The organism is Pseudomonas sp. Z1-29 (assembly GCF_051131995.1).
Taxonomy (GTDB): Bacteria; Pseudomonadota; Gammaproteobacteria; order Pseudomonadales; family Pseudomonadaceae; genus Aquipseudomonas.
The window spans coordinates 905,504-1,020,846 of the sequence record NZ_CP071645.1; the positions used below are offsets into that span (position 1 = coordinate 905,504).

The window sequence follows — 115,343 nt, forward strand, 5'->3', positions numbered from 1 at the left end:
ACTCCCGATACCCGGGGTGATCATTACCCTGCCAGAACTGGATGTGGTGGTCAGGATCGCTCAAATGTGCCGACTCATCGGCCTGGATGCCAAGGCCTTGCTCGACTTGGGCAACCTCACCTTCGCCAGCACGACCCAGGCCTACCGTCGCGCTGCCGAACAAGCCTTGAGCTGCCTGGTTGAAGGGCTGGCCAACAAACCAAGCGGTGAAGTGGGTCAGAGCACGACCACAGCCATTACCGTTGTGGACGATTACCTGGTTGCCAACATGCCAACCAGCCATCTGGCGGTTCTGACGCTCACGCTCAAAGACTATATGGATCAGGTCATGCCCGAAACGACCGTCACCTGGCGCACTAACCTTGGCCGATTACTGACCATGGAGGAGGAGGGTGCCGAGGCTGATCCAACCGATCCGGGGGATTCATCGGAGAATACGGGTGAACTCACACTCACCACTGATGAGAATGGCCTATGTCGGGTCAGACTCAAAAGCGGCAAGATCATGGGCATGGCCCGTGTAACCGCGCATTACGGCCTGGACAGCGAAGCCTTGGCGCCCAGTATCACGATTGATTGCGATGAGGGCAGTATCGTTTTCAATGAGTACGCACCCAAAGAACTTCAACCGGTTCGCTCGAACAATGAAGGGGCTATTACCTTCAGCGTTAAACTTGAAGACGGTTACGGAAACCTCGTCATTAATCGCATGGTTGAGTGGAGTACCACGATTGGCGAGTTTCAGGGTTTCAACCCGCGCACCAATCATCACGGCATCAGCAGCGTGACGTTGCGCAGCCGATCTCACGGAGAAGGTGATGTGATTGCAGAGTACAAGAACAGAACAGGAGTAGTCCCTGCTAAACAAATGTTTGAATCTGTAATCTTCACCCGCCACCCTTACTTTCAATATGTACGCTTTGACGACTTCGTGATGCAGTATATGGACGAGGGCCTCAGTTGCCGGTTGGTGGAGCTTAATGGTGACCCTCTAGTGGACAAAACCATCACTTGGGCGACCAACAAAGGCACCCTCACGGGCTCCCCCAGCAAGACCGATAACAATGGGGTGACAACCGCCCGTTTCACACACGACGTTAAAGAAGATGTGAAGATCACCGTCAGTACCGACGTCATGCCTGGCGTAGAAGCAATAGCTGACAAGTCGATCGTTGCCTATGTTAATCCACCGCCCGTCATCAAACGCCATAGCCAGTCAGGCAGCGAGATGGTCATGGGCACCGAAGACCTGACGTTTAATATCTGGCTGGAGAGCGAGGGTAAACCTGCGCGGTATGTGGATATAACCTGGACGGTGCTGAGGGTCGACCCCAGTGGGGAAGAAAAAACTGTAGAAAAAGAGAGCAACGTGGAGGGCATGTCCAGCTTTAGTTATGGTGACTTTAAAGTGGGGGCCTACAAGGTCATTGCGACAGTCAACAATACGCCCGCATCCCATGCGTTTGAAGTGAGCTGTAAAAAACCAGATGTGTCGAACCCCATCCCTGGCAGCCTGTACACGCACACACTCGGCACGCCCGCTGTTGAATTCTCAATGGACCTTGAAGTATTAGACTTCGTTATCCCGGACATTGGGATTAACTGGTTCATTAACGGCGTCCTGATGGGAAACAGCAGAACCGATTTGAACCAACAGATCGAATCCCCAGGGACCATTAAAGTAGCCTTTGACCTCAGTAAGTTTCCGGTAGGGCCTTCGACGGTGACAGCCGTTATCGAAGGGACTGATGCGGTGCTCCATACGTTCAACGTTAACGGCATCACTAGAGTTATAACATACACGCCAGATACCGACCCAGTATTTTATGTTGTTGGCAAGGGGGACTTGGCGTTTAATATTGAGCTCGAGAATGGCAACACGCTTGATCCTGAAGTTTGTATAAACTGGAAAGTTGGTAGCCATCAAAAGCAATTGGAAGAAACTGCTAACGGCGTATCAAATTTTTGTTATGGCAGCTTTGACGAGAGTGTCGAAACGACTGTTGTTGCAATGGTCGAGGGCGCGACCCCCCCAATTGAGAAAGTTTTCAACGTAAAAGCTGTTAATCCTAAGATAACCAATCACTCCCCGCTGGATATAAATTACATTGTAGACAGTACGCCCAGAGTGAGTTTTTGGTTGGAACTTACGGATGCTACAATCCCCACACAAGGTTATAACGTCGAATGGGCCGTGGAAGGAAAACCCAGTGAAATCATAGCAACAGACTCGAGTGGTCGCTCCGCTTTAAAAGATCAAGCTTTTGCGCTCGGAATAACAAAAGTCACAGCTAGAATAATACTAACAGGCGAATTCATTGAGTACTCAGTAAATACTCATAAAGTCGTAGTTTCCGCCACTTCTAGTAAAAACATTGACTATCTCCTAGGGGACGTCCTTCCTGTTTTGTATATCAAATTGGCAGGGGAAGATTCCTCGGGCACTTTCCCAGCAGAGGGCGTTCCGGTCACATGGAAAATTTCTGGAAAACCCGACAAAGTAATCCATACAATTGCCGACGGGATATCCGGTTTTAGCCCAACTACTATAGATGGCACTACAACGTCCATTACAGCTCACGTTCCAGGTTTAATGGAGTTCATCACATTCAATGTTAATGTTAAGTACTTCAGCATAACTACAATAAATACTTCGAATGAGAAAAACACTAAAGATAATTTTTTGTCACGAGGCACTTCGTATACACTTGTTGTGCATGCTAAAAATAGTAGTGGCACTCCCATAGAGGGCATCGAATTTTCCCTGAGAAGTTCCCTCTCCAGCGAGGTCCTATCAAGAAATGGGATTGAAATTACCGGGCTTGAAAGCACGTATAACTCAACGGTTTTGGGTACAAATATTAATGTCAAACTCCAATATCTACAGGGTTCTGAATTCGATTCGTCACTAGCCCCACTGCTAACCCTCATTATTGATAGGCCAACGCGCCAAGCGGTTAAGTCTTTCGATTTTACGCTAGGATATTTGCTTGTTGTAAAGGACTATATTCAAAGCCAAAACCCTAAAAAGATACAGATAATCCTCCGAGTAATTAACTCTTGGGTGGGCTTGCGGGACGCTAAAGATCTGAGGATTGATGGTGTGGAACTTTCTATACTTGCTCACTCAGGTGGTAATCGCTTAAATTTTTCTTTTAATGGTACTTTCAGTGCTGTGCATGAAATATCAACAGCAATACCTATCGGAACGAAATCAATTCTATTCTCCCGAGCAGGCCCCAACAGAACATACGTTGTAGCGTACCATGATAACTTGGATTTCAGGAATGCGTTAATCAATTCAGGTGACGACGAATGAACACTTCAATCATCCCCGAACTCGAAGAACAACGCCGTGACGCGTTGGTGGCTTATTACTTGGGCCAGGTGGTGCCGTCGTCACCGGCGACCGCCAAGTGGGGAATTACCACCCCGGAGGATCTTTATGAGTATTTATTGATTGATAACCAGGTCTGTGCCCAAGTCGACACCAGCCGGATCGCGCAAGGGATTGCCAGTATTCAGCAATATATTCATGCCATTTATAACGGCATGGAGCCGGGCTACGATGTGCCTATCGCTGATGCGCAACGGGAACTCTGGCGCAACGGGTTAAGCGAGTACAGCGTATGGGCCGGCTATCAAATGATCCAGGATTACCCGGAGAACTACATCGACCCGACTTTACGGCTAGGTAAAACCAGCCAGTTTCAAACACTGGAAATGGCGCTGGGTCAAAGCCGCCTTACCCACGACAGCGTCCAAACCGCGCTCAAAAACTACCTCACGGAATTTGAGGTGGTCAGTAACCTTAATGTTGTGTCCGGCTATATCGACGGCACTGACTTTGCCCATGCCGACTATTACTTTATTGGCAGGCAAACCGTAGAGCCGTTTTCCCACTACTGGCGCAAGGCGGCGATAGACCTGGTCCCCGGTTCGACCCGCGTGCCCCCAAGCGCCTGGAGTGAGTGGAAAAAAATTGATGTCTTGTTCGAGGCCAAGGTCACTCATGTGCGGGGTGTCGTGGTGGATGGACGCTTGCATCTGGTCTGGGTTGAAAACGGCCAGCCTGTTTACGGCGACGACGGTAAGAAGAATGGTTGTTTTACCTACTCGATAAAAATGGCCTATAAACAACTGAATGACATGTGGTCTCCTGCCACCACCCTGTTTACAGAGAACTCAGGGACCGGGACACTCAGCACGCATTGTTTGACTGCCGTCATGGACACCCGCGCCGCCACAGGCCCGCGCCTTGTTATTTGCCTGCAAGATGGGGAGAACCCAGATAATAACCCGCGCTGGGTACAAGCCTATGACAAATTTTTTATGCCTGCGATGGATTTGTCAGAAAAAGACGCCCTTTATGCTCTTGCAAAAAAAATGCATGCCACTGGTAAAAACACACTGCAATTTCCATTTGAAGGGACTGGAGATGGAACAAAAAACGGGCGTGAAATCGACAGCATAAAATGGACCCGAGCACACTCCGAAAACCACATCCCTGAGTTTGGCCTCAACCAATCACTGGAACTTGAAGCGCATCTATCAGGCACCGGCACAGCAATTGATTTTATGCGCATACAAGGCAGATGTAGTGAATCAAGGCTGGCGAGATATTACCTTAACATTGATCTCGAAGGCCATGTGTCGAACACTACCATGATGGGCATCAAATACAGCACAGTACAGACAAATATTCGTACAATACCAGGGATCGATTTTTCTCTTGGAGGCTGGAGCTCGTTGTACACAAACAGCTCAACAATACCAAGCTTAACTGCCAGTTTCGCTCATAACGGTAAACTAATCGGGACGGCTTCATTTGAAAAAAATGAAACATTGAACTACGAAGGTAATTATGCTTATTCGGCCTCAACAGTACTTCAATTCGATATCAATACCCCTCTAGGGCCCGAGGCTATACATTCAGGCGCAGGCTTTGTCGTTCTTATATTTCCCCCTGACGTGTTGCCCTATGCATTTCAGCCTGCGTCAAACTCCAATTCAATTGTTAAGCGCTCTGCCACCCTGACCCGTCCATTTAAAATACATCCCTACACCGAGGAAGGCGACACTGACTGGACAGGGTACTTGGCATTTAATGGTGCAGCACAAACACCCGAAGTCACGTTCAAGCTCCCGCGCGACACCTTATTCGTCAATATAGGATTCGGTGATGCCGGGAGGGACACTTCTGCAGTGGGCTACAACTACTTCACTATTACACTTGCGCCAGTACTGCGCGCAGCCCCATGTCTAATCACAGAGCCAACAGGCGGACAATTTCTTGACTTGAGTCCCCTGAATTTATTACCAGCACCTTTCGTACGCTTAAACAGCCTGTTTGCCAAAGAGTTTGCCCAAAAGGCCCAACTCTCACTGGAAAACGTCCTCAGCTGGGAGACTCAACACACGCCCGAACCGCCCGTGCCTTACGGTTACACTTGGCCACCGCTCGATTTCCATGGCGCCAACGGCCGTTACTTATGGGAAGTTTTCTTCCACACCCCGCATTTGATTGCTCATCGGCTGCACACTGAGTTTGACTATTCCGGGGCTGAAGACTGGTTGCATTATATGTTCAACCCCATGGCACGCATTCGTCCGCTGTGCCCTCCCCCTCCTGCAAACTATGAATACTGGGCCACTCGCCCCTTGGCAGAAGCGGGTGATATCAGCCAGGAACTTGAGAACCCCCGCGACCCGGACGCCATTGGTTACAGCAACCCGGAGCATTACCGCAAAACCATTTTCACGTTTTACATCAATAACCTGATTGCCCGGGGCGATATGCTGTACCGGCAATTGACCCGCGACACCCTCAACGAGGCCAAGCTGCATTATGTGCGCGCGCTGTCGTTGCTCGGGCCGCTGTCCAAAGGCCGTAGCATCAGCCATTGGACCCCCCGAACACTGGAAGAAGCCGCTACGCCCAGCGACGATGTTTTTGCTGCCTTCGAGTCACTGCAACTCATGGCCTCGCCCGTCAATGTACCGCGCAAGGTGAATGGCGTGCCCTGGTTGCGCCTGCTGGATGCGCCCCACTTCCGTTTGCCGGTCAACACCGCGCTACTGGACCTGTGGGACCGGCTGGACCTGCGGCTGAGCAACTTGCGGCATAACCTGACGCTGGATGGCAAACCCCTGAATCTGGCGCTGTATGAACCCGCCGCCAACCCTAAAGATTTGCTGCGGGCACAATTGGCAGGCGGCGGCAGTGCGCAACGCCGTTTAGGCGCGCTGGCGAACGTCCCGCCGTACCGTTTCCGGGCGATGCTGCCGCGGGTGCAAAACGCCGTCGAAACCCTGATACGCTTTGGCGACCAGGTGCGCGGTTACATGGAACAACGTGACCGCGCCACTCAGGAAGAGCTGCAACAGTCCCATGTGCTGGAACTGTCGAGCTATACCGAAGCGCTTCAGGAACAAGCCATCGAGCAATCGCGTAAATCCATGGAGCTGCTGGAGGGGAGCCGCGCCAAGATTGAATCGCGGCTTAACTATTACAATCGGCTTGTGAAAGAGGACGTCAGCGCAAAAGAGAAGGAGGTCATCGAGAGCCATTTAAGCGCCAACCAGCTCAATACAGCCGCCTCAGCCGCCACATTGGTAGGGCACATGCTCAATCTCGCACCTCATACATTCGGACTGGCTACGGGCGGCATGCACTGGGGGGGACCTGCCTTCGCCATCTCCGCGGGTTACCAACTGGCCGCCACGAATGCGTTGGTGGATACCGACAGCTTGACCATGAACGAGCAGTACCGTCGCCGCCGTGAAGAGTGGCAGTTCATGATTGAACAATCCGAAGCCGAGATGGAGGAACTCAGCCTGCAGATCAACGTTCAAAAAGTCGCGACCAAGGCCGCCGAAACAAGCCTGGCCCAGGCCAAAAAAGCTTCTGTTCAAGCTCAGGAGTATTTCACTTTCCTGAAAAACCGGGCCACGGGCCCTGCGTTGTACCAGTGGTTGCTGAGCCAGATGTCGACCTTTTACTTCCAGGCCTACGATGTGGTGCTGTCCCTTTGCCTCAACACCCAGGACTGCTGGAAGTATGAAATCGGCGACCGCGACGCCAACTTCATCCCCACCAACGCCTGGGCCGACAACCGCTTCGGGCTCACGGCCGGCGAAAACCTGAAGCTGGGCTTGCTGCGCATGGAAGCGGCCTTCCTCACTCGCCATGAGCGGCGCCTTGAGCTGACCAAAACCGTCTCGTTGCGTTCGTTGCTCGACAAAACTACCGACGCGGACTGGAAAGCCGTCATCGAAAATCTGAAGGGTGAAGGTAAGGGCAATCTCCTGTTCGACCTCAAAGCCTCAACCTTCGACAAGGATTATCCCGGCCATTACCTGCGTCAGCTGGTCAGCGTGTCGGTGTCGATACCGGGGTTGCTTGGCCCTTATCAGGACCTCAAGATCATACTCACGCAACAAACCAGCAGTACGCTGATGGCAGCGAAAATCGAGGGGGCCAAGTACCTCTATAAAACATCGAACGACCTGCCTGATGAGGAGGGCGGTGAATCTGCAGACATCATCTTCAACCCCCGCGCTTACCAGCAAATCGGCATCTCTCAGGGCGTGGATGATCGAGGCCTGATCAGCATGGACTTTGGCGACGAGCGCTACTATCCGTTCGAGGGGACCGGCGCGATTTCCAGTTGGGTGCTGAACTTTCCGAGACACGACTCGCCTGCCCAGCAGGCAATCCTCGACTCGATCAACGACATCATCGTGCACGTGCGCTATCTGGCGAAGGAGGGCGACAATGGCTTGCGGGACGCGGTAGAGGCCTTGGTGAGGGAGGTGGAGGGAAAGGGAAAAACAGTGCCCCCGCCAGACCCTGAACGTCGACTGAACTGATCCTTACCCGCGGTATAAACCGGGCACCTGTATAGGTGCCCGTTTTTTACCCGCTAGTCTTGGCGTTGGGAAAGATGCTGCCATCCACCATCAGATGTGAAAAGGTCAGCGACTCCTAACGCGATGCGCCGCTAGCCTTTCGTTTCGGCAACCGGTTCGTGCATGCGGTCGCGGTTGGCCAGGGTCGGGAACAGTTTGATCCAGGCCCCGGTCACCAGCAGCGTGCCGACGCCGCCCATGACCACCGCTGGCACCGTGCCGAACCAGTGGGCGGTCAGGCCGGATTCGAATTCGCCCAGCTGGTTCGAGGCGCCGATGAACAGGCCGTTCACGGCGCTGACCCGGCCACGCATTTCGTCCGGCGTTTCCAATTGCACGAAAGAGGCGCGGATGACCATGCTGATCATGTCCGCCGCGCCCAGCACCACCAGTACCGCCAAGGAAAACCAGAACGAAGTGGAGAGGCCGAAGGCGATCGTGGCGACGCCGAACACGCCCACCGCCGTGAACATCACCCGGCCAACCTTGCGCTCGACGGCAAACCGCGCCAGCCACAACGACATCAGCAAGGCACCGACCGCCGGTGCCGAGCGCAACAGGCCCAGGCCCCAGGGGCCGGTGAGCAGGATGTCCTTGGCGAATACCGGCAGCAGCGCCGTTGCGCCCCCCAGCAATACCGCGAACAGGTCCAGGGAAATCGCCCCGAGAATATCCTGCCGGCTGCGGATGAAGCGGATACCCGCCAGCAGCGAATCCAGGGTCGCCTTGCCTTTGTTCAACGGCGTCTGCCGCGCGGGCAGGTTGAGCATCAGGCCGCAGGCGATGAGGTAGAGCAGCACGGTTGGCCCGTAGACCCAGACGCTGCCGAAGGCGTACAGCAAACCGCCCAGCGCGGGTGCGACGATGGTCGCCGATTGCTGTGCCGACTGCGCAGCGGCCACGGCGCGGGGAAACAGCGCGGAAGGCACGATGCTCGGCAGCAGCGCCTGGGTCGTCGGCATTTCGAAGGAGCGGGCCGCGCCCAGCAGGAACGCCAGGATGAAGATCATCTCGCGCGTAACATTATCGGTGGCGCTGCCGATCACCAGCGCCACGGCAATCGTCGCCTGCAGGGATTGGCAGATGGCCGCGACCTTGCGCCGGTCATACCGATCGGCCACATGCCCGGTGTGCAGCATGAACAGCACCCGCGGTGCGAACTCGACCAGCCCTACGAGACCCAGGTCCAAGACGTTGCCGGTCAGTTGATAGAGGTTCCAGCCAATGGCCACGGTGAGCATCTGGAAGCCGCTCGCCGTGAAGATCCGGGCCAGCCAGAAGGCGATGAAAGGTCGGTGGTGACGGAGCAGCAAGGGCGCTTGGCTGGGCATCTATGACGGGTCCGGTGACGTGAAGAGCGAGATTATCACCGAGCTGTAACTGGAAGTTGCGGCGGCTGGAAAAATAGTTAGCCAGACATCAATTCAAATTGATGCGGGCTATTGTGGCGAGGGAGCTTGCTCCCGCTCGGTTGCGCAGCGAGCGCAAAATCCCGGGGCCGCTGCGCAGCCCAGCGGGAGCAAGCTCCCTCGCCACGGGGACAGCATGTGTTTGGAAGCGATGCCGTGGGGCAGCTTTGGGGCCCTGAGACAACCTGTCACGCGACAAAAGACCACGCCATCCATCGGCAAATATGGGTCTACTCTTTGAACATTGCTTGATCCAGATCAATGCCCGCAAAGGCGTTGCGCTGGGGCCACCCGGCCAGAATCCTGCGTTGTGACGGTTCTAAAAAAAGAACGATTTGAAAAACATCACACTCCATATCCCCAGGGAGCTGTGATGCAAGCCCCGCCCGCAGCCGGTTTTACCTGACAGAGGAAGACTTATGTTCGGTTTGGAGGCGCTCGATCTCGCCCGAATCCAGTTCGCATTCACCATCTCGTTCCACATCCTGTTCCCGGCCATCACCATTGGCCTGGCGAGTTACCTGGCGGTGCTCGAAGGGCTGTGGCTGAAGACGCGTGACGACACCTACCGCGACCTGTACCACTTCTGGTCGAAGATATTTGCCGTCAACTTCGGCATGGGCGTGGTGTCCGGGCTGGTCATGGCCTATCAATTCGGCACCAACTGGAGCCGCTTTTCGGACTTCGCCGGTGCGGTCACCGGGCCGTTGCTGACCTATGAGGTGCTCACCGCATTCTTCCTCGAGGCGGGTTTCCTCGGGGTCATGTTGTTCGGCTGGAACCGCGTCGGCAGGGGACTGCACTTCTTCTCCACGGTCATGGTGGCGATCGGCACCCTGATCTCGACTTTCTGGATTCTTTCCTCCAACAGCTGGATGCAGACTCCGCAGGGCTACGAAATCATCGATGGCCGGGTCATCCCGGTGGACTGGCTGTCGGTGGTGTTCAATCCCTCGTTCCCTTACCGCCTGTTGCACATGTCGGTCGCGGCATTTGTTGCCACGGCGTTCTTCGTCGGATCGTCGGCGGCCTGGCATTTGCTCCGTGGTCGCGACAATCCGGCCATTCGCCGGATGCTTTCCATGGCGATGTGGATGGCCCTGCTGGTGGCGCCGGTGCAAGCGGTCATTGGCGACTTCCACGGGCTCAACACGCTCAAGCACCAGCCGGCAAAAATCGCCGCGATCGAGGGGCATTGGGAAAACGTCGGCGACGAGCCCACTCCATTGATTCTGTTCGGCTGGCCGGACATGGAAGCCGAGGAAACCAAGTTTGCCGTTGAGATCCCTTACCTGGGCAGCCTGATCCTGACGCACTCGCTGACCGATCAAGTGCCGGCCCTGAAGGAGTTTCCGCCGGAGGACCGGCCGAATTCGACCATCGTGTTCTGGTCGTTCCGGGTCATGGTGGGCCTGGGGCTGCTGATGATTTTCACCGGCCTGTGCAGCCTCTGGCTGCGGCGTGGTGAACGGCTCTACCAATCCCGGCCATTTTTGCACCTGGTGCTGTGGATGGGACCGTCGGGCTTGATTGCGATTCTCGCGGGCTGGTTCACCACTGAAATCGGCCGCCAACCCTGGGTGGTCTACGGCCTGATGCGCACGGCGGATGCCTCGTCCGGCCACAGCTTTGCGCAAATGAGCTTCACCCTGATCATGTTCGTGGTGGTGTATTTCGCGCTGTTCGGTGCGGGCCTGAGCTACATGCTGCGCCTGGTGCGCAAGGGCCCAGTGGCTCACGAAGCCGAGCCGAGCGATGGCGGTCCGGGCCAGAAACGCACCCCGGCCCGTCCATTGTCGGCCGCCAACGAAGGCGACGACGAAGTGGACCACAACGACAGCTCGCACAAGGGGAATTGAGTCATGGGTATTGATCTTCCGCTGATCTGGGCCGTGGTCATCATCTTCGGCATCATGATGTACGTGATCATGGACGGCTTCGACCTGGGGATCGGCATTCTTTTCCCCTTCGTCAAGGGCGAACGCGACCGCGACGTGATGATGAATACCGTCGCGCCAGTCTGGGACGGTAACGAAACCTGGCTGGTGCTGGGCGGCGCCGGGCTGTTCGGGGCGTTTCCACTGGCCTATTCGGTGGTGCTCTCGGCGCTGTACCTGCCGCTGATCCTGATGCTCGTCGGCCTGATCTTCCGGGGCGTGGCATTCGAGTTCCGCTTCAAGGCCAAGGCCGAGAAGCGGCATTTGTGGGACAAGGCGTTCATCGGTGGTTCGCTGACGGCGACCTTTTTCCAGGGCGTGGCGCTGGGGGCATTCATCGACGGTTTCGAGGTGGTCAATCGCCAGTTTGCCGGTGGCTCCCTGGATTGGTTCACGCCATTTACGGTGTTCTGCGGCCTGGCGTTGATCGCCGCCTACGCTTTGCTCGGCTGTACCTGGCTGATCATGAAGACCGAAGGCAAGCTGCAAGAGCAGATGCACGACCTGGCCAGACCACTGGCATTCGTGGTGCTCGCCGTGATCGGCATCGTCAGCATCTGGACGCCGCTGGCTCACGCCGACATCGCGGCACGCTGGTTCACCCTGCCGAACCTGTTCTGGTTCCTGCCGGTGCCGATCCTGGTGCTCGTCACCATGTACGGCTTGTTCCGCGCCGTGGCCCGCAACGCCAACTACACGCCGTTCATCCTGACGCTGGTGTTGATCTTTCTTGGCTACAGTGGCCTCGGCATCAGCTTGTGGCCAAACATCGTGCCGCCATCCATTTCGATCTGGGACGCCGCGTCACCGCCTCAGAGCCAGGGCTTCATGCTGGTCGGCACGCTGTTCATCATTCCGTTGATCCTGGTGTACACCTTCTGGAGCTACTACGTGTTCCGCGGCAAGGTCACCCATGACGATGGCTACCATTGACCGACCTGCGAGGTGCCGAGAATGGCCAAGCCTGACTTGAAAGACATCGAAGCCGCTGAGAAAAAACCGTTGTGGCAGCGGCTCGGCTGGCTGGTGGCGATCTGGGCCGGGAGTGTGCTGGCGCTGTTCATCGTCGCCAGCCTGATGCGGATGTTCATGAACGCCGCCGGGCTGACGACTCATTGAGCGGACCGCACTGAATGCCAGGGCTACTTGCGGGCCTTGAGAATCACGAATTTTGGCGTGGCGGCGACCTGCTCGACTCCCCGGAACAACCGAGCCAGCTTGCTGTGGTAGCCCAGGTGCCGGTTGCCGACGATGTACAGCGCGCCGCCAACCACCAATGCCTCGCGGGCTTGCTGGAACATCCGCCAGGCGAGGAAATCGCCGACCACTTGCTGCTGATGGAAGGGTGGATTGCACAGCACCACATCCAAAGATTGCGGCGCTTGTCCGGCGAGTCCATCGCCGGCCCGCAGGGTCACCTCACGCTCGCCCAGGGCCGCTCGCCAGTTTTCAGCGGCCGATTGGACCGCCATATATGACTCATCCACCAACGTGTACTGGGCCTGCGGGTTGTGCAGGGCGCTGGTGATAGCCAGTACACCGTTGCCGCATCCCAGGTCCGCCACCCGCGCCGTGCCGAGGTTTTTTGGCAGGTGTGGCAAAAAGGCGCGCGTGCCGATATCCAGCCCTTCGCGACAGAATACGTTGGCGTGATTGAGTAACTCGATTTTCGGCTCATCCAGCCAATAGCGAGTGGGGTAGGGAGAGGCGGTGGTGGTCCTGGTTTTTGGCGTGGCAATCAACAGGCGGGCCTTCTTCACCGCCAACGAGGCCTGGACCGGGCCGATATAGCGCTCCAGCAGATCGCCAGCGGCCCGTGGCAGATGCTTGACCATCGCGGCGGCTATGACCTGAGCGCCTGGAGCCAGTTGCTCTTGCAGCCGGATCAATTGCTCTTCCAGCAGGGCCAGGGTCTTGGGTACTTTGATCAGGACACGGTCGAACGGCCCTGTCAGCGGTTCGCTGGCGGGCACGATCGGTACCGCATCGAAGGGCAAACCGTTGCGCGCCAGGTTTTTCTCCAATGCCTGTAGGGCAAGGAACGAGTCGCCGCTACTGGTGACCTTCACCTTGCCGGCCAAGCTCGCCGCCAGGGCCCCGAAGCCGTCATTGAGTACCAGAACCCGGATATCCACTCCCGGCTGCTGTTCGGCCAGGTACGCAAGCAGATATTCATCGGCTGCGTCGAATGCCTGCAGTGGTTCGTTCTGCTGTTCGGGTTGGCGGATCAGGTCGAGTTGGGCGAAGGGACTGTCTAGCAAGGGCATGGCGGGAACTCTGGCAAATCAACGAATGTCCCGCTGCCTGGGGGCAGGTGTCTCAGCGGGACCGCCTGAATGAACTGCGTTGCGTGCCTGGCACGTCATCATTCAAGTGGGACCGTAAATGGTACGTTTTTTTGCCGGGTAATACTCGTGGGTTTTTCAGCGGGCTGTTCTGCCTTGCTGATCAGATCACATGGATATGGGCCGCCTTGGCAACCGCCGAGATTTTGTTGGTCACGTTCAGTTTCCGCATGCAGCTGTTGACATGGAAATTCACGGTGCGCTCGGAAAGACAGAGGATCCTGCCGACTTCCGATGCCGTCTTGCCTTCGGCGGACCACCTCAATACTTCAATTTCCCTTGGCGACAAATGGACTGTCTGTGACGAAGGCTCGGCGTCGGACATTCGCCGGCCTGCCAGCGCATGCAACCGTTGGCTGGCGAAAATGGCATAGCCCAGGTTGCCATAATGCTCCTCGGGGTCGATGGGGCGTTGCATCCTGGCGAGACTGAACAGACTGTAATAGGTGCCCCGTTCCTCATGGACGGCTTGTGTCCAGCCATGGCTTAGCCCTTGGTGTTCAAGTGCTTGCCATAATTCGGGGACCTCGCAAAAAATATCTTCGCTCCAGAGAATTGGCAGCGATGATTGATTGCAGTGTGCCAGTATCGGGTCGTTCGCCGCATAACCGTTTTGTTTGTATAGCCTGTTCCATCCATAAGGGTAGTTGTTGATATTGATCCGATGCCTGTGTCTGTCCGCAAAAGTCGGGTAGGCGGCGAAGGCGCAGTATTCAAATCCTTGATAATTAAAGAAATTTTGTACGAGGCGATAGGCTTTTTGCAGGTCCTGCTCGCACGACAATTTCCTTAGTTGTAAATCCTTCCATGCATCCATGGCGTTCTCCTGGGTATCGTCCAGTGATGTGGATCCAATTGATGCTGCGAAAATTAGTGTAGGGTATTTCCTACGCTTCAGGCATTTTTTTATCGGCGTTAGTTGCTATTGAATTGACGATTTTCTATTACGGTTTTCGATACGTTAATTTGTTTTTGTATAACTTTGATGAAGGAATCCGCTGGGAAGATGTGTGATGTACGACCTAAGTATCATTACTGATCGTAAGTGGTTAACGTGCTTGGTTTACGGGACAATACGGTCCTCGTCCCATTGGAGAGGCTCATGACCGACAGCGCAGAAAAGTTTACCCGCCAAACCCTGATCGATGTGCAGCCCCTGACGCCTCACCTGTTTACCCTGCGTACCACCCGGGATCGCGGCTTTCGTTTCCGCGCCGGTCAGTTTGCCCGGCTGGGGGTGGTCAAGGCGGACGGCACGGCCGTCTGGCGGGCTTATTCCATGGTTTCTTCGCCGTTCGACGAGTTTCTCGAGTTTTTTTCCATCGTCGTGCCGGACGGTGAATTCACCAGCGAGCTCAGCCGCTTGAAGCCGGGTGACAGCTTGTTGGTCGAGCGCCAGGCCTTTGGTTACCTGACGCTGGACCGTTTCGTTGACGGTCGCGATTTGTGGCTGTTGTCCACCGGGACAGGGGTCGCCCCGTTTCTTTCTATCCTGCAGGACTTCGAGGTCTGGGAAAAATTCGAGCGGATCATCCTCGTTTACAGCGTCCGCGAGTCACCGGAATTGGCCTACCAGGCCTTGATCGACGCGTTGCCCCGGCGAGACTACCTCGTCGAATACGCCCATAAGTTTCGCTTCATTGCGACGGTTACCCGTGAACAACACCCTGGCGCCCTCAACGGACGCATCACCACACTGATCGAAAATGGCGAGCTGGAACAGGCCGCCGGTGTCGCGCTGACGCCAGAGCATTCGCGGGTCATGTTGTGCGGCAACCCGCAGATGATTGACGACACGCGCAAGTTGCTCAAGGCCAGGGGCTTGCAACTGAGCCTCACGCGGCGGCCCGGCCAGGTGGCGGTGGAAAATTACTGGTGAAAAAAATGGCGTCCGTGGGACGCCATTTTTGGGCCGGCGAATCCTCAAGGCCTCTCGTTCTGAGCCTTGAGCAGGTCGCGGATCTCGCTGAGCAATTGTTCTTCCTTGGTAGGAACAGGCGGCGCGCTCGGAGCGACGGCCTCCTCGCGCTTCAGGCGGTTGATGGCTTTGACGCCCATGAAAATGGCGAAAGCCACGATGATGAAATCCACTGTCGTCTGGATGAATTTGCCATAGGCGAGCACCACCGCTGGCGTATTTCCTTCGGCCGCCTTGAGCGTGATCGCCAGGTCACTGAAATCCACTCCGCCGATCAGCAGGCCGAGCGGCGGCATGACCACGTCGCCAACGAATGACGAAACGATTTTGCCAAAAGCAGCACCAATGATGATCCCAACGGCCATGTCGACGACATTGCCTTTGACCGCGAAGGCCTTGAACTCGCTTAGCACGCCCATGAGTTGTTCCTTGTGACAGATGAGGTTTATAGCCGCAGTGTAAGTCAGCTAAACGGGTCTTGCCTGACATGCATGCTTACAAAGCTTGCCAGTTATCGACCCAGGGCCTCGCAAAAAGTTTACAAAGTGCCACCAATCGCGCGTGATACGCGGTTCAGGGCCGATTCCCCATATTGTTTTTTCTATCAGGTCGGTACGGCATTTCTATTTAGGTTTCGGTTTGTCGAGCACTAGCCTCTGAAAGGCGCACATGGATGCGCTCTATAAATCAGAGGAAACTCACATGAACACTTCCCTTGGCCTTGGTGCTTTTTCCAACCGCCATACCCTTGTTGTGCTGACCGCCAGCCTGTTTTCCCTGTCCGTCAATGCCGCCACCCTGACCCGGGATAATGGCGCGGCAGTGGGCGACAACCAGAACTCCCAGACCGCCGGCCCCAACGGCCCGACCCTGCTGCAGGATGTGCAACTGATCCAGAAGCTCCAGCGTTTTGACCGTGAACGGATCCCCGAGCGTGTGGTGCATGCCCGTGGTACCGGTGCGCATGGCGAGTTTACGGTATCCAATGACCTGAGCGACCTGACCAAGGCCAAGGTATTCGCCGCCGGACAGGTCACGCCGGTGTTCGTCCGTTTTTCCGCCGTGGTGCATGGCAATCATTCGCCTGAGACGCTGCGTGATCCTCGAGGCTTCGCCACCAAGTTCTACACGGCCGATGGTAACTGGGACCTGGTCGGGAATAATTTCCCGACGTTCTTCATCCGTGATGCAATCAAGTTTCCCGACATGGTCCATGCGTTCAAGCCCGACCCGCGGACCAACCTGGACGATGATTCGCGTCGTTTCGATTTCTTTTCCCACGTACCGGAAGCCACCCGCACGCTGACCGAGCTGTATTCCAACTCCGGCACCCCGGCCAGTTATCGCGAAATGGACGGCAATGGCGTGCACGCTTACAAACTGATCAACGCCAAGGGCGATATCAGTTACGTGAAGTTTCATTGGAAAAGTTTGCAGGGGCTGAAAAACCTCGATCCAAAAGAAGTAGTGAAAGTGCAAGGGCAGGATTACAGCCATATGACGAATGATTTGGTCAGTCATATCAACAAGGGTGACTTTCCAAAGTGGGATCTGTACGTTCAGGTGCTCAAGCCGCAAGAGTTGTCGAAGTTCGATTTCGATCCGCTGGACGCCACCAAGATCTGGCCGGATGTGCCTGAGCGAAAAGTTGGGCAGATGGTGTTGAATCGTAATCCGGCGAATGTTTTCCAGGAAACCGAACAAGTCGCGATGGCCCCGGCCAATCTGGTCCCGGGTATCGAGCCTTCCGAGGATCGCCTGTTGCAGGGTCGGGTCTTCTCTTATGCCGATACGCAAATGTACCGGGTCGGGCCGAACGCGTTGCAGTTGCCCATCAACGCGCCCAAGGTCGCGGTAAACAATGGCAACCAGGACGGTGCGATGAATTTCGGCAGCACCAGCACTGGCGTGAACTACCAGCCGAGTCGCTTGATGCCGCGCGAAGAGCAACCTGCGGCGCGCTATAGCCAGGCAGCGCTGACCGGCAGCACCCAGCAAGCGAAAATCCAGCGCGAGCAGAACTTCAAGCAGGCGGGTGATCTGTACCGCTCGTTCAATCAGAAGGAGCGCAATGACTTGATCGAAAGCTTCGGTGGGTCATTGGCAACGACTGATGATGAGAGCAAGCACATCATCCTGTCGTATCTCTACAAGGCTGACCCCGAATACGGCACCGGCGTGGCTCGTGTCGCCAAAGGCGACCTGGCGCGGGTCAAGGCGCTGGCCGAGAAGCTGAGCGACTGATCGACCTGTAGGGTGCAAGTTTGCTCGCGATGCGGTGCCCAGGCAGGCCGCGTTGCCTGGATCGCGAGCAGGCTCGCTCCCACAGGCCTGCGTCATAAGGAGAAGCCTGATGCGAAATGTTCTTCTATCGGTACTCGTGGCCTGGTCGGTGGGCGTGTTGGCCGAGCAGCCTGTACCCGCCGATCCGGCTGCGGTGCGGGAGCAGTTGCAAGACTATTATTTCGACGCTGCACGCCGGGGCGATGTGCCGATGCTCGATACCTTCATCCAGGCCGGTTATTCGCTCGACACCCGGGATGAAAAGGGCTACACGGCGCTGATCCTGGCGGCTTATCACGGCCACGCGCCCGCGGTGGAGCGGCTGTTGGCCGCTGGCGCCGATGCCTGCGCCCAGGACAAACGCGGCAATACTGCGTTGATGGGCGCCATCTTCAAGGGTGAAGTCCAGATCGCCCGCCGTTTGTTGTCCACCGAGTGCAGTCCGGACCAACGCAACGGTGCCGGACAGACCGCTGCGATGTATGCGGGCCTGTTCAAGCGTGACGAATTGCTCGATGCCTTGAAGGCCAGGGGCGCCGACCTGGAGGCCAGGGATCCGCTGGGCAATAGCGCGGCGGATCTGGCGAAGGGTGAAATCAGAATGCCGGCCCCGCAGTAAAGCCTGGCTAGGCTATCATCGCGGTTTTTACCCGGAGTTCAGATGGCCAAGGCAAAGCGCATGTACGGCTGCACCGAGTGCGGCTCGACCTTTCCCAAATGGGCTGGCCAATGCAGTGAGTGCGGGGCCTGGAATACCCTGACCGAAACCATGGTGGAAAGCGGCGGGGCGGCGGCACCCACCGGGCGCACGGGTTGGGCTGGGCAACAAGCCCAGATCAAGACCCTGGCCGAGGTCAGCGTCGAAGAAATCCCGCGCTTTTCCACGGCGTCTGGCGAACTGGATCGCGTGCTGGGCGGCGGTCTGGTGGATGGTTCGGTGGTACTGATCGGCGGAGATCCGGGCATCGGCAAATCCACCATCCTGCTGCAAACCCTGTGCAATCTCGCCACTCGCATGCCGGCGCTGTATGTCACTGGCGAAGAATCCCAGCAACAGGTCGCAATGCGCGCACGACGGCTGGGGTTGCCCCAGGATCAGTTGCGCGTCATGACCGAGACTTGCATCGAAACCATCATCGCCACGGCGCGCCTGGAAAAACCCAAGGTGATGGTGATCGACTCGATCCAGACGATTTTCACCGAACAGCTGCAATCGGCACCGGGTGGCGTGTCCCAGGTGCGCGAAAGCGCGGCGTTGCTGGTGCGTTATGCCAAGCAGAGCGGCACGGCGATCTTCCTGGTCGGCCACGTCACCAAGGAGGGCGCGCTGGCGGGCCCTCGGGTGCTGGAACACATGGTCGATACGGTGTTGTATTTCGAAGGCGAATCGGACGGTCGCCTGCGTTTGTTGCGAGCGGTGAAGAACCGTTTTGGCGCCGTCAACGAATTGGGCGTGTTCGGCATGACTGACCGGGGCCTGAAGGAAGTCTCCAACCCATCGGCGATTTTTCTCACGCGTGCCCAGGAAGAAGTCCCGGGTAGCGTGGTCATGGCGACGTGGGAAGGCACTCGGCCGATGCTGGTGGAAGTCCAGGCGCTGGTGGATGACAGCCACCTGGCGAACCCGCGCCGGGTCACCCTGGGCCTGGATCAGAACCGGCTCGCCATGCTGTTGGCTGTCTTGCACCGACACGGCGGCATTCCTACCCACGATCAGGATGTGTTCCTCAACGTGGTGGGCGGGGTGAAGGTATTGGAGACCGCCTCCGACCTGGCGTTGATGGCGGCCGTGATGTCCAGTCTGCGCAATCGGCCGCTGCCGCACGATTTGCTGGTGTTTGGTGAGGTCGGGCTTTCGGGTGAAGTGCGGCCGGTGCCCAGCGGGCAGGAGCGGCTCAAGGAAGCGGCCAAACATGGTTTCAAGCGCGCCATCGTGCCCAAGGGGAACGCGCCGAAGGAAGCGCCGGCGGGGTTGCAGATCATTGCGGTGACGCGGTTGGAGCAGGCGTTGGATGCTTTGTTTGAATAGCGGCTTGTGCAGGCCTTTTGTGGCTAGGGAGCAAGCTCCCTCGCCACAGGGGAGCTCGGTGCCGTCAGATATGGATCAGCGCCGCCAGTTCCCGCTCCAGCTCGTCATGGTCGGCCAGATTCAGTTCTACCAGCCGACGTAGATGCGCAACGGAATCCAGGTCGATGTGTTCACAGACAAAGCCCAAGTGACCATGGTCGTCGTGAGTCAGCCGGACTTCCATCTTGACCTCGGCCTCAGAGCTCAAATGAATATCAGCCATGAAGGACTTTTCGGGGTCACCAATCCAGGGTTCGGGCTTTTCGATCAGCAGCCCCTTGAGGGATAGATCCAGCAGCTTTACCGGCCAGATGAACGGCCCTTGGCTCAGTTCGGTCTCGGCATGGAACTCAATTCGTACGAAGCGGCGACGTTCGCTCATTACGCAATCCCTCTGGAGATTTACTGACTATAGACCCTGCTGGCGCAGCATCGTGCCCGTTTGGCCATTGGCAGACGAATGTCGGGTATGGCCTTTACGCCGGTAAGCGCTAAACTCGGGTGGCTGTCTTTCTTGTCCACCCTGGCTGGAATAAAAAAATGAAAAACAATAATAGCCTGCTACGCCATCTGCCCTGGCTACTGCTGGCCGTCGTAGGCGCGTGCGCCCTTGGCGTCGTGGCCCTGCGCCGCGGAGAGCCGATCAACGCCCTCTGGATCGTCGTCGCGGCTGTGGCCATCTACCTGGTCGCCTACCGCTACTACAGCCTCTTCATCGCCAACAACGTGATGCAACTCGATGCGCGCCGGGCCACGCCCGCCGTGCTCAACAACGATGGCCTGGACTACGTCCCGACCAACAAACACATCCTTTTCGGCCACCACTTCGCGGCCATTGCCGGCGCGGGGCCGCTGGTCGGGCCGGTGCTGGCGGCGCAGATGGGCTATCTGCCCGGCACGCTCTGGCTGATCGCCGGCGTGGTGCTGGCCGGTGCGGTGCAGGACTTCATGGTCCTGTTCCTCTCGACCCGCCGCAACGGTCGCTCCCTGGGCGACATGGTGCGCGAGGAAATGGGCCGCATCCCCGGCACCATCGCGCTGTTCGGCTGCTTCCTGATCATGATCATCATCCTCGCGGTGCTGGCGCTGATCGTGGTCAAGGCCCTGGCCGAGAGCCCGTGGGGCATCTTCACGGTGATGGCGACCATCCCGATCGCGATGTTCATGGGCATCTACATGCGCTACATCCGCCCGGGCCGCATCGGTGAAATCTCGCTCATCGGCGTGCTGTTGCTGCTCGGTTCGATCTGGCTGGGCGGGCAGATCGCCGCCGACCCGGTCTGGGCCAAGGCCTTCACCTTCACCGGGATCCAGATCACCTGGATGCTGATCGGCTACGGTTTTGTCGCCGCGGTGCTGCCGGTGTGGCTGATCCTGGCGCCACGGGACTATTTGTCGACCTTCCTCAAGATCGGCACCATTATCGCCCTGGCGATCGGCATCCTGGTGACCATGCCCGAGCTGAAAATGCCGGCGCTGACCCAGTTCACCGACGGCACCGGGCCGGTGTGGAAGGGCGGTCTGTTTCCGTTCCTGTTCATCACCATCGCCTGCGGCGCGGTCTCGGGTTTCCACGCGCTGATCTCCTCGGGCACCACGCCCAAGCTGCTGGATAACGAAACCAACGCCCGCTACATCGGTTACGGCGGCATGCTGATGGAATCGTTCGTGGCGATCATGGCGATGGTCGCGGCCTCGGTGATCGAGCCGGGCGTGTACTTCGCCATGAACAGCCCGGCGGCGATCGTCGGCACCGACGTGGTGGCCGTGGCCCAGACCGTCAGCAGTTGGGGTTTTGCAATCACCCCCGACGCGCTGCAAGCGGTGGCCAAGGACATCGGCGAGACCACCATCCTGGCCCGTGCCGGCGGTGCGCCGACCCTGGCGGTGGGTATCGCGCAGATCCTCCACTCGGTGCTGCCGGGTGAGAACACCATGGCGTTCTGGTACCACTTCGCGATCCTGTTCGAAGCGCTGTTCATCCTCACCGCGGTAGACGCCGGCACCCGTGCCGGGCGGTTCATGCTGCAGGACCTGCTCGGCTCGTTCGTCCCGGCCCTCAAGCGCACCGAATCGTGGACCGCCAACCTGATCGCCACCGCCGGCTGCGTCGCGCTGTGGGGTTACTTGCTGTATCAGGGCGTGATCGATCCGCTGGGCGGCATCAACACCTTGTGGCCGCTGTTCGGCATCTCCAACCAGATGCTGGCCGGTATCGCGCTGATGCTCGCCACCGTGGTGCTGATCAAGATGAAGCGCCAGCGCTACGTCTGGGTCACGCTGCTGCCGGCCAGCTGGCTGCTGATCTGCACCACCACCGCGGGCCTGATCAAGCTGTTCGACGCCAACCCGGCGATCGGCTTCCTGGCCCTGGCGCGCAAATACAACGATGCCCTGGCCGCCGGCCAGATCCTGGCCCCGGCCAAGAGCATCGAGCAGATGCAGCACGTGGTGTTCAACGCCTACACCAACGCAACGCTGACGGTGTTGTTCCTGTTCGTGGTCTTCAGCATCCTGTTCTACGCGCTCAAGGTCGGCATCGCCGCCTGGGGCACGAAAGAACGCACGGACAAGGAAGCGCCATTCCAGGCGCTGCCGGACGCTTGACAGGGGATTGCAACGATGTTCAATGACTTGAGTCGCCTCGGTAAATACCTCGGTCAGGCCGCCCGCCTGATGGTCGGCATGCCCGACTACGACAACTACGTCGAGCACATGCAAACCAAGCACCCCGACAAGCCGATGATGGACTACGAGGCGTTCTTCCGAGAACGCCAGGAAGCCCGTTACGGTGGCAAGGGTGGCCCCAAATGCTGTTGAACTGAAGTAATCCCCTGTGGGAGCGAGCCTGCTCGCGAAAGCGGAGTGTCAGTCGATGAAGATGTCGACTGACCTTACGCCTTCGCGAGCAGGCTCGCTCCCACAGTTGTTTTGGGTTGGACCCAGGATTTGCATGTGCCACAGATGCCCTTGTGGGAGCGAGCTTGCTCGCGATGGCGGAGTGTCAGTCAATGAAGATGTCGACTGACCTGACGCCTTCGCGAGCAAGCTCGCTCCCACAGTTGTTTTGGGTTGGACTCAGGATTTGCATGTGCCACAGATGCCCTTGTGGGAGCGAGCTTGCTCGCGATAGCGGTGTGTCAGTCAATGAAAATGTCGACTGAGCGGGCGCCTTCGCGAGCAGGCTCGCTCCCACAGTTGTTTTTGGGGCAGACTCAGGATTCGCATGCGCTACAAAGGCTCGCTCCCACAGGAATTTGTTTGCCTTATTCTAATTTCGAAACAGGAGATCCAGTGTGTCCTCTCCCATCCCGGTCACGATCCTCAGCGGCTTTCTCGGTGCTGGCAAGACCACGTTGTTGCGTCATCTGCTCAAGGCCGAGCACGGCCTGAAAATCGCCGTGATCGAGAACGAATTCAGCGATGCCGGCATCGACACCCAGTTACTGGGCGACGATCCGGTGCAAGTCATGACCCTGGCCAATGGCTGCGTGTGCTGCACCATCCACACCGACCTGACCAAGGCCCTGTACCTGTTGCTCGAGCGGCTGGACAGCGGTGAGATCGCCTTCGACCGCCTGGTGATCGAATGCACCGGCCTGGCCGATCCAGCCCCAGTGGCCCAGACCTTCTTCATCGATGAAGACCTGCGCGAACGCTACATTCTTGACGGCATCCTGACCCTGGTGGACGCCGCCCACGCCGAGGTCCACCTGACCCAGGCCATCGCTCAGGCACAGGTCGGGTTTGCCGATAGGCTGCTCCTTAGCAAGACCGACCTGGTGGATGCAGCCCATGCCGAGGCGCTTGCCGAGCGCCTTACCCGGATTAACCGACGGGCGCCGATCCGAGTGGTCGAGCACGGCAAGATTGATCTGGCCGAGTTACTCGACATTCGCGGCTTCAATCTCAACGCGGACCTGGGCGGCGGGCTCAGCCTTCGCCCGGTCGCCAAGGCCACCACGGCCGATCGCATCAGCAGCCTCGTGCTGCGCACCGACAAGCCGCTGGATATCGACAAGCTCAGTGCGTTCATGAACCAGCTGCTGGAAGAACACGGCAAGCAATTGCTGCGCTATAAAGGTGTGCTGAACATTGCCGGCGAACCCCGCCGACTGGTATTCCAGGGCGTACTCAAGCTGTACGGTTTCGATTGGGACACCGAATGGGCCGAGGGTGAAGCTCGGGAAAGCGTGATCGTATTTATTGCTGACGAATTGCCTGAAGAGAAGATCCGCGAAGGGTTCGACGCCGCGCTCCTCTGACCATCCGCGCCTGCGCCTGGGTTTTCATACCGCCAAAAAAAACCGGCCGCAGGGGCCGGTTTTTTTGTTGCTACTGCTGTTAAGCGCCGTACACCGGCAGCTTCTTGCAGATGGCCTTGACCTTCTCGCGAACGGCATCGATCACCGCTTCGTTGTTCAGGTCCGCCAGGATGTCGCAGATCCAGCCGGCCAGTTCCTTGCACTCGGCTTCCTTGAAGCCGCGAGTGGTCACGGCCGGGGTGCCGAAGCGCAGGCCCGAGGTGACGAATGGGGAGCGTGGGTCGTTCGGCACCGAGTTCTTGTTCACGGTGATGAACGCCTTGCCCAATGCGGCGTCAGCGTCTTTGCCGGAGATGTCCTGCTTGATCAACGACAGCAGGAACAGGTGGTTTTCAGTACCGCCGGAGACCACGTCGAAGCCGCGTTCGATGAACACGCCGGCCATGGCCTTGGCATTCTTCACCACTTGCTGCTGGTAGGCCTTGAACTCAGGTTGCAGAGCTTCCTTGAAGCAGATCGCCTTGGCCGCGATCACGTGCTCCAGCGGGCCACCCTGGGCGCCTGGGAATACGGCCGAGTTCAGCTTCTTCTCGATGTCGGTGTTGGCGCGTGCCAGGATCAGGCCGCCACGTGGGCCACGCAGGGTCTTGTGGGTCGTGGTGGTGACCACGTCGGCGAACGGCACCGGGTTCGGGTAGACGCCAGCGGCGACCAGGCCCGCAACGTGAGCCATGTCGACGAACAGGTAGGCACCGACCTTATCGGCGATTTCGCGGAAGCGCGGGAAGTCGAGGATCTGCGAGTAGGCGGAGAAGCCGGCCACGATCATTTTCGGCTTGTGCTCGACCGCCAGGCGCTCGACTTCGTCGTAGTCGATCAGGCCGTTGCCATCGATGCCGTACTGGATGGCGTTATACAGTTTGCCCGAGGACGAGACGCTGGCGCCGTGGGTCAGGTGACCGCCGTGGGCCAGGCTCATGCCCAGGATGGTGTCGCCGGCCGACAGCAGCGCCAGGTAGACGGCGGCGTTGGCTTGCGAGCCTGCGTGCGGCTGGACGTTGGCGTAATCGGCGCCGAACAGTTGCTTGGCGCGGTCGATGGCCAGTTGCTCGACCACATCGACGTACTCGCAACCGCCGTAGTAGCGCTTGCCCGGGTAGCCTTCGGCGTACTTGTTGGTCAGTACCGAGCCTTGAGCTTCCATCACCGCGGGGCTGGTGTAGTTTTCCGAAGCGATCAGCTCAATGTGCTCTTCCTGGCGCTGAGCTTCTTGCTCCATGGCGGCAAAGAGATCGGCGTCGTACTTGGCAATAGTCAAATCACGGCTGAACATGGCGGTCCTCAAGGATCGGGGCAGAAAAGGGGGGCATTCTAACCCAACCGGTTTTGGAAGGCATATGAAAGGACGTCATGTCCTGGACGAATGGGTTTCATGCGCCCCAAGTGGTGTCCTGGCCGGGCCTTTCGCGAGCAGGCTCGCTCCCACACTTGAAATGCATTCCTCTGTGGGAGCGAGCCCGCTCGCGAAGGGGCCCGCCCAGACGATGTAAATCTCAGTCGAGCATGAACAGCGCATCATTGCTGAACTGCGCTTCAAACCGGTTGGCCGGCATCGGGCGGCCGAACAGGTAGCCCTGGACTTCGTCGCAGCCATGTTCACGGAGGAAATCCAGTTGCTCATGGGTCTCGACACCCTCGGCGATGACCGCCAGGTTGAGACTATGGGCCATGGCGATGATTGCCCGGGCGATCTGTGCATCCTGCTCGCCGGACGGCAGGCCGTCGACGAAAGTACGGTCGATCTTCAGCACGTCGATGGGGAATTGCTTGAGGTAGTTGAGCGATGAATAACCAGTGCCGAAGTCATCGACCGCGATGCTCAGGCCCAGATTCTTCAAGCCGGCCAGGATCTGCATCGCCTCGCTGACTTCGCGCATCAGAATGCTCTCCGTCAGCTCCAGTTCCAGGCAAGCCGGCGGCAGGCCGGTGCTGCGCAGGATATTGGCGATTCGCGTGCCGAGTTGGCCGTCGGAGAACTGCCGGGCGGAAATGTTGACCGAGACCTTCGGCACCCGGACCTTGGCCTGGTGCCAGGTCTTGAGCTGGCGACAGGCCTCGCTGATGACCCAGTCGCCGACGTCCACCACCAGCCCGAGTTCTTCGAGCACCGGGATGAAGTCCCCTGGCGGCACCAGCCCGCGTCGCGGATGGCGCCAGCGCAGCAAGGCCTCGGTCCCGGTCAGGCGCTTGCCGTCGCCGCTGAACTGTGGCTGGTAATACAGGACGAACTCGTTCTGTTCCAGCGCATGGCGCAGGTCGCTTTCCAGCTCCAGGCGCTCCAGGGCGCTGGCGTTCATGTCGGCCTGGTAGAACTGGAAGTTGTTCTTGCCGCGCTCTTTGGCGTGGTACATGGCGGTGTCGGCGTTTTTCATCAGTTGGCTCAGCTCGTTGCCGTCCTGTGGGCTCAGGGCGATACCGATACTGGCGGTGACGAAGAACTCCCGGCCTTCGAGCACAAACGGCCGGACCAGGCTGGCAAGGATCTGCTCGGCCACGGTAATCGCCCGGTTGAGCGCCATTTCGCGGCTTGCGCGCGGTTGCAGCAACAGGGTGAACTCGTCGCCGCCCATGCGCGCCACCGTGTCGTCATCGGCCACGCAGCCGAGCAGTCGCGTGGCCATTTCCTTGAGCATCCGGTCGCCGGCGGCGTGGCCGAGGGAATCGTTGATCGGCTTGAAGCGGTCCAGGTCGAGGAACATCAGCACCACCCAGCTCTTCTGCCGTTCCGCCGATTGCAGCGCGGTATGCAGGCGGTCCTGGAACAGCGTGCGGTTGGGCAGGTGGGTCAGGGCGTCGTAGTAAGCCAGGCGATGGATGCGCTGCTCGCTGGCCTTGCGCTCGCTGATGTCGCTGAAGAAGCACACATAACTGGCGAGGTCGCCTTCGTCGTCGAGCACCGCGGTAATGCCGACCCAGGCCGGATAGTGCTCGCCGTTGCGGCGCTTGAGCCAGACTTCGCCTTCCCAGGTGCTGTGCTGTTGCAGCTGCTTGAGCACGTAGCGCAAGTGGGCTTCCTGCTGCTCATCTACGGTCAGCATGTTGGGCAACTGGTCCAGCACCTGCGACACCGCATAACCGCTGACCCGGCTGAAGGCTTCGTTGGCTTGGACAATGTAGCCGGCCGGGTCGGTGATCAGAATCGCCGAGGTCGAATGCTCGAACACCGTCGCGGCCATGCGCAGGTCTTTTTCGGCGCGACGCTGCTGGCTGATGTCGCGGCCGACGCCCAATACCCCCTCGAACGCGCCGTTGTCGTCCCACACCAGCACCAGCCGCAGCTCGATGGGGATCTTGCGCCCGTCGGCACGCAGGCAGTCGAACAGGAACAGTTGGGTCTGCAGCTGGTTGCGCAGCTCGGCCAACTGGTCGGGCTGGTCGAGGGCCTTGCTGACGCGATCCATCAGGCTGTAGATGCCGGTCAGTTGTTGCGGATTGGCGATGGTCGACTGCCAGCCATGCTGGAAGATCCAGTCGGCGGTGTAGCCCAGCACTGCCTGGACCGACGGGCTGACATAGTTGAGCGAGAGCTTGCTGTCGGTGGAGAAAATCACGTCGCTGATGCTTTCGGCGAGCATCCGGTAGCGCTGCTCGCTGTCGCGCAACGATTCGCTGGCCTCGATCTGCTCGGTGATGTCCTTGGCCACGCCGATGATCCGCGTGACCTGATTATGGCGGTCCCGGGCCAGGGCCTGTTCGCGGACCTCGAAACGTCGCCATTTGCCGTTGCGATGGCGAAAGCGTAACTGGCATTGCAGCAGTTGCGTGTAACCGCCGCGGCGCTGTTCCTGGCGCAGGTGGTGGTAATGATCGGCATCGTCGCTGTGAAGCAGGATTTCCCAGAAATACTCGCCCATCTGGTGCAATTCAGTACGGTCGTAGCCGAGCGTCTGGCCCAGGTGGTGGTTGCTGAAGATCATCCGCTGGCTGATGACGTCCTGTACGTAAAGATGATCCGGGACGGTGCGCACCACGTCGGACCAGAAGCCTTCGCGCTCAAGCAGCGACAGTTCGATGAGCTTGCGGCTGGTGATATCGCTGATGCTCAGGATGACGGCGTTATAGTCATCCTGCGTTTCCGGCAGGCGCAACACCAGCCACAAATGCTGGTCACGACCATGGGCGTCCTGGAGCCTGATTTCCAGTTCCAGTTGTTTGTGCTGGTCGAGCAGCGCTTCGAGCAGTTTCGAGCCAACCGGGTTGTTGTCTTTTGCCGCGTTGCCCACCAGCAGTTGCCAGGCCTGTTCGCAGGAGTCGACATTGAGCAGCTTCAAGGCCATCTGGTTGACTTCGGTGACGTGCACTTGCTGCTGTAACTGCTCGAGCTGCTGGGGGACCTGCAGCCAGGCGCGCAATTGCTCGCCATCATGCAGGCCGGCCCTGGCAAAAAAGGCCTTGAGCCCGGACAGGTCAAGTACACAGAGGGCCACGCCGGTGCCCTCGAAAATGTCCTGGTAGCGGCGGCGCCCCTCATGCAACTGACGCTGGCGGCGACGCATGTTCAGCAGCGCGATCACCGGCAGCAGCGAAAACGCCAGGCCCAGCAGGCATTTGCCGATGAACGCGGGCAGCAATTGTTCGAGCACCTGGCTGCGATCGAACAACCCGCGCAGCTGCCAGTCACTGCTGCTCAGGGGCACGGTCAACACGGTGTTGCTCAAGTCTTGCTCGGTCAATCGGGTCGGGTTGAGCGCGGGCGGAGCCTCGTCACGGCTGACGATTTGCTGGTTGAGCCGGTTCTCCACCAGCCACAGCGGGCGCAGCCCGGTATCGGCCTGTTTGGTCAATGTCGCAAAAAAACTCGGGGTCAGGCGCAACGCCCAATAACCGCGAGTACTGCCGCTGGCCTGATGCAATAGCAGGTGCACCACGGAACCGTCCTCGGCATTGCTGAAATAATGCGCCTGGGCATGACTGCGCCGTACCAGTTCGGCCAGGTAGCCGGCATCCTCGCTGGTAGCGTCGCTGTCGCTGAGCACCCGGCCGGAAGGGCTCAGCAGTGCCAGGCTGCGTAATTCGGGCAACGATTGCTGGAGTTTGCGCAGCAGCGCCTGTTGTTCGTCGGCGCTTTGCGGTTGTTCGACGATCGGTAGCAGATTGAGTGCAATCTGCGCATTCAACGCCATGTTCAGGCTGACTTGCGCGGCCAGGTCGGCGGTGTAGTCGATGGTGTATTGGCGCTGTTGCTGCTGGGTTTCGCGCAGTTGGTCGAGCAATTGCCAGAAAAGCAGGCCCAGCAGCAACAGCACCAGCGAGGCCAGCGCGCCCTTCAATGTCCCGCGCAGGGGCACGCCAGGCACAGCAGGGGCGGCGCGCGGGGACGGGGACGGAGTGACGTTGGACAAGCTGTAATCCTGCAGTTTGCTGGACTGGCGCGACGTGCACTATAAGCCGGACGCCCGAAGGGCGGCTAGCATGCCTTGACTTGTGGCAAAGTGCCAGCCCTGGGCGGCTGGACCTTGACCGGCGGTTGAGGTAGCTTTGCCGGTCAAACAAGAGCGCTCCGGCTCCAGATTCCCAGGCTCAATCCGCCCGCAGGCATTGATCAACATCAAGTGCCCGCGCCGCGCATGGCCTGGCTCGTTCTTTTCACCTGTCACTGACGCTAGGTTCACCATGGCTCAATACGTCTTCACCATGCATCGGCTGAGCAAAGTTGTTCCGCCGAAGCGGGAAATCCTGAAAAACATTTCGCTGTCATTTTTCCCCGGCGCCAAGATCGGCGTGCTGGGCCTCAACGGTTCGGGCAAGTCCACGCTGCTGAAAATCATGGCTGGCGTCGACAACGAATTCGACGGCGAAGCCCGTCCGATGCCTGACCTGAACATCGGCTACCTGCCGCAGGAACCTCAGCTGGATCCGACCAAGACCGTCCGCGAAGTGGTCGAGGAAGCGGTCAGCGTGATCAAGGACGCCCAGGCGCGCCTGGACGAGGTCTATGCCGCCTACGCCGATCCGGACGCCGATTTCGACAAGCTGGCCGCCGAGCAGGCCAAGCTCGAAGCGATCCTGCAGGCCAGCGATGGCCACAACCTGGACCGTCAGCTGGAAGTCGCCGCCGATGCACTGCGCCTGCCAGCCTGGGACGCCAAGGTCGAGCACCTGTCCGGCGGTGAAAAGCGCCGCGTGGCGCTGTGCCGCTTGCTGCTGTCCGCCCCGGACATGCTGCTGCTCGACGAACCGACCAACCACCTGGACGCCGATTCCGTCGCCTGGCTCGAACACTTCCTGCACGATTTCCCTGGCACCGTGGTTGCGATCACGCACGACCGGTACTTCCTGGACAACGTTGCCGGCTGGATCCTGGAGCTCGACCGTGGCGCAGGCATTCCATACGAAGGCAACTATTCGGGCTGGCTGGAGGCCAAATCCGATCGTCTGGCCCAGGAGTCCAAGCAGCAATCGGCGCATGAAAAAGCCATGAAGGAAGAACTGGAGTGGGTGCGCAAAGGCGCCAAGGCTCGTCAGTCCAAATCCAAGGCGCGTCTGCAACGCTTCGAGGAAATGCAGTCCCAGGAATTCCAGAAGCGCAGCGAAACCAACGAGATCTACATCCCGGCCGGCCCACGCCTGGGTGACAAGGTCATCGAGTTCAAGAACGTCACCAAGGGCTACGGCGACCGCGTGTTGATCGACAACCTGTCGTTCTCCATGCCCAAGGGCGCCATCGTCGGCGTGATCGGTGGTAACGGCGCCGGTAAATCCACGCTGTTCCGCATGCTGATGGGCAAGGAAACGCCGGATTCGGGCACCATCGAAATCGGTGAAACCGTGCAGCTGGCCTGCGTCGACCAGAGCCGCGACGACCTGGACGGCAGCAAGACGGTGTTCCAGCAGATTTCCGACGGCTCCGACCAGATCCGCATCGGCAGCTACGAAATCCCGTCGCGTACCTACGTGGGGCGCTTCAACTTCAAGGGTGGCGATCAGCAGAAATTCGTCAAGGACCTGTCCGGTGGTGAGCGTGGTCGCTTGCACCTGGCGCTGACCTTGAAGGAGGGTGGCAACGTCCTGCTGCTCGACGAACCGTCCAACGACCTCGACGTCGAAACCCTGCGTTCCCTGGAAGAGGCCCTGCTGGACTTCCCGGGCGCGGCCATTGTGATCTCCCACGACCGGTGGTTCCTTGACCGCGTCGCGACGCACATCCTGGCGTACGAAGACGACTCGCAAGCGGTGTTCTTCGAAGGCAACTACACCGAGTACGAAGCCGATCGCAAGAAGCGCCTCGGCGAAGCCGCTGCCCAGCCGCATCGTGTACGGCACAAGAAGCTGGCTTGATTCGCCCGGCTAAGCAGTAACCCTGTGGGAGCGAGCCCGCTCGCGAAGGCGTCAGATCAGTTGAAACATAACTGACTGACCCACCGCCATCGCGAGCAAGCTCGCTCCCACATTGGCTTTGGGGTTGCCGCAAGATACCTGGCTGACATCGAATCCTGTGGGAGCGAGCCCGCTCGCGAAGGCGTCAGATCAGTCGAAAAATAATTGACTGATCCACCGCCATCGCGAGCAGGCTCGCTCCCACATTGGTTTTGGGGTTGCCGCAAGATATCTGGCTGACATCGAACCCTGTGGGAGCGAGCCCGCTCGCGAAGGCGTCAGATCAGTCGAAAAATAATTGACTGACCCACCGCCATCGCGAGCAGGCTCGCTCCCACATTGGTTTTGGGTTTGCCGCAAGATATCTGGCTGACATCGAACCCTGTGGGAGCGAGCCCGCTCGCGAAGGCGTCGGATCAGTCGAAAAATAATTGACTGACCCACCGCCTTCGCGAGCAGGCTCGCTCCCACATTGGTTTTGGGGTTGCCGCAGAATATCTGGCTGACATCGAATCCTGTGGGAGCGAGCCCGCTCGCGAAGGCGTCAGATCAGTTGAACGATAATGACTGACCCACCGCCATCGCGAGCAGGCTCGCTCCCACATTGGTTTTGGGTTTCCCGCAAGATACCTGGCTGACATCGAATCCTGTGGGAGCGGGCTTGCTCGCGAAGGCGTCAGATCAGTTGAACGATAATTGACTGACCACCGCCATCGCGAGCAAGCTCGCTCCCACATTGGCTTTGGGTTTGCCGCAAGATACCTGGCCGACATCGAACCCTGTGGGAGCGAGCCCGCTCGCGAAGGCGTCAGATCAGTCGAAAAATAATTGACTGACCCACCGCCTTCGCGAGCAGGCTCGCTCCCACATTGGTTTTGGGTTTGCCGCAAGATACCTGGCCGACATCGAATCCTGTGGGAGCGAGCAGGCTCGCTCCCACATTGTTTTGGGGTTGCCGCAAGATATCTGGCTGCATCGAACCCTGTGGGAGCGAGCCCGCTCGCGAAGGCGTCGGATCAGTTGAACGATAATTGACTGATCCACCGCCATCGCGAGCAAGCTCGCTCCCACATGAGGCCAGCAACATCACCCAAGCTCTATTTCCAGCACCTCGATCGCCACATCCCCCACCGGCCGCTTCCACACCACCTCATCCCCGATCTTCGCACCTAGCAAGGCCCGCCCCAGCGGCGAACCCCAATTGATCAATCCATTGGCGGCATCGGCCTGGTCTTCACCCACCAGTTGCACTCGTTGCGCCTGGTCGTGCTCATCGGCGAATGTCACCCAATGTCCGATTCGCACCTGATCACATTTGCTCAAGGTGACGACTTGCGCGCTCTGCAGCCGCTGATTGAAATACCGCAGGTCCCGTTCGAGGTCGGCGATACGCTGCTTGTCCGCCTGCTCGCCCTGGGCTGTCTGTTGGCTGTGCAGTGCTTGCAACTCGGCGACACGCGCCTGTAGCTGGGCAAGCCCGGCGGGTGTGACGTAGTTGGGTTGCGTGCTGACCTGACGCTCGACCGGTTGATCGGCCTGGGCGGCGGCGTTGTCTTCGTTGACGAAGGCGCGACTCATGATGATCTCCTTGTAGTGGAGTTTGGGCCATGGTCGCAGGGTTTTGGTTTCGACGAATGTCTGTACGCGACTCACGGCGAGCGATAAGCCCGGGCGGCGTCCCGATCTTTCTCCTGTTGCCAGGCCCGTTCGCGGTCGTCCCAATGGCGCTCACGGTAGGCGTCACGCTCTTGGCTCTCGCGCATGGCCTGGCACTGCCGAAAGCCATCGCTCCAGCCTTCGGCGTAGTGGGCGTCCTTGAGATAACGCGGCACGTCTTTCCGGAATTGGCCAGTGATTGAGCCGGCGGCTTGCCGGCCACTGCTGCAACCGTCATCGAAGCCATCGGCGAAGGCCGGTGGATAACCTCGGGCGATCAGATCCTCGTGGGTGGTTTCGCAGCCACCGAGCAACATCAACACACCCAGTACCACTGCCGCGCGCCTCATGTTCTGCCTGCCTGCCGGATCCACTTGTAAGGCAAGTCTAGAAGCGGATTCGTCAGAAAGGCGTGAAAGCGCGGTGATCATTCCGTTCGTTCAGTAGTGGTACCACTTCACTTCGAGCATCACCTCGGTTTCCGGCGAAGCCAATTGGCTGAATTCGCGCTGGGCGCTCAGGCGCAGACCGAGGTTGCGCGACAATTCCCACTGCTGATTCAGGCTCACGCTACGGCGCACTTCGCCGTTGACGAAGTAATCGCCCTTGGCTTCGAGGCTCAGGTTGCCCAGTGGGTTTTTCCACAGCACGCCGCTGTTGAAGCCGGCGGCCGGGGCGATGAACTGGGCGAAGTCGTTATTGTGCTCGACCCGCACCGTGCCCAGGGCAAAGCCCAGCACATCCTCACCCAAGGCCCAGGTACCACCGGCGCCGCCGTTGACGTGGCTGACCAGGGTTTCATCGTCGTGTTTGCCAGGCACCCGCTCCAGGCCACCGGTAACCTGCCAGGACAGCGGCTGCAGCAACTCATTGCGCGGGGTCAGCGAGCGAATGGTCGCCAGGTCCAGTTGTTGTAGCTGCCAATCGTTGCCTTCGTACTGGCGCAGCTTCAATTGCAGGATCTCGATCTGTGCGCCGAGCGGGAAACTCTCGGCATTGTCGTTGAGGTCGTGATAGGCCATGCGCAAGCCGTATTCACCGAACGCACGATCGCCTCGCGTACCCAGGCCAGCCTGCCAGGTGCGCGACTCATGACCATCCTCGGGCAGGCCGGGTTGCGGGATGTCCAGTTCCGGCGCGGGATTGCGGTTGATCGCCCGCAGCAGTTCGAAGCTGCGTTGGGCCCGCTGTGGGTCACGTTCCTGGCCGTTGGCGCGATAGCGCTCCAGGCGATAGGCCGCATCGATGATCAGGGCCTGGCGTTGACGCGGCAGCGCCTTGAATGCCGGCGCTTGCAGTTGCTGCTGGTCGGCGCTGACTTTCTGTACCCATTGCTGCTCGTCGTCGCTGAGCGGCTCGGCGCGGCTGAGCAGCTCTCGCTCGCGGGACGGCCGGTACTGGATGCTTTCCACCAGTCCGGCTTCTTTCACCGCCTTGACAGTGTCGGTGGGGATCGCCGTCAGCGGGAACTGCTCGGTCAGGCGCAGGCTCGGACGCGCCACCTGCAGCAGTTCGAGAAGGCGATAGGAGCAGTTTTCATCGAAGAAGAAATAGTCGAACTGGATCTGCTTGAGTTCCCACACATGCTCGACCATGCGTTCGGTTTCCGCCTGGCTCAGGTTGAGACGGTATTCCCACAGGTCGCGGTTCTCCAGGCTACGGTACTCGGAGAGTTTTTCCTGGTACGGCACCAGGGCGAACAGTCCTGGGTAGCCGCCCATCAAGCCCTTCCAGGCGTAGAGCAGGCTGTTGTCGGAGCCCTCGATGTAGGCGCCGAAGTTGATTGCGTAGCTGAGCAGGGCGGTCTTGTCGCTTTGCACGTCGGCCTGGTCGATGCGCAGCAAGGTATGGCCGAACATCGAGGAAGGGCTGTTCAGGTACGCGGCGGGGAAAATCATCACCGCGCTGTGGGGCGATACGTCCTTGAACCACTGAGTGAATTCGCTGCAATTGACCGCCGGCAGGTCCGTCAGGTTGAGCTGCGCCTTGAGCCAGCGCGTTCGCGCCGGGTACACGCACTGGGCATGTTGCTGGCCGGCACTGGCCGGGCCGTACAAGGCTTGCAGCGTGGCGGTCAGCTCACGGTCGGGATGTTCATTGCCGTCGGGTGCGAGGAAAAACTTGCGATCGCTGACATAGCTGCGCCAGCCACCGAGCTTGGCCGTTTCGTAGTGACCCAGGGAAATCCAGAAGCGGTCATTGGCCAGTTGCTGCAAACGTTGAGGATCGACATGAGGCGCGGCGGACAGCGGGGCGCACACACAGAGCGCCAGCCAGGCAAGGCGTTTGAGCATAGTCGGCTACTTGGAAAGTCGAAAAATAAAGACCGAAGGGGCCCCAAAAAGAAAAAACCCGCTCCCCGAAAGGAGCGAGTGATGTCGAGCTTAAGCTTGAGTAGCGTACTTGGCCAGGCGAGGGTCGTTTTTCAGCACGGCCAGGGTGTTGGTATGCACGTCTTCGGCGGTCACGTCAGCCTTGCTGAAGATCTGCTGGAAGTGCTCGTGGGTCACAGCGGAGAAATGCGCGCGGTCTTCCGGCGCCACGCCCAGTACCACGGCGTAGGTAGTCAGTGCTTCACCCTGACCCTTGGCCATGTCTTCGGACAGCTCGTTCATCATGCCATTCATGGCCAGCCAGGACTTGCCACCGTAGGTCAGTGCCGCGTTGGTCGAGCAGCCGTTGGTGCCGGAGGTCATGCCGAAGGTGGCGTTGCCGGAGGTGCCGTTGGTGGTGGATGCGAGGAAGTGCGCCGGGGTGCCACGCTGGCCTTCGAACAGCATGTTGCCCCAACCGCAATCCGGGCCGCCCGGGGCCTGAGCCATGGCGTTGATGGATACAGCGGTGAAGAGAGTACCGAGAAGAATCCGTTTCATAGCTATGTTCTCTTTATGTGCATACCAATGGACAGGGTCTGGCCACTACAGCAGCCAGTGGGCCGGTTATTGTTCCAGCCGCGCAGTTTGGAGTTTAGGCACGTTCCGAGGGTTCCGTGACATTTTGCAAAAACATTATTTGAAATCACCTGTTTACGGGCTTCTGCCGGTGGTGGGGCCGTCGACTATGCTTCGGCCTGAGGCGCTCCTTGCCAGTCAGGCATGGGCAGCGCCAGAATGCCGCTATCTGCCCCGCCTGATGTAAGGAAGCCCGATGCCTGATCCTGTTGCTGCCAGCTTGCGTCTAGCGCCCGAAGCGCTGACCCGTCCGTTTTCCGCTGAACAGTTCAGCTTCTCTACCACCAATGATCTGGAGCCCTTTCGCGGTGTGCTTGGCCAGGAACGCGCGGTCGAAGCCTTGCAGTTCGGTGTGGCGATGCCACGCCCCGGTTACAACGTCTTTGTCATGGGCGAGCCCGGCACCGGTCGGTTCTCGTTCGTCAAACGCTACCTCAAGGCCGAGGGCAAGCGCATGCAGACCCCGGCGGACTGGGTCTATGTCAATAACTTCGACGAGCCTCGCGAGCCGCGTGCCCTGGAATTGCCGTCGGGCACGGCCGGGGCATTCATCGCCGACATCAATGGCCTGATCGACAATCTGCTGGCGACTTTTCCGGCGGTGTTCGAGCATCCGTCCTACCAACAGAAAAAAAGCGCGATCGACCGCGCCTTCAATCAGCGCTACGACCGCGCCCTCGATGTGATCGAGCGCCTGGCGTTGGAAAAGGATGTCGCGCTGTACCGTGACAGCAGCAACATCGCCTTCACGCCGATGAGCGAAGGCAAGGCCCTGGATGAAGCGGAGTTCGCCCAGTTGCCGGAGGCCGATCGCGAGCGCTTCCATGAGGACATTTCCAATCTGGAGGAGCGTCTGAACGAAGAGCTCGCCAGCCTGCCGCAGTGGAAACGCGAATCCAACAACCAGCTGCGCCAGCTCAACGAAGAAACCATCACCCTGGCCTTGCAGCCGTTGCTCGCGCCGCTCTCGGAAAAATACGCCGAGAATGCCGCCGTCTGCGGCTACCTGCAGGCCATGCAGGTCTACCTGCTCAAGACCGTGGTCGAGCAATTGGTCGACGACAGCAAGACCGACGCCGTCGCCCGTAAATTGCTCGAGGAGCAATACGCGCCGAGCCTGGTGGTCGGGCATCCGGCGAGCGGTGGCGCGCCGGTGGTGTTCGAACCGCACCCGACCTACGACAACCTGTTCGGGCGCATCGAGTACAGCACCGATCAGGGCGCGCTCTACACCACGTATCGGCAGTTGCGCCCGGGTGCCTTGCACCGGGCCAACGGCGGGTTCCTGATTCTTGAGGCGGAAAAGATGCTCGGCGAGCCGTTCGTGTGGGATGCGCTCAAGCGCGCCCTGCAATCGCGCAAGCTGAAGATGGAGTCGCCGTTGGGTGAGCTGGGGCGGCTGGCGACGGTCACCCTGACGCCGCAACATATTCCGTTGCAGGTCAAGGTGGTGATCATCGGCGCCCGCCAGCTGTACTACGCGTTGCAGGACCTGGATTCGGACTTCCAGGAAATGTTTCGCGTGCTGGTGGACTTCGACGAAGACATCCCGATGGGCGACGAGAGCCTGGAGCAGTTTGCCCAGTTGCTCAAGACCCGAACCTCGGAGGAGGGCATGGCCCCGCTTACCGCCGATGCGGTGGCGCGCCTGGCCACTTACAGCGCGCGCCTGGCGGAGCATCAGGGGCGCCTGTCGGCGCGGATCGGTGATCTGTTCCAATTGGTCAGCGAAGCGGACTTCATCCGGCAGTTGGCCGGCGATGACATGACCGATGCCGGCCACATCGAGCGCGCCCTCAAGGCCAAGGCGACTCGCACCGGACGGGTTTCGGCGCGGATCCTCGACGACATGCTGGCCGGGATCATCCTGATCGATACCGACGGCGCGGCCGTGGGCAAGTGCAACGGGCTGACCGTGCTGGAAGTGGGGGATTCGGCGTTTGGCGTGCCGGCGCGGATTTCCGCCACGGTGTACCCGGGCGGCAGCGGTATCGTCGACATCGAGCGTGAGGTCAACCTCGGCCAGCCGATCCACTCCAAGGGTGTGATGATCCTCACCGGGTACCTGGGCAGCCGTTATGCCCAGGAATTCCCCCTGGCGATTTCGGCCAGCATCGCCCTGGAGCAATCCTACGGTTATGTGGACGGTGACAGCGCCTCCCTGGGCGAGGCTTGCACGTTGATCTCGGCCCTGTCGAAGACGCCGTTGAAGCAGTGCTTCGCGATCACCGGTTCGATCAACCAGTTCGGCGAAGTGCAGGCGGTCGGCGGGGTCAACGAGAAGATCGAAGGGTTCTTCCGCCTCTGCGAAGCCCGCGGACTGACGGGAGAGCAGGGTGCGATCATCCCCCAGGCCAACGTTGCGACCCTGATGCTCGACGAGAAGGTGCTGGCCGCGGTGCGAGCGGGGCAGTTCCACGTCTATGCCGTGCGCCAGGCCGACGAGGCATTGAGCCTGCTGGTGGGCGAACCTGCCGGTGAGCCGGATGAAAATGGCGAGTTCCCGGAGGGCAGCGTCAACGCTCGCGTGGTGGAGCGGCTACGGGTGATCGCGGAAATGATCAGCGAAGACGACATCAAGGAAGCGGAAAAGGAAATGGCCCAGCAGGCCCTGGCGGAGGCGAAGCCTGCGTAACGCTTTCCTGACCGCCGCAAGACCCTGTGGGAGCGAGCTTGCTCGCGATAGCGGAGTTTCAGTCACAGTTTTTTGACTGTCAAACCGCTATCGCGACCAAGCTCGCTCCCACATTGTTTCGTGGGTTATTTCGACTGTGCGTCACCAGTTTGGCGTCAATATTCACACTATGACCGCTCGGCGCATTCTGGTCTCGAAATCCCTTGCGGCCGGAACTTTTCTCCTATCCTCAGTTCAAGGATAACGAGAGCCATCATTGGATCGAAACAGCCTTCCCGGGCTGAATACCGGATCTACCGAGGGGCGCCGCCATGTCGCGCAACCTTTGTCTTACTCGCCACTGCCTGGGTCTGGTGACCCGTATCGAATGCGCCGTTCGTCCGCTCGCTGGCAACACCGGCATGTGGACTGTACTGTTCGCCGCCGGAATGGCCGGCGAGCAACCTACCGCGATCAAGGCCCAAGGGCCGTTCCCTGGCCCGACTGCCGCTGAAACCCTCCTCGACACCATCGTCCAGAACCTGACATTGCACGGTTATGAGCTGGCTGATGATCCGCAGATCTGGTCGCTGCACATGCAGGCACAGCTACGGGAAATCAACGGAGGCCGTTGTCGCAACGTCGGCGGCGTCGAATATCGCCCGCTGCATTGAGCCTTCAGCGCGGTAAAGTCTTGACACAAGCGTCGGGCCCCAGGAAGGGGGCGGCGTTTGTGGGGCGGGTCGTGGCTGATATACTCGCCGCGATTTTTCAGCCCAGGTGTGAGACTCAATGGAACGCTTTATCGAAAATGCAATGTATGCCTCCCGTTGGCTACTGGCGCCGATCTACTTCGGGTTGTCCCTGGGCTTGCTGGCCCTGGCACTGAAATTCTTCCAGGAAGTCTTTCATATCATTCCCAACGTATTTGCCATGGCCGAGTCCGAGCTGATCCTGGTGCTGTTGTCGCTGATCGACATGGCGCTGGTAGGCGGCCTGCTGGTGATGGTGATGATTTCCGGCTACGAGAACTTCGTCTCGCAACTGGACATCGACTCCGACAAGGAAAAGCTCAACTGGCTGGGCACCATGGATTCCTCGTCGCTGAAGATGAAAGTCGCGGCGTCGATCGTTGCCATTTCGTCCATCCACTTGCTGCGTATTTTCATGGACGCCAAGAACGTCGATCCCGAGCACCTGATGTGGTACGTGATCATCCACATGACCTTCGTGGTCTCGGCATTCGCCATGGGCTATCTGGACAAACTGACCAAGCATTGAGGTTCGTCACGGGCGGCGGCATCTGTGCTAGTCTGCTCGCCCTTTTGGTTCCGGGCGCTCCGGGAGGCGCTGTGTCACGCACGGCACGTTCCCGAGCCGTCCGCACAGCGGAGCAGCAGCATGTCCGAAGTTAACCTGTCCACCGACGAAACCCGCGTCAGCTACGGCATCGGCCGTCAGTTGGGCGACCAACTGCGCGACAACCCGCCGCCGGGCGTCAGCCTGGACGCGATCCTCGCCGGCCTGACCGACGCTTTCGCCGGCAAGCCGAGCCGCGTGGGCCAGGACGAGATGTCCGCAAGCTTCAAGGTGATCCGCGAAATCATGCAGGCCGAAGCCGCCGCCAAGGCTGAAGCCGCTGCTGGCGAAGGCCGTGCATTCCTGGTCGAAAACGCCAAGCGCGAAGGCATCACCACCCTGGCGTCCGGCCTGCAGTTCGAAGTGCTGACCCAGGGCGAAGGCGCCAAGCCGACTCGCGAAGACCAGGTGCGTACCCACTACCATGGCACCCTGATCGACGGCACTGTGTTCGACAGCTCCTACGATCGTGGCCAGCCAGCCGAATTCCCGGTAGGTGGCGTGATCCCGGGCTGGACCGAAGCGCTGCAACTGATGAACGCCGGCAGCAAATGGCGCCTGTACGTGCCGAGCGAACTGGCCTACGGCGCCCAGGGCGTTGGCAGCATTCCACCGCACAGCGTGCTGGTGTTTGACGTCGAGCTGTTGGACGTTCTGTAAGGCAATTGCCTTTTGGGGGAGCGAGCCTGTTCGCGAAGCGGTGTGTCATCGAACATTGATATCGACTGACCTACCGTCTTCGCGAGCAGGCTCGCTCCCACAGGGTTTGCTGCTTCATCCATGGAACCTGCCACTGAAATCACCCGTCGGGCGCAACGCCCGGGCGTAGCAGAACAGGAACAGGTTACGCACCAGCTCCTTGAGCACCAGCGGCTCACTGGAATTGAGGCTGTTGAGGTCCAGGTCGCCTTGGTCCTGCAGCTCGTTCAAGGCTTCTTCTTCGAGCACCGCACAGACTTCGCCGGTTTCCCGATGCAGGATTCTGAGGTAGGGATGTGGGCGGTCCAGCCAGGCATCGATCAAATAAGTCATGGTTCTCATCTCCTTGATGGGGTTCGATGAGAATAATTCTTATTCGCTAAATAGCAAGTCTCTATTGGCGCAACGCGGGTTTTTCTGACGATGGGTTGGGATGGCTCAGGTCATCCGCAACTGGCGGGCCTGGCGAAACGATGGGGGCGAAGCAGCATCCCGCGCGTGACGCGGGATGCACGTGTGACAGGTTCAGACCTTTCTGACGAACTCGGATTTGAGCTTCATCGGGCCGATGCCGTCGATCTTGCAGTCGATGTCGTGGTCGCCATCGCACAGGCGGATATTCTTCACCTTGGTGCCGACCTTGACCACCAGCGAAGTGCCCTTGACCTTGAGGTCCTTGATCACGGTGATGGTATCGCCGTCCTGCAGGACGTTGCCGACCGAATCTTTTTTCACCGTATCGTCGGACGGCGCTTCAGCTTCGCCGCTGGCGGACCATTCGTGGGCACACTCCGGGCAGACCAGTTGAGTACCGTCTTCGTAGGTGTATTCGGAATTGCATTTCGGGCAGGGAGGCAACGTGCTCACTAAGGTTCCTTGGGTATCAGGAGATCAAAAGGGCGCACATTGTATAGGGTTTTGTTGCGAAAGAGGGATGGTACTGCGTTCGGAGAACCTGTGGCGAGGGGATTTATCCCCGCTGGGCTGCGCAGCAGCCCCAAGAGAGCTCAAACCAATCTACCTGGAACACCGGAATATAGCTTTTAGGGCTGCTTCGCAGCCCAGCGGGGATAAATCCCCTCGCCACAAAAAAGCTCCTTGGGTGTCAGTGCGTACGCGCCACCGCAAATTCGCTCAGTTCCACCAGCGCGTCGCGGTATTCGCTGGCCGGCAGGGCGTCGAGGCACTTGATCGCACGGGCAACGTAGTCCCGGGCCAGGGTTGCGGTGTAGTCCAGCGAACCGGAAGCTTCAACCGCCGCACGGATGCTTTCCAGATCCTCAATCCCGCCTTTCTGGATCGCCTGGCGGACCAGCGCGGCCTGTTCCGGCGTGCCTTCGCGCATGGTGTAGATCAGCGGCAGGGTTGGCTTGCCTTCGGCCAGGTCGTCACCGACATTCTTGCCCAGGGTGTCGGCGTCGCCCTTGTAGTCCAGCAGGTCGTCTACCAGTTGGAACGCCACGCCCAAGTGATCGCCGAAGGTGCGCAGGGCTTCGCTCTGCTCGGCGGTGGCGCCGGCCAGGGCGGCGGCGCTGTGAGTCGAGGCTTCGAAGAGCATCGCGGTCTTGCCGCGGATGACTTCCATGTAGGTTTCTTCGGTGGTGCTGGCGTCGCGGACCTTGGACAACTGCAACACTTCGCCTTCGGCGATGATGCGCGTGGCCTGGGACAGAATCTTCATCACCGGCATCGAGCCCAGTTCGACCATCATTTCGAACGAGCGCGAATACAGGAAGTCGCCCACCAGCACGCTTGGGGCGTTGCCCCACATCGCGTTGGCGGTCGAGCGGCCACGGCGCATGCCGGACATGTCGACCACGTCGTCATGCAGCAGCGTCGCGGTGTGCAAAAATTCGATGGTGGCGGCCAGCAGGCGCATGTCGTCGCCTTCGCGACCCAGGGCCTTGCCGCACAAAAGCACCAATAGAGGACGCAGGCGCTTGCCCCCGGCCGAAGTGATGTAGTCGCCGATTTTCGATACCAGCGGCACTCGGGAAGTCAGCTGCTTCTTGATGATACCGTCGACGGCGCTAAAATCGTCCGCCACAGCGCGGTAGAAAGCTTGGGGTTGCATCAGCGACAGGCGCTCCAGAAGGGTTGCGCGGCATGCTAGGACCCACGTCCGCAGGTGTCAAGGCGCGATAGACGGCCACTTGCAAGGCTCTGCCGGCTTGCGTACAATCGCGCACCCTGAACTTCCTGGGCAGCACCTGCCTTACGCAATTGCATCCGGGCCTTCCAGCCCATGCAGCCATGCCAGCCAATACCTCTTCTTATAAAGCGCTGGGTGAGCAGGATTATCGGAGAAATACCATGTCGTACGCAGTAATTGTTACTGGTGGCAAGCAATACAAGGTCGCCCCAGGTGAATACCTGAAGATCGAAAAACTGGAAATCGCTACCGGCGAATCCGTGACTTTTGATCGCGTTCTGTTGGTCGCCAATGGCGACGACGTGAATATCGGCGCTCCAGTCGTTGCTGGCGCTACCGTTGTGGCTGAAGTGATCTCCCAAGGTCGTCACGATAAAGTCCGCATCATCAAGTTCCGTCGTCGTAAGCACCACATGAAGCGTATGGGCCACCGCCAGTGGTACACCGAGATCAAAATCACCGGTATTCAGGCTTAATTCCAGCCTAATTCCTCACTAGGAGAATTGAACTCATGGCACACAAAAAAGCTGGTGGTAGTACCCGTAACGGTCGCGACTCAGAAGCCAAACGCCTTGGCGTGAAGATGTATGGCGGCCAGGCTATCAAAGCGGGCAACATCATCGTGCGTCAGCGCGGCACCCAATTCCACGCTGGCTACGGCGTTGGCATGGGCAAGGATCACACCCTCTTCGCTAAAGTCGAAGGCGTGATCAAGTTCGAAGTAAAAGGCGCCTTCGGTCGTCGTTACGTAAGCGTTATCGCAGCTTAATTGCGAGACCGCTGGAAAAGCCCTGTCTTGCGACGGGGCTTTTTCGTTTGTGGGGTGAGTCTCTTGCAAAACTGTTTGTATGGGCTGTCGGCGCTGCGGTTGGGGCGTGTTTTCAGGTCGCTGCGCTCATTTTTGCAAGAGTCTTATGTCTTGTTTTTTTGGCTCGTCCGTACGGCGAGAGGCGTGTGTCATGAAGTTTGTTGATGAAGTATCGATTCGAGTAAAGGCTGGCGACGGCGGCAATGGTTGCATGAGTTTCCGTCGGGAAAAATTCATTGAAAACGGTGGTCCGAACGGTGGTGACGGGGGCGATGGCGGCTCGATCTACATGCTCGCCGATGAAAACCTCAACACCTTGGTGGATTACCGTTACACCCGGCATTTCGATGCCGAGCGTGGTTCCAACGGCGGCAGCACCGACTGCACCGGCAAGAAGGGCGAAGACCTGATCCTGCGTGTGCCGGTCGGTACCACAGTGATCGACTCCGCCACCCAGGAAGTCATCGGCGACCTGACCAAGGCCGGCCAGCGCCTGCTGGTGGCTCATGGCGGCTGGCACGGTCTGGGTAACACCCGCTTCAAATCCAGTACCAACCGCGCGCCGCGCCAGACTACGCCGGGCAAGCCAGGCGAGCAGCGTGACCTGAAGCTGGAAATGAAAGTGCTGGCCGACGTCGGTCTGCTGGGCCTGCCGAACGCAGGTAAGAGTACGTTCATTCGCTCGGTGTCGGCGGCCAAGCCGAAAGTCGCCGATTACCCGTTCACCACCCTGGTGCCGAACCTGGGCGTGGTCAGTGTCGATCGCTGGAAAAGCTTCGTGATCGCCGACATTCCAGGGTTGATCGAAGGTGCCTCCGAAGGTGCTGGCTTGGGGATTCGTTTCCTCAAGCATTTGTCCCGTACCCGTCTGTTGCTGCACCTCGTCGACATGGCGCCGCTGGATGAAACCGATGCCGCCGATGCCGCCGAGGTTATCGTCAACGAGCTGACCAAATTCAGCCCGGCCCTGGCCGAGCGCGACCGTTGGCTGGTGCTGAACAAGTGCGACCAGATCCTCGAAGAAGAGCACGAAGAGCGGGTCAAGGAAATCGTCGATCGCCTGGAGTGGGAAGGTCCGGTCTACGTGATCTCGGCCATTGCCAAAGAAGGCACCGAGCGCCTTTGCCACGACATCATGCGTTACCTGGAAGATCGTGCTGATCGCCTGGCCAATGATCCGGCCTACAAGGAAGAGCTGGCCGAGCTCGACCAGCGCATCGAAGACGAGGCGCGCGCCCAGTTGCAGGCGCTGGACGACCAGCGTGCCCTGCGCCGCAGCGGCGTCAAGTCGGTCCATGACATCGGTGATGACGATTGGGACGAAGAGGATGTGGATGACGAAGACGGTCCGGAAATCATCTACGTTCGCGACTGATCTGGTGCTGATGCAGGCCGCTTGAGATCAAAACCTGTGGGAGCGAGCCTGCTCGCGAAGGTGGTGTGTCAGTTAGCATTCATGCTGCTGACCCTATGCCATCGCGAGCAGGCTCGCTCCCACAAGGTTTCTCGGGTAGCTGGCATGGGGAGCAGGTTCAAGTGTTTCGGCGCGGTGTTATCATCGCGGTCGGCCGGTTTTCAAGGCGCCGCTCATTCGAGCGGCGTTTTGGTATCTGAAAAACGCAAATACGAATAATCCCATGAGTGGCGCTGGGTCGCGCTGTTCGCTGGCAAAGGTTGAAGAAAATGCGGAGCAAGGTGACGGGTGCGCAACGCTGGGTCGTGAAGATCGGCAGCGCACTGCTGACGGCGGATGGCAAGGGCCTGGATCGCCAGGCGATGGCGGTGTGGGTCGAGCAGATGGTGGCCCTGCATGAGGCGGGCGTCGAGCTGGTACTGGTCTCCTCGGGTGCTGTGGCGGCCGGCATGAGCCGTTTGGGCTGGACGTCGCGACCCAGCGCGATGCACGAACTGCAGGCCGCTGCCGCCATTGGCCAGATGGGTCTGGTGCAGGCGTGGGAGTCGAGCTTTGCCGAGCATGATCGCCACACGGCGCAGATCCTGCTGACCCACGACGACCTGTCCGACCGCAAGCGTTACCTCAATGCCCGTAGCACGCTGCGAGCGTTGGTGGAGCTGAAAGTCATCCCGGTGATCAACGAGAACGACACGGTGGTCACCGACGAGATCCGTTTCGGCGACAACGACACGCTCGCGGCGCTGGTAGCCAATCTCGTGGAAGCCGACCTGCTGGTGATTCTCACGGATCGCGACGGCATGTTCGACGCCGATCCGCGCAATAACCCTGATGCCAAGCTGATCTACGAAGCCCGAGCCGACGATCCCGCGCTGGATGCGGTGGCGGGTGGCACTGGCGGAGCCCTGGGGCGCGGCGGCATGCAGACCAAGCTGCGCGCGGCGCGTCTGGCGGCGCGCTCTGGCGCCCATACCATCATCGTTGGCGGTCGGTTGGAGCGGGTGCTGGATCGCCTCAAGGCCGGGGAGCGCATCGGTACGCTGTTGTCGCCTGAGCGCGGCATGCTGGCGGCGCGCAAACAGTGGCTGGCCGGGCATCTGCAAACCCGGGGCACGCTGGTGCTGGACGCCGGGGCCGTGTCGGCGCTGTCTCAAGGTAACAAAAGCCTGCTGCCGGTAGGCGTGAAGCTGGTCCAGGGCAGCTTCCGCCGCGGCGAAATGGTCGTTTGCGTAGCGCCGGATGGTCGAGAGATTGCCCGGGGCCTGGCCAACTACAGCGCGCTGGAAGCACAGAAAATCATCGGCCAATCGTCTGATGCGATTGTTGGTCTGCTGGGTTACATGGCTGAGCCTGAGCTGGTTCACCGTGACAACCTGATCCTCGTCTAAGGAAAAATCATGGGTTTGGCAAAAGGATTGATCGGCTTGCTGGTGGCGCTGCCGCTGCTGGCCTCTGCCGAGGAAATCGGGCAGGTGTCCACGGTGTTCAAGTTTGTCGGGCCAAACGACCGGATCGTGGTCGAGGCGTTCGATGATCCCAGGGTCGATGGCGTGACCTGCTATCTGTCGCGTGCCAAGACCGGCGGCGTAAAAGGTGGCCTGGGGCTGGCCGAAGATCGCGCCGAGGCGTCCATCGCCTGCCGCCAGGTCGGGCCGATCAGCTTCAAGGGCGAGCTCAAGGATGGCGAGGAGGTCTTCCGGGAGCGCACCTCGCTGGTGTTCAAGACCATGCAGGTGGTGCGTTTTCTCGACAAGAAGCGCAATACGCTGGTGTACCTGGTCTACAGCGACCGTGTGATCGAGGGTAGCCCGCAGAATGCGGTGACGGCGATTCCGATCCTGCCGTGGGCCAAGGCTCAATAACCACGCAAAAACCATTGTGGGAGCGAGCCTGCTCGCGAATGCAGTCTGCCAGTGACATTGATGCTGCCTGGCACACCGTATTCGCGAGCAGGCTCGCTCCCACAGTTCTTGCTTGTGGTGCGCCTGACAAATCCCAGGCAATAAAAAACCGACCCTGGGGTCGGTTTTTTAACGAGCGCGTCGCTTAGGCAGCAGCGGCAACGTTCAAGGCCTTTACGTGGCCATTCAGGCGGCTCTTGTGGCGAGCAGCCTTGTTCTTGTGGATGATGCCTTTATCGGCCATGCGGTCGATAACTGGCACAGCCAGAACGTAAGCAGCTTGTGCTTTTTCAGCGTCTTTTGCGTCGATGGCCTTGACTACGTTTTTGATGTAGGTACGGACCATGGAACGCAGGCTGGCGTTGTGGCTGCGACGCTTCTCAGCCTGTTTTGCACGTTTTTTGGCGGAAGGTGAGTTGGCCACCGTCGAGCTCCTCGAAAGACTTTTTAGGAAATAGCAAACAAAATAGGCCGCGAATCATGCCGATGAGTTGACGTGTTGTCAAGGGCGGGTGACACGTTCCGCTGAATGGCAGGTGCGGCGCACCGAATGATTTCTTTCCGGCGTGCGACCTGTAAACTCGCGGGCTTTGGCGCTGTGCTGTTTAGCGGCGCGAAGTATCGCACAAGTGGGCGCGTTGTTCGCCTGCTGTTTATCGACAGGCACAAACTCTTTTCATGAATCTGCTCAAATCGTTGGCTGCCGTCAGCTCTATCACGATGCTTTCCCGGGTCCTGGGATTCGTTCGCGATACGCTGATCGCGCGGATATTCGGTGCCGGAATGGCCACCGACGCCTTCTTCATCGCCTTCAAACTGCCCAACCTGCTGCGGCGGATCTTCGCCGAAGGGGCCTTTTCCCAGGCCTTCGTGCCAATCCTGGCCGAATACAAAAGCCAGAAGGGCGACGAGGCGACCCGCACTTTCATCGCTTATGTGACCGGTTTGCTCACGCTGGTGCTGGCGCTGGTCACCGCGGCCGGCATGCTCGCCGCGCCTTGGGTGATCTGGGCCACCGCGCCAGGTTTCACCGACACGCCGGAAAAATTCCAGCTCACCTCCGACCTGTTGCGGGTGACCTTTCCTTATATATTGCTGATTTCCCTGTCATCGCTGGCCGGGGCGATCCTCAATACCTGGAACCGTTTCTCGGTGCCGGCCTTCGTGCCGACGCTGCTCAATGTCAGCATGATCGTCTTCGCACTGTTCCTGACGCCGTACTTCGATCCGCCGGTGATGGCCCTGGGTTGGGCGGTGCTGGTCGGCGGCCTGGCGCAATTGCTCTATCAACTGCCCCACCTGAAAAAGATCGGCATGCTGGTACTGCCGCGCCTGAACGTGCGCGACAGTGGTGTGTGGCGCGTCATGAAGCAGATGCTGCCGGCCATTCTTGGGGTGTCGGTGAGCCAGATTTCGCTGATCATCAACACTATTTTCGCCTCGTTCCTGGTGGCCGGCTCGGTCTCGTGGATGTACTACGCCGACCGCTTGATGGAGCTGCCTTCCGGCGTACTGGGCGTGGCGCTGGGCACGATTCTGCTGCCTACCCTGGCCAAGACCTACGCCAGCCAGGACCGTCATGAATACTCGCGCATCCTCGACTGGGGCCTGCGCCTGTGCTTCGTGCTGGTCCTGCCTTGTGCGCTGGCGCTGGGGATCCTTGCCGAGCCGCTGACGGTTTCGCTGTTCCAGTATGGCCAGTTCAATGCGTTTGATGCCTTGATGACCCAGCGCGCGCTGATCGCCTATTCGGTGGGCTTGCTTGGAATCATTGTGATCAAGGTCCTGGCGCCGGGTTTTTACGCCCAGCAGAACATTCGCACGCCGGTGAAGATCGCCATCTTTACCTTGGTGATGACCCAGCTGTTCAACCTGCTGCTCATCGGACCCCTGGCCCATGCCGGCCTGGCCTTGGCGATCAGCGCCGGTGCCTGCCTCAACGCCGGACTGCTGTTCTACCAGCTGCGCAAACAGAAGATGTATCAGCCGCAGCCCGGCTGGGTCAGGTTCGGCCTCAAGCTGCTGGTCGCCGTAGCGGTGATGTCGGCGGTGTTGCTGGCGGGGATGCATTTCATGCCGGCTTGGGGTGAAGGGCAGATGTTCGAGCGCTTCCTGCGCCTGGGCGTGCTGGTCGTGGCCGGCGTGGTGGCTTATTTCGGCATGTTGCTGCTGATGGGATTCCGTCTGCGCGACTTCAATCGCAAGGCCTTGAGCTGAACGGTTGCCTTCGATAATCCCGGGCCGGACGGCGGTTTTGTCGGTTCGATCACTTTGGGTTACGGTGTTGCCTGTCGCCGACCGCCGGGTGTGGTTATAATCGGCCACTTTATGAGCAAGAAGCGCGTTATGCAGCTGGTTCGAGGCCTCCACAACCTGCGTCCCCGGCATCGGGGCTGTGTCGCCACTATTGGCAACTTCGACGGTGTTCACCGTGGCCACCAGGCTATCCTGGCGCGGCTGCGCGAGCGTGCGCTGGAGTTGGGCCTGCCCAGTTGCGTGGTGATCTTCGAGCCGCAGCCCCGGGAGTTCTTTGCCCCGGACACCGCTCCGGCGCGTCTGGCCCGGTTGCGTGACAAACTGCAACTGCTGGCCGCCGAAGGCGTCGATCGGGTCCTCTGCCTGGCCTTCAACCAGCGCCTGAGCCAGCTCAGCGCCGCCGAGTTTGTCGATACCATCCTGGTGGACGGTCTCGACGTGAAGCATCTGGAAGTCGGCGACGATTTCCGTTTCGGCTGCGACCGGGCAGGGGATTTCGATTACCTGCAACAGGCCGGCATCGCCCAGGGCTTCACCGTCGAAGCGGCACAGACCGTCGAAATGGACGGTTTGCGTGTCAGCAGCACCCAGGTCCGCAATGCCCTGGCGGCGGCGGACTTCGAATTGGCCGAGCGCTTGCTCGGCCGGCCGTACCGGATTGCCGGGCGGATCCTGCACGGGCAGAAACTGGCGCGCCAATTGGGCACGCCGACGGCCAACGTGCAACTCAAGCGCCGTCGTGTGCCGTTGACTGGGGTGTTCCTGGTGAGTGTCGACATCGACGGCAAGACCTGGCCCGGCGTCGCCAATATCGGCGTACGCCCCACGGTGCAGGGGGATGGCAAGGCCCATCTCGAAGTACACATTCTGGATTTTGCCGGCGATCTGTATGACCGGCGTTTGACGGTGGTTTTCCACCAGAAGCTGCGTGAAGAGCAGCGTTTTGCCTCTCTGGAGGCGCTCAAGACGGCGATCCATGCAGATATCGCCGCCGCCCGTGCCCTTGTCGCAACCAGCGCCAATCGCTAATGAAGAGCCTTAAATGACCGACTATAAAGCCACGCTAAACCTTCCGGACACCGCCTTCCCAATGAAGGCCGGCCTGCCTCAGCGCGAACCACAGATTCTGCAGCGTTGGGACAGCATTGGCCTGTACGGAAAGTTGCGCGAAATTGGCAAGGATCGTCCGAAGTTCGTCTTGCACGACGGCCCTCCGTACGCCAACGGCACCATCCACATCGGTCACGCGCTGAACAAGATTCTCAAGGACATGATCATCCGCTCCAAGACCCTGTCGGGTTTTGACGCGCCGTATGTCCCGGGCTGGGACTGCCACGGCCTGCCGATCGAGCACAAGGTCGAAGTGACCCACGGCAAGAACCTGGGCGCCGACAAGACCCGCGAGCTGTGCCGTGCCTACGCCACTGAGCAGATCGAAGGGCAGAAGTCCGAATTCATCCGTCTCGGCGTGCTGGGCGACTTCGCCAATCCGTACAAGACCATGGACTTTGCGAACGAAGCCGGTGAAATCCGCGCCCTGGCGAAAATCGTCGAGGGCGGCTTCGTGTTCAAGGGCCTGAAACCGGTCAACTGGTGCTTCGACTGTGGTTCGGCCCTGGCCGAGGCGGAAGTCGAGTACGAGAACAAGAAGTCCTCGACCATCGATGTCGCGTTCCCGATCGCCGATGAAGACAAGCTTGCCGCCGCTTTCGGCCTGGGCAAGCTGGCCAAGCCGGCCGCCATCGTGATCTGGACCACCACCCCATGGACCATCCCGGCCAACCAGGCGCTGAACGTCCATCCGGAATTCAACTACGCCCTGGTCGACGTCGGCGACAGACTGCTGCTGCTGGCCGAAGAGCTGGTCGAATCCTGCCTGGCCCGCTACAGCCTGGAAGGTTCGGTGATTGCCACCGCGCCAGGTTCGGCGTTGGAGCTGATCAACTTCCGTCATCCGTTCTATGACCGCCTGTCGCCAGTGTATCTGGCCGACTACGTGGAGCTGGGCGCCGGCACTGGCGTGGTTCACTCCGCGCCGGCCTATGGCGTCGACGACTTCGTGACCTGCAAGAAATACGGCATGGTCAACGATGACATCCTCAATCCGGTGCAGAGCAATGGCGTCTACGTACCGTCGCTGGAATTCTTTGGCGGCCAGTTCATCTGGAAAGCCAACCCGGCCATCGTCGACAAGCTGACCGAAGTCGGCGCGCTGCTGCACACCACTGTCATCGAACACAGCTACATGCACTGCTGGCGCCACAAGACCCCGCTGATCTACCGCGCGACCGCGCAGTGGTTCATCGGCATGGACAAGCAGCCAACCAGCGGCGACACCCTGCGCCAGCGTTCGCTCAAGGCCATCGAAGAGACCCAATTCGTTCCGGCCTGGGGGCAGGCGCGCCTGCACTCGATGATCGCCAACCGTCCGGACTGGTGCATCTCCCGCCAGCGCAACTGGGGCGTGCCGATCCCGTTCTTCCTGAACAAGGAAAGCGGCGAGCTGCACCCGCGCACTGTCGAGCTGATGGAAGAAGTGGCCAAGCGCGTTGAAGCCGAAGGCATCGAAGCCTGGTTCAAGCTCGATGCCGCCGAGCTGCTCGGCGACGAAGCGCCGCTGTACGACAAGATCAGCGATACCCTGGACGTCTGGTTCGATTCCGGCACCACTCATTGGCACGTGCTGCGCGGCTCGCATCCGATGGGCCACGAGAACGGCCCGCGCGCCGACCTGTACCTGGAAGGTTCGGACCAGCACCGTGGCTGGTTCCACTCGTCCTTGCTGACCGGTTGCGCCATCGACAACCACGCGCCTTACCGCGAGCTGCTGACCCACGGTTTCACCGTCGACGAGGCCGGCCGCAAGATGTCCAAGTCCCTGGGCAACGTGATCGCGCCGCAGAAAGTCAACGACACCCTCGGCGCCGACATCATGCGCCTGTGGGTCGCGTCCACCGACTATTCCGGCGAGATGGCCGTTTCCGAGCAGATCCTGCAGCGCAGCGCGGACGCCTACCGGCGGATCCGCAACACCGCGCGCTTCCTGCTTTCGAACCTGACCGGTTTCAATCCGGCCACCGACCTGCTGCCGGCCGAAGACATGCTTGCGCTGGACCGCTGGGCCGTGGACCGCACCCTGTTGCTGCAACGCGAATTGCAGGAACACTACGGTGAATACCGTTTCTGGAACGTCTACTCGAAGATCCACAACTTCTGCGTGCAGGAGCTTGGCGGTTTCTACCTCGACATCATCAAGGACCGCCAGTACACCACCGGCGCCAACAGCAAGGCACGTCGTTCGTGCCAGACCGCGCTGTTCCACATCAGCGAGGCGCTGGTGCGCTGGATCGCGCCGATCCTGGCGTTCACCGCCGATGAGCTGTGGGAATACCTGCCGGGCGAGCGCAACGAATCGGTGATGCTCAACACCTGGTACGAAGGCCTGACCGAACTGCCGCAAGGCTTCGAGCTGGACCGTGCGTATTGGGACCGGATCATGGCGGTCAAGGCGGCGGTCAACAAGGAAATGGAAATCCAGCGGGCGGCCAAGGCTGTCGGCGGCAACCTGCAGGCTGAAGTGACCCTTTACGCCGAAGAGGCGCTGGGTGCCGATCTGGCCAAGCTGGGCAACGAGCTGCGCTTCGTGCTGATTACCTCGACCGCCAGCGTCGCGCCGCTGGTGCAGGCGCCGGCCGATGCGGTGGTCACCGAGGTAAGCGGCCTGAAGCTCAAGGTGGTCAAGTCGAGCTTCGTCAAGTGCGCCCGTTGCTGGCACTGCCGCGAAGACGTCGGTGTGAACCCGGAGCATCCGGAAATCTGTGGTCGTTGCGTCGACAACATCAGCGGTACGGGCGAGGTTCGCCACTATGCCTGATCTGGCGCCCAACGCAGCAGGCCGTTTCGGACGGCTGGGCTGGCTCTGGTTGAGTGTGCTGGTACTGGTCATCGACCAGGCCAGCAAGTACTACTTCGAGAGTTCGTTGACCATGTACCAGCAGATCGTGGTCATCCCCGACTACTTCAGCTGGACGCTGGCCTACAACACCGGCGCGGCATTCAGCTTCCTGGCCGACAGTTCGGGCTGGCAGCGTTGGCTGTTCGCCCTGATCGCCGTCGTGGTCAGCGCCGTGCTGGTGGTCTGGCTCAAGCGCCTGGGGCGTGACGAGACCTGGCTGGCCGTGGCGCTGGCGCTGGTCCTGGGTGGCGCGCTGGGCAACCTGTACGACCGGATTGCCTTGGGCCATGTGATCGATTTCATCCTGGTGCATTGGCAGAACCGCTGGTACTTCCCGGCGTTCAACATTGCCGACAGTGCCATCAGCGTGGGCGCCGTAATGCTCGCCCTGGATATGTTCAAGAGCAAGAAAACCGGAGAAGCCGTCCATGACTGAGCAGCGTATCGCTCAAAACACCGAAGTGAAGCTTCACTTCGCCCTGCACCTGGAAAACGGCGACACCGTCGACAGCACGTTCGACAAGGCGCCGGCGGTGTTCAAGGTCGGCGACGGCAACCTGCTGCCGGGTTTTGAAGCGGCGATCTTCGGTTTCAAGGCCGGCGACAAGCGCACCGTGGTGGTTCCTCCGGAAAATGCCTTTGGTCAGCCCAACCCGCAAAACGTGCAGACCATGCCACGCTCGCAGTTCCAGGACATGGAGCTGTCCGAGGGCCTGCTGGTGATCTTCAACGACGCGGCCAACGCCGAGCTGCCGGGTGTGGTGAAAGCTTTTGACGATGCCGAGGTGACCGTGGACTTCAACCACCCACTGGCGGGCAAGACCTTGAGCTTCGAGGTGGAAATCCTTGAAGTGAAGGCGGTTTAACGTTTAACAGCAATTACCGCACCCACAATACCTGTGGGAGCGAGCCTGCTCGCGAAGGCTGCGTCACAGTCGCCACCGAGTTGACTGAACCACCGCATCGCGAGCAGGCTCGCTCCCACAGACACGAGGCACAGCATGCAAATCAAACTCGCCAACCCCCGTGGCTTCTGCGCTGGCGTGGACCGGGCGATCGAAATCGTCAACCGCGCCCTGGAAGTCTTCGGACCGCCGATCTATGTGCGCCATGAAGTGGTCCACAACAAGTTCGTCGTCGAGGACCTGCGCAGCCGTGGGGCCATCTTCGTTGAGGAACTGGACCAGGTGCCGGACGACGTCATCGTGATCTTCAGCGCCCACGGCGTTTCCCAGGCGGTGCGTACCGAAGCTGCCGGCCGTGGCTTGAAAGTGTTCGATGCTACGTGCCCGTTGGTTACCAAGGTCCACATCGAGGTGGCGCGCTACAGCCGTGATGGTCGCGAATGCATCCTGATCGGCCATGAAGGCCACCCGGAAGTTGAAGGCACCATGGGCCAGTACGACGCCAGCAATGGCGGCGCGATCTACCTGGTCGAAGACGAAGAAGACGTGGCGGCCTTGCAGGTTCGCAACCCGGAAAAGCTGGCTTTCGTTACGCAGACTACCTTGTCCATGGACGACACCAGCCGGGTGATCGACGCCCTGCGCACGCGCTTCCCGGCCATCGGCGGGCCGCGCAAGGATGACATTTGCTACGCAACCCAGAATCGTCAGGACGCGGTCAAGCAACTGGCCAACGAGTGCGATGTAGTCCTGGTGGTCGGCAGCCCGAACAGCTCCAACTCCAACCGCTTGCGCGAGCTGGCCGAACGCATGTCGACCCCGGCCTATCTGATCGACGGTGCCGAGGACATGCAGCGCAGCTGGTTCGACGGTGTCGAGCGGATCGGTATCACCGCCGGTGCCTCCGCGCCGGAAGTCCTCGTACGCGGGGTGATCGAGCAGTTGCAGGCCTGGGGCGCAACGGGTGCCGACGAGCTGGCGGGGCGCGAGGAAAACATTACGTTCTCGATGCCGAAAGAGCTGCGGGTCCGTTCCCTGCTTTGAGTCCTTTTTCACACAGGGCCTGCTCGGCTTTGACACTTTCCAGGCGGACGCGGCCGGAGGGCGCCAGGATCACCTGGTGATGGCTGACCGGCCCGCGTCTGGCGCAGACATGCAGCGTGCCTGCCTGGAACGCGCCGTCGGGGTGCAGGGCTTCTCCCTGGCCGCCGAACCTCACCCGGTGTTTCACTGGCGAGTTGCCAACCACCCGAGCATGACCGCTGCGCTCCCTCAGCAAGGTTTGCTCCTTGTTGTCCAGCGTGATCCGCCAGCCCCTGCCCCAATCATTGTCGATTCCCTGGATCAAGATGCGGCGGTTGCGCGTGATGGCTTCGCTGCGGGCAAAACGCAACCCGCTGATCAGCAACCGGGCGGTATCCTCGCGTTCGATGGACTCGATCAGCTCTTTGTAGCTTGCACCGGCCCACGGCAGAACAATTGCGGCAATCGCCAGTCCCATGAGCAGTTCGATCAGGCTGAAGCCCTGTTGGTACATGATGTCTCCTCCCTGGAGAGTGTGAAGCAGCGCGGTTGTGCAAGGAACCCAGTGTGGCAGGAAGCACTTTGTGGCGAGGGAGCTTGCTCCCGCTGGGCTGCGCAGCAGCCCCAAAAATAGCGGCCGCTACGCGCTGGAGCGCCAGCCCGTCCGAGCGGGAGCAAGCCTCCTCGCCACAGGCGGTTGTTTGTTCTAGCGTGTAGAAGCAGGTATAGCCGACGGCAACGGAGGGCATCGATGGATCTTCGTACAAAAGGTTTCACGCTGATCGAGGTGTTGGTGGCCCTCGGCGTGCTGCTGATCCTGATCACCATGGCGGTGCCGTCATTCACCGGCTCGCTGCAAAGTACCAAGGCCGATACCGAGATCGACGACCTGCGCCGAGCCTTGAATTTCGCGCGAATGGAAGCGATCAACCGTGGCATCACCACGCGAATTCGTCCCACCACGCAGGGCGGTGCCTGGAGCGGCGAATTGATGGTGTATGACAACACGGGCAACCCGGCCAATCCGACCAATGTATTGCGGGTTGTTCCAGCAATGGGCGGCGGCGTGACTCTGACGCTAACCTCAGAAGTGACCAACATTGATTTCAACAACCTGGGCGGGTTATCGGCACCGACCACGCCGGTGGGCTTCAATTACGTGAGAGGGGCGCAGAGCAGGACGCTCAATGTCTGCCTCAATGGACGAATCGTATTGGGTGGAAATTGCGGATGAAGGATTGCAGTAAAACGGCGCAGGAGGGCATGACGCTCATCGAGGTGCTGGTGGCGATGCTGATTCTCGGCGTGGGTTTGCTGGGGGCGGCGATGGTCCAGCTCAATGCCCTCAAATACACCGACAGCTCGCGCATGACCAGCCAGGCCAGCTTCATCGCCTACGACCTGTTGGACCGCATCCGGGCCAATTCCGGTGCCGACTACACCATCACGCCGCCGAGCTCGCCGAACCTCAACGTGGCCCGGGACCAGGATCTTTATGACTTCAAGACCAACATCGTCGCTTTCGGCGGCGCCACGGCCACCGGTACGGTTGCGCTGAACCAGCGGGTCTACACCATCACCATTTCCTGGGACGACGCCCGGGCTGCCAACACGACCAACGCGGCCGAGGCGCGACGCAGCTTTGTGCTGACCAGCCGGGTCGCTGTCGATCCATTGGCGACGACGCCATGAACCGGCATAGCCGGGGGTTCGGGCTGATCGAATTGATGATCGCGCTGGTCATCAGCTTGATCGTCGTGCTGGGCGTCGTGCAGATTTTCATCGCCGCGAAAAATACTTACGTAAGCCAGAGTGCCGCCGCGGTGATGCAGGAGGATGCACGGTTTGCCTTGAGCAAAATGGTTCAGGAAATTCGCATGGTGGGCATGTTCGGCTGCCTGGCGACGGTCACCGATGCGTCTTCGAACAATGATTTCGCCGCCAGCCAGATCACCCCGATTCGCTGGGACAACGCCACCCGCAGGTTGACCCTGGTCACGGCGGATATCGGCAATAGCGGCAGTGCGCCGACCTGGACCATCGTTTCCGATTGCCGCAATACGGCCGCCGCCTACACCGGAACGCGAGCACCCGCGAGCGGGCAGATGGCCTTTCCGATCCGGCGGCTGATTTATGGTTTCAACAACAATCAGTTATTGCTGGGGAGCGGCGCTGGCAACCCGACCATGGCGGTGCTGGTGGATAACGTGCGGGCATTCGACGTGACCTTCGGCGTGGCCGGCAGCGCGACGGACATCGCGGCCACCAGCTACAGCGGCAATCCGAGCGACCCGGCGCTGATCCGCAGCGTGCGCCTGACGCTGACGCTGTTCGACCCGAAAAATACCGTGCGCGAGCAGACCTTCAACGTGGTTGCTGCCTTGCGCAACCGGCTGCTATGAGGGGGCGACTGATGAGGTCGACAGGTTTCGGGTATCGCCAGCGCGGCATGGCCTTGCTGGTCAGCCTGGTCTTTTTGCTGCTGCTGACACTGATTGGTTTGTCGTCGATGCAGAGCGCCACGCTTCAGGAAAAGATGACCAGCAGCGTCATGCAGCGCAACCAGTCGTTCCAGATGGCCGAGGCGGCGCTGAGGGTCGGGGAAAGCGCGGTGCAGGCAGAAAGTTATTCGCTGCCGGTTTGTACCGCGGCCCAGTGCGCGCCACCGCCTGAGTCGGCAACAGTGACGGCGGCGGGGCGCTATTCCTCGTCGGGGGTGCTCTGGGTGGCCGCCGCCGGTGGGTTTTACGGCGTGCAGAATATCGGCACAACCCTTACGGCAGTCAACGTGCCGCTCAATACCTCGGCGACGCTGTACCGGATCACGGCGGTGGCGGTGGTGGGCAACAACCAGCGCAGCGTGGTGGAGAGCATCTATGCGAAATATTAGAGTGCTTCGGGGCTGGCGCCAGGCGTTGTGGGGGATGTTGCTCAGCCTTTACCTGACGGCCCCGGTCTATGGCTTCACACCGTCGGAATCACCGCTGTTGAGTGCGGCGGCGGTGACGCCCAACGTGATGCTGCTGATCGATGATTCGGGGAGCATGAACAACATTATCTGGGCGGCGGGGTTTGATCCGGCGGCAACGCAACCACCGATTTCTATATGCACTGACGACAGAAGTTGTAGCAGCAGCAATAGGGCGCTGCTTGCGGCAAACGACGGGAACGTCTTGCTTGCGAGTCTGTTCCGCGGCGATTGTTTAAATGGCTGGTATGGCTTCTACCGAACTGGCTTTGGTCAGGTTTGCCTGCGGTTACCCGATCCGGTTGGCGGCGAGAATACTCGCTACACAGCTAAGTACTTATCTTATCTAGTCACCCTTGCCAACGGTTCAAGCCGGGACTTCACCAACGGCTCAATCCCGAGAGACTATCGAATAAACGTAGCAAGGAATGTTTCGACTGATCTGGTCGGCAACAATCGCTCCCTGCGCATCGGCCTTGCCACTTTCAATTCGCCCAACAGCTTCAACTCCGGCCCTGGCGGCTATATTGCTCGTGCGATCAGCGATCTGTCGCCGGTAAGTGGCAGTGTCACCCAGACGCAGGCGAATACTAACTACAGCGCCTTGATCAGCGCCATAAACGCGCTAGGCGCCGTCGCCAATACGCCGCTGGCTGAGAGTTACTACGAAGTCACTCGTTATTTCAGAGGTATGGCGCCTTATTACAACAACACCCCAAGTACCTATACCAGCCCGATTCAGTACCGATGCCAGAAAAATTTTGGCGTGGTGATCACTGATGGTTTGCCCACTTTTGACCGAACGTTTCCTACCGATGATCCGTCCGGGGGGAGCCGCTTGCCAAACTGGGATGGCATCAGCGCCAACGATGGCGCCGATCCCAAGGGGGACGGAGAGGGCGACACGCTGTACCTGGACGACATTGCCAAATTCGCCTTCGACATCGACATGCGTTCCACCGGCACCGACGTCACCGGGAAAAGCTGGGATGGAGCCGAATTCCGCCGACAGTACCTCAATACCTACACCGTCGGTTTTGCTGTCACCAACCAGATGCTTTCCGACGCTGCTCGTTACGGTGCGGGCAAATATTATCCGGCCACCGACAGTGAAGGCCTGAACTCGGCCCTGTCGTCGGCCCTGAGCGACATCACCTCCAAGGCCGGTTCGGGAGGCGGCGGCACCAGCAATGGCGCGACGCTCTCCAGCACTTCCAGTTTTTACCAGACCACCTACGACCCCAGGGACTGGCGCGGCACCATCAAGGCATTCGGCTTCAATTCCGCTGGAACGGTGAACACCGCAGCAGCGCAGTGGACCACTGACACCGCTATCGTTCCCGGTGCCACACCGCCGCTCTACCAGTCCTGGAACACCGCGACCAACGTGCCGGTGACCCTGGCCTACGGCAACTTTTCGCCGGCCCAGCAAACCAGCCTGAGCCAGGGCCTGCCCACGGGGATCACCGGCAGCGATCTGGTGGAATGGAGCAAGGGCGTCAACAGGACCGGGCTCAAGGTGCGCAGCGTCCTGCTGGGGGACATCATCAATTCGCCGCTGGTCCTGGCCTCGCCCAATGACCAGACCGCCTCGGACCTGCTGAACGACACCAGTTACAGCAATTACCTGACGACCAAGGCGGCAAACATGAGCAGCAGCCTGGTGGTGAATGGCAATGAAGGTTTCTTCAGTGTCATCAACAGCGCCAACGGAGCCCGCCGTTACGCATATATGCCGTCGACCGTGCTGCCTTCATTGCAACTCATCGCTGATCCCGGCTACATCAATGGCGTGAGTCATAAATTCCTGGTGGACGGGCAGGTTGCTGTATTCGATGCGCAACTGGGCAGCGTCTGGAAAACGCTGGCCCTGGGGGGCACTGGCGCGGGGGGCCGGGCGTTTTACGCGGTGCAGCTGTTCGATGCAGCGGCAGGCAATGCGATCCGGGCCTTGTGGGAGATCAGCGCGCCGACCATCGCCAACGCAGCCAATGCCTTCAATGACCTGGGCTACGCCTATGCGCGCCCTGAAGTCGCGCGCCTTGCGGACGGTCGTTGGGCGGCGTTCATCGCCAATGGTTATGGCAGTAATACCGGCGTGGCGGCGCTGTACGTGGTGGACGTTCGCGACGGCTCGCTGATTCGCAAGATTGTCGTCAACAGCCCCGACACCAATAACGGCCTTTCGTCGGTCAAGCTGCGGGTCAACGCCCAGAATGTTGTGCAGGCGGCCTATGGCGGGGACCTGAAAGGACGGATGTGGAAGTTCGACCTCAGCGCGACTTCGCCGAACACCTGGGGCCTGGCGTTTGCCGGCCAGCCGTTGTTCACCGCTCCAGGTGGGGCGACACAGCCGATCACCGCGCAACCGTTGCTGGCGGAGAACCCCCAGGGCGGCATCCAGGTATTTTTCGGCACGGGCAAGTTCAACGAGTCGGCGGACAAGCTCAACAAGGACCTGCAAGGTTTCTATTCGATCTGGGACGCTAGCGGCGGCGCCGGGCAGATTACCGTGGCAAGCCTGCAGGCCCAGTCGATCACCAGCATTTTTTCCGGTACTACCGGGCAATTCGTGACCACCAGCCAGAATAACGTGGCCTATCCCACGCAAAAAGGCTGGTATCTGCCGCTGATATACAACAACGCGTTGACCGGCGAACGGGTAATCAACCCGGCCAGCCTGGTACTTGGGCGTGTTGTCTTCACCACCGCCGCCGTTGATACCACTGACCCATGCGCGAGCTTCGGTACCGGCAAGCTGATCGAAGTGGATGCGTTCAACGGTAAGATGCTCAACTACGCGGTGCTCGATACCAACAACGATGGTTCGATCAATACCCTCGACACGATTTCCGCTGGCGTGGTGTTCACGGGGGGGATCCCGACCTTGAGTGCCGTCGTCAGCGCCAATGGAGCAACCAATATGGTCGTGAATGACTCCGGTGGTGGAATCACCGACCTGCTGACCAAGTCCGTCGGTGGCAGCCGTCGTATCATGTGGCGGCAAATACAGTGAGGTAAGGCATGCGCAAATCCAACCGGGGTTTCACCTTGATCGAAATCATGATCGTCATCGCGATCATCGGTATCGTGATCACCATCGGCTATCCGAGCCTGACCGAATACATGAAGAAGGGGCGCCGGGCCGAAATCGCCGGACTGCTGTCGGAACAGGCGCAGATTCTCGAACGTCACTATTCGAAGACCAACGTCTATACCAACGCGACTGGCCTGAGCGGTGGCAACGATTTCTACACTATTAACCTGACGCCGACGGAGCAGAGCTTTACCCTGACCGCACTACGCAGAAGTGGCTCGTCCATGGCGACGGACAAGTGCGGTGATTTTACGATCGACAACACGGGCAAGCGGGGCAATATCAACTCCGCTGCCGGCGTGACCACCAAGGATTGCTGGGGTCGTTGAGTTTTTATCCGGGTGCGGACGAGCGCCCTCTGTCTTGTGAGTCGAAACAGAACATGACCAGGCAACAGCAAGTGGTGATAGTCGGCGGCGGAGTCATCGGCCTGTTGACGGCATTCAATCTCGCCTCCGAAGGCCAGCGGGTGGTGCTGCTGGACCGCTCCGGGCTTGGCCAGGAATCTTCCTGGGCCGGCGGCGGTATTGTTTCGCCGCTGTACCCGTGGCGCTATAGCCCGGCGGTCACCGCGCTGGCCCACTGGTCGCAGGATTTTTATCCACAGCTGGGTGATTCCTTGTTCGCAACGACCGGGATCGATCCGCAAGTGCATGTCACCGGCCTGTATTGGCTGGACCTCGACGACCAGGCTGAAGCACTGGCCTGGGCCGAGCGGGAAGGGCGTCCGCTGCGAACTGTGGATATCTCCGCGGTCCACGATGCGGTTCCGGTAGTGGGCTCGGGTTTCTCCCGGGCGATCTACATGGCCGATGTGGCGAATGTGCGTAACCCGCGGCTGGTGAAGTCCCTCAAGGCTGCGTTGCAGGCGATGCCGGGTGTCACGCTTCATGAGCATTGCGAAGTCAGCGGGTTCATTCGCGACGGTGAGCGTGTCATTGGCGTGAAGAGCTCAGCGGGTGAGATACGCGGTGATCAAATCGTACTCGCCGCGGGTGCCTGGAGCGGCGAGTTGCTGGGAACGCTGGGACTGGAGTTGCCGGTCGAGCCGGTGAAGGGCCAGATGATTTTGTACAAGTGCGCGTCCGATTTTCTCTCGAGCATAGTCCTGGCCAAGGGCCGTTATGCGATTCCGCGTCGTGACGGGCACATTTTGATCGGCAGTACGCTGGAGCATGAAGGCTTCGACAAGACGCCGACCGATGCGGCGCTGGAAAGCCTCAAGGCTTCGGCTCTGGAGTTGATCCCGGCGTTGGCCGACGCCGAGTTGGTGGGGCATTGGGCCGGGTTACGGCCAGGATCGCCGGAGGGTATTCCCTACATTGGCGAAGTGCCGGGGTTTGCGGGGTTGTGGTTGAACTGCGGCCATTACCGCAACGGCCTGGTGCTGGCGCCGGCTTCGTGCCGGTTGTTCGTCGACGTGATGCTGGGGCGTGAGCCGGTGATTGATCCTGCGCCGTATGCCCCGGCGGGGCGGCTGTAGGTTCGGCTTTCCCTGTGGGAGCGCAGCTGCGGCAGCAACCAAAAATCCCGTGGCGAGGGAGCTTGCTCCCGCTGGGCTGCGCAGCAGACCCAAAATCATTCAGCAAGGTGCATCTGGGAAACAGCAGGATGTTTTTACGACTGCTGCGCAGCCGAGCGGGAGCAAGCTCCCTCGCCACGGGATGAGCGCTGCCTTCAATCCAACCCCAACTTCTTCAACCGATACCGCATCGACCGAAACGACAACTTCAATCTCTGCGCCGCTGCGGTGCGGTTCCAGCGGGTTTCTTCCAAGGCCTGCAGGATGACCTTGCGTTCGACGTCCTCCAGATAATCTTCCAGATTGTCGACCTGCATCAGATCCGGATTGCCCGCCTCGCCAGCCCCGCTGTGTTCGGCGAGACGCAAGTCATCGGCCTCGATCTGCTGGTGTTCGCACAGGGTGTAGGCCCGTTCGAGCATGTTCTCCAGTTCTCGCACGTTGCCCGGGAAGCGGTAGTTCTGCAGCGCTTTGAGGGCTTGCGGATGGAGCGTCGCCACTGGGCTGCCGGCGTTGGTGGCCAGGCGCTGGAGCATGTGGTTGGCCAGCAGCTCGATGTCTTCCCGGCGTTCACGCAAGGGCGGGACGCGCAGTTCGATCACATTCAGCCGGTAATACAAGTCCTGGCGAAAGCGACCGGCGGCGACTTCTGCGCCGAGGTCCTTGTGGGTGGCGCAGAGGATTCGTACATCCACCACTTCTTCCTGTTGCCCGCCCACCGCGCGCACGGCTTTTTCCTGGATGGCACGCAACAGCTTGACCTGCATCGCCAGCGGCAGGTCGGCGACTTCATCGAGGAACAGGGTCCCGCCGTGAGCCGCCTGGAACAGGCCGGGCTTGTCTTCGATGGCGCCGGTGAAGCTGCCTTTTCGATGGCCGAAAAACTCGCTTTCCATCAACTCCGTTGGAATGGCCCCACAATTGACGGGCACAAACCCCTGGCTGTAGCGAGGGCCTTGTTCATGAATCAGGCGCGCCACCAGTTCCTTGCCGCAGCCTGATTCACCGCTGATGTAGACCGGCGCCTGGCTGCGGGCGAGTTTTTCAATCTGTCGCCGCACGCTGCGCATGGGTGGCGAGTCGCCCAACAGGCAGCGCTCGACGGTCGTACTCGGCGCAGCACCCGGCGACAGGCGCAAGGCGCTGCCAATCAGCTCCCGCAGCCGCCCCAGGTCGACCGGTTTGGTCAGGAAGTCGAAGGCGCCGGCCTTGAGCGCGTCGATAGCGACTTCCAGGCTGCCATAGGCGGTGATCATCGCCACCGGCAGTTGAGGAACGCGTTGCTGGATGTGTTGCACCAGTTCCAGGCCGGTACCATCGGGCAGGCGCATGTCGGTCAGGCACAGGTCGAAGGTTTCACCTGCCAGCAGGGCTTGGGCCTCGGCGAGGTTCTTGGCGCTGCGGGTGTCGAGTTTCATCCTTCCCAGGGTGATTTCCAGGAGTTCGCGGATGTCCGGTTCGTCATCGACGATCAGGATTCGTTGCCGTGAGCGTGTATTCAAATCTGTTTCCGTCCGTGAGCAAAGGTGATGCGAAAGCAACCGCCGCCTTGGCGTGATTTGAAGTCTAGGCGGGCCTGGTTGCTTTCGCACAGCTCACGGGACAGATAGAGCCCGAGGCCGGTGCCCTGGCTGCTGGTGGTGAAGAAGGGTTCGAACAAGTGCGCCTGCTGCTCCGGCGTTACGCCAGGGCCGTTGTCGATGATGTCCAGCGTGGCCAGTTGACTGTGCGGGTCGACGAACAGCTTCAACCAGGCCTCGGCCTGTTCATGGGCCATTGCGCTATGACGCCAGGCGTTGCGCAGCAGATTGTCGAGCACCTGGGCCAGTTGGTCGGGGTCCATGAGTGTGATGTAGTCGCCCGGGTCGATGCTCAGGTGCAATCGCTGGGGTTCGGCCGCGTTTTCCCGGGTCTGCCGGACGAATTGCTCCAGCCATGTGCGTAAATCCAGGCGTTGCGGCGCGGTTTGCTGGCGGCGGGACAGCTGCAGGACGTTTTCGATGACGCGATTCATTCGTAGGGAGTGGTCTTGAATAATCTGCGTCAGACGTCGGTCGGCGTTGTTCAGTTCCTCGGATTCACCGAGCAATTGCGCGGCGTGGCTGATGGCGCCCAGAGGGTTGCGGATTTCATGGGAAATACCCGCGGTGAGGCGCCCGAGGGAGGCGAGTTTCAGTTGCTGGGCATGTTGGGCCACTTGGGCCAGGTCTTCGAGAAATACTAGGATCTGCTGCTGATCCTGAGGGCCGAGGGCGATGAAGCTGGGTTGCAGCGTCAGGCCGGTGCCGCTGATGGTCAGGCTTTGCGCGCGCAGGCTGGGGTTGTTCCGCCACGATTGCAGCCGTTCGACCAGGGCGCTGGAATAATCGTCTATATGCTGGCCGACCATGTCGTGCATGCCCAGCAGGTTCAAGGCGCTTTCGTTGGCCAGTCGCACCCGGTGCTGGTGATCAAGCACCAGGATGCCGGTGCGCATGCGTTGCAGGATCAAGGCGTTGAGCGCTTCGAGGCTGAGCACTTCGCTGGCCCGTTGCTCGGCCAGGGTTTCGCTGGCTTCCAGGCGTCGGGTCAGGCCTTGCACCAGCAAAGCGGCGGCGAAACACAAGGCGCCCAGGGTGCCTGCCTGTAGATAGCTGCTGGGGCGGCTCGCGTCGCTGAGGCCGAGGACAAATGTCGAGCCGACGATGCCAAGGGTGGCGACGGCAGCGATCAGCAGGCCGATGCGCCCCTTCAGCAAGGTGTTGCCGATGGCTACCGAGACAATGATCAGGTTGCCGATGGCGCTGGGGGCGCCACCCGCGACGAAGAACAGCCACGACAGCAGCAATACGTCGGTGAGCGCCAGCCCGAACAGCCGGGCTGGGCGACGCGTATTTTCAAGGAACACCACCAGCAGGATGTTCAGCACCAGATACAACCAGCTGCCGCTGCGCAGCAGGTCGTCGTTGGCGAACTCCAGCAGCCGGTTGTCCATGTTGCTGGTGATCAGCAGCACCAGGGTGATGCCGATGCTCAGGCGGTACAGGTGATAGAGGCGCAGCAGACGCTGCGCCTGTTTGACGCGGGGACGCGAGGCCTCAGCGATCACGAGTACCCGGGCCTTGCTCGAGGTGAGCCTGGCTGCAATACCATTGTTGGTCGAGGGCCAGCGCCCGGTCGCGCGGCAGGTGCACCCCGCACTGGGCGCAACGCACCATCGGGCGCGCGTCATGGTCACGCGAGGTGTTCGATGTGGCGGAGGTTGCCTTGAACTTGCGCCACAACCATATCGCGGCGGCAATCAGGGCGATCCAGAACAGTAAACGAAGCATGATGGGCGGCTTTTTGGCTAGAGATCAGGCAGTTTAGCCAAGGACAGGAACGGCGCACAGCGCAATAAAATGCAGGCATGAAAAAGGGAGACCCAGGGTCTCCCTTTTTATGGTGCCTTGGCTTTCAGTCGAACATGCCGAAGGTCATGTAGCTGAACCAGGAGCGATCGCTGGATTCGCTTTCCGGCTCTTCTTCTTCGATCACGTCGCCATTTTCGTCCTTGGGCTTGAGCTCGTTCGGAATGGCTTCCTTGGCGTCCTGGAACTGGCGCTGGACGTCCTGGTTGGCGCGGGTTTCGCCCGGCGGCAGCGGCGGACGGGATTCGATCAGGCCGAGGGTCGCCTTGCTCAGCCACGAACGGTTGTCGGCTTCATCGACCCGCGGGGTGAACTGGCCATCGACCAGCGATGGGTGATCGGGGTAGTTCAGCTTCAGCGTTTCCAGGCTGGTGGCCGCGAGGTCATCCAGGTGCAGGCGCTGGTAGGCTTCGGTCATGACAGCCAGGCCGTCGCCAACCGATGGGGTTTCCTGGAAGTTTTCCACCACGTAGCGGCCACGGTTGGCGGCGGCGACGTAGGCCTGGCGGGTCAGGTAGTAGTCAGCCACGTGGATTTCGTAGGACGCCAGCAGGTTGCGCAGGTAGATCATGCGCTGCTTGGCATCAGGCGAATAGCGGCTGTTGGGGAAGCGGCTGGTCAGCTGGGCGAACTCGTTGTAGGAGTCGCGCGCGGCGCCCGGGTCACGCTTGGTCATGTCCAGCGGCAGGAAGCGCGCCAGCAGGCCGACGTCCTGGTCGAAGGAGGTCAGGCCCTTGAGGTAGTAAGCGTAATCGACGTTCGGGTGCTGCGGGTGCAGACGAATGAAACGCTCGGCGGCGGACTTGGCAGCTTCCGGCTCGGCGTTCTTGTAGTTGGCGTAGATCAGTTCCAGCTGCGCCTGGTCGGCGTAGCGACCGAACGGATACCGCGACTCCAACGCCTTGAGCTTGGCGGTGGCGCTGGTATAGCTGTTGTTATCCAGGTCGTTCTGCGCCTGTTGGTACAGTTCGACTTCGCTCAGGTTTTCGTCTACGACTTCCTTCGACGAGCAAGCAGCAGTCAATGCGAGGATGGCGATCAGCAGCAGGTGTTTCACTTGCATGGCGGCTTGCGTCCCTATGACGGCCGCTGTCTTGGGCGGGGCCGTCCTGTTATGATGAGCGCCCCGTTGAAAGCCTCGGGGCAAAAGACGCCGTATTTAACCACAAGCGCGCAGCCGAAACCAAAGGCTGTGCCGACGCCCAGTCCGAGCATGTCCGATAAAATAGAACTTCGCGCAGAGGTGCCGTCCGAATTGGGCGGCCAACGCCTCGATCAAGTCGCCGCCCAACTCTTCGCCGAGCACTCGCGCTCGCGCCTTTCCGCCTGGATCAAGGACGGTCGCCTGACAGTGGACGGGGCGGTGATCCGTCCGCGCGACATCGTCCATGGCGGCGCCATCCTCGAACTGACCGCCGAGCAGGAGGCCCAGGGAGAATGGGTCGCCCAGGATATTGCCCTGGACATCGTCTACGAAGACGACGACATCCTGGTGATCAACAAGCCCGCGGGCCTGGTGGTCCACCCGGCGGCCGGTCACGCCGATGGCACCCTGCTCAACGCCTTGCTGCACCATGTGCCGGACATCATCAATGTGCCCCGCGCCGGGATCGTGCACCGCCTGGACAAGGACACCACCGGCCTGATGGTGGTCGCCAAGACCATCCAGGCGCAGACACAGCTGGTCACACAGCTGCAAAGCCGCAGCGTCAGCCGCATCTATGAATGCATCGTGATCGGCGTGGTCACCGCCGGTGGCAAGATCAACGCACCGATCGGCCGTCACGGCCAGCAGCGCCAGCGCATGGCGGTGATGGAGGGTGGCAAGCAGGCGGTCAGCCATTACCGCGTGCTGGAGCGTTTTCGTTCGCACACGCATGTGCGGGTCAAGCTGGAAACCGGCCGGACCCACCAGATTCGCGTGCATATGTCCCATATCAACTTCCCGCTGGTGGGCGACCCGGCCTATGGCGGTCGTTTCCGCATTCCGCCGGCCGCGAGCCAGACCATGGTCGAGTCGTTGAAAAACTTCCCGCGCCAGGCGCTGCACGCGCGCTTCCTGGAGCTGGACCACCCGACGACCGGTAAGCGCATGAGCTGGGAATCGCCGTTGCCGGATGACTTCGTCTGGCTGCTGACGCTGCTCAAGCAGGATCGCGAGGCGTTCATCGGATGAGTGACTGGCTGATACCCGACTGGCCCGCGCCGGCCCGGGTCAAGGCCTGTGTCACCACCCGCGAGGGCGGCGTCAGCCAGGCGCCGTTCGACAGCCTCAACCTCGGCGACCATGTGGGCGATGAGCCTGCGGCCGTCGCCGAAAACCGTCGTCGCCTCACCGATCGTTTCGCCATGCGTCCGGCCTGGTTGCAGCAGGTCCACGGTATCGAGGTGGTCGAAGCTGACCCGGTCGAGGTGGCTGTCGCCGATGCCTGCTGGACCGCCACGCCGGGTATCGCCTGCGCGGCAATGACGGCCGATTGCCTGCCTGTATTGTTCTGTAACCACGCCGGCACCCATGTCGCGGCAGCCCATGCCGGTTGGCGCGGGCTGGCCAACGGAGTCCTGGAAGCCACCCTTGATCGTCTGCAAGTACCGGCCGAAGAAATCCTCGCCTGGCTCGGCCCGGCCATCGGCCCGCAAGCGTTCGAAGTGGGGCCTGAGGTGCGTGAGGTTTTTGTTGCGCAACTGCCCGAGTCGCAACAAGCCTTCATGCCCAGCCACAATGCCGGGAAGTACCTGGCGGATATCTATGCGCTGGCGCGCCTGCGTCTCGCGGCTCGCGGCGTCACCGCCGTGTACGGTGGCGGCCTGTGCACCGTGACCGATCCGCGCTTCTTTTCCTACCGTCGCAACGCCCGCACCGGTCGCTTCGCTTCCCTGATCTGGCTTGAACGCTAGACTCTGCTGATCTGCATCAACAGCGCACTGCTTGAATCTTCCAGAATCGGCCACATCTATAGCGGTATCTGGCAGGTTTCTTCATTCAGGATGTTTTTTCAGGTCCGGCCTGCTCATTAGGAAGGTGACCCATGCGTATTGATCGTTTAACCAGCAAACTGCAATTGGCCTTGTCCGATGCCCAATCCCTGGCCGTCGGCCTGGACCATCCCGGCATCGAACCGGCGCACTTGATGCAGGCCATGCTCGAACAGCAAGGCGGTTCCATCAAGCCACTGCTGATGCAGGTGGGCTTTGACGTCAACAGCCTGCGCAAAGAGTTGGCCAAAGAACTCGACCAACTGCCCAAGATCCAGAATCCGACCGGTGACGTGAACATGTCCCAGGATCTGGCGCGGCTGCTCAACCAGGCCGATCGCCTGGCCCAACAGAAGGGCGACCAGTTCATTTCCAGCGAACTGGTGCTGCTCGCCGCGATGGACGAGAACAGCAAGCTGGGCAAGTTGCTGCTCGGCCAGGGCGTGAGCAAGAAAGCCCTGGAAAATGCCATCAACAACCTGCGTGGTGGCGATGCGGTCAACGACCCCAACCACGAGGAAGCGCGCCAGGCGCTGGACAAGTACACCGTCGACCTGACCAAGCGCGCAGAGGAAGGCAAGCTTGACCCGGTGATCGGCCGTGACGATGAAATTCGCCGCACTATCCAGGTCCTGCAGCGCCGTACCAAGAACAACCCGGTGCTGATCGGTGAACCTGGCGTGGGCAAGACCGCCATCGCCGAGGGCCTGGCCCAGCGCATCATCAATGGCGAAGTGCCTGACGGCCTGCGGGGCAAGCGCTTGCTGTCCCTCGACATGGGGGCGCTGATCGCTGGCGCCAAGTACCGCGGCGAATTCGAGGAACGGCTCAAGGCCTTGCTCAATGAACTGTCGAAGCAGGAAGGGCAGATCATTCTGTTCATCGACGAATTGCACACCATGGTCGGGGCCGGCAAGGGCGAGGGCTCGATGGACGCCGGCAACATGCTCAAGCCTGCGCTGGCCCGTGGTGAGTTGCATTGCGTTGGCGCGACCACGCTCAACGAATACCGCCAGTACATCGAGAAGGACGCGGCCCTGGAACGGCGCTTCCAGAAGGTGCTGGTGGAGGAGCCGAGCGAAGAAGACACCATCGCGATCTTGCGCGGCCTGAAGGAGCGCTACGAGGTTCACCACAAGGTGGCGATCACCGACGGCGCGATCATCGCGGCAGCGAAGCTCAGCCACCGCTATATCACTGACCGGCAATTGCCGGACAAGGCCATCGACCTGATTGACGAGGCCGCCAGCCGCATCCGCATGGAAATCGATTCCAAGCCTGAGGTACTGGATCGTCTGGAGCGGCGCTTGATTCAGCTCAAGGTCGAGTCCCAGGCCCTGAAAAAAGAGAGCGACGAGGCCGCGAAGAAACGCCTGGAAAGGTTGCAGGAAGAAATCGTCCGGCACGAGCGCGAGTATTCCGATCTCGAAGAAATCTGGAATTCGGAGAAAGCCGAAGTCCAGGGCTCGGCGCAGATCCAGCAGAAGATCGAGCAGTCTCGCCAGGAACTCGAAGCGGCCCGCCGCAAGGGCGATCTGAACCGCATGGCCGAACTGCAATACGGGGTGATCCCGGACCTTGAGCGCAGCTTGCAGATGGTCGACCAGCACGGCAAGAGCGAAAACCAGCTGCTACGTAGCAAGGTCACCGAAGAGGAAATCGCCGAGGTGGTTTCCAAGTGGACCGGCATTCCCGTGTCGAAAATGCTTGAAGGCGAGCGCGACAAGCTGCTGAAGATGGAAAGCCTGTTGCACCAGCGCGTGATCGGCCAGGAAGAAGCCGTGGTGGCGGTCTCCAACGCCGTGCGTCGGTCCCGTGCCGGGTTGTCGGACCCTAACCGTCCGAGCGGCTCGTTCATGTTCCTCGGCCCGACCGGCGTGGGCAAGACCGAGCTGTGCAAGGCGCTGGCCGAATTCCTCTTCGACACCGAAGAGGCCATGGTGCGCATCGACATGTCCGAGTTCATGGAGAAACACTCCGTGGCCCGCTTGATCGGTGCGCCGCCAGGCTATGTCGGCTACGAAGAGGGCGGTTACCTGACCGAGGCCGTGCGGCGTAAACCCTACTCGGTGATCCTGCTCGATGAGGTCGAGAAGGCCCACCCGGATGTGTTCAACATCCTCTTGCAGGTGCTTGAGGACGGTCGCCTGACTGACAGCCACGGCCGTACGGTGGATTTTCGCAACACGGTGATCGTGATGACCTCCAACTTGGGCTCGACGCAGATCCAGGAACTGGTCGGCGATCGCGAGGCGCAACGCGCTGCGGTGATGGACGCGATTTCCACGCACTTCCGTCCCGAGTTCATCAACCGGGTGGATGAAGTGGTGATCTTCGAGCCGCTGGCCCGTGATCAGATTGCCGGTATTACCGAGATCCAGCTGGGTCGCCTGCGCAGCCGTCTCACCGAGCGTGAGTTGAAGCTGCAACTGAGCGACGAGGCGTTGGACAAGCTGATCGCGGTGGGTTACGACCCGGTCTATGGCGCACGGCCGCTGAAACGGGCCATCCAGCGCTGGATCGAAAACCCGTTGGCGCAGTTGATTCTGTCCGGCCGCTTCATGCCCGGCGAAACCGTGACCGGCACCGTGGAAAACGACGAGATCGTCTTCAACTGAAAGCCGCAACAGCCGGTGATTGAAATGGCCTCGCCTGGCGAGGCCATTTTTTTCATCAGGCCGTTGAACTCAAAGGAAAAGGCTTGTAAAGTGCGCCCCGCAGTACGTCACCCCGAGGGCGACTTCTCACTGAGAAGGAATCCAAAATAAGTTGCAAATCATTGTCTTGAAAGCAATTTAAGGGGTTGACAGAGGTTTTGAAGATTGTAGAATAGCGCGCCTCAGACACACGAACGCAGCGATGCAAACGGGTCGAAGAGGTTGCAGCAAGCTTCAACGCTGTAGCGGTAAATAGCAGTAACTTGAAATATCAGTTCCGTGATAGCTCAGTCGGTAGAGCAAATGACTGTTAATCATTGGGTCCCAGGTTCGAGTCCTGGTCACGGAGCCATTTCAATCGGGGTATAGCGCAGTCCGGTAGCGCGCCTGCTTTGGGAGCAGGATGTCAGGAGTTCGAATCCCCTTACCCCGACCATATTTGGGTCGTTAGCTCAGTTGGTAGAGCAGTTGGCTTTTAACCAATTGGTCGTAGGTTCGAATCCCACACGACCCACCATTTTTGAAACCAGTTCGCTGGAATCGAATCTTAAGATCAGAGGCCAAAAGCGCTGATCGAGGAAGGCGACTTGCGAAGGTCGCCTTTTTTTTACCGGGGTATAGCGCAGTCCGGTAGCGCGCCTGCTTTGGGAGCAGGATGTCAGGAGTTCGAATCCCCTTACCCCGACCATATTAAAAATCCTCGTATCGAAAGATACGGGGATTTTTTTTGCCCGCCGGAAAGCCTCTTCCCTTCAAGTCATCATACAACTTGCCGATAACCCGCCGACAGGGGCATGAACGATCGCCCTCTCTTCAGGCCGATAACAAGAAAAGGCGCCCGTTATGTTTCTTCGTCAGTTGAATATCGCCCCTCGCGCCGCGCTGGGTTTCGCCTTGATCGCCGTGCTGGTGGCGCTGCTCGGCGTATTTGCGCTGGGGCAGATGTCGAGTATTCGCGACAGCGAGGTCGCGGTGGAAACCCAATGGCTGCCGAGCATCCGGGGCGGCGACGAGATCCGCGAATTGATGTTGCGCATCCGCACCATTTCCCTGCGCATGGCCCTGGATGAAGACCCGAAGAACATCCCGGTGTATCGCGGGCAGATGGATACCCGCGACAAGGAACTGAGCGAGAAAATCGCCAGTTACGACAAGCTTGTGGTGACACCGGAAGGCAAGGCGCTCTACGAGCAGTTCAAGCAGACCTTCACCGCCTACCGCGCGGGGATCGCCCAGTCATTCACCCTGGCGGAGCAGGGGCGGCGGGATGAATTGATCAAGTTGTTGCTGGTGGACATGAAAACCGTGGTGGATGGCTCGGGCAAGCAGCTCAACGACCTTGCGCAACTGTTTTCCAAACAGGTGTCCATCGAGAGCCAGAAATCCCAGGAGCACTACGTCAACTCGCGGATGATCGTCAGTCTGTTCGTGGTGCTGGCGGCTCTGGCCACGGTGGTCCTGGCAATGTTGCTGACCCGCAGTATCGTCAAGCCGCTGGGCGAGGCGCTGACTGCCGCGGAGAGTGTGGCCCGCGGTGACCTGACCCGGCCGATCGAGACCCATGGCAATGATGAAGTGAGTCGCCTGCTCAAGGCGTTGGCCACCATGCAGCAGAACCTTCGGCAAACCCTGCTGGGCATCAGCGGCTCGGCGACGCAACTGGCGACCGCTGCCGATGAATTGAACGCCGTCACGCTCGACAGTACTCAAAGCCTGCAACAGCAGAACAACGAAATCGAGCAGGCCGCCACTGCGGTCACCGAAATGACTACCGCCGTGGAAGAGGTCGCGCGCAACGCGGTGTCCACCTCCGATGCGACACGCCAATCCAGCGAGTCGGCGATGTTGGGCCAGGAACGGGTCAGCGATACCGTCAACGCGATCAGCGCCCTCGCCAGCGATGTGCAAATCACCGGCGGTCTGGTGCAATCCCTGGCCAGCCAGTCCCAGGACATCGGCAAGGTGCTGGATGTGATCCGGGCTATTGCCGAGCAGACCAACCTGTTGGCGCTCAACGCGGCCATCGAAGCGGCGCGGGCGGGAGAGAGCGGCCGTGGTTTTGCCGTCGTCGCCGACGAAGTCCGGGCATTGGCCTATCGCACGCAGCAATCGACCCAGGAAATCGAGCAGATGGTCCAAGGCATGCGCAGCGGTGCCACCCAGGCCCTGGATTCCATGCAGGCCAGCTCCAGCCGTGCGGCCAGTACCCTGGCAATGGCCGAGCGCGCGGGGGAGGCGCTGCAAACCATTACGGCGTCGGTGCATCAGATCCACGAGCGCAACCTGGTGATCGCCAGCGCCGCCGAAGAGCAGGCGCAGGTGGCCCGCGAGGTGGATCGCAACCTGGTCAATATTCGTGATTTGTCCGTGCGCTCGGCCACTGGGGCCGACCAGACCAGCGCGTCCAGCCATGAACTTTCGCAGTTGGCGAACTCGCTGCGCACGATGGTGCAGCGGTTTCAGGTTTGATCGGTCGCCGCTTGGATCGGGTTTGGCTGCACTGCCGTCTTCGCGAGCAGGCTCGCTCCCACAGGATTGACCATGATCAACTGTGGGAGCGAGCCTGCTCGCGATAGCGGTGGATCATTCAACCTCGGTTCCGCTGGCTCAATGCAACTTCAACCGAGGCTCGGTCCCACGCCCTATCTTGCTGCCCAGCATCAGCATCGCCGTGCGGAACATGCCGTAAAGCGCCATCTGATGCATGCGGTACAGCGACACGTAGAACATCCGCGCCAGCCAGCCCTCAAGCATCACGCTGCCGGTGAGGTTGCCCATCAGGTTGCCGACTGCCGAGAAGCGCGACAGTGAGATCAGCGAGCCGTAGTCGGTGTATTTGTAGTCAGGCAAGGCCTTGCCTTCGATCCGCAGCTTCAGCGATTTCGCCAACAGCGAGGCCTGCTGGTGCGCGGCCTGGGCGCGGGGCGGAACGTTGCGGTCGCTGTCCGGTTGCGGGCAGGCGGCGCAGTCGCCAAAGGCGAAGATATTCTCGTCGCGGGTGGTCTGGAGTGTAGGCAGCACCTGCAACTGATTGATCCGGTTGGTCTCCAGGCCGTCGATGTCCTTGAGGAACTCCGGCGCGCGAATCCCGGCGGCCCAGACTTTCAGGCTCGCGTCGATGACTTTGCCATCCGCAGTGATCAGGCTGTCGGCGGTCACTTGGCTGACGGCCGCGTTGGTCATGACCTTGACCCCGAGTTTTTCCAGGGTCCTGTGCACCGGCCCGCCGATCCGCTCCGGCAGCGCCGGCAAGACCCGCGGACCGGCCTCGATCAGAGTGATGTGCATGTTTTCCGGTTTGATCCGGTCGAGGCCATAAGCGTGCAACTCGTGGGCGGCGTTATGCAGCTCGGCTGCCAGTTCGACACCGGTGGCGCCCGCGCCGACAATCGCAACGCTGATGCGCTCGACCACGTCAGTCTGCCCGGCATGGGCGCGCAGATAATGGTGCAGCAACTGCTGATGGAAGCGCTCGGCCTGTTTGCGGGTGTCGAGGAACAGGCAGTGTTGCGCCGCGCCTTCGGTGCCAAAATCATTGGTGGTGCTGCCGACCGCGATCACCAGCGTGTCGTAGCCCAGCTCGCGGGCCGGCAACAACTCCAGGCCTGCTTCGTCGTAGGTGGCGGCCAACTGGATGCGCTTGCGCTCACGGTCCAGGCCGCTCATGCGCCCGAGCTGGAACTCGAAGTGGTTCCATTTCGCCTGGGCGACATAGTTGAGTTCGTCTTCGGAAGAATTCAGGGAGCCGGCGGCCACTTCGTGCAGCAAGGGTTTCCAGATGTGGGTCAGGTTCGCGTCGACCAGCATCACACTGGCCGTGCCACGCTTGCCCAGAGTCTTACCCAGACGGGTAGCCAACTCCAGACCGCCGGCGCCGCCGCCAACGATAACAATACGATGAGTCATAGGGATATCTCGCAAGGCTAAAGGAATTCGGTGCCGTTACCCGCGCGAGCATCAATCGGCTCATAGCGTCAGGTAACTGATCAATCGGCTCAACAGGCCCAGGCCAATCGTGATGGCCAGTACCACCACCAGGAGCATCCACGGCCGGAAAGGCCGGCGCTCGACTCGGTGCTGGGACAGTTGCAGGTACTCTTCGACATGCTTCTGGTCTTCTGGGTTCAGGCGACTGGTCATAAAGGCCTCGTCAGGTAGACGTTGCGAAAGGTGCAGACGTTACAGCGTCCGGCTATCCGGCATTAAAAGCAGCGTAGCCGGTTGCCGGGACGGGCTCGACGATCAGGCTGTCGTCCAGGCGAATGATTCCACTTTTTAACACCCGGGCGGTGATTCCGCCATGGCCGCGTACCGCCTGGAACGTGCCTTCGCCAAGATTTCGCTCAAGTCGCGCGCAGGGTTGGCACCAGCCGGTGGTTTCGAAGATCGCCTGGCCGATGCAAAAGCGCCGGCCCTTGAGGCTGAACAGGTTGATGCCGCTGACCACAATGTTGCGGCGCAGCTCCTCGGGACGCACCGGTTGTTCCTCGGGACGGCCCATCAGCGAGCTGATCACGGCCAGGTGTTCCCATTGGATCAACGTCACTTGCCGCGCATTACGCACGCCTGGGCGAGCGTGATCGCCGGTCAGGCCGGCTTCCAGTCGTGCCTCGACGGCGTCCAGCTCGATCATCGGTGCATGCCCTGCGGGGCGCACGCCGATCCAGCGTACCCGGCCCCGCTGCGGCACGGCGGCGATCAGTTCCTGTAACGGGCTCAAAGGCTGATCCCCACATCGAAGACGATGCTGCGGCCCAGGTTGCCCCGCAGGAAGTCGGGTGCATCGGGATGGGCGAACAGCACGCGGGCAAAGGTCGGGCCCACCAGCGACAACGAGCGCCACCCTTGGCGCAGGTACTCGGTAGGCGGCGGGAAATGGCTGTTGAGGTCGAGGACTTCGCGCTTGAGGCTGGCGAAAGCGATGATATCCAGCTCCCCCAGGTCCATGCCGCGCTCGGTGTAGTTATGGGCTTTCTTGCGCAGGGTCGGGGCCAGCCTCATCAGGAACTCGTTGGCCGGAATCCGTCTTGGCTTGGCCTCGCGACGCACCAGTTGGCTCAGGGAAAAGGCGGTGCGGCGGCGTTGCAGTTCGTCGCGCCATTCATCATTGAGACGACGGCCTTCATCGAGGACAAAAAACACTTCGAAATTGGCGTCGCGAAACAACACGTCCGGCGGCTCCCCGGCGGGCGCGAACTCATCGGCGCGATAGGGCACGTTGAGCCCCTGCAACAGGCGCTGGCAGACCCAACGCTCACGCTCCCATTTGCGGGCATTGGAGAGGAAGGCGTTGGCTTGCTCGGCCGCGATGGTCAACAAGCGTAAATAATCGGAATCATCCATGAGCCCAAGCTTAGCGTTCAATTACGACAAGCCGAAAGCGTTGCGTTGATTAATCGCGTTCGGGCGGGGGTGTAGAATGCCGGCTTGAATCTCAGGGCGATCATGGAGTCTCTGATGCAGGGGCACGCCAAAGGAGTACGTCGATGATCGGTACCGAGTTGCTCTCCTCGCAGACCCTGGCGGTCGGCTGGTTGATCTACGTACCGGTGTTGGCCTGGGCGGTGGCAAAGGCACCGTGGGTCGAGCTGTTTACCGACAATCGCCGCCACCATCTGCTGTTCGGCACGGTATTCGCGCTGATCCTGTTGTGGATGGTGCGACGGGATTTCGATACGGGGGTCTCGTACCACTTCATTGGCCTGACCGCCGTCACCTTGTTGCTGGACTGGCCGCTGGCGATCCTTGGCGGGTTATTTGCCCAGCTTGCGCTGGTGCTGTTGGGGCGCCAGGACATGATGGCCGTCGGGGTCAATGGCGCGCTGCTGGTTCTCCTGCCGGTACTGGTCACGGAATGCTGCGCGATCCTGGTGGAGCGTGCCCAGCCGCGCAATCTGTTCGTGTATATCTTCTGTTCGGGATTCCTCGCCGCCGCCCTGTCGGCGCTGGCGTGCTTGCTGCTGGGGCTTGGCCTGCTGTGGCATGACGGCATCTTCGCGATGCCTTATTGGCTGGAGGATTTCATCGGCTATCTCTGGCTGATGATCTTTCCCGAGGCCTTCATCAACGGCATGGTGGTCAGCGCGCTGGTGGTGTTCAGCCCCGAATGGCTGGAAACCTTCAACCGTACGCGCTACCTGTCGGCCCCCTGGAACGATGACGACAAGCCTTGATTCACTTCAAGGCTGCACCGCCTTCAGGCCCTCATGCTATGGAAAACCTAGTGATGGGAGCGAGGGTTGAAGTCTTCGCTGAACAATTCATCCTCCGCATCCGGTGCGACCGGGATCTTGTGTTCCTCCGACGCCCAGGCGCCCAGGTCGATCAGCTTGCAGCGATCGGAGCAGAACGGCCGGAATTTGCTTTCCGAGGTCCATTCGACAGGGGCGCCGCAGGTTGGGCAATCAACGGTTGGGGTTTGGCTCATGGTTGGCCTCCACGCAAAGTAAGGTAGAAGTGATGCAGGCGTTCGACCTCGCTGTGCAGCCAGGCGAGGTCGCGGTCGTTGACCACCACATCGTCGGCATGGCTCAGACGGTCCTGGCGACTGGATTGGGCTTTGAGGATCGCCTGGACTTGCTGTTCGCTGGTCTGGTCGCGCTGCAAGGTGCGTTCGATCTGCAATTGTTCCGGAGCGTCAATCACCAGGATCCGCTGGGTCATCGCGTACTGCCCGGATTCGATCAGCAGTGGCGATACCAGAATCGCATACGGCGATTGCGCCTGGCCCAGGTGATGGACGATTTCTTCGGCGATCAGCGGATGCAGCAATGCCTCCAGCCAGCGGCGTTCCTCGGCATTTTCGAAGATGAGCCTGCGCAGCGCTGCCCGATCGAGCGTACCGTCTGCCTGCAATACACCAGGACCGAAGTGTTCGCTGATCTTTGTCAGCGCCGGGCGCCCGGGCTCAACGACCCAGCGCGCCGCATGGTCGGCGTCGACGACGTGAACCCCCAGGTCGATGAAGTGCTCGGCCGCCGCACTCTTGCCGCTGCCGATGCCACCGGTCAGGCCGAGGATCCAGGGTTTTTTCGCAGAGCTGTTCATTAGAAACCGACTGACTGCCAATAGAAGTCGGTTATTTGACCACCCCAGAGCAAGGCAATCCAGCCGGCAATCGCCAGATAAGGTCCGAACGGGATCTGGGTCGACGTCGGCGCGCCGCGCGTGCGCAGCACAATGACGCCGATAATGGCGCCCACCAGCGACGACAGTAGCAGCGTCAGCGGCAGGATCTGCCAGCCGCCCCAGGCACCGAGCATCGCCAGCAGCTTGAAGTCGCCGTAGCCCATGCCTTCTTTCCCGGTCAGCAGCTTGAAGACCCAGAACACCGACCACAGCGCCAGATAGCCGGCCACCGCCCCCCACAATGCCTGGTTCAGCGAGACGAACAGCCCGAAGCTGTTGACAATCAAGCCCAGCCATAACAATGGCAGCACCAGGGAGTCGGGCAGCAACTGGTGCTCGGCGTCGATCAGGCTCATGGACAGCAGGCCCCAGCTCAGCAGCATCGCCATGGCGGCCTGCCAGCCGAAGCCGAAATGCCAGGCAATGAATGCCGACAGGACGCCACAGGCCAGTTCGGTCAGCGGGTAGCGCTTGCCGATGGGCACGGCGCAGCTGGAACAGCGGCCGCGCAACATCAGGTAGCTCAACAGCGGAATATTTTCCCAGGCGCGGATGCGATGGCCACAATGGGGACACTGGGAGTGGGGCCGCATCAGGTTGTAGACCGGACCGGGGGCGTCGGCCTGCAGGCCGAGCAAGTCCTGGGCTTGCAGGCGCCATTCGCGATCGAGCATCTTCGGCAGGCGCCACACCAGCACGTTGAGAAAGCTGCCAATGATCAACCCGAGCAGCAGCGCTGTCAGTACGAAGGCCAGCGGGTAAAGCACGAAAAATTCGCTCAGGGGCATGTCAGATCGCAGAGCCGAGTTGGAAGATGGGCATGTACATGGCAACCACCAGGCCGCCGACGACCACCCCCAGGATCACCATGATGAAGGGTTCCATCAGGCTGGTGAGGTTGTCCACCAGATTATCCACTTCGGCCTCATAAAAACTCGCCACTTTGTCGAGCATGTCATCCAGCGCACCGGACTCTTCGCCAATGGCGGTCATCTGGATCGCCAGGTTCGGAAAAATGCCTGAGGTGCGCATGGAGAAGTTCAACTGCATGCCGGTCGAGACGTCCTGCTTGATCCGCTGCACGGCACGCTTGAATACCACGTTACCGGTGGCGCCCGAGACGGAGTCAAGGGCTTCGACCAGCGGCACGCCGGCGGCGAACGTGGTCGAGAGCGTGCGCGTATAACGCGCCACGGCGGACTTGTACATCAAGGTCCCGACCAAGGGCAGCTTGAGCAGCCACTTGTCTCGCCAGTCACGAAACGCCTGGGAGCGCTTGAGGGCATATTTCACCCCGAAAAATCCGCCCACCACTCCGCCAAGCAGCACCCACCACCAGTCTTGCAGGAACTCCGACAAGCCGATGACCATCAGCGTGAAGGCCGGCAATTTTGCGCCAAATCCGGAAAATACCGACTCGAACTGCGGCACGACCTTGATCAGCAGGATGCTGGTGACCACCGCCGCGACGGCGATTACCGCGGCAGGGTAGGTCATGGCTTTCTTGATCTTGGCCTTCAGGGCTTCGCTCTTTTCCTTGTAGGTCGCGACTCGGTCGAGCAGCGTGTCCAGGGCACCGGCCTGCTCACCGGCATCCACCAGGTTGCAGTACAACTCGTCGAAATACTGCGGGCATTTGCGCAGCGAGGCGGCGAAGCTGTTGCCCGCGGCGACTTCCTGCTTCACCTCGTCCACCAGCTTGCGCATGTTGGGGTTGTCAAAGCCTTCGCCGATGATGTCGAATGCCTGCAGCAGAGGAACGCCGGCCTTGAGCATCGTCGCCATCTGGCGGGTGAAGAGCGCGATATCCAGCGGCTTGATGCGTTTGCCCTTGCTGAATATCGAGGTGGATTTCTTGCGTACCTTGCCCGGATTGATCCCTTGCTTACGCAGCTGTGCCTTGACCAATGCCGGGCTCTGGCCGGTCAGTTCGCCGGACATTTTTGTGCCTTTGCGGTCCTTGCCTTCCCACGTGTAGACGTCGGTTTTTGCTGCCTTGACCGCCATGCTCAATCCTTGGTGACCCGGTTGATTTCTTCGAGACTGGTGACGCCTTGCATCACCTTGACCAGCCCCGAGGTGCGCAAGTCATTGAAGCCGTCCTTGCGCATTTGCAGGTCGATTTCCAGGGAGTTGCCTTCGGCCATGATCAGCCGCTGCAGCTCCGGCGTGTTCTTGACCACTTCGTAGACCCCCACGCGACCCTTGTAGCCGTTGTTGCACTGTTCGCAACCGACCGGCTCATAGATCGTGAATGAGCCGATGCGTTCCCGCGGGAAGCCCTCCTTGAGCAGGGTTTCCTCGGGAATCTCGATGGCTCTGCGGCAGTGCATGCACAACTTGCGCGCCAGGCGCTGGGCGATGATCAGGTGCACTGCCGTGGCGATGTTGAAACCGGGGATGCCCATGTTCTGTAGCCGGATCAGGGTTTCGGCAGCGCTGTTGGTGTGCAGCGTGGACAGCACCAGGTGCCCGGTCTGGGCCGCCTTGATGGCGATCTCGGCGGTTTCCAGGTCGCGGATCTCGCCGACCATGATCACGTCCGGGTCCTGGCGCAGGAACGAGCGCAGTGCATGGGCGAAATCCAGCCCCTGGCGCGGATTCACGTTGACCTGGTTGATGCCTTCCATGTTGATTTCCACCGGGTCCTCGGCGGTGGAAATATTGATGTCCACGGTGTTGAGGATGTTCAAGCCGGTATACAGCGACACGGTCTTGCCCGAGCCGGTCGGCCCGGTTACCAGAATCAGCCCCTGGGGTTGCTTGAGGGCCGCCATGTACAGGTCTTTCTGTTCCGGTTCGTAGCCCAGGGCGTCGATGCCCATTTGCGCGCTTGAGGGGTCGAGGATCCGGATCACCACTTTTTCTCCCCAAAGCGTGGGGAGGGTGTTGACCCGGAAATCGATGGACTTGGTCTTTGACAGGCGCATCTTCAGCCGTCCGTCCTGGGGCTTGCGCCGTTCGGAAATGTCCAGGCTCGCCATCACCTTGAGGCGCGCGGCAATGCGGTTGGCCAGTTGGATGGGCGGCTTTGCGACTTCCCGCAGCATACCGTCGGTGCGCACGCGTACCCGATAGGTCTTTTCATAGGGTTCGAAGTGCAGGTCGGAAGAGCCGCCCTTGATCGCATCCAGCAACATCTTGTTGACGAAGCGCACCACCGGCGCATCGTCGCCGTCCTGGCCGGCGATGGCATCCTGCTTGCGGTCGTCGATCGACTCGATGTCGAGGCCGTCGAGGTCGACGTCGGCCATGCCTTCCAGGCCCGTGCTGCTGGACTCGAAGAACTTCTCGATGGCATCGCTGAGCTTGTCGTCCTCCACCAGTATGGCTTCGGTGGTCAGGCCGGTGCTGAACTGTATGTCGTTGATGGCCTGGTGATTGGTCGGATCGGAAATGCCCACGTACAGCTTGTTGCCACGCCGCCACAGGGGCAGGGCGTGATGCTGGCGCACGAGTTTCTCGCTGACCAGGCCAGCGGGCTGGTTGTCCTTGTCGAGGCTGTTGAGGTCCAGCAGGGCGATACCAAAATGCTCCGAGGCGATTTCCGCCACCTGGCGGCTCTGGACGAGTTTGTTCTGCACCAGATAGCTGACCAGGGGCGTGCGATTGCGCTGCGCCTGTTGATAGGCCTGCTGTGCGCTTTGTTCAGTGATCAGTTCGGCCAGCACCAGTTGCTTGGCCAGGCCGCTGAGGGCAATGTCATTCATGGGAATACCGGTGGCGGACTGTTCATGATTTATAGCCTAGTCAAGCATATGCGGCTGACCAGCGAGCAGAGGTGACAAAAAGCGTCAGATAGTGCGGTTGTCGGGGTAGGACGTTGGTCGTTTGCGGCGGGGAAGGCCTTGGGTGGCTGGGCTTTCCAGGGTTGGCATGTGCCCTGCAACGGCCGTTTCAGGTCATGAGATTCCGACTCATGCATGGGAGATGTCTATGAACAAGCAAAAGGGTTTTACGCTGATCGAGCTGCTGATCGTGGTGGCGATCATTGGTATTTTGGCGACGTTTGCGTTGCCGCAATATTCAAAGTATCAGGCGCGGGCGAAGGTGACGGTAGGGCTGGCGGAGGCTTCTTCGTTGAAGGTGCCGGTTGAAGACCTTCTGAATAAAGGTACAACGCCAACCGCTGCCAACACGGGCGTACCGGCATCAAGCAATAATTGCACAATGGCTGTCGCAGGTGATGCTGCTGCCGGGACCGCCACCGTCACTTGCACCATCAAGGAAGCGCCTTCTTCCATTGTTGGTAAAACGATCACTCTCAGTCGTGCCGGGACGGGGGCCTGGACCTGTGCTTCTAATGTTGCTGAAGAGTTCTTGCCAGCGGGCGGTTGTACAGTCGCGGCTGCCCCGTAAATACCTCATTCACCTGAGGCTCAAGTCCGTCACCATGGCGCAAGATTGCTTGCGCCGTCTGGCTTACATAAAGGGCTGCTACGAAGCCCAGCGGGAGCAAGCTCCCTCGCTACGGAAAATCTTGTTAATTCATAACGTTAGCGAACGGCTTAAACCCGCAAGTTGCATGTACCAAAATCCCCGGTCATGCAATTTGCATGATTCTGAAAACAGCCGCTTCGCTTAACTATTTGATTTATAGAGAAATACCTTTTGTTTCAAAACTGGCACAGCCTTCGCACTACTCCTGACAACCTGCCGCGATGCACTTTCGGCAGTTTCTGAGAAAAACAGGAGTTACTCGTATGAAGAAGTTCGCTATCACTGCCGCTGCTGCCACTGCACTGACCCTGACCATGGCTAACGCATTTGCCGAAACCACTCAAGCGACTCAGGCACCGATGATGCTGGCTGCTGGCGAAGTGACAGAGGCTAAGGAAGACGTTTCCGACACCTGGATCACCACCAAGGTCAAAGCTGACCTGGTCACCGAGAAAGGCATTCCAGGCTCCGACATCAAGGTTGAAACCAACAAGGGCGTTGTGTCCCTGTCTTCTATGACCAAAGTCACTGACGCTCAAAAAGACACCGCTGTGGCAATCACCAAGAAAATCAAAGGCGTCAAAGCCGTATCGGCTGACGGCCTGAAAGCCGAGTAAGGCTAGGCTTCTCGCCTGAACGGGAGAAGGCACGGCACGCGGGCTGAGATATACGTATGCCGTTGCTTTGGAGTTCATGCGAAAGGCCACAGGGACGTGGCCATTACAGGCCCCCGGCATTCGTGCCGGGGGCCTGTTCTATTCTGGGGAGGAAAAACCTGGTGTACGGCCTGGAAACCGGGTTGTTCTTTTCGCGAGCAGGCTCGCTCCCACACTGGACCGAGTTTCTTCAGGCAGAAATGCAGTCAAATGTGGGAGCGAGCCTGCTCGCGAAGGCGTCGGCGCTATGCATGGGAAATGCCCGTCACAGAGGCACGTTCACCGCCCACGCTTGCTGGTGATCTCCACCAGCCGATTCCCCACGAAGCGCAAGTATTGGTACATGCCGTTGTTGGGCCCGTAGGTCCATTCCTCCACCGGGTACTCATTCCGGCGATTGGCGCTGCGTTGGTAGCCCAGGTCATCGCGCGCCGTGGGCTCGCCACACTTCTGCAGCACCTCGCTGGAGCGATCACCGACGCTGATCAATTGGCTGCCGCAGCGCAGGGTCTCGGCGGCTGATGCATGGCCGCTCGCAAGCAGCAGGACCAGGCCGATTCCAGACAGACACTTCATTTTCATTCGGCATCCAGATGCATAGGAGTAATGACGCTACCGTCGCTTTCGGCCTGACCGAGGCTGGCGTCGATGAAGTACACGCGGTCATCGGCCAGCTTGCCCTTGTCCACCAGGAAGTCCTTGATGCTGCTGGCCCGTTCCTGTCCCAGTTCGCGCAACAGCAGATCACTGCCGCTCCAGAACTTGATGACCCCTTCACGGAGTTTTTCGATGCGGGCCTGTTTATCCAGTTGCGTCCATTCGGCCGGTGGTTGAGTCTTCAGGCGGGTGCGATAGATGCCTTCAAGCAGCGGGGCTTTTTCGTCTTCCGGTACTTCCAGCAACGAAGCTTTCGCCGGGACCTTGTCGCCCCTGCGCTGCAGCATCTTGTAGTAGTTGTACTGGTATTCGCGTTCCAAGCGCTGGGCGGCGAGCAGCGGGCCGTCGCTGCTTTCGGCGGCGGTGCCTTCGATCTCCAGCTTCAGCTCTGGCCGTTTGCCCAGGGCTTCGGACAACTTGAGCAGAGCATTTTCGTTTTCCTTGCTGAGGTCACTGGAGCCCGGTGCGAACGCCACGCTGCCCAGGTCTTCCGAGCCGCCGCCGGCCACCAGCCCGCCGATCAGCTTGAACGGCGCTTGTGCCGCGCGGACCACCAGGTTGCGCAAGGTTTGCCAGACAATCGGCATGACGCTGAACTGCGGGTCGTTGAGGTTGCCGGAAACCGGCAGCTCGATGGAGATCCTGCCCTCGGAATCTTTCAGCAGGGCGACGGCGAGCTTGAGCGGCAGGCTCACGGCGTCCGGGCTGTCGACCTTTTCCCCTAGTTGCAACTGTTCGACCACGACTTTGTTGTCGGCCTGGAGCTGGCCCTTGGTGATCCGGTAATGCAGGTCGAGATTGAGCCGGCCCTTGCGGATGCGATAGCCGGCGAACTTGCCGGAGTACGGCGTCAGGGTGGTCAGCTCGACCCGTTTGAAACTGGTGGCGATATCGAGGCTGGCCATCGGGTCGAAAGGGTTGACCGCGCCCTTGATCGTGACAGGCGCGTAGCGATCGACCTTGCCTTTCACATCGACGGTGGCGGGCTTGGCCTGGCGGCTGTCGATGGTGCCGATCTCGCCGTTGAGCTGCTGGACGGCTGTGGCGAAGTTCGGCGTCAGGCTGAAGTCGGCGAAATTGGCCGAACCGTCGTTGATGGCGATTCCGCCGACATGAATCCCCAGCGGTTTTTCCTTGGGTGCCGGTTTGGCCGCGGTGTTTCTGGCCGGGGCGTCGGCAGGTTGTGGAATCAGCAGGTCGTCGACGTTAGTGGTGCGATCGTCGTTGATCATGAAGCGTGCATAGGGCTGGAACAGGTTGACCTTGTCGATCGACAGGCTGTCGCCATGCTGGTAATTGAGGCCTTGGAGTTCCAGGCGCTGCCATTTGAGGAAGTCACGGGTCTTGAGTGTGTCGAGGGTATGCAACTGATCGACCTGGGCGCGGCCGGTCACGGCGAACGCCAGCGGTTCGGTACTTTTCAGGTCTACCGCCAGATCGCTGCCGAGCATCCCGGAGCGTAGCTCCAGGCGGATGAACGGGTTGATGTAGGCCTGGGCGACCCGCAGGTCGATGTCCTGGGTCTTGACGTTGAGCTTCGCGGTAACCGGGTTCAGATTGACCTCGCCATCGGCGAGCAGCTTGCCTTGTTTGCCCAGCCCGGTGTCCAGCTTGAGTTTGAAGGGCGAGCCGTTGAGTGTGTCGTAGTTCTGCAGGTCGAGATTCAGCGGGCCGAGGTCCAGGGCCACGGCCGGCTGCGCCTGGCGGTCGGCCAGGTGTATCTGGTAATCGCGCAGTTGCACGTCCTTCAGCATCACCTGCCAAGGCTTGCTCGGTGTTGTCGGCTCAGGCTTGGGCGAGTCGGCGGCTGCCGGGGCCGAGGCCGGTTCGGCCTTGACCTTGGGTTTGGCTGCCTGGCTGGCGAAGAGCTTCTGCCAGTCCAACTGCCCGTCGGCTTCCCGAGCGGCCCAGGTCTCGAGTTTGTGGCTGCGGATCTTGCCCACGATGACCTGCTGCTTGCCCAGGTCCAGCGAGGTTTCGCTGACCTCCAGGCGCTCCAGCCTTGCCAGCGGACGGCCGTCGGGCGCCTTGATGGCGAAGGGCGCGACGCTGACCGACGCGTTGTTGAGCAGCAGCTCCGTGCCCTTGGCGAGGTTGAGCTTGTACTCGGTGCTGAGGTTCAGCACGCCGTTTTCCAGAACGAGCGGCACTGCGTCTCGCACGTAGGGCCACCAGGCTTTCATCTGGCCCCCGGTCACCTTGAGCGTGCCCTCGGAGGCGATCGGCGCGAGGCTGAAGTTACCGGTCCAGTCGATCTGCCCACCCTCGGGACCGACGGCCACCAGGGTCATGTCGGCGCTGTCGTCGGGCAGGGTGCTGAGGTTCTTCAGCTCGAAGTCGAGGGTGTCATACAGGAACTCGATGGGTTCGCTGGGGCGCAGGTCCTGGAAGTGCACGTAGCCGCTGGCCAGTTTGATCCGCTCGACTCGCAAGGGAAAGGGCTTGGCGTCGGGATCCGCCGGAGTCGGTTCGCTGGGCGGCAGCTTGAACAGGCCCAGCAGATTCAGCTGGCCGTCCTTGGCGAACGCGATCTCGGTCCTGGGCTTGTCCAGCTCGACGTCGGCCAGGTGCAGGGCGCCGGACCACAGACTGTCGAGTTGCAGGTTGGCATAGAGCCGTTCGAAACCGACCTGTTCCTTGCCAGGTTCGCCGACCACCAGTCCCCACAAGGTCACTTCAAGGCTGAAAGGATTGAGCTCGATGCGCTGGATCTGGGCCGGCACCGTCGCATGGGCGGCCAGTTGCTGATTGGCGATCCGCAGGGCAATGCCCGGCAGTATCAGAAAACCCAACAGACTGTAGAGGGCCAGTGCGGTCAACAGGGCGCCGAAAGCGCGAATCAATCCTTTGGGCATGTGTGGCTTCATCTGGTGTGAATCGGAGTGCCTTGGAGTATGGCATGTGATTACGGTTCCGAAGCCACTGTGTTTTATGAGAATTGTCCGTTTTATTCGTGGGAATTCATGGGGGCTCAGAGCTGGAGGACCAACGTCTTGAGCGGCGGCTGTTGATCCTGCGAGGGAAAATCGCTGCCAGGTGTCAGCACGCTCCACTCGCGAACCGGGCGGCCGGCTTTTTCCGCGCAGCGCAATACCTGCTCGCGCCAGTCGTCCATGGACACCTTCGCCAGGTTGTTGCAGCAGATCAGCACGCCATTTTCGGCGGTGGTGAGCAGTGCCGGCTTAAGCAGGCTTTGGTAATCGCGCAGCAGGTCGACTGTGCCGAAAGCGCTCTTGGCCCAGGCCGGCGGGTCGAGCAGCACCAGGTCATATTGGCGTTGCTCCAGACGCACGTAAGCGGGCAGTTTCTGTCCGCGGCGTTGACTGATCGGCAGGCCGGCGAGTTGGCGAATCGCCGGGAAATAATCCGACTGGACGAATTCCATCGTCGGCAGGTCGGGATTGAGCAGGCCGTTCTCGCGGCCCACCGCCAGGTTGCCCTCGGCGAAGTCCAGGTTGCACACCTCGCGCGCTCCGCCCGCCGCGGCGCTCAGGCCGACGCCGCAGGTATAGGCGAACAGGTTCAGCACGCTTTTGTTCCGGCTGTGGTCCTTGACCCAGCCCCGGGCGTTGCGCAGATCGAGAAACAGCAACGGATCCTGCCCGGCGTGACGTCCGCGAACCCGGTAATTCAACCCCCACTCATGGCCAACCAGGTCTTGCAAGGCAGCCTCGTCAGGCTGATAGATGCTGTCCTGGCGGTCGATGCGCGAGTTGCCCCGGGCGCGGTCGTTGTAGACCAGCAGGGTATCCAGGCCCAAGTGTTGATTGACGATGCCGTGCAGTTGCAACAGGGCCTCGCGCTCCAGTGATTGATGAAAACTCTGCACCAGCAGCTGCGGGCCGTAGCGGTCGACCGTCAGGCCGGGAGCGCCTTCCTGGCTGCCGTGGAACAGGCGATAGCAATCGGTGCCCTGCTGATGCAGTTGGCCAAGCAGGTCCTGACGCTGGTCGAGGGCGGCGCGCAGCGCCAGATTCAAGGAAGACATGCCGGGCGCGCCTTAAGGAAATGAGGCGCGGGAGTTTAGCAGTTATAGGTTAGAGACCCACTGTTCAGACTGGCACCGATCATCTGTGGCGAGGGGATTTATCCCCGCTGGACTGCGCAGCAGTCCCCATAGAGAGCGCGAGGTCTGACCGACACTCCGAATGGTCAGGTTTCAGGGCTGCTGTGCAGCCCAACGGGGATAAATCCCCTCGCCACAAGAAATGGGTGCTTCAGGATATTGGGGCGCCTGTCTCAGCGGTTCAGGCGCGTGTCGATCAGGCCCTCCACCACGCTCGGATCAGCCAGGGTCGAGGTGTCGCCCAGGCTGTCGAGCTCGTTGCAGGCGATCTTGCGCAGGATCCGCCGCATGATCTTCCCCGAGCGGGTCTTTGGCAGGGCCGGCGCCCACTGGATCAGCTCCGGCTTGGCAAAACTGCCGATTTCCTTGCTGACATGGGCCAGCAACTCCTTCTTCAACTCGTCGTTGGCTTCGACCCCGTTCATCGGCGTGACAAAGGCGTATATGCCCTGGCCCTTCAAGTCATGGGGATAACCCACGACTGCTGCCTCGGCAATGTTGTCGTGCAACACCAGCGCACTCTCTACCTCGGCGGTGCCGATACGGTGTCCCGACACATTGATCACATCGTCGATACGCCCGGTGATCCAATAGTCGCCATCTTCGTCGCGACGGGCGCCGTCGCCGGTGAAGTAGTACCCGGGGTAAGGCTTGAAGTAGGTGTCGACCATTCGCTGGTGGTCGCCGTAGACGCTGCGAATCTGCCCCGGCCAACTGGATTTTATCGCCAGTACGCCGCTGCCCGCGCCGCTGATCTCCTTGCCGACTTCATCCAGCAGCACCGGCTGCACGCCGAACATCGGCCGGGTGGCGCAGCCCGGCTTGAGCCGTGGCGCGCTTACCAGCGGGCTGAGCATGATGCCGCCGGTTTCGGTCTGCCACCAGGTATCGACAATCGGGCAGCGTTGTTCGCCTACGACGTTGAAATACCATTCCCACGCTTCCGGGTTGATCGGCTCACCAACACTTCCGAGCAAGCGCAGGCTCTTGCGCGAAGTGTCCTGCAACGGACCGGCGCCCTCGCGCATCAGCGCGCGCAGGGCGGTCGGCGCGGTGTAGAAGATGTTGACCTGATGTTTGTCGATCACCTGCCAGAACCGCGAACTGCTCGGATGGCTTGGCACGCCCTCGAAGATCAGCGTGGTGGCGCCGTTCGCCAGTGGCCCGTAGACGATATAGCTATGGCCGGTGACCCAGCCGACATCGGCGGTGCACCAGAACACTTCGTTGTCGCGGTAATCCAGCACGTACTTGAAGGTTATTGCCGCCTGCAACAGATAGCCGCCGGTGGTGTGCAGCACGCCCTTGGGTTTGCCGGTGCTGCCGGAGGTGTAGAGGATGAACAGCGGGTCCTCGGCGTCCATCGGTTCGGGGGGGCAGTCGTCGCTCATGTCGTGCATGGCCTGGTGGTACCAGACGTCGCGCCCTTCGACCCACTCCACCTCGCCCTGGGTGCGCTCCACCACCAGCACGGTGCTGACGTCCGGGCAGCTTTCCAGCGCCTTGTCGACGTTGCGCTTGAGCGGTATGAATCGCCCGCCGCGCACGCCTTCGTCGGCGGTAATGACGGTGCGGCAATCGGCATCGAGAATCCGGTCGCGCAGCGAATCCGGGGAGAACCCGCCGAACACCACCGAATGCACCGCGCCGATGCGGGTGCAGGCGAGCATGGCGTAGGCCGCTTCCGGGATCATCGGCATGTAGATGCAGACCCGATCGCCTTTTTTCACGCCACGGCTTTTCAGCACGTTGGCCAGGCGGCACACATGATGGTGAAGTTTCTTGTAGGTGATCTGTGCCGATTCGGCGGGATTGTCGCCTTCCCAGATGATCGCGATCTGGTCGCCGCGCGTGTCCAGGTGACGGTCGATGCAGTTGGCGCTGACGTTCAGCTTGCCACCGGCGAACCAGCTCGCTTCGCCGCTCTTCAAGTCGTAGCGCTGGACGGTCTGCCAGGGCGTCATCCAGTCAAGAAAACGCGTGGCCTGCTCGGCCCAGAAGGCGCTGGGGTGTTCAATGGATTCTTTATAGAGCCGCTTGTACTCGTCCTGACTCAATTGCGCAGCCCGGCGGACGGCATCGGCGTGGGGGTACTGGCTGATATCGAACATGACGGTTCCTTATTCTTGTTTTGCGACAAGACATAAAGATGCGCCGAGTAAAAATCGAGTTCAAGTCGTACATGGAGCCAATGTGGGAGCGAGCTTGCTCGCGATAACGATTTAACATCCAACAAAGGAGTTGTCTGTTAGACCGCTATCGCGAGCAAGCTCGCTCCCACAGGGATCAGCGGTGAGCTGTAGGAGCGGGGGACGATCAGCCGCGATGACGTCCGCGGAAGTAGCTGATCAGGCCCTGGGTCGAAGCATCTTCGGCCGGGCTTTCTTCGCTGCCCACCAGACGGTTGTAGACGCCTTTGCCCAGTTCCTTGCCCAGCTCCACGCCCCATTGGTCGAAGGCATTGATGCCCCAGACCACGCTTTGCACGAATACCTTGTGCTCGTACAGCGCAACCAGTGCACCGAGGCGGCGCGGGCTGATGCGTTCGACCACCAGGGTGTTGCTCGGGCGGTTGCCCGGGATCACCTTGTGGGGGGCGAGCTTCTGCACTTCTTCTTCACTGGCGCCTTTATCGCGCAACTCGGCCTCGGCCTCGCTGCGAGTCTTGCCGAGCATCAGCGCCTGGCTCTGGGACAGGCAGTTGGCGTACAGCCACTGATGATGGTCGGCAACCGGGTTGAAGCTGACGATCGGCACGATGAAATCGGCCGGGATCAGTTGGGTGCCCTGGTGCAGCAATTGATGGTAGGCGTGCTGACCGTTGGCGCCGACGCCACCCCAGATCACTGGCCCCGTATCGGTGGACACCGGCGTGCCATCCTGGCGGACGCTCTTGCCGTTGGATTCCATGTCCAGTTGCTGGAGATGCTTGGTGATGTTGCGCAGATAGTGGTCGTACGGCAGGATCGCATGGCTTTGCGCACCCCAGAAATTGCCGTACCACACGCCAAGCAGCGCCAGCAGCACCGGCATGTTCTGGTCGAACGGCGCGCTCTGGAAATGCTGGTCCATGGAATAGGCGCCGGACAACAGCTCCTTGAAGTTCGACATGCCGATGGCCAGGGCGATCGGCAGACCGATGGCCGACCACAGCGAGTAACGGCCGCCGACCCAGTCCCACATCGGGAAGATGTTTTCTTCGCGGATGCCGAAGGCCACCGCGGCGGCGTTGTTGCTCGATACCGCGATGAAGTGGCGATAGAGCTCCGCTTCCGAGCCACCTTGTGCCAGGTACCAGGCACGAGCGGCCTCGGCATTCTTCAGGGTCTCGAGGGTATTGAAGGATTTCGACGAGACAATGAACAACGTGGTCTCGGCGCGCAGCTTCTGGGCCAGCTCGTGGAACTCACTGCCGTCGATGTTCGCCAGGTAGTGACAGCGCACGCCTTTATGCGTGTAGGACAACAGCGCTTCGGACACCAGCTGCGGGCCGAGGAAGGAGCCACCGATGCCGATGTTCACCACGTCGGTGATCGGTTTTTCGGTGTAGCCGCGCCACAGGCCATCGTGAATGCGACCGACCAGATCGGTAATCTGGTTCAGCACTTTGTGCACATCGGGCATCACGTTGACGCCATTGACCAGCAATTTGTCGCCGACCGGGCGACGCAGCGCGGTGTGCAGGGCCGGGCGGTTCTCCGAGGCGTTGACGATTTCGCCTTCGAACAGCGCCTCGATCGCGCCCTTGAGGTCGACTTCGTTGGCCAGGTTTACCAACAGGTCGCGGGTCTGGGCGTTGATCAGGTTCTTCGAATAGTCGAGAAACAGGCCGCAGCTCGACAGGGTGAATTGATTGAAACGCTGCGGATCGGCATTGAACGCTTCGCGCATGCTGAAATCCTGCATGGCTTTGCGGTGGTCATTCAGCGCTTGCCAGGCGGGCAGAGCGGTCACGTCATGAGGAGTTCGGTAATACGCCATCGCTGCGGGTTTCCTTTTACTTTGAACGGCCTTTTTAACACTGAAAAATTCCGGCGCGGCCCGAGAAGGGCGTCCGGACAACTGCGTCGACACGATCGCCGGACACAGGGCGACTACAGTAAACCTCGCGTTGCGATCTGTCTTGACTTTGTCTGACAGTTTCCCGGTACTTTTTTATACAACAACGGGTGATCGGGTCCGACAGGCGGAACGCAGATTCCACCTGTGGGAGCGAGCCTGCTCGCGAAAGCGCTCTGGCCGATACATTGAGAGTGACTGACACACCGCCTTCGCGAGCAGGCTCGCTCCCACAGAAGAGGGGCGTGGGAGCCGTTGGATTCGGTCAGGCCACCTGGACCGGAATGGCGTTGCTGGTGTGGCTCAGTTCGTTGCCCGGCGCCATGTAGAGCATGCGCGGCTTGAAGTTGAGCAGTTCGGCTTCGCTGTAATGGGCATAGGCGCAGATGATGACGCGGTCTCCGACCTTGGCCTTGTGCGCCGCAGCGCCGTTGACCGAGATCATCCGCGAGCCTTCTTCGCCACGGATGGCGTAGGTGGTGAAGCGCTCGCCGTTGTCGACGTTGTAGATCTGGATCTGTTCGTATTCGCGGATGCCCGACAGGTCCAGCCACTCACCGTCAATGGCGCAGGAGCCTTCGTAGTCGAGCACGGCGTGAGTGACTTCGGCGCGGTGCAGCTTGGCCTTGAGCATGATGGCGTGCATGAGTGTTTCCTCTGGTCGGGTCCAAACGGCGGGCAGTTTGCCCGAAGGCTTGGGGGGCGGCAATACGCGTGGGATCTGCAAATACAGTCTGTCAGGCACCCCATACTCCTGTGGGAGCGAGCCTGCTCGCGAAGGCGATGTATCAGTCGACGCTTGCGCCAACTGACCTGCCGTTTTCGCGAGCAAGCCCGCTCCCACAGGAGCGCTGAGGTGTTCAGGCGGGCGTGTCGAGTTCCAGATGCAGGTTGTCGATCAGGCGCGTGGTGCCCAGGAAGGCGGCAACCAGAATCACCAGGTCGCGATCCTCGCTCACAGCTGGGCGCAAGGTCCTGGCGTCACGGATTTCCAGGTAATCGGGACGCAGGCCGGCGGATTCGAGCTGTTTGAGCTGTTCGCCAATCAGCGCCGGGAAGTCCCGTCGCCCCTGCCTGATCGCTTCGGCGATCTGGCTCAGGGCACGGTAGACCACGGGCGCCACGGCGCGTTGCTCGGGGCTGAGAAAACCGTTGCGCGAAGACAGCGCCAGGCCGTCATCGGCGCGCACGGTCGGCTCGCCGATGATCTGGATCGGCATGTTCAGGTCATGCACCAGCGCGCGGATCACCGCCAGTTGTTGGAAATCCTTCTGGCCGAACACCGCCAGATCCGGCTGGACCATGTTGAAGAGCTTGCTGACCACCGTCGCCACGCCTTCGAAATGCCCCGGACGGCTGGCGCCACACAGGCCTTCGGACAACTGCGGGACGCTGACGCGGGTCTGCCCGGCCATGCCATCGGGATACATCTCCTCCACGCTGGGCGCGAACAGCAGATGGCAGCCGGCCTGGAGCAGTTTCTCCTGGTCGGCCGCGAGGGTGCGCGGATATTTGTCGAGGTCTTCGCCAGCGCCGAATTGCAGCGGATTGACGAAAATACTCGCCACGACAAAATCGGCCCGCTGCGCCGCCTTGGTCACCAGCGCCATGTGCCCGCTGTGCAGGTTGCCCATGGTCGGGACAAAGGCGATGCGTTTGCCTTCGCCCCGGGCGCGGGCCACGGCGGCGCGGAGTTCGCGTACGGTCTTGACGGTGTTCATGCGGAAAATCCGTGCTCGGCGCCAGGGAAGGTCGTCGCCTTCACTTCAGTGACATAGGCGGACAAGGCTGCCTGGATAGTGGTTTGCCCGGCCATGAAATTCTTCACGAACTTGGGTACGCGGCCGGTAATCGACAGCCCAAGCATGTCGTGGAGCACCAGTACCTGGCCGTCGGTGGCGTTACCGGCGCCGATGCCGATCACCGGGATTTTTACCGCTTGAGTGATTTCCTGCGCCAGCTCGCTGGGTACGCATTCGAGCAGCAACATGGCGGCACCGGCCTGTTCCAGCGCAATCGCATCGGCACGCATCTGCCGCGCCTGGTTTTCGTTGCGGCCCTGGACCTTGTAGCCACCGAGGATATTCACCGCCTGGGGCGTCAGGCCCAGGTGTGCGCACACCGGGATACCGCGCTCGGCCAGCAGGCGGATCGAGTCGGCCAGCCACAACGCGCCTTCGACCTTGACCATGTGGGCACCGGCCTGCATGAGCATGGCGCTGTTGGTCATGGTTTGTTCGAGGGTGGCGTAGGCCATGAACGGCAGGTCGGCGAGGATCAGCGCGTCGGTGTTACCGCGTTTGACGGCGGCTACATGGTAGGCCATTTCGGCGGTGGTCACCGGCAGCGTGCTGTCGTGCCCTTGCAGCACCATGCCGAGGGAATCGCCCACCAGCAGCACTTCGACACCGGCCTCGTTGCAGGCATGGGCGAAGGTTGCGTCATAGCAGGTCAGCATGGTGATTTTTTCACCTTTCTGCTTGAGACCTTGCAGCGTGGTCAGGGTAATAGCTGGCATGAAAAAGTCCTCATTAGGCGCTCGAATACAGGCGCACCTTCTATGCGTGGTGCTTGTAAGGCCTGGATTACGCCCATTAGCGCCGCGTTGGCGGCGACGGGACGCCTATAGTCGTGAGGAGCAACCGGGAAGTCAATTGGATGTGTTACCGGTGGGTGTTACCGAGGTTACTGATGCGTTTCAGCGTGGAGGCGTGTTTAAAAACTGACTGCCTGGTCGCGGGTTTTTTGTGGGAGCGAGCCTGCTCGCGAAGGCGGTTTACCAGTCCGGCAAATGAGGCTAACGCAAAGCTTTCGCGAGCAGGCTCGCTCCCACAGGGGATTTGTGTCAGCTCGGGAGCAAGCGTTCCAGGCCGACGAAGGGGCACGCCGCGAGGAGGTCCTTGAGCAAGCGCCCATCGGCCAGGCGCAGGTCGGCGGGCGCGAGCTCGGCCAGCGGATACAGGACAAAGGCTCGGGCGTGCATATGGTAATGAGGGACTTTGAGGCGCGGCTCGTCGATCAGGTGATCACCGAACAACAGAATATCCAGGTCCAGGGTGCGCGGGCCCCAGCGCTCGAGGCGCTCGCGACCCTGGCCGGTTTCGATGGCCTGTAGTGCATCGAGCAAGTCCAGCGGCGCGAGATTGCTGTCCAGCGCCGCAACGGCATTGGTATAGCGCGGCTGGCCGGGGAGCAGGGAGTCGCTTTGATAGAACGCTGAAACGCCCGCCAATCGCGTCTCGGGCAGTCGCGCCAGCGCCTCGACGGCGCTGCGCAATTGTTCGGCGGGCTCGGCCAGGTTGCTGCCCATGCCGATGTAGATGCGTTCCATCGATCACTCGCCCGAGGCGCTTGGCGCACCGGCACGTTTGCGCTTGGCGCCACTGCTGCGGCGACGTTTGCGCGGGCCGCTGGCGCCGTCATCCTTGCCGCTCAGTTCGCGAATCATGTCGCGGCGCTCGCTGTCGTTGGCGTCCTGGTAATCGGTCCACCATTCGCCCAGGCCATCGGTCTGTTCGCCGGCGCTTTCGCGCAGCAGCAGGAAGTCGTAACCGGCGCGGAAACGCGGGTTGTCCAGCAGCAGATCGGCGCGTTTGCCGCTGCGCCGCGGCAGGCGTTCTTGCATATCCCAGATCTCGCGGATCGGCATCGTGAAGCGTTTTGGAATGGCGATGCGCTGGCATTGCTCTGCGATCAGCTCATGGGCGGCTTCCTGCATCGCCGGAATCGGCGGCATGCCGCGTTCCTGCAAACGCAGGACCCGGGCGGGCAGGGCGGGCCAGAGCAAGGCGGCGAACAGGAACGCCGGGGTCACCGGTTTGTTCTGCTTGATGCGCAGGTCGGTGTTGATCAACGCTTCGCTGATCAAGGTGTGGGTGTAGGTCGGGTTGTATTCCAGCGCCTCGGCACTGGCGGGGAACAGCGGGTCGAACAGCTGAAGGTCGACGAGCATTTCGAAGGTGTCTGCGGCGTGACCCGACAGGAACAACTTGAGCACTTCTTCGAACAGCCGCGCCGACGGGATTTCCCTCAGCATCGGCGCCAGTTCGCGAATCGGCAGGGCGCTGTGCTTTTCAATGCCAAAATCCAGCTTGGCGGCGAAACGCACGGCCCGCAGCATCCGCACCGGGTCTTCCTGGTAACGCTGCCTGGGATCGCCAATCAGGCGGATAAGTCGGTTGCGGATATCGTGAACGCCGTTGGCGTAATCGAGGATGCGTTCGCTGACCGGGTCGTAATATAGCGCGTTGATGGTGAAGTCGCGGCGCTGCGCGTCTTCTTCCAATGTGCCGTAGACGTTATCGCGCAGGATGCGCCCGCTCTCGTTGCGCGAAGACTGGTTGCTGTCTTCTTCTTCGTCGTTTTGCGGGTGGTTGGCGCGGAACGTCGCGACCTCGATGATTTCGCGGCCGAAGTGGATGTGCACCAGCTTGAAGCGCCGCCCGATGATCCGCGCATTGCGGAACTCGGCTCGTATCTGCTCAGGCGTGGCACTGGTGGCGACGTCGAAATCCTTGGGCGTGATATTGAGCAGCATGTCGCGCACGCAACCACCGACCAGGTAAGCCTGGTAGCCGGCGTTCTGCAGGCGTTCGACGATGTTCACCGCGTAACGGCTGAATTGGGCCTTTTGCAACGAATGCTGGCCGCTGTTGAGCACTTCAGGCGTGCTGCGGATGTGTTGCGTACGACGCAAGGGAGAACGGAATGACTGGAACAGCTTCTTCAGCATGGGATGCACTGTTTGAAGGAATATTCGGCCAAAAACGAGGAATGACCGCATGATGGGCGGGGATTCTAGCATTTAGTCGAGGGATGGTGTAGGACACAGGAGTTTTGAGCTGCAAGCTTTAGGCGACGAGCTTGTAGGCTGCGGGGAAGGCGGAATGACAGAAACCACAAGGGGAGCCGAAGCTCCCCCAGAATTAGTTGCGTGCTCTGTTTTTATTATTGGTTTCGGGCTTTTTGTTTTTGTTGAGTGCCCGCGCCACGAGATTTCCCTTCGTGACCCTCCCAATCGGGAGCCAAGAGCAAACGGATTGCTTTGGTCGCTGTGTTGCAGTGATCAATCGATCCAACCAGTTCAGGCACCTGTCTTGAGACAGTTTTGTTGTTCTCGGCCTGGTTGTGGGGCAAGCCCCAAATACAACGCCTCTCCAAAAGAATCAGTTAGCTGCGCCTCTCGCCGTCTTGTTTTTATTGTGCGTGAGTCGATTCGTCTTATTTTTATTGTCTTGTGCATTGCTTGTTATTGTTCTTGTACCAAAGCTATAGCAGGGTGCGTGCCAACTTTTGGCAGGCCCAGCGAAACCGGGGGTTCTACGGTTATAGGGGTTTTTTCGAGGCGAAAAAAAGCCGGGGTTTCGTTACCGTAAACCCCGGCATCTGTTACGTGAAAAAGCTGAGGTAACAGTTTTTTCACATCCTGCGGTGTTACCTGCGTGTTTCAGCTCTCGCTGGCAACGCCGGTCTTGCGTCGTGGGATACCCAGGCGCTGGCGGCGCTCCCACAGGCACTTGCGGCTCACGCCCAGCTTGCGCGCCAGTTCCGTCTCGGTCATGTGGTCCTGGTGCTCCAGGACGAAGTGCTGGAAGTAGTCCTCCAGCGACAGGTCTTCGGTGGGCTCGTGGCTGGTGTTGTTGGCGCCGCCGCCCTGTTGAGGGGCCAGGCCGATGAATTCTTCATCGTCCAGGTCACTCAATTCGATGTCGATCCCCAGCAGGTCGGCGGAAATTTCCGGGCTCTCGCAAAGGATCACCGCGCGCTCCACGGCGTTTTCCAGCTCACGGACGTTACCCGGCCAGGCGTAATGACGAATGGCTTGTTCGGCGTCGGGGGCAAACTTCAGGTCGGTGCGGTTGACCCGCGCGCTCTGGCGGGCGAGGAAGGCATTGGCAATCTCGTTGACGTCCGCGCCGCGCTCGCGCAGTGGCGGCAGCTTCAGGGCAATCACGTGCAGCCGGTAATACAGGTCTTCACGGAACTGACCGATTTTCGCCAGGCTCTTGAGGTCGCGGTGCGTCGCGGCGATCAGGCGCACATCGACCTTTTGCGACTGGACCGAACCGACTCGACGAATCTCGCCTTCCTGGAGGACGCGCAACAGCCGCGCTTGGGCTTCCAGGGGCAGCTCGCCGATTTCGTCAAGAAACAGCGTGCCTCCGTCCGCCGCTTCGACTAGGCCGGCACGCCCTGCGCTGGCACCGGTGAAGGCGCCTTTCTCATGGCCGAACAGCTCGGACTCGATCAGGCTTTCCGGGATGGCCGCACAGTTCACCGAAATCATTGGCGCCTTGGCTCGGCGCGACAGGTTATGCAGCGCCCTGGCCACCAGCTCCTTGCCGGTGCCGGACTCGCCCTGGATCAGGACGTTGGAATCGGTCGGCGCCACTTTGCGGATCTTGCTGTAGAGGTCCTGCATGGGTGGGCAGGAGCCGATGATGCCGATTTCGCCGTTGCTGTTGCTGGCGCCCGCCTTGCCTGGAGCCGCGGCCTTGCCGTTCGTCGGTTCCGAAGGCTGGCTGCTCGCCGTTTGTCGGTCACGCAGGATTCGAGCGACGGCCTGAAGCATTTCGTCGTGGTCGAACGGCTTGGCAATGTAGTCGACCGCACCCATTTTCATGGAGTCGACCGCCGAGCGCAGGCTGGCATAACTGGTCATGATCAGCACAGGCGTGCCCTGGCCGAGTTTGATCAACTCGGTCCCCGGGGCACCAGGCAAGCGCAGGTCACTGACGATCAGGTCAAACGTTGGAATGCTGAAACGCTCTTGTGCTTCCTGCACGGAACCGGCTTCGCTGACCTGGTACTGGTTGCGTTCCAGCAGGCGGCGCAAGGCGGAGCGGATAATTGTTTCGTCTTCGACGATCAAAATGTGCGGCATTGATTCGATTCTCTCGACGGTCTCAGTTCACAGCGGACGTCGCTTCGACATGACGCGGCAAGGTCACCCGGATACGGGTGCCGCGTTGGCTCTGAACATCGGCCGGGCTGTCGATGGTGATTTGTCCATAATGCTCTTCAACGATGGAATAGACCAGTGCGAGGCCCAGACCGGTGCCTTCGCCAGGATCCTTGGTGGTAAAGAAAGGTTCGAACAATCGATCCATGATGTTCTGTGGGATACCGCTGCCTTCGTCTTCGACGATCAGGTCGACCGTGTGTTCAAAGGCTTCGCTCTTGACCCGTACCGCGCTGCCGGCCGGGGAGGCGTCGCGCGCGTTGGAAAGCAGGTTGATCAGCACCTGGGCGAGCCGTTGGGGATCACCATCGACCCAATGATCGGGGTCGCACAGGTTGAAGAACTGCACTTCGAAATTGCGCCGGTTGAGTGCCAGCAGGCCAATGGCGTCCTGGGCGACTTCGGCCAGGCACACCGGCTCGTCGTTGTGCTGGTGGCCGCCGGCGTGGGCGAAACTCATCAGGGACTGGACAATGCGCGACACGCGCTTGGTCTGTTCGAGAATCTGCCCGCTGATTTCCGTCAGTTCACCGTCGTCCTCGCGTTCCTCGCGCAGGTTCTGCGCCAGGCAGGCGATGCCGGTGATCGGGTTGCCGATTTCGTGGGCTACGCCGGCGGCCAGTCGTCCGATGCTGGCCAGGCGCTCGGAGTGGACCAGTTTGTCTTCGAGCATCTGGGTGTCGGTCAGGTCTTCCACCAGCAGCACCAGGCCGCTGTTGCCCGGCGCCAACGGCTCGTCGATCGCCGCCTTGTGCAGGTTCAGCCACCGGGTCTGGCCGTCGAGAGCCAAGTGCTGTTTGTGCAGGTGTTCGTCCGGCAGGTCGATGAAGCCTTGCAGCAAACCTTTCCACGGCTCGCCCAGGGTACTCAGGCGCGAGCCGACCACGCGCTGGGCGGCTATGCCGGTCAGCTCTTCCATGGCCTTGTTCCACATGAGGATTTCCTGGTCCTTGGCCAGCGAACAGACGCCCATCGGCAGTTCCTGCAGGGTCTGGCGGTGGTAGCGGCGCAAGGCATCCAGCTCGGCGGCGAGGCCAGTGAGGCGCGAATGGTAGTCCTCGAGGCGGCTTTCAATGAAGTGGATGTCTTCGGTCACGTAGTTTTCGCCGCCCGCCTTATAAGGCAGGAAGGTTTCGACCATGTCCTGGGCCACGCTGGGGCCCATCAGGCCGGACAGGTTGGCTTCGATCCGGTCGCGCAAGCGACGCAACGCGTACGGGCGACGCTCATCGAACGGCAGGTAAAGATCGCGCAGGGCCTGTTCGACTTCCTTTTGTGCGGCCTTGGCTCCCAGCGGCTTGGCCAGTTGCGTGGCGAATTCCTGGGGCGAGGCGGCGTGCAGTTCGCGGCGTTGCGGGCGACGCACGTTATCCACGGCGCAGGCTTCGGCGGCGCTGGCTTCTTCACTGCTGGCGTTGGTGAACAGCGAGATCAGGGTGAACATCAGCACGTTCGCCGCCAGCGAGGCGATGGCTGCCATGTGCCAGCTGGTGTCGTCGAGCACGTAGATCATGTTCAGCAGCGGGATGTAGAACCCCTGCAGGTTGCCCAGCAGCGGCAACAGCATGGCGACCAGCCAGACCAGGATCCCGGCCATCAGGCCGGCGATAAAGCCGCGGCGGTTGGCGGTTGGCCAATACAGGACCGACAGCACGCCGGGCAGGAACTGCAGGGTGGCGACGAACGCGACGATGCCCAGGTTGGCCAGGTCCTGCCCGTCGCCCAGCATCAGGTAGAAACCATAACCGGCCATGATGATCGCAACGATCAGCGCGCGGCGGGTCCATTTCAACCAGCGGTAGATGTTTCCTTCCGCCGGCGGCTGGTAGAGCGGCAGGACCAGATGATTGAGGGCCATGCCCGACAACGCCAAAGTGGTGACGATGATCAGGCCGCTGGCCGCCGACAGCCCGCCGATATAGGCCAGCAATGCCAGGGCCTTGCTGTTGGCGGCAATGCCGATGCCGAGGGTGAAGTATTCCGGATTGGTGCTGGCGCCAAGTTTCAGGCCTGCCCACAGAATCAGTGGCACCGCCAGGCTCATCAACAGCAGGAACAGCGGCAGGCCCCAGCTCGCGCTGACCAGTGAGCGCGGGTTGAGGTTTTCGGTGAAGGTCATGTGGTACATGTGCGGCATCACGATTGCCGAGGCGAAGAACACCAGCAACAGCGTGCGCCACGGGCCTTCCTGCAACGGCGTATGCAGGGCGGCGAGGGCGGTCTGGTTCTGCAACAGCCAAAGCTCGAGCTGCTGCGGGCCATCGAACACGCCGTACAGCGCGTAGAGGCCGACGCCACCGATGGCGATCAGCTTGATCACCGATTCAAAGGCAATGGCGAATACCAGGCCTTCGTGTTTTTCCCGGGTGGCGATGTGCCGGGAGCCGAAAAAAATCGTGAACAGAATGATCAGCGCGCAGAAGCTCAGCGCTACTCGATGTTGCACCGGTTCGCGGGTCAGGATGCTGATGGAATCGGCCACGGCCTGGATTTGCAGGGCCAGCAGCGGTAACACGCCGACCAGCATGAAGATCGTGGTCAGCGCGCCGGCCCAGGTGCTGCGAAAGCGGAAGGCGAACAGGTCGGCCAGCGATGACAATTGGTAGGTACGGGTGATCTTCAGGATTGGATAGAGCAACACCGGCGCCAGCAGGAAGGCCCCGGACACCCCAAGGTAGCTGGACAGGAAACCATAGCCATACTGATAGGCCAGCCCGACCGTGCCATAAAACGCCCATGCGCTGGCGTAGACCCCCAGCGACAAGGTGTAGGTCAGCGGGTGGCGGATGATCGCCCGGGGGATCATGCCTCGTTCGCTGATCCAGGCCACGCCGAACAGCACCGCCAGGTAGGCGGCGCTGATCAGGATCATCTGGGTCAGGCTAAAGCTCATCGGCATCTTTTTGGCTCTGCAGGATGAAGGTCACGACGATCAGGATCAGCCAGAGCAGATACGGCCGATACCAGGCACCCGTGGCATCGATCCACCAATCCATGATGGCCGGGGAGAACAGGTAGATCCCGACTACCAAAAGCAGGACCAAGCGATAGATGTACATCCCGGCCTCTCTTTGTTTATGCGCGTGCCCGAAAACGTGCGGCGATGGTAACGGATAGGCGGCAGGCTGCAAGGGCCGTCATGGTATTTGCGCTTCGGGCAGGGTGAGGACGCGCGGGATCTTGGTCGCATCCCAGTGCCGAATGCCCCAGGCCAGCAGTTCGCGGGGGCTGGCATCGCAGAGCTCCGGGCCCGGTTGCTGGCCCAGTGCGCGCAATGCCCGCAACAGCAGCGGTGTAGCCTGGTCCGCTGTCAGCGGCGGTGAACGATAGGATTTGCCAAGTTTGTGCCCGTCGGGCTGGGTGATCAGCGGCACATGCAGGTAACGCGGTTGTGGCAGCCCGAGGAGTTCCTGCAGGTAGAGCTGGCGTGGCGTGGAGTCGAGCAGGTCAGCGCCGCGGACGATATCGGTGACGCCTTGCCAGGCGTCGTCCAGCACCACCGCCAGCTGATAGGCGTAGAGCCCGTCACGACGACGGATTACGAAATCACCGGCCTCACGGCCCAGATGCTGGCGAAATTCGCCCTGGACCCGGTCGGTGAAATGATATTCAAGCTCGGGGACACGCAGGCGGATGGCGGTGTCCTCGGTGTCGTGGCCGGCGTTGCGGCATAGCCCTGGGTAAATACCCTGATACGGTTCCAGTTGCTTGCGCGAACAGGTGCAGGCGTAGGCAAGGCCTTGGCTGAACAAGCGATCAATGACCAGTTGATAGGCTTCATGGCGGTCGCTCTGGCGGACCATTTCGCCATCCCATTCAAAACCATAGGTTTGCAGCGCATTCAGGATCGCCGCTTGCGCGCCGGGCTCTTCCCGCGGTGGGTCGAGGTCTTCCATGCGCAACAACCAGCGCCCGCCGACGGCCCGGGCATCGAGGTACGACGCCAGGGCGGCGACCAGCGAGCCGAAGTGCAGGTGGCCGCTGGGGGTGGGGGCGAAGCGTCCGATGTAGGCAGTCATAAGGCGAATATCATTGGGGTCAGGGCGGTAGGCAATCTCGACAACAAAACATATCCCCTGTGGGAGCGAGCCTGCTCGCGAAAACTGTGTATCTGTCACGTCAGGGCTGGCTGACCCACCGCTTTCGCGAGCAGGCTCGCTCCCACAGAGGGATAATCAGCCTGGAGAAATATTGGAAATAAAAAACGGAGCGTATGAACGCTCCGTTTCGGTTACAGCCCCGGCGATTACTTGCCGACCTGTTTTTCCTTGATTTCCGCCAGGGTCTTGCAGTCGACGCACATGTCTGCGGTTGGACGTGCTTCCAGTCGCTTGACGCCGATCTCGACGCCGCAGGACTCGCACCAGCCGTATTCTTCGTCTTCGATCAGTTGCAGCGTCTTGTCGATTTTCTTGATCAGCTTGCGTTCCCGGTCACGGGCGCGCAGTTCGAGGGCGAACTCTTCTTCCTGGCTGGCACGGTCGGCCGGGTCGGGGAAGTTGGCAGCGTCGTCCTTCATATGGTCCACGGTGCGGTCGACTTCCAGCATCAAGTCCTGTTTCCACTTGTTCAGGATCTTGGTGAAGTGCGCGCGCATCGGGGCGCCCATGTACTCTTCGCCCGCTTGTGGGATATACGGCTCAAACCCGCTGAGCGACTGATTTTGATTCTGCTTTGCTTGGGTGGGCATGAATGGACCGCCTCTACTCTTGTAATCCACTACGCAGGATTGCTCCATCACCGACACCTGCCGGCCCTGCGGCTGCAAGCGGGCGAACTTACCAGATCAAATCGGGCCGCGCTACTCCCGGTTGTCGAGCCTGCGGCGGCCGGGGCCTGTAAAACGTGGCCGGGTTCGCTTCGGTGGGGATGCAATCCTGCTCAATGCTTGATTCTAGTCAAGCCTGGGCCAATCGCCGGAACCATTTCCAGCGATCTACGGTAGGACCATCGGGTATTCGCGCTCGTTCCCGCACCGCTGCCCGAGTTGGGTAGAATCGGTTCTTTTTTCGTGAAGGATGGCCCCAATGGCCCAGCCCTACAGCGCACGCAGCCGTGCCATCGAACCGTTCCATGTCATGGCGCTGCTGGCACGCGCCAACGAATTGCAGGCTGCCGGGCACGACGTCATCCATCTGGAGATCGGCGAGCCGGACTTCACCACCGCCGAGCCGATCATCCAGGCCGGCCAGGCCGCCCTGGCGGCCGGCAAGACCCGTTACACCGCAGCCCGCGGCATTCCCGAGTTGCGCGAGGCCATCGCCGGCTTTTATGCGCAGCGCCACGGCGTTGACATCGATCCGCGGCGCATCCTGGTCACGCCGGGTGGGTCTGGTGCCTTGTTGCTGACCAGTGCCCTGCTCGTCGACCCGGGCAAGCATTGGTTGCTGGCCGATCCTGGCTACCCCTGCAACCGCCATTTCCTGCGTCTGATCGAAGGTGCGGCGCAATTGGTGCCAGTAGGGCCGGACGTGCGTTACCAACTGACCCCGGACCTGGTGGATCGCCATTGGGACCACGACAGCGTGGGGGCATTGGTGGCATCGCCGGCCAACCCGACCGGGACGATTCTCTCTCGGGACGAGTTGGCCGGGTTGTCCAGGGCAATCAAGGGCCACAATGGCCACTTGGTCGTCGATGAGATCTATCACGGCCTGACCTACGGCACCGACGCCGCCAGTGTGCTGGAAGTCGACGACGATGCTTTTGTCCTAAACAGTTTTTCCAAGTATTTCGGCATGACCGGTTGGCGGCTCGGTTGGCTGGTGGCTCCTTCGGCGGCGGTCAGCGAGCTGGAGAAACTTGCGCAGAATCTTTACATCAGTGCGCCGAGCATGGCCCAGTACGCGGCCCTGGCCTGTTTCGAACCCGCGACCATCGAGATTTTCGAGCAGCGTCGTGCCGAGTTCGCGCGGCGTCGCGACTTCCTGCTGCCGGCGTTGCGTGAGTTGGGATTCGGCATCGCGGTGGAGCCCGAAGGTGCGTTCTATCTTTACGCCGATATCAACGCGTTTGGCGGCGATGCCTTTGCGTTCTGCCAGCATTTCCTGGAAACCGAACACGTGGCGTTCACGCCGGGGCTGGATTTCGGTCGGCACCAGGCCGGTCATCATGTGCGTTTTGCCTACACCCAAAGCCTGCCTCGGCTACAGGAAGCGGTGACGCGAATCGAACGTGGGCTGCGGAGCTGGCGAGGCTGATGCGTTTTTCTCCTGCACTGGAAGAAGGTCGGCTGATTCGACGTTACAAGCGTTTTCTCGCCGATATCGAGACCGTTGACGGCGAACTGCTCACTATCCACTGCCCGAACACCGGCTCGATGCTCAATTGCATGGCCGAGGGCGCGCGTGTCTGGTTCAGCCGCTCCAGCGACCCCAAGCGCAAGCTGCCAGGGACCTGGGAAATAGGCGAAACCCCTCAGGGCCGGTTGGCCTGCATCAACACCGCGCGAGCCAACCCCCTGGTTGAAGAGGCGCTGCGCGCGGGTGTCATCAAGGAGCTGAACGGTTTTGTCGGGCTGAAGCGAGAAGTCGCCTACGGCGTGGAGAACAGCCGTATCGATTTTCGACTCGACTATGCCGACCAGACCTCGGCCTGGGTCGAGGTCAAAAGTGTCACGCTGGGTTTCGATGCAACAAATGTGGCGGCATTTCCCGATGCGGTGACGCTGCGTGGCGCCAAACATCTGCGGGAACTGGCTTGTCTGGCCCGCGACGGCGTACGGGCGGTGCAGCTGTATTGCGTAAACCTGAGTGGCATCGACGCGGTGCGCCCGGCGCAGGAAATCGACCCGGTGTACGCGGCGGCGTTGCGTGAGGCGGTGGCCGCCGGGGTGGAAGTGTTGGCCTACGGGGTCACCTTGACGCCGGAGCAGATATGGGTGGATCGCCCGCTGCCGGTATTGCTTGAACCGCTACAGGTCGACCCAGATGCCCTGATCATCCTCCCGGCTGTCTAGCGCGGCCAGGAACTGCCCGGCGCAAGGGCCGGCGACGCATTCACCGCTTTCAATCAGGAATAGCGCGCCATGGGTCGCGCACTGGATCAGGCTGGCGCTGGGGTCGAGGAACTGGTCGGGTTGCCACTCCAGCGGCACGCCGCGATGCGGGCAGCGGTTGAGGTAGACGTAGGCCTGGCCCGCTCGCCGCACGGCCAGGACCTTGCGCCCCTTGATGTCGAAGCCGCGACTGTTGTTGTCCGGTAACTCAGCGGCGCTGCAAAGAAATTTCATTTCTGTCCTCGATGAACCCTGTGGGAGCGGGCTTGCTCGCGAAAGCGTCGGTCCATCCTGCATTTATGTTGCCTGGCACAACGCCTTCGCGAGCAAGCCCGCTCCCACAAGGTTCTCGCGTTTTTCTGGACGATCCAAGCTTGACGGTCAAATGAAAACAATTATCAAATGGCGCCTCCTTCACAGGTGACCGAGGATACGTCGCCAGGCTCGGCCCTGTGAAAAATTTCTCTGAGGAAGCTGTCCGATGCGCTTGAATTTCCGCGTTGCTGCGCTCTGTGTCGTCCTTTTGGCCAGCCAGGGAGCGCTGGCGGCCGATCTGCCGCAACGCTGGGTGAGCGCTGGGGGTGCCTTGTCGGAATGGGTCAGTGCGCTCGGCGGTGAGTCGAAGCTGGTGGGCGTGGACACCACCAGCCAGCATCCCGAGTCGTTGCGAGCGCTGCCCAGCATCGGTTATCAGCGACAGCTGTCGGCGGAGGGCGTGCTGAGCTTGCGGCCGCAAATTCTGGTGGGTACCGAAGAAATGGGACCGCCGCCGGTGCTCGCGCAAATTCGTGCGGCCGGGGTGCCGGTCGAGTTGTTCTCGGCGGCACCGAGCCTGGAGGCGCTTCAGACCAATCTGCGTCACCTGGGGCAGCTCTTGGGGGCCGAGACCAAGGCTGCGGAGTTGTTCGATGACTATCAACAACGGCTTTCCCAGCACGCGGTCCGCGTAAACGCAGCCCGGCTCAAGCAGAAGGCGCCTGGCGTATTGCTGCTGGTGGGCAATGCTGGCGGCAAATCGCTGATCGCCGGTAAAGGCACCGCCGCCGACTGGTTGCTGGAGCAAGCCGGTGGTCACAACCTGGCGACCCACAGCGGCTACAAACCGTTTTCCGTGGAAACCCTTGCCAGCTTGAATCCTGAAGTGCTGGTCTTTGCCGATCGAGCCTTGACCGGCGAAGAAGCGCGCGCCGCGCTGTTCAAGGAAAATCCGATCTTGTCCTCGACCCGGGCCGCCAAGAGTGGGCGTGTCATGGAACTGGACCCGACGCTGCTGGTGGGCGGATTGGGTCCGCGCCTGCCGCAAAACCTGGTGAAGCTCACCGACGGTTTTTATCCGGTCAAGACCCCATGAGTGCGCTGGTCAAGCCACGCACTTTATTCATTGGGTTGGGCCTGCTATGCCTGCTGGCGATCTGGTTGTCCCTGGCCTTGGGGCCGGTGAGCTTGCCGCTGTTCGATACCCTGCGCGCCGCCATGCGCCTGTCGGGCTTGCCGGTGGCTGCCGATGGCCTGGAGCAGGCCGAACTGATCCTTGGCCAGATCCGCCTGCCGCGCACCTTGCTGGGGCTGGCGGTGGGCGGGGTATTGGCGTTATCCGGCGTGGCGATGCAGGGGCTGTTTCGCAACCCGCTGGCGGACCCGGGGCTGGTCGGGGTTTCCAGTGGTGCGGCGCTGGGGGCAGCGTTTGCCATCGTCGGCGGTTCGATGCTGGGCGGGCTGCCCGGAGCGCTGGGACCTTATCTATTGTCACTGTGTGCGTTCCTCGGCGGGCTCGGGGTTACGGCGCTGGTCTATCGCCTCGGCCGGCGCAACGGTCAGACTCACGTCGCGACCATGCTTCTGGCCGGGATCGCCCTGACCGCGCTGTCCGGCTCGGCGGTCGGCTTGTTCACTTACCTGGCGGATGACGCGACCCTGCGCACCCTGACGTTCTGGAACCTGGGCAGCCTGAACGGCGCCACCTACGCGCGCTTGTGGCCCCTGCTGCTGGTCAGCATCGGCGTGGCGATCTGGTTGCCGCGTCGGGCCCGTGCGCTCAACGCCTTGTTGCTCGGCGAGTCCGAGGCCGCGCACCTGGGCATTGACGTCGAACGGCTCAAGCGTGAGCTGGTGTTCTGCACGGCGCTGGGCGTTGGGGCCGCGGTGGCGGCTGCGGGCATGATCGGTTTTGTCGGGCTGGTGGTGCCGCATCTGGTAAGGCTGATGGCGGGCCCCGACCATCGCGTCCTGCTACCGGCTTCAATCCTGGCCGGGGCGAGCTTGCTGCTGTTCGCCGATCTGGTGGCGCGCCTCGCGCTGGCCCCGGCGGAATTGCCCATCGGCATTGTCACGGCATTCATCGGCGCACCGTTCTTCCTGTATCTGTTGCTGCGGGGGCGTGCCTGATGCTGCGAGCACATGACCTGCATATTCTCCGGGGACGCAAAACCGTACTGGCGGACATCGACTTTCAGCTCAATCCCGGCGAAGTGCTCGGTGTGCTCGGGCCCAACGGTGCGGGGAAAAGTACGCTGCTGGCAGGCTTGTGTGGCGAGTTGCGTCCGGCCCGGGGCCAGGTCTGGCTCGACGACAGGCCCCTCGCCCAGTGGGGCGGCGCCGAGCGCGCCCGTCGTCTGGCGGTGTTGCCACAATCATCGACCCTGGATTTTGCATTCCGCGTGGAAGAGGTGGTGGGCATGGGGCGCCTGCCCCACCGGAGCGGCCAGGTGCGGGACGCGCAGATCGTTGAATCGGCATTACAGGCCGCGGATGCCACGCATCTGTATGGCCGCAACTACCTGACCCTGTCCGGTGGCGAACGCCAGCGGGTGCACTTGGCGCGGGTGCTGGCGCAACTGTGGCCGGGCGAGGTGGGGCAGACGCTGTTGTTGGACGAGCCGACTTCGATGCTCGATCCGTTGCACCAGCACACCATCCTGCAAGCGGTGCGTGAATTCGCCGGTCGCGGCGCCGCCGTGCTGGTGATCCTGCATGACCTGAACCTGGCGGCGCGTTACTGTGACCGCCTGTTGCTACTCGCGTCCGGCCGGCCGGTGGCCCTGGACACGCCCCGGCAAGTGCTGCGCCCGGAGCCGCTCAAGGCGGTATTCGGCCTGGAAGTGCTGGTGCAGTCCCATCCGGAACGCGGGCATCCGTTGATCATCGCCCGCTGAGGCAATCTGGAGGATGCAGATGTGCGCCTGTTCCTGATCCTGGCTTTGAGCGTGTTGACGGCTTGCCAAAGTATCGCGCCGCCTCCGGTCAACGGACGGATCCTTGACCTGCAAAATGGCCAGGCCCTCTCGTCGCCTACGTTGGTCGAGCGCTTGGCGAAGGCCTCGCGTGTCGTGGTCGGAGAGCAGCACGACAACCGCGACCATCATGTGTTGCAACGCTGGTTGCTCCAGGCCTTGGCCGGACAGCGAGCCCAAGGCAGCTTGCTCTTGGAGATGCTGACGCCACAGCAGCAGCCGAAGGTCGACGCGGTTCGCCGGTTGCCAGCCTTGCCCAAGGATTTGCCCGGCGCGCTGGACTGGTCGCCGGGTTGGGATTGGAACCTGTACGGACCCGTGGTGGAGTTCGCCTTGCCTCAGCCTTACCCGGTGCTGGCGGCCAATCTTGACCGTACGGAGATCCAGCGCGTTTATCGTCAAATGCCCTTGGTGGAGGGTGAGCGCTCCAATTCGTCCGTGGTGAAGGAAAAGCTGCTGGGACAGATCCGCGAGTCCCACTGCGGCCTGCTGCCGGAGTCGCAGATGCCGGCGATGCTGGCGGTCCAGCAGCAGCGAGACCGGCGGATGGCGGAGCAGTTGCTCAAGGCGCCGACGCCTGCATTGTTGTTTGCCGGTGCCTGGCATGGGCGAAAAGACGTCGGCGTGCCGCTGCATGTGCGGGACTTGGGCGCCAACGAAGCGCCGGTTGTGCTGATGCTGGCCGAGGAGGGGAGCAACGTTACGTCGGCCATGGCTGATTATGTGTGGTACACCCCGGCCACCCCGCCTCAGGATTACTGCGCGCGGATGCGTGAACAACAAGGCAAGTGATATTCCGGGCAAAAAAAGACCCGGCAAAAGCCGGGTCAAATAACCGTGATTAGCCTGATGAGGAGATATCTGAGAGTCCGAACCAAGGGCTTTTCAAATATCGACCAGTCTCGCGACCGGATGTGGTAATCATAGCGATTCTCATTTCCAAGTCAAACAAAGTTTTTCGATTCGCCAAAAATAATGGGGCGGCGCGATGGGGGGCGGCGAAAACCGTGCGTCAGGCTTTGTGGCGAGCCGAAATGGCATCCAGCTGTTTATTGAGGGCTTCCTTGCGTTCAGCGGGAATATCGTTCCAATGCATGTCCATCAATGCGCCTTCGATGGCATACAGCAATACCTTTGATGCCCGGAACCCGCGGGTGCGAACGGCGCGGTAGGCGTCCACCGCGCCGAGGCGGCGAAGATCCGAGGCGCTGTGGATGCCCACGGCATGCAGCCACTGGGCTGACGTCTTGCCCAGATTTTTCAGGTGTTGCAGTTCATCATTCATCGAGCCTCCTTGCGACGGCCGACTGGTGCAGTGGGCAAGCTTCTCAGGAGTGTAGCGGTCAGTAGGAAAAGCGTGATTGTTTGGTCGGAATCGACGCAAAACCTTCTAATGCATTACGCACGATAGGTGGAAAACGACAAAAACGGCACGTCGTCCAGCGCAGGCGGGGGCGCTGGAGGTCTGTTCGATGCCGGGCCTCGGTTGCTTCAGGCTTAGCGGGTGCGGTAGCGCAGGCGTGTGCCGAAATTCATTGACATCAGGATCTCATCGGCCGACAGCTCGGGCGGAAAGTAGGCACCGGAAATCTGCGCGTGGGCGAGGCTCGCGCCTTCCAGCGACGAGTTACGAAAATCGACGCCGCGCAAATCGGCGGAACGGAAATAGGCATCGGTGAAATCGACGTTGTCCGCGTTCAGTTCCCGCAGGTCAAGACCACGGAAATCGCCGCCGCGCATGTCGATCGGCCCTTGAGGCCGTTCGTTGTTGAAGCCGGCAATATCGTCGTTGCGCAACAAGGCATAAAGCGGGGTGTCGAGAAGCTTGGGGTGGCTCATTTCATATCACCTGCTGGTTTTATGACGCCAGTATAGTGCCACTATTTGACGGCCGTGAAGCCGGGCGTCGCTTCACGGCCGAAATAATTCCTACAGTCCCGGCAGGCGCTGACGGATCTGCGCGACCACAACATCCAGCGTGCCGCTTTCGTTGGTCTGAACCCGTTTGCTGCAAAGGATTTCCGCCGGGGTCAACGCTTCGCGGCCGGCCTGTTGGGCGGCGATGACGGCCAGGTTCGCGTCGGACGGGTCCTTCTGGTCCGCCTGGCGCTGGGCGAGCCGGCTTTCGATCACCGCCTGCGGCGCGTCGCAGTCGAGGATCAGGAACGGCGCCCCCGTGCCTTCGGCGATCCCGGCGGCGGCGTCACGCTGCTCACGCTTGAGGTAGGTGGCGTCGATTACCACCGGGAAACCTGCATGCAGGATCGCGTCGGCAATTTCATGCAGGCGGGCGTAGGTGGTGCTGCTGGCGTCGCTGCTATAAATGCCGGCCTGGGGGTCGTTCGATACTTGCTGTTCGCCGAACAGGCGCTTGCGCTCCACGTCCGAGCGCAGGCGAATCGCGCCCAGGGCCTCTACCAGGCGCATCGCGACGTGACTTTTGCCTACGGCGGAAACACCGTGGGTAATCGCCAGGAAGCGCGACGGGATGGTGCTGTAGCTTTCGGCCAGGTTGGCATAGTTGCGGTACTGGCGCAGAGTCGTGGCACGCTGCACCGGATCGGCTTCGGCGGGCATGCTGAACAGCGCGACCTTGGCGCGGACCAGGGCGCGGTAGGCCTTGTAGAAATTCAACAGCTCCAGGCCCTGGTAATCGCCCGTCAGCTCCAGGTACTGGCTGACGAACCGCCGCGCCAGTGACTTGAGGCCGCGGTCTTCAAGGTCCATCGCCAGGAACGCGGTGTCGGCGTAGACGTCGGTGAAACGGAACGGCTCGTTAAACTCGATGCAGTCGAAAATCACTACCTGGCCATCGATCACGGTGGCATTGCCCAGGTGGATGTCGCCGTGGCATTCGCGGGTGAAGCCTTCGGTCTTGCGCTGGGCCAGCAGCGGCTTGAGGCGTTCGAAGCTGCTTTCGGCCCAGGCTTGCAGGGCTTCGAGTTGCAGCAGGTCAGCCTTGTCGCTGAGGAACGGACGGATCTGTTCGAAATTCTGCCGCACCGGCGCCATGACGCTGTCCGGCGTGCCTGCCGCGTTGTCGGCGGGCACCTTGGGCGTCGAAAGATGGAACTGGGCGATCTGCGCGGCCATTTCATCAATGTGCGCGGTGGTCAGTTCGCCGTTGGCCTGGAGCGTGCTGAGCAGTTGGCTCTGGGGAAATTGGCGCATCTTCAGGGCATATTCGATGGCCGGACCATCACCGCCGAGGCTTGGCGCTTCGGTGCTGCCGGTAATCGGCAGGACTTCCAGGTAGAGGTCCTGGGTCAGGCGCTGGTTCAGGCGCAGTTCTTCAGCGCAAAAATGCTTGCGCGCGTCGAGGCTGGTGAAGTCGAGGAAACCGAAATTGACCGGTTTCTTGAATTTGTAGGCGTAGGGCCCGGTGAGCAATACCCAGGAAATATGGGTTTCGATGACCTGGAACCCTTCGACGGGATGCGGGTAAAGGGCCGGGTTTTGCAGGGCAGCGATCAGTGATTGGCTCACGGGCGATCCTTCAGAGGCGGGAAAATTCAAGGCGCTCATTATGGCGGCAAGCGAGGCTAACGCAAACCTTGGCGGACGCATGTTGAACCACGCCAAAGTGCGTATAATCCGCCGCCATGACTCGTACCCGATCCCCCCGTACCCCCAAGAAACCTCCCGCCAGCCGCCTGCGGCCCTGGCTGGGCTGGGCCCTTAAACTGAGCCTGGTGGGCCTTGTCGTGCTCGCCGGTTTTGCCGTCTACCTCGATGCCGTGGTCCAGGAGAAATTCTCCGGCAAGCGCTGGACCATTCCGGCCAAGGTCTACGCGCGGCCGCTGGAGCTGTTCGTCGGACAAAAGCTCAGCAAGGAGGATTTCCTGACCGAGCTCGATGCCTTGGGTTATCGCCGCGAAAGCGTGGCCAATGGCCCGGGTGCAGCTTCGGTCAATGGCAACACCATCGACATCAATACTCGCGGCTTCCAGTTCTATGAAGGCATGGAGCAGGCGCAGCCGGTGCGGGTGCGTTTCTCCGGTGACTATGTGGCCGCGCTGACGGGCGCCAACAATGCGAGCCTGTCGGTGGTGCGCCTCGAGCCGCTGCTGATTGGTGGGTTGTACCCGAAAAATCTCGAAGACCGGATCCTGATCAAGATCGACCAGGTGCCGCCGTTCCTGCTTGAAACCCTGATCGCCGTCGAAGACCGTGATTTCTACCATCACTTCGGCGTCTCGCCCAAGTCGATTGCCCGGGCTGTCTGGGTCAATACCTCGTCGGGACACATGCGCCAGGGCGGCAGTACCCTGACCCAGCAGTTGGTCAAGAACTTCTACCTGACCAACGAACGCAGCCTGACCCGCAAGCTCACCGAAGCGATGATGGCGTTGTTGCTGGAGTTGCATTACAGCAAGCAGGAAATTCTCGAGGCCTACCTCAACGAGGTCTTTGTCGGCCAGGACGGCCAGCGAGCGGTGCACGGTTTCGGCCTGGCCAGCCAGTTCTTCTTCAGCCAGCCGCTGTCCGAGCTCAAGTTGCACCAGGTGGCGTTGCTGGTCGGCATGGTCAAGGGGCCGTCTTCCTACAACCCGCGTCGCAATCCGGAGCGCGCCCTCGAGCGGCGCAACCTGGTCTTGGACTTGTTGCAGCAACAAGGCGTGGCCACGGCCGAGCAGGTGGAAGCGGCGAAAAAGATGCCGCTGGGCGTGACCAAGCGCGGCAGCCTGGCGGACAGTTCGTTCCCGGGCTTCATGGACCTGGTCAAGCGTCAGCTGCGCGAAGACTATCGCGACGAAGACTTGACCGAAGAGGGCTTGCGCATCTTCACCAGCTTCGATCCGATCCTGCAGATGAAAGCCGAGGCCTCGGTCAATGACACCTTCAAGCGCCTGGCGGGGCGCAAGGGCTCTGACGAAGTCGAAGCGGCCATGGTCGTGACCAACCCGGAAACCGGCGAAGTCCAGGCGATGATCGGCAGCCGTCAGGCCAGCTATGCCGGTTTCAACCGGGCGCTGGATGCGGTGCGCCCGATCGGCTCGCTGATCAAGCCGGCGGTGTACCTCACCGCTCTGGAAAAACCGAGCCAGTACACGCTGACCAGTTGGCTCTCCGACGAGTCATTCTCGGTCAAGGGCGCGGACGGCCAGGTCTGGACGCCGCAAAACTATGATCGTCGTCCCCACGGCACGGTATTCCTTTATCAGGGCCTGGCGCATTCCTACAACCTCTCAACGGCTCGCCTCGGGCTGGAAGTCGGCGTGCCGAATGTGCTCAAGACCTTGGCGCGCCTGGGGGTGAACCGCGAGTTCCCGGCTTTCCCGTCGATGCTGTTGGGCGCCGGTGGCCTGACCCCGATCGAAGTGGCCGCGATGT

General features: G+C 60.6%; 97 protein-coding genes and 4 tRNA genes (2 of these 101 running past the window's edge). 53 read left to right on the plus strand and 48 right to left on the minus strand.

Features of this window, described 5'->3' with window-relative positions; all coding sequences use genetic code 11:
* On the plus strand, positions 1-3,319 hold the 3' portion of the coding sequence (locus J3P84_RS04270) for a Tc toxin subunit A (RefSeq protein ID WP_434628084.1). The gene continues 2,957 nt to the left of window position 1, outside the view; only the last 3,319 of its 6,276 coding nucleotides appear in the window; its start codon lies off the left edge, out of view; the stop codon is at positions 3,317-3,319.
* Positions 3,316-7,872, plus strand: a complete 4,557-nt coding sequence (locus tag J3P84_RS04275) for a neuraminidase-like domain-containing protein (protein WP_434628087.1) — start codon at positions 3,316-3,318, stop codon at positions 7,870-7,872. Before J3P84_RS04270 ends, J3P84_RS04275 begins: the two co-directional genes overlap by 4 nt.
* A 131-nt stretch (positions 7,873-8,003) precedes the next feature.
* Here J3P84_RS04275 and J3P84_RS04280 read toward each other — a convergent pair whose 3' ends face one another.
* Positions 8,004-9,242 carry an MFS transporter gene (locus J3P84_RS04280; RefSeq protein WP_434628090.1) on the minus strand — a complete coding sequence of 413 codons (1,239 nt, stop codon included), beginning with the start codon at positions 9,240-9,242 and terminating at the stop codon, positions 8,004-8,006.
* Between the two features lie 497 nt (positions 9,243-9,739).
* Between J3P84_RS04280 and J3P84_RS04285 the strand changes: the two genes are divergently transcribed.
* From J3P84_RS04285 to J3P84_RS04295, 3 genes are read left to right on the plus strand one after another with little or no spacing between them, the layout of a single operon-like run.
* Positions 9,740-11,179 carry a cytochrome ubiquinol oxidase subunit I gene (locus J3P84_RS04285; protein WP_434628093.1) on the plus strand — a complete coding sequence of 480 codons (1,440 nt, stop codon included), beginning with the start codon at positions 9,740-9,742 and terminating at the stop codon, positions 11,177-11,179.
* Positions 11,180-11,182: 3 nt separating this feature from the next.
* Positions 11,183-12,190: a cytochrome d ubiquinol oxidase subunit II gene (gene cydB, locus J3P84_RS04290; protein ID WP_434571683.1), complete on the plus strand. Its 1,008-nt coding sequence runs from the start codon at positions 11,183-11,185 to the stop codon at positions 12,188-12,190.
* Positions 12,191-12,211: 21 nt separating this feature from the next.
* The gene (locus J3P84_RS04295; protein WP_434605841.1) at positions 12,212-12,376 is read left to right on the plus strand and encodes a DUF2474 domain-containing protein; all 165 of its coding nucleotides are present in this window, start codon (positions 12,212-12,214) and stop codon (positions 12,374-12,376) included.
* Between the two features lie 23 nt (positions 12,377-12,399).
* On the opposite strand, the gene J3P84_RS04300 is transcribed toward J3P84_RS04295, so the two are convergent.
* Both J3P84_RS04300 and J3P84_RS04305 read right to left on the minus strand, forming a co-directional pair.
* Positions 12,400-13,524, minus strand: a complete 1,125-nt coding sequence (locus tag J3P84_RS04300; RefSeq protein ID WP_434628096.1) for a methyltransferase — start codon at positions 13,522-13,524, stop codon at positions 12,400-12,402.
* Between the two features lie 181 nt (positions 13,525-13,705).
* Complete coding sequence (locus J3P84_RS04305; protein ID WP_434628099.1) at positions 13,706-14,419, minus strand: autoinducer binding domain-containing protein; 714 nt, start codon at positions 14,417-14,419, stop codon at positions 13,706-13,708.
* A 285-nt stretch (positions 14,420-14,704) separates the two neighbouring features.
* On the opposite strand from J3P84_RS04305, the gene J3P84_RS04310 reads away from it, so the two are divergent.
* Positions 14,705-15,481 (plus strand): ferredoxin--NADP reductase, encoded by a 777-nt coding sequence (locus J3P84_RS04310; RefSeq protein WP_434628102.1) that lies wholly within the window; start codon positions 14,705-14,707, stop codon positions 15,479-15,481.
* A 44-nt stretch (positions 15,482-15,525) separates the two neighbouring features.
* Here the strand turns inward: J3P84_RS04310 and mscL are convergent, their stop codons facing one another.
* The gene (gene mscL / locus J3P84_RS04315; RefSeq protein ID WP_434571690.1) at positions 15,526-15,939 is read right to left on the minus strand and encodes a large-conductance mechanosensitive channel protein MscL; all 414 of its coding nucleotides are present in this window, start codon (positions 15,937-15,939) and stop codon (positions 15,526-15,528) included.
* Between the two features lie 283 nt (positions 15,940-16,222).
* On the opposite strand from mscL, the gene katB reads away from it, so the two are divergent.
* The 3 genes from katB to radA all read left to right on the plus strand — a co-directional run bounded on the left by katB (position 16,223) and on the right by radA (position 19,832).
* Positions 16,223-17,764 carry a catalase KatB gene (katB, locus tag J3P84_RS04320; RefSeq protein WP_434628105.1) on the plus strand — a complete coding sequence of 514 codons (1,542 nt, stop codon included), beginning with the start codon at positions 16,223-16,225 and terminating at the stop codon, positions 17,762-17,764.
* Between the two features lie 109 nt (positions 17,765-17,873).
* Entirely contained in the window at positions 17,874-18,422 is a 549-nt protein-coding gene (locus tag J3P84_RS04325; RefSeq protein ID WP_434628108.1) for an ankyrin repeat domain-containing protein, read from the plus strand.
* A gap of 42 nt (positions 18,423-18,464) precedes the next feature.
* Positions 18,465-19,832 carry a DNA repair protein RadA gene (gene radA / locus J3P84_RS04330; RefSeq protein WP_030140305.1) on the plus strand — a complete coding sequence of 456 codons (1,368 nt, stop codon included), beginning with the start codon at positions 18,465-18,467 and terminating at the stop codon, positions 19,830-19,832.
* 64 nt (positions 19,833-19,896) lie between these two features.
* On the opposite strand, the gene J3P84_RS04335 is transcribed toward radA, so the two are convergent.
* Positions 19,897-20,253: a PilZ domain-containing protein gene (locus J3P84_RS04335; protein WP_434628111.1), complete on the minus strand. Its 357-nt coding sequence runs from the start codon at positions 20,251-20,253 to the stop codon at positions 19,897-19,899.
* 158 nt (positions 20,254-20,411) lie between these two features.
* Here J3P84_RS04335 and J3P84_RS04340 point away from each other — a divergent pair, with 158 nt between their 5' ends.
* The 3 genes from J3P84_RS04340 to yjiA all read left to right on the plus strand — a co-directional run bounded on the left by J3P84_RS04340 (position 20,412) and on the right by yjiA (position 24,136).
* Positions 20,412-22,478 carry a carbon starvation CstA family protein gene (locus J3P84_RS04340; RefSeq protein ID WP_434571699.1) on the plus strand — a complete coding sequence of 689 codons (2,067 nt, stop codon included), beginning with the start codon at positions 20,412-20,414 and terminating at the stop codon, positions 22,476-22,478.
* A 15-nt stretch (positions 22,479-22,493) separates the two neighbouring features.
* Positions 22,494-22,691: a YbdD/YjiX family protein gene (locus J3P84_RS04345; RefSeq protein WP_003182142.1), complete on the plus strand. Its 198-nt coding sequence runs from the start codon at positions 22,494-22,496 to the stop codon at positions 22,689-22,691.
* Between the two features lie 476 nt (positions 22,692-23,167).
* Positions 23,168-24,136 (plus strand): GTPase, encoded by a 969-nt coding sequence (gene yjiA / locus J3P84_RS04350; RefSeq protein ID WP_434628115.1) that lies wholly within the window; start codon positions 23,168-23,170, stop codon positions 24,134-24,136.
* A 79-nt stretch (positions 24,137-24,215) separates the two neighbouring features.
* Here yjiA and glyA read toward each other — a convergent pair whose 3' ends face one another.
* Positions 24,216-25,469 carry a serine hydroxymethyltransferase gene (glyA, locus tag J3P84_RS04355; RefSeq protein WP_434628118.1) on the minus strand — a complete coding sequence of 418 codons (1,254 nt, stop codon included), beginning with the start codon at positions 25,467-25,469 and terminating at the stop codon, positions 24,216-24,218.
* Between the two features lie 220 nt (positions 25,470-25,689).
* Positions 25,690-29,538 carry a bifunctional diguanylate cyclase/phosphodiesterase gene (locus J3P84_RS04360; protein ID WP_434628121.1) on the minus strand — a complete coding sequence of 1,283 codons (3,849 nt, stop codon included), beginning with the start codon at positions 29,536-29,538 and terminating at the stop codon, positions 25,690-25,692.
* 271 nt (positions 29,539-29,809) lie between these two features.
* Here J3P84_RS04360 and ettA point away from each other — a divergent pair, with 271 nt between their 5' ends.
* Positions 29,810-31,474 (plus strand): energy-dependent translational throttle protein EttA, encoded by a 1,665-nt coding sequence (ettA, locus tag J3P84_RS04365; protein WP_434628125.1) that lies wholly within the window; start codon positions 29,810-29,812, stop codon positions 31,472-31,474.
* A 1,125-nt stretch (positions 31,475-32,599) separates the two neighbouring features.
* Here the strand turns inward: ettA and J3P84_RS04370 are convergent.
* From J3P84_RS04370 to J3P84_RS04385, 4 genes are all read right to left on the minus strand, one after another.
* Positions 32,600-33,091: a GreA/GreB family elongation factor gene (locus J3P84_RS04370; RefSeq protein WP_434628128.1), complete on the minus strand. Its 492-nt coding sequence runs from the start codon at positions 33,089-33,091 to the stop codon at positions 32,600-32,602.
* A gap of 71 nt (positions 33,092-33,162) precedes the next feature.
* Positions 33,163-33,519: a hypothetical protein gene (locus tag J3P84_RS04375; RefSeq protein ID WP_434628131.1), complete on the minus strand. Its 357-nt coding sequence runs from the start codon at positions 33,517-33,519 to the stop codon at positions 33,163-33,165.
* A 90-nt stretch (positions 33,520-33,609) separates the two neighbouring features.
* Positions 33,610-35,463 (minus strand): Lnb N-terminal periplasmic domain-containing protein, encoded by a 1,854-nt coding sequence (locus J3P84_RS04380; protein WP_434628133.1) that lies wholly within the window; start codon positions 35,461-35,463, stop codon positions 33,610-33,612.
* A 90-nt stretch (positions 35,464-35,553) separates the two neighbouring features.
* Entirely contained in the window at positions 35,554-36,042 is a 489-nt protein-coding gene (locus J3P84_RS04385; protein WP_030140293.1) for a DUF3015 domain-containing protein, read from the minus strand.
* Between the two features lie 274 nt (positions 36,043-36,316).
* On the opposite strand from J3P84_RS04385, the gene J3P84_RS04390 reads away from it, so the two are divergent.
* The 4 genes from J3P84_RS04390 to J3P84_RS04405 all read left to right on the plus strand — a co-directional run bounded on the left by J3P84_RS04390 (position 36,317) and on the right by J3P84_RS04405 (position 40,753).
* Positions 36,317-38,755 (plus strand): Lon protease family protein, encoded by a 2,439-nt coding sequence (locus J3P84_RS04390; protein WP_434628136.1) that lies wholly within the window; start codon positions 36,317-36,319, stop codon positions 38,753-38,755.
* A 311-nt stretch (positions 38,756-39,066) separates the two neighbouring features.
* The gene (locus J3P84_RS04395) at positions 39,067-39,408 is read left to right on the plus strand and encodes a hypothetical protein (RefSeq protein ID WP_434628139.1); all 342 of its coding nucleotides are present in this window, start codon (positions 39,067-39,069) and stop codon (positions 39,406-39,408) included.
* Between the two features lie 118 nt (positions 39,409-39,526).
* Positions 39,527-40,015: a TIGR00645 family protein gene (locus J3P84_RS04400; RefSeq protein WP_047230159.1), complete on the plus strand. Its 489-nt coding sequence runs from the start codon at positions 39,527-39,529 to the stop codon at positions 40,013-40,015.
* Positions 40,016-40,135: 120 nt separating this feature from the next.
* Positions 40,136-40,753, plus strand: coding sequence for an FKBP-type peptidyl-prolyl cis-trans isomerase (locus J3P84_RS04405; RefSeq protein WP_434628142.1), 618 nt, complete (start codon positions 40,136-40,138; stop codon positions 40,751-40,753).
* A gap of 114 nt (positions 40,754-40,867) precedes the next feature.
* On the opposite strand, the gene J3P84_RS04410 is transcribed toward J3P84_RS04405, so the two are convergent.
* The 3 genes from J3P84_RS04410 to J3P84_RS04420 form a co-directional block, all read right to left on the minus strand.
* Complete coding sequence (locus J3P84_RS04410; RefSeq protein ID WP_003205743.1) at positions 40,868-41,125, minus strand: PA4570 family protein; 258 nt, start codon at positions 41,123-41,125, stop codon at positions 40,868-40,870.
* A gap of 192 nt (positions 41,126-41,317) precedes the next feature.
* On the minus strand, positions 41,318-41,659 hold the full coding sequence (locus J3P84_RS04415; RefSeq protein ID WP_030140290.1) for a zinc ribbon domain-containing protein YjdM: 342 nt from the start codon (positions 41,657-41,659) through the stop codon (positions 41,318-41,320).
* 238 nt (positions 41,660-41,897) lie between these two features.
* Positions 41,898-42,866, minus strand: coding sequence for a polyprenyl synthetase family protein (locus J3P84_RS04420; protein ID WP_305498703.1), 969 nt, complete (start codon positions 42,864-42,866; stop codon positions 41,898-41,900).
* Positions 42,867-43,105: 239 nt separating this feature from the next.
* On the opposite strand from J3P84_RS04420, the gene rplU reads away from it, so the two are divergent.
* The 5 genes from rplU (at position 43,106) to J3P84_RS04445 (ending at position 47,028) form a co-directional block, all read left to right on the plus strand.
* Positions 43,106-43,420: a 50S ribosomal protein L21 gene (gene rplU / locus J3P84_RS04425; protein WP_003176051.1), complete on the plus strand. Its 315-nt coding sequence runs from the start codon at positions 43,106-43,108 to the stop codon at positions 43,418-43,420.
* Positions 43,421-43,455: 35 nt separating this feature from the next.
* On the plus strand, positions 43,456-43,713 hold the full coding sequence (gene rpmA / locus J3P84_RS04430; protein WP_003205738.1) for a 50S ribosomal protein L27: 258 nt from the start codon (positions 43,456-43,458) through the stop codon (positions 43,711-43,713).
* Positions 43,714-43,903: 190 nt separating this feature from the next.
* The gene (gene cgtA, locus J3P84_RS04435) at positions 43,904-45,127 is read left to right on the plus strand and encodes an Obg family GTPase CgtA (protein WP_060740551.1); all 1,224 of its coding nucleotides are present in this window, start codon (positions 43,904-43,906) and stop codon (positions 45,125-45,127) included.
* A 308-nt stretch (positions 45,128-45,435) separates the two neighbouring features.
* Entirely contained in the window at positions 45,436-46,554 is a 1,119-nt protein-coding gene (gene proB / locus J3P84_RS04440; protein WP_305498706.1) for a glutamate 5-kinase, read from the plus strand.
* 9 nt (positions 46,555-46,563) lie between these two features.
* Positions 46,564-47,028, plus strand: a complete 465-nt coding sequence (locus tag J3P84_RS04445; RefSeq protein ID WP_305498707.1) for a CreA family protein — start codon at positions 46,564-46,566, stop codon at positions 47,026-47,028.
* 184 nt (positions 47,029-47,212) lie between these two features.
* Here the strand turns inward: J3P84_RS04445 and rpsT are convergent, their stop codons facing one another.
* On the minus strand, positions 47,213-47,491 hold the full coding sequence (gene rpsT / locus J3P84_RS04450) for a 30S ribosomal protein S20 (protein ID WP_020798646.1): 279 nt from the start codon (positions 47,489-47,491) through the stop codon (positions 47,213-47,215).
* 254 nt (positions 47,492-47,745) lie between these two features.
* Between rpsT and murJ the strand changes: the two genes are divergently transcribed.
* From murJ to ispH, 6 genes are all read left to right on the plus strand, one after another.
* On the plus strand, positions 47,746-49,284 hold the full coding sequence (gene murJ / locus J3P84_RS04455; protein WP_434628149.1) for a murein biosynthesis integral membrane protein MurJ: 1,539 nt from the start codon (positions 47,746-47,748) through the stop codon (positions 49,282-49,284).
* 129 nt (positions 49,285-49,413) lie between these two features.
* Positions 49,414-50,352: a bifunctional riboflavin kinase/FAD synthetase gene (gene ribF, locus J3P84_RS04460; RefSeq protein WP_039593898.1), complete on the plus strand. Its 939-nt coding sequence runs from the start codon at positions 49,414-49,416 to the stop codon at positions 50,350-50,352.
* Positions 50,353-50,365: 13 nt separating this feature from the next.
* Positions 50,366-53,197 (plus strand): isoleucine--tRNA ligase, encoded by a 2,832-nt coding sequence (ileS, locus tag J3P84_RS04465; protein WP_434628153.1) that lies wholly within the window; start codon positions 50,366-50,368, stop codon positions 53,195-53,197.
* Positions 53,190-53,714, plus strand: a complete 525-nt coding sequence (gene lspA, locus J3P84_RS04470; RefSeq protein WP_434601878.1) for a signal peptidase II — start codon at positions 53,190-53,192, stop codon at positions 53,712-53,714. The genes ileS and lspA overlap by 8 nt, the downstream gene beginning before the upstream one ends.
* Positions 53,707-54,144, plus strand: coding sequence for an FKBP-type peptidyl-prolyl cis-trans isomerase (gene fkpB / locus J3P84_RS04475; RefSeq protein ID WP_434571725.1), 438 nt, complete (start codon positions 53,707-53,709; stop codon positions 54,142-54,144). The genes lspA and fkpB overlap by 8 nt, the downstream gene beginning before the upstream one ends.
* Positions 54,145-54,279: 135 nt before the next feature.
* Positions 54,280-55,227, plus strand: coding sequence for a 4-hydroxy-3-methylbut-2-enyl diphosphate reductase (gene ispH / locus J3P84_RS04480; protein ID WP_434628157.1), 948 nt, complete (start codon positions 54,280-54,282; stop codon positions 55,225-55,227).
* Here ispH and J3P84_RS04485 read toward each other — a convergent pair.
* Positions 55,181-55,720 carry a GspH/FimT family pseudopilin gene (locus J3P84_RS04485; RefSeq protein ID WP_434628159.1) on the minus strand — a complete coding sequence of 180 codons (540 nt, stop codon included), beginning with the start codon at positions 55,718-55,720 and terminating at the stop codon, positions 55,181-55,183. The genes ispH and J3P84_RS04485 overlap by 47 nt on opposite strands.
* Before the next feature lie 237 nt (positions 55,721-55,957).
* Between J3P84_RS04485 and J3P84_RS04490 the strand changes: the two genes are divergently transcribed.
* Genes J3P84_RS04490 through thiO form a run of 7 tightly spaced genes read left to right on the plus strand, consistent with a single transcriptional unit; the run spans position 55,958 to position 62,754 of the window.
* Positions 55,958-56,440, plus strand: a complete 483-nt coding sequence (locus J3P84_RS04490; protein ID WP_434571729.1) for a GspH/FimT family pseudopilin — start codon at positions 55,958-55,960, stop codon at positions 56,438-56,440.
* Complete coding sequence (gene pilV, locus J3P84_RS04495) at positions 56,437-56,898, plus strand: type IV pilus modification protein PilV (RefSeq protein ID WP_305498723.1); 462 nt, start codon at positions 56,437-56,439, stop codon at positions 56,896-56,898. The genes J3P84_RS04490 and pilV overlap by 4 nt, the downstream gene beginning before the upstream one ends.
* Positions 56,895-57,608 (plus strand): PilW family protein, encoded by a 714-nt coding sequence (locus J3P84_RS04500; RefSeq protein ID WP_434628163.1) that lies wholly within the window; start codon positions 56,895-56,897, stop codon positions 57,606-57,608. Before pilV ends, J3P84_RS04500 begins: the two co-directional genes overlap by 4 nt.
* Before the next feature lie 11 nt (positions 57,609-57,619).
* Positions 57,620-58,096 carry a pilus assembly PilX family protein gene (locus J3P84_RS04505; RefSeq protein ID WP_434628166.1) on the plus strand — a complete coding sequence of 159 codons (477 nt, stop codon included), beginning with the start codon at positions 57,620-57,622 and terminating at the stop codon, positions 58,094-58,096.
* On the plus strand, positions 58,083-61,190 hold the full coding sequence (locus tag J3P84_RS04510; RefSeq protein ID WP_434628169.1) for a pilus assembly protein: 3,108 nt from the start codon (positions 58,083-58,085) through the stop codon (positions 61,188-61,190). The genes J3P84_RS04505 and J3P84_RS04510 overlap by 14 nt, the downstream gene beginning before the upstream one ends.
* An 8-nt stretch (positions 61,191-61,198) precedes the next feature.
* The gene (locus J3P84_RS04515; RefSeq protein ID WP_434628172.1) at positions 61,199-61,600 is read left to right on the plus strand and encodes a type IV pilin protein; all 402 of its coding nucleotides are present in this window, start codon (positions 61,199-61,201) and stop codon (positions 61,598-61,600) included.
* Positions 61,601-61,653: 53 nt separating this feature from the next.
* Positions 61,654-62,754: a glycine oxidase ThiO gene (gene thiO / locus J3P84_RS04520; protein ID WP_434628174.1), complete on the plus strand. Its 1,101-nt coding sequence runs from the start codon at positions 61,654-61,656 to the stop codon at positions 62,752-62,754.
* 194 nt (positions 62,755-62,948) lie between these two features.
* On the opposite strand, the gene J3P84_RS04525 is transcribed toward thiO, so the two are convergent.
* From J3P84_RS04525 to J3P84_RS04540, 4 genes are all read right to left on the minus strand, one after another.
* The gene (locus J3P84_RS04525) at positions 62,949-64,295 is read right to left on the minus strand and encodes a sigma-54-dependent transcriptional regulator (RefSeq protein ID WP_434628177.1); all 1,347 of its coding nucleotides are present in this window, start codon (positions 64,293-64,295) and stop codon (positions 62,949-62,951) included.
* On the minus strand, positions 64,292-65,881 hold the full coding sequence (locus J3P84_RS04530) for a two-component system sensor histidine kinase NtrB (RefSeq protein ID WP_434628180.1): 1,590 nt from the start codon (positions 65,879-65,881) through the stop codon (positions 64,292-64,294). Before J3P84_RS04530 ends, J3P84_RS04525 begins: the two co-directional genes overlap by 4 nt.
* The gene (locus tag J3P84_RS04535) at positions 65,871-66,104 is read right to left on the minus strand and encodes a PP0621 family protein (protein WP_434601868.1); all 234 of its coding nucleotides are present in this window, start codon (positions 66,102-66,104) and stop codon (positions 65,871-65,873) included. Before J3P84_RS04535 ends, J3P84_RS04530 begins: the two co-directional genes overlap by 11 nt.
* Before the next feature lie 124 nt (positions 66,105-66,228).
* Positions 66,229-67,245, minus strand: coding sequence for an outer membrane protein assembly factor BamD (locus J3P84_RS04540; protein WP_305498735.1), 1,017 nt, complete (start codon positions 67,243-67,245; stop codon positions 66,229-66,231).
* Between the two features lie 150 nt (positions 67,246-67,395).
* On the opposite strand from J3P84_RS04540, the gene rluD reads away from it, so the two are divergent.
* From rluD to J3P84_RS04580, 8 genes are all read left to right on the plus strand, one after another.
* Positions 67,396-68,358, plus strand: a complete 963-nt coding sequence (rluD, locus tag J3P84_RS04545; protein WP_434571746.1) for a 23S rRNA pseudouridine(1911/1915/1917) synthase RluD — start codon at positions 67,396-67,398, stop codon at positions 68,356-68,358.
* Positions 68,355-69,080: a peptidoglycan editing factor PgeF gene (pgeF, locus tag J3P84_RS04550; protein WP_434628184.1), complete on the plus strand. Its 726-nt coding sequence runs from the start codon at positions 68,355-68,357 to the stop codon at positions 69,078-69,080. Before rluD ends, pgeF begins: the two co-directional genes overlap by 4 nt.
* A 131-nt stretch (positions 69,081-69,211) precedes the next feature.
* Entirely contained in the window at positions 69,212-71,776 is a 2,565-nt protein-coding gene (gene clpB, locus J3P84_RS04555) for an ATP-dependent chaperone ClpB (protein WP_181290028.1), read from the plus strand.
* Positions 71,777-72,091: 315 nt separating this feature from the next.
* Positions 72,092-72,167: transfer RNA gene (locus J3P84_RS04560), tRNA-Asn, on the plus strand.
* Between the two features lie 7 nt (positions 72,168-72,174).
* Positions 72,175-72,251: transfer RNA gene (locus J3P84_RS04565), tRNA-Pro, on the plus strand.
* Positions 72,252-72,256: 5 nt separating this feature from the next.
* Positions 72,257-72,332, plus strand: a tRNA-Lys gene (locus tag J3P84_RS04570).
* A gap of 94 nt (positions 72,333-72,426) precedes the next feature.
* A tRNA-Pro gene (locus J3P84_RS04575) sits at positions 72,427-72,503 on the plus strand.
* Between the two features lie 155 nt (positions 72,504-72,658).
* Complete coding sequence (locus tag J3P84_RS04580; RefSeq protein WP_434628188.1) at positions 72,659-74,284, plus strand: methyl-accepting chemotaxis protein; 1,626 nt, start codon at positions 72,659-72,661, stop codon at positions 74,282-74,284.
* Between the two features lie 138 nt (positions 74,285-74,422).
* Here the strand turns inward: J3P84_RS04580 and J3P84_RS04585 are convergent, their stop codons facing one another.
* The 4 genes from J3P84_RS04585 to J3P84_RS04600 are packed head-to-tail and all read right to left on the minus strand — an operon-like array spanning position 74,423 to position 77,158.
* Positions 74,423-75,721 carry an NAD(P)/FAD-dependent oxidoreductase gene (locus tag J3P84_RS04585; protein ID WP_434571751.1) on the minus strand — a complete coding sequence of 433 codons (1,299 nt, stop codon included), beginning with the start codon at positions 75,719-75,721 and terminating at the stop codon, positions 74,423-74,425.
* Positions 75,722-75,781: 60 nt separating this feature from the next.
* A complete protein-coding gene (locus J3P84_RS04590) occupies positions 75,782-75,955 on the minus strand; it encodes a DUF3094 family protein (protein WP_076386361.1) in 174 nt (57 codons plus the stop codon).
* A 52-nt stretch (positions 75,956-76,007) separates the two neighbouring features.
* Complete coding sequence (locus J3P84_RS04595; RefSeq protein WP_434628192.1) at positions 76,008-76,535, minus strand: MOSC domain-containing protein; 528 nt, start codon at positions 76,533-76,535, stop codon at positions 76,008-76,010.
* A complete protein-coding gene (locus J3P84_RS04600) occupies positions 76,532-77,158 on the minus strand; it encodes a DUF1780 domain-containing protein (RefSeq protein ID WP_434628195.1) in 627 nt (208 codons plus the stop codon). The genes J3P84_RS04595 and J3P84_RS04600 overlap by 4 nt, the downstream gene beginning before the upstream one ends.
* A 143-nt stretch (positions 77,159-77,301) precedes the next feature.
* Between J3P84_RS04600 and J3P84_RS04605 the strand changes: the two genes are divergently transcribed.
* Positions 77,302-77,988, plus strand: a complete 687-nt coding sequence (locus J3P84_RS04605; RefSeq protein ID WP_434628198.1) for an energy-coupling factor ABC transporter permease — start codon at positions 77,302-77,304, stop codon at positions 77,986-77,988.
* 47 nt (positions 77,989-78,035) lie between these two features.
* Here the strand turns inward: J3P84_RS04605 and yacG are convergent, their stop codons facing one another.
* The 5 genes from yacG to pilB are packed head-to-tail and all read right to left on the minus strand — an operon-like array spanning position 78,036 to position 82,653.
* On the minus strand, positions 78,036-78,242 hold the full coding sequence (gene yacG, locus J3P84_RS04610; RefSeq protein WP_434628201.1) for a DNA gyrase inhibitor YacG: 207 nt from the start codon (positions 78,240-78,242) through the stop codon (positions 78,036-78,038).
* Complete coding sequence (gene coaE / locus J3P84_RS04615; RefSeq protein WP_434628204.1) at positions 78,239-78,862, minus strand: dephospho-CoA kinase; 624 nt, start codon at positions 78,860-78,862, stop codon at positions 78,239-78,241. The genes yacG and coaE overlap by 4 nt, the downstream gene beginning before the upstream one ends.
* Positions 78,862-79,731 (minus strand): prepilin peptidase, encoded by an 870-nt coding sequence (locus J3P84_RS04620; protein ID WP_434628207.1) that lies wholly within the window; start codon positions 79,729-79,731, stop codon positions 78,862-78,864. The genes coaE and J3P84_RS04620 overlap by 1 nt, the downstream gene beginning before the upstream one ends.
* A gap of 1 nt (position 79,732) precedes the next feature.
* Positions 79,733-80,950 carry a type II secretion system F family protein gene (locus J3P84_RS04625; protein ID WP_434628210.1) on the minus strand — a complete coding sequence of 406 codons (1,218 nt, stop codon included), beginning with the start codon at positions 80,948-80,950 and terminating at the stop codon, positions 79,733-79,735.
* A gap of 2 nt (positions 80,951-80,952) precedes the next feature.
* Complete coding sequence (gene pilB, locus J3P84_RS04630; protein WP_434628213.1) at positions 80,953-82,653, minus strand: type IV-A pilus assembly ATPase PilB; 1,701 nt, start codon at positions 82,651-82,653, stop codon at positions 80,953-80,955.
* 226 nt (positions 82,654-82,879) lie between these two features.
* Here pilB and J3P84_RS04635 point away from each other — a divergent pair, with 226 nt between their 5' ends.
* Positions 82,880-83,302 carry a pilin gene (locus J3P84_RS04635; protein WP_434628216.1) on the plus strand — a complete coding sequence of 141 codons (423 nt, stop codon included), beginning with the start codon at positions 82,880-82,882 and terminating at the stop codon, positions 83,300-83,302.
* A 344-nt stretch (positions 83,303-83,646) separates the two neighbouring features.
* Positions 83,647-84,000, plus strand: coding sequence for a BON domain-containing protein (locus J3P84_RS04640; protein WP_434628219.1), 354 nt, complete (start codon positions 83,647-83,649; stop codon positions 83,998-84,000).
* Between the two features lie 318 nt (positions 84,001-84,318).
* On the opposite strand, the gene J3P84_RS04645 is transcribed toward J3P84_RS04640, so the two are convergent.
* The 15 genes from J3P84_RS04645 to dksA form a co-directional block, all read right to left on the minus strand.
* Positions 84,319-84,615 carry a DUF2845 domain-containing protein gene (locus J3P84_RS04645; protein WP_434631157.1) on the minus strand — a complete coding sequence of 99 codons (297 nt, stop codon included), beginning with the start codon at positions 84,613-84,615 and terminating at the stop codon, positions 84,319-84,321.
* Positions 84,616-84,617: 2 nt separating this feature from the next.
* Positions 84,618-87,551, minus strand: coding sequence for a DUF748 domain-containing protein (locus J3P84_RS04650; RefSeq protein WP_434628222.1), 2,934 nt, complete (start codon positions 87,549-87,551; stop codon positions 84,618-84,620).
* A 116-nt stretch (positions 87,552-87,667) separates the two neighbouring features.
* Positions 87,668-88,684, minus strand: coding sequence for a class I SAM-dependent rRNA methyltransferase (locus J3P84_RS04655; RefSeq protein WP_434628225.1), 1,017 nt, complete (start codon positions 88,682-88,684; stop codon positions 87,668-87,670).
* Positions 88,685-88,935: 251 nt separating this feature from the next.
* Positions 88,936-90,873, minus strand: coding sequence for an acetate--CoA ligase (gene acs, locus J3P84_RS04660; RefSeq protein ID WP_434628228.1), 1,938 nt, complete (start codon positions 90,871-90,873; stop codon positions 88,936-88,938).
* A gap of 205 nt (positions 90,874-91,078) precedes the next feature.
* Positions 91,079-92,743 (minus strand): glucose-6-phosphate isomerase, encoded by a 1,665-nt coding sequence (gene pgi, locus J3P84_RS04665; RefSeq protein ID WP_305498770.1) that lies wholly within the window; start codon positions 92,741-92,743, stop codon positions 91,079-91,081.
* Positions 92,744-93,086: 343 nt separating this feature from the next.
* A complete protein-coding gene (panD, locus tag J3P84_RS04670) occupies positions 93,087-93,467 on the minus strand; it encodes an aspartate 1-decarboxylase (protein ID WP_003228271.1) in 381 nt (126 codons plus the stop codon).
* 214 nt (positions 93,468-93,681) lie between these two features.
* On the minus strand, positions 93,682-94,542 hold the full coding sequence (panC, locus tag J3P84_RS04675) for a pantoate--beta-alanine ligase (RefSeq protein WP_434628232.1): 861 nt from the start codon (positions 94,540-94,542) through the stop codon (positions 93,682-93,684).
* Positions 94,539-95,339: a 3-methyl-2-oxobutanoate hydroxymethyltransferase gene (gene panB, locus J3P84_RS04680; protein ID WP_434628235.1), complete on the minus strand. Its 801-nt coding sequence runs from the start codon at positions 95,337-95,339 to the stop codon at positions 94,539-94,541. The genes panC and panB overlap by 4 nt, the downstream gene beginning before the upstream one ends.
* A gap of 327 nt (positions 95,340-95,666) precedes the next feature.
* Positions 95,667-96,152, minus strand: a complete 486-nt coding sequence (folK, locus tag J3P84_RS04685) for a 2-amino-4-hydroxy-6-hydroxymethyldihydropteridine diphosphokinase (RefSeq protein ID WP_434628238.1) — start codon at positions 96,150-96,152, stop codon at positions 95,667-95,669.
* A 3-nt stretch (positions 96,153-96,155) separates the two neighbouring features.
* A complete protein-coding gene (locus J3P84_RS04690) occupies positions 96,156-97,553 on the minus strand; it encodes a polynucleotide adenylyltransferase PcnB (RefSeq protein ID WP_434601856.1) in 1,398 nt (465 codons plus the stop codon).
* Positions 97,554-98,267: 714 nt separating this feature from the next.
* Positions 98,268-99,704 carry a sigma-54-dependent transcriptional regulator gene (locus J3P84_RS04695; protein WP_434628241.1) on the minus strand — a complete coding sequence of 479 codons (1,437 nt, stop codon included), beginning with the start codon at positions 99,702-99,704 and terminating at the stop codon, positions 98,268-98,270.
* A gap of 22 nt (positions 99,705-99,726) precedes the next feature.
* Entirely contained in the window at positions 99,727-102,681 is a 2,955-nt protein-coding gene (locus J3P84_RS04700; protein ID WP_434628244.1) for a sensor histidine kinase, read from the minus strand.
* A complete protein-coding gene (locus J3P84_RS04705; RefSeq protein WP_003176118.1) occupies positions 102,665-102,841 on the minus strand; it encodes a hypothetical protein in 177 nt (58 codons plus the stop codon). Before J3P84_RS04705 ends, J3P84_RS04700 begins: the two co-directional genes overlap by 17 nt.
* A gap of 78 nt (positions 102,842-102,919) precedes the next feature.
* Entirely contained in the window at positions 102,920-103,801 is an 882-nt protein-coding gene (gluQRS, locus tag J3P84_RS04710) for a tRNA glutamyl-Q(34) synthetase GluQRS (protein WP_434628247.1), read from the minus strand.
* 227 nt (positions 103,802-104,028) lie between these two features.
* Positions 104,029-104,472 carry an RNA polymerase-binding protein DksA gene (dksA, locus tag J3P84_RS04715; protein WP_434628250.1) on the minus strand — a complete coding sequence of 148 codons (444 nt, stop codon included), beginning with the start codon at positions 104,470-104,472 and terminating at the stop codon, positions 104,029-104,031.
* Between the two features lie 337 nt (positions 104,473-104,809).
* On the opposite strand from dksA, the gene J3P84_RS04720 reads away from it, so the two are divergent.
* Both J3P84_RS04720 and sfsA read left to right on the plus strand, forming a co-directional pair.
* On the plus strand, positions 104,810-105,982 hold the full coding sequence (locus J3P84_RS04720; protein ID WP_434628253.1) for a pyridoxal phosphate-dependent aminotransferase: 1,173 nt from the start codon (positions 104,810-104,812) through the stop codon (positions 105,980-105,982).
* Positions 105,982-106,740 (plus strand): DNA/RNA nuclease SfsA, encoded by a 759-nt coding sequence (sfsA, locus tag J3P84_RS04725; RefSeq protein WP_434628256.1) that lies wholly within the window; start codon positions 105,982-105,984, stop codon positions 106,738-106,740. The genes J3P84_RS04720 and sfsA overlap by 1 nt, the downstream gene beginning before the upstream one ends.
* Here sfsA and J3P84_RS04730 read toward each other — a convergent pair.
* Complete coding sequence (locus J3P84_RS04730; RefSeq protein ID WP_434628259.1) at positions 106,696-107,013, minus strand: Rieske (2Fe-2S) protein; 318 nt, start codon at positions 107,011-107,013, stop codon at positions 106,696-106,698. The genes sfsA and J3P84_RS04730 overlap by 45 nt on opposite strands.
* Positions 107,014-107,260: 247 nt before the next feature.
* Here J3P84_RS04730 and J3P84_RS04735 point away from each other — a divergent pair, with 247 nt between their 5' ends.
* Genes J3P84_RS04735 through J3P84_RS04750 form a run of 4 tightly spaced genes read left to right on the plus strand, consistent with a single transcriptional unit; the run spans position 107,261 to position 110,801 of the window.
* A complete protein-coding gene (locus tag J3P84_RS04735; RefSeq protein WP_434628261.1) occupies positions 107,261-108,130 on the plus strand; it encodes a heme/hemin ABC transporter substrate-binding protein in 870 nt (289 codons plus the stop codon).
* A gap of 50 nt (positions 108,131-108,180) precedes the next feature.
* Entirely contained in the window at positions 108,181-109,164 is a 984-nt protein-coding gene (locus tag J3P84_RS04740; RefSeq protein WP_434631159.1) for a FecCD family ABC transporter permease, read from the plus strand.
* Positions 109,164-109,931 (plus strand): heme ABC transporter ATP-binding protein, encoded by a 768-nt coding sequence (locus J3P84_RS04745; protein ID WP_434628264.1) that lies wholly within the window; start codon positions 109,164-109,166, stop codon positions 109,929-109,931. Before J3P84_RS04740 ends, J3P84_RS04745 begins: the two co-directional genes overlap by 1 nt.
* A 21-nt stretch (positions 109,932-109,952) precedes the next feature.
* On the plus strand, positions 109,953-110,801 hold the full coding sequence (locus J3P84_RS04750) for a ChaN family lipoprotein (protein WP_434628267.1): 849 nt from the start codon (positions 109,953-109,955) through the stop codon (positions 110,799-110,801).
* Between the two features lie 220 nt (positions 110,802-111,021).
* On the opposite strand, the gene J3P84_RS04755 is transcribed toward J3P84_RS04750, so the two are convergent.
* The 3 genes from J3P84_RS04755 to J3P84_RS04765 form a co-directional block, all read right to left on the minus strand.
* Entirely contained in the window at positions 111,022-111,294 is a 273-nt protein-coding gene (locus J3P84_RS04755) for a TfoX/Sxy family protein (RefSeq protein ID WP_039593847.1), read from the minus strand.
* Between the two features lie 212 nt (positions 111,295-111,506).
* On the minus strand, positions 111,507-111,848 hold the full coding sequence (locus tag J3P84_RS04760) for a pentapeptide repeat-containing protein (RefSeq protein ID WP_434628270.1): 342 nt from the start codon (positions 111,846-111,848) through the stop codon (positions 111,507-111,509).
* 90 nt (positions 111,849-111,938) lie between these two features.
* Complete coding sequence (locus J3P84_RS04765) at positions 111,939-113,495, minus strand: AAA family ATPase (RefSeq protein ID WP_434628272.1); 1,557 nt, start codon at positions 113,493-113,495, stop codon at positions 111,939-111,941.
* A gap of 116 nt (positions 113,496-113,611) precedes the next feature.
* Here J3P84_RS04765 and mrcB point away from each other — a divergent pair, with 116 nt between their 5' ends.
* Positions 113,612-115,343, plus strand: the 5' portion of a protein-coding gene (gene mrcB / locus J3P84_RS04770; protein ID WP_434571803.1) for a penicillin-binding protein 1B. 587 nt of this gene lie beyond the right edge of the window; the window shows 1,732 of its 2,319 coding nt (coding positions 1-1,732); its start codon is at positions 113,612-113,614; its stop codon lies off the right edge, out of view.

Excerpts from the sequence above, each read along its gene's own strand:
- J3P84_RS04275 (WP_434628087.1), top strand. The coding sequence starts at position 3,316 with ATGAACACTTCAATCATCCCCGAACTCGAAGAACAACGCCGTGACGCG.
- J3P84_RS04280 (WP_434628090.1), bottom strand. The coding sequence starts at position 9,242 with ATGCCCAGCCAAGCGCCCTTGCTGCTCCGTCACCACCGACCTTTCATC.
- J3P84_RS04285 (WP_434628093.1), top strand. The coding sequence starts at position 9,740 with ATGTTCGGTTTGGAGGCGCTCGATCTCGCCCGAATCCAGTTCGCATTC.
- cydB (WP_434571683.1), top strand. The coding sequence starts at position 11,183 with ATGGGTATTGATCTTCCGCTGATCTGGGCCGTGGTCATCATCTTCGGC.
- J3P84_RS04295 (WP_434605841.1), top strand. The coding sequence starts at position 12,212 with ATGGCCAAGCCTGACTTGAAAGACATCGAAGCCGCTGAGAAAAAACCG.
- J3P84_RS04300 (WP_434628096.1), bottom strand. The coding sequence starts at position 13,524 with ATGCCCTTGCTAGACAGTCCCTTCGCCCAACTCGACCTGATCCGCCAA.
- J3P84_RS04305 (WP_434628099.1), bottom strand. The coding sequence starts at position 14,419 with ATGGATGCATGGAAGGATTTACAACTAAGGAAATTGTCGTGCGAGCAG.
- J3P84_RS04310 (WP_434628102.1), top strand. The coding sequence starts at position 14,705 with ATGACCGACAGCGCAGAAAAGTTTACCCGCCAAACCCTGATCGATGTG.
- mscL (WP_434571690.1), bottom strand. The coding sequence starts at position 15,939 with ATGGGCGTGCTAAGCGAGTTCAAGGCCTTCGCGGTCAAAGGCAATGTC.
- katB (WP_434628105.1), top strand. The coding sequence starts at position 16,223 with ATGAACACTTCCCTTGGCCTTGGTGCTTTTTCCAACCGCCATACCCTT.
- J3P84_RS04325 (WP_434628108.1), top strand. The coding sequence starts at position 17,874 with ATGCGAAATGTTCTTCTATCGGTACTCGTGGCCTGGTCGGTGGGCGTG.
- radA (WP_030140305.1), top strand. The coding sequence starts at position 18,465 with ATGGCCAAGGCAAAGCGCATGTACGGCTGCACCGAGTGCGGCTCGACC.
- J3P84_RS04335 (WP_434628111.1), bottom strand. The coding sequence starts at position 20,253 with ATGAGCGAACGTCGCCGCTTCGTACGAATTGAGTTCCATGCCGAGACC.
- J3P84_RS04340 (WP_434571699.1), top strand. The coding sequence starts at position 20,412 with ATGAAAAACAATAATAGCCTGCTACGCCATCTGCCCTGGCTACTGCTG.
- J3P84_RS04345 (WP_003182142.1), top strand. The coding sequence starts at position 22,494 with ATGTTCAATGACTTGAGTCGCCTCGGTAAATACCTCGGTCAGGCCGCC.
- glyA (WP_434628118.1), bottom strand. The coding sequence starts at position 25,469 with ATGTTCAGCCGTGATTTGACTATTGCCAAGTACGACGCCGATCTCTTT.
- ettA (WP_434628125.1), top strand. The coding sequence starts at position 29,810 with ATGGCTCAATACGTCTTCACCATGCATCGGCTGAGCAAAGTTGTTCCG.
- J3P84_RS04370 (WP_434628128.1), bottom strand. The coding sequence starts at position 33,091 with ATGAGTCGCGCCTTCGTCAACGAAGACAACGCCGCCGCCCAGGCCGAT.
- J3P84_RS04375 (WP_434628131.1), bottom strand. The coding sequence starts at position 33,519 with ATGAGGCGCGCGGCAGTGGTACTGGGTGTGTTGATGTTGCTCGGTGGC.
- J3P84_RS04380 (WP_434628133.1), bottom strand. The coding sequence starts at position 35,463 with ATGCTCAAACGCCTTGCCTGGCTGGCGCTCTGTGTGTGCGCCCCGCTG.
- J3P84_RS04385 (WP_030140293.1), bottom strand. The coding sequence starts at position 36,042 with ATGAAACGGATTCTTCTCGGTACTCTCTTCACCGCTGTATCCATCAAC.
- J3P84_RS04390 (WP_434628136.1), top strand. The coding sequence starts at position 36,317 with ATGCCTGATCCTGTTGCTGCCAGCTTGCGTCTAGCGCCCGAAGCGCTG.
- J3P84_RS04395 (WP_434628139.1), top strand. The coding sequence starts at position 39,067 with ATGTCGCGCAACCTTTGTCTTACTCGCCACTGCCTGGGTCTGGTGACC.
- J3P84_RS04400 (WP_047230159.1), top strand. The coding sequence starts at position 39,527 with ATGGAACGCTTTATCGAAAATGCAATGTATGCCTCCCGTTGGCTACTG.
- J3P84_RS04405 (WP_434628142.1), top strand. The coding sequence starts at position 40,136 with ATGTCCGAAGTTAACCTGTCCACCGACGAAACCCGCGTCAGCTACGGC.
- J3P84_RS04410 (WP_003205743.1), bottom strand. The coding sequence starts at position 41,125 with ATGACTTATTTGATCGATGCCTGGCTGGACCGCCCACATCCCTACCTC.
- J3P84_RS04420 (WP_305498703.1), bottom strand. The coding sequence starts at position 42,866 with ATGCAACCCCAAGCTTTCTACCGCGCTGTGGCGGACGATTTTAGCGCC.
- rplU (WP_003176051.1), top strand. The coding sequence starts at position 43,106 with ATGTCGTACGCAGTAATTGTTACTGGTGGCAAGCAATACAAGGTCGCC.
- rpmA (WP_003205738.1), top strand. The coding sequence starts at position 43,456 with ATGGCACACAAAAAAGCTGGTGGTAGTACCCGTAACGGTCGCGACTCA.
- cgtA (WP_060740551.1), top strand. The coding sequence starts at position 43,904 with ATGAAGTTTGTTGATGAAGTATCGATTCGAGTAAAGGCTGGCGACGGC.
- proB (WP_305498706.1), top strand. The coding sequence starts at position 45,436 with ATGCGGAGCAAGGTGACGGGTGCGCAACGCTGGGTCGTGAAGATCGGC.
- J3P84_RS04445 (WP_305498707.1), top strand. The coding sequence starts at position 46,564 with ATGGGTTTGGCAAAAGGATTGATCGGCTTGCTGGTGGCGCTGCCGCTG.
- murJ (WP_434628149.1), top strand. The coding sequence starts at position 47,746 with ATGAATCTGCTCAAATCGTTGGCTGCCGTCAGCTCTATCACGATGCTT.
- ribF (WP_039593898.1), top strand. The coding sequence starts at position 49,414 with ATGCAGCTGGTTCGAGGCCTCCACAACCTGCGTCCCCGGCATCGGGGC.
- ileS (WP_434628153.1), top strand. The coding sequence starts at position 50,366 with ATGACCGACTATAAAGCCACGCTAAACCTTCCGGACACCGCCTTCCCA.
- lspA (WP_434601878.1), top strand. The coding sequence starts at position 53,190 with ATGCCTGATCTGGCGCCCAACGCAGCAGGCCGTTTCGGACGGCTGGGC.
- fkpB (WP_434571725.1), top strand. The coding sequence starts at position 53,707 with ATGACTGAGCAGCGTATCGCTCAAAACACCGAAGTGAAGCTTCACTTC.
- ispH (WP_434628157.1), top strand. The coding sequence starts at position 54,280 with ATGCAAATCAAACTCGCCAACCCCCGTGGCTTCTGCGCTGGCGTGGAC.
- J3P84_RS04485 (WP_434628159.1), bottom strand. The coding sequence starts at position 55,720 with ATGTACCAACAGGGCTTCAGCCTGATCGAACTGCTCATGGGACTGGCG.
- J3P84_RS04490 (WP_434571729.1), top strand. The coding sequence starts at position 55,958 with ATGGATCTTCGTACAAAAGGTTTCACGCTGATCGAGGTGTTGGTGGCC.
- pilV (WP_305498723.1), top strand. The coding sequence starts at position 56,437 with ATGAAGGATTGCAGTAAAACGGCGCAGGAGGGCATGACGCTCATCGAG.
- J3P84_RS04500 (WP_434628163.1), top strand. The coding sequence starts at position 56,895 with ATGAACCGGCATAGCCGGGGGTTCGGGCTGATCGAATTGATGATCGCG.
- J3P84_RS04505 (WP_434628166.1), top strand. The coding sequence starts at position 57,620 with ATGAGGTCGACAGGTTTCGGGTATCGCCAGCGCGGCATGGCCTTGCTG.
- J3P84_RS04510 (WP_434628169.1), top strand. The coding sequence starts at position 58,083 with ATGCGAAATATTAGAGTGCTTCGGGGCTGGCGCCAGGCGTTGTGGGGG.
- J3P84_RS04515 (WP_434628172.1), top strand. The coding sequence starts at position 61,199 with ATGCGCAAATCCAACCGGGGTTTCACCTTGATCGAAATCATGATCGTC.
- thiO (WP_434628174.1), top strand. The coding sequence starts at position 61,654 with ATGACCAGGCAACAGCAAGTGGTGATAGTCGGCGGCGGAGTCATCGGC.
- J3P84_RS04535 (WP_434601868.1), bottom strand. The coding sequence starts at position 66,104 with ATGCTTCGTTTACTGTTCTGGATCGCCCTGATTGCCGCCGCGATATGG.
- J3P84_RS04540 (WP_305498735.1), bottom strand. The coding sequence starts at position 67,245 with ATGCAAGTGAAACACCTGCTGCTGATCGCCATCCTCGCATTGACTGCT.
- rluD (WP_434571746.1), top strand. The coding sequence starts at position 67,396 with ATGTCCGATAAAATAGAACTTCGCGCAGAGGTGCCGTCCGAATTGGGC.
- pgeF (WP_434628184.1), top strand. The coding sequence starts at position 68,355 with ATGAGTGACTGGCTGATACCCGACTGGCCCGCGCCGGCCCGGGTCAAG.
- clpB (WP_181290028.1), top strand. The coding sequence starts at position 69,212 with ATGCGTATTGATCGTTTAACCAGCAAACTGCAATTGGCCTTGTCCGAT.
- J3P84_RS04580 (WP_434628188.1), top strand. The coding sequence starts at position 72,659 with ATGTTTCTTCGTCAGTTGAATATCGCCCCTCGCGCCGCGCTGGGTTTC.
- J3P84_RS04585 (WP_434571751.1), bottom strand. The coding sequence starts at position 75,721 with ATGACTCATCGTATTGTTATCGTTGGCGGCGGCGCCGGCGGTCTGGAG.
- J3P84_RS04590 (WP_076386361.1), bottom strand. The coding sequence starts at position 75,955 with ATGACCAGTCGCCTGAACCCAGAAGACCAGAAGCATGTCGAAGAGTAC.
- J3P84_RS04600 (WP_434628195.1), bottom strand. The coding sequence starts at position 77,158 with ATGGATGATTCCGATTATTTACGCTTGTTGACCATCGCGGCCGAGCAA.
- J3P84_RS04605 (WP_434628198.1), top strand. The coding sequence starts at position 77,302 with ATGATCGGTACCGAGTTGCTCTCCTCGCAGACCCTGGCGGTCGGCTGG.
- yacG (WP_434628201.1), bottom strand. The coding sequence starts at position 78,242 with ATGAGCCAAACCCCAACCGTTGATTGCCCAACCTGCGGCGCCCCTGTC.
- coaE (WP_434628204.1), bottom strand. The coding sequence starts at position 78,862 with ATGAACAGCTCTGCGAAAAAACCCTGGATCCTCGGCCTGACCGGTGGC.
- J3P84_RS04620 (WP_434628207.1), bottom strand. The coding sequence starts at position 79,731 with ATGCCCCTGAGCGAATTTTTCGTGCTTTACCCGCTGGCCTTCGTACTG.
- J3P84_RS04625 (WP_434628210.1), bottom strand. The coding sequence starts at position 80,950 with ATGGCGGTCAAGGCAGCAAAAACCGACGTCTACACGTGGGAAGGCAAG.
- pilB (WP_434628213.1), bottom strand. The coding sequence starts at position 82,653 with ATGAATGACATTGCCCTCAGCGGCCTGGCCAAGCAACTGGTGCTGGCC.
- J3P84_RS04635 (WP_434628216.1), top strand. The coding sequence starts at position 82,880 with ATGAACAAGCAAAAGGGTTTTACGCTGATCGAGCTGCTGATCGTGGTG.
- J3P84_RS04640 (WP_434628219.1), top strand. The coding sequence starts at position 83,647 with ATGAAGAAGTTCGCTATCACTGCCGCTGCTGCCACTGCACTGACCCTG.
- J3P84_RS04645 (WP_434631157.1), bottom strand. The coding sequence starts at position 84,615 with ATGAAGTGTCTGTCTGGAATCGGCCTGGTCCTGCTGCTTGCGAGCGGC.
- J3P84_RS04650 (WP_434628222.1), bottom strand. The coding sequence starts at position 87,551 with ATGCCCAAAGGATTGATTCGCGCTTTCGGCGCCCTGTTGACCGCACTG.
- J3P84_RS04655 (WP_434628225.1), bottom strand. The coding sequence starts at position 88,684 with ATGTCTTCCTTGAATCTGGCGCTGCGCGCCGCCCTCGACCAGCGTCAG.
- acs (WP_434628228.1), bottom strand. The coding sequence starts at position 90,873 with ATGTTCGATATCAGCCAGTACCCCCACGCCGATGCCGTCCGCCGGGCT.
- pgi (WP_305498770.1), bottom strand. The coding sequence starts at position 92,743 with ATGGCGTATTACCGAACTCCTCATGACGTGACCGCTCTGCCCGCCTGG.
- panD (WP_003228271.1), bottom strand. The coding sequence starts at position 93,467 with ATGCACGCCATCATGCTCAAGGCCAAGCTGCACCGCGCCGAAGTCACT.
- panC (WP_434628232.1), bottom strand. The coding sequence starts at position 94,542 with ATGAACACCGTCAAGACCGTACGCGAACTCCGCGCCGCCGTGGCCCGC.
- panB (WP_434628235.1), bottom strand. The coding sequence starts at position 95,339 with ATGCCAGCTATTACCCTGACCACGCTGCAAGGTCTCAAGCAGAAAGGT.
- folK (WP_434628238.1), bottom strand. The coding sequence starts at position 96,152 with ATGGAACGCATCTACATCGGCATGGGCAGCAACCTGGCCGAGCCCGCC.
- J3P84_RS04690 (WP_434601856.1), bottom strand. The coding sequence starts at position 97,553 with ATGCTGAAGAAGCTGTTCCAGTCATTCCGTTCTCCCTTGCGTCGTACG.
- J3P84_RS04695 (WP_434628241.1), bottom strand. The coding sequence starts at position 99,704 with ATGCCGCACATTTTGATCGTCGAAGACGAAACAATTATCCGCTCCGCC.
- J3P84_RS04700 (WP_434628244.1), bottom strand. The coding sequence starts at position 102,681 with ATGCCGATGAGCTTTAGCCTGACCCAGATGATCCTGATCAGCGCCGCC.
- J3P84_RS04705 (WP_003176118.1), bottom strand. The coding sequence starts at position 102,841 with ATGTACATCTATCGCTTGGTCCTGCTTTTGGTAGTCGGGATCTACCTG.
- gluQRS (WP_434628247.1), bottom strand. The coding sequence starts at position 103,801 with ATGACTGCCTACATCGGACGCTTCGCCCCCACCCCCAGCGGCCACCTG.
- dksA (WP_434628250.1), bottom strand. The coding sequence starts at position 104,472 with ATGCCCACCCAAGCAAAGCAGAATCAAAATCAGTCGCTCAGCGGGTTT.
- J3P84_RS04720 (WP_434628253.1), top strand. The coding sequence starts at position 104,810 with ATGGCCCAGCCCTACAGCGCACGCAGCCGTGCCATCGAACCGTTCCAT.
- sfsA (WP_434628256.1), top strand. The coding sequence starts at position 105,982 with ATGCGTTTTTCTCCTGCACTGGAAGAAGGTCGGCTGATTCGACGTTAC.
- J3P84_RS04730 (WP_434628259.1), bottom strand. The coding sequence starts at position 107,013 with ATGAAATTTCTTTGCAGCGCCGCTGAGTTACCGGACAACAACAGTCGC.
- J3P84_RS04735 (WP_434628261.1), top strand. The coding sequence starts at position 107,261 with ATGCGCTTGAATTTCCGCGTTGCTGCGCTCTGTGTCGTCCTTTTGGCC.
- J3P84_RS04745 (WP_434628264.1), top strand. The coding sequence starts at position 109,164 with ATGCTGCGAGCACATGACCTGCATATTCTCCGGGGACGCAAAACCGTA.
- J3P84_RS04755 (WP_039593847.1), bottom strand. The coding sequence starts at position 111,294 with ATGAATGATGAACTGCAACACCTGAAAAATCTGGGCAAGACGTCAGCC.
- J3P84_RS04760 (WP_434628270.1), bottom strand. The coding sequence starts at position 111,848 with ATGAGCCACCCCAAGCTTCTCGACACCCCGCTTTATGCCTTGTTGCGC.